Here is a 115,343-nt window from a genome sequence, read left to right as displayed (position 1 = left end):
TGGGGGAAAATGAAAGAAGCCGCGGCAGTTTCGGCACTATTTATTTGGGTAAATTCCGCAGCTGGATTAGTCGGACAAGTTAGTAGCGGTGTAACTATTGAAAAAGAATCATTCCTTTTAGTCTTTATTGCACTAATTGGTGGCGTTTTAGGTGGTTATTATGGCAGCAAAAGAATAAACAATCAACGCTTACGGTATATTTTAGCCTTTGTATTAATCATAGCCTGTACTAAATTATTTTTTACATGATGGTAGAAAAGAAAGACATAACAGGCATCATTTTAGCTGGAGGAAAAAGCTCGCGCATGGGAACTGATAAAGGTTTTATGATTTTTAACGAAAAACCTTTTATTCAATACAGCATTGATGCATTAAAACCTCTAGTTTCAGACATTATGATTGTTTCGGATAATTCCAATTATGATGTTTTTGGACATAAACGTGTCCATGATATTATAAAAGGTGCTGGTCCTGTCTCTGGAATATATTCGGGTTTATCAGCTTCAAAAACAGATTACAACCTTGTTCTGAGCTGCGATATTCCGTTGATTAAGACGGGTATTTTAGAAAAGTTGATAGAGAATATTGACAATGACTCTGAAATCATTCAAATTGAAAGTAATGATAAAACCATGCCTTTAATTGCGCTTTATAATAAGAAATGTGCCAAAGTGTTTTTTGATGCATTACAAAATGATGAACGACGCTTAAGAAGGGTTATAAGTTCTTTGAAAACGAAAAATGTAGTATTGAATGTTGATAATCAAAAAACGACAATGAATATAAACACGCAAGAAGAACTAAAAACTATTGGAGATGTACATAACGGTTAAATATTTTGGACAAATAGCTGAAGTCACTAATAAAGATGAAGAAACTATAAAAGTACCTGGAGAACAAGTTTCAGATTTGTTGGAAGTTCTCAACAATAAATATGACCAATTAAAAAACAAAGATTTTCAAATAGCACAAAATCAAGAATTGGTTGCACTAGAAACAGAATTAACAGGTTTAGAAATAGCATTATTACCACCTTTTGCCGGTGGATAAATTATTAAATGAGTAGATACAACAGACATATCATTTTATCTGAAATTGGTTCTGAAGGTCAAAACAAACTTTCAAAAGCCAAGGTATTGGTTATTGGCGCTGGTGGTTTAGGTTGTCCGGTGTTGCAATACCTTGCTGCTGCAGGAGTTGGCACTTTGGGGGTTATTGATTTCGACAAAGTAGAACTTTCAAATCTACAACGCCAGGTGCTATTTGGCACATCTTCATTAGGAAAAAATAAAGCACTTGCTGCAAAAGAACGATTGGCAGATTTAAATAATGACATCAAAATAAATGCTTACCCTGAAGCGCTCACTTATCATAATGCCCTTGAATTATTTGAACAATATGATATTATTGTAGACGGTTCTGATAATTTTGAGACACGATACTTAGTTAATGATGCTTGTATCATTAAGAATAAACCATTGGTTTTTGGAGCTATTTATAAATTTGAAGGGCAAATATCTGTATTCAATTATCAAAACGGACCAAGTTATCGCTGTCTCTTCCCTAACCCACCAAAAAAAGATGCCGTTCCTAATTGCTCAGAAATAGGGGTTTTAGGAGTGCTTTCAGGAATTATTGGCAGTATGCAGGCTAATGAAACTCTCAAAATCATATTAGGCATTGGCAATGTTTTATCAGGTAAATTACTTTGCTATAACGCCTTATCAAACAAAACGTCTACATTAAAAATCAATAGAAATGACACCGTTATTAATGGCGTTTTAAATGGTCAATCTACATTTAAAGAAAGAGCTTTAAATATTAATTGTGCAACTGAAGAACTTATTTCCATTTACCAAGTAATCAACAAAGAGAATATTCAATTTATTGATGTAAGAGAAACTCATGAGCAGCCTAAAGTTGATGAATTGCCTGTTCAATCTATGCCACTCAGTTCTTTGCAAAACAATTTAGGACAATTAAAAAACAAGACGGTGAAGTACTTTTTCTGTCAGTCTGGTATAAGAAGTAGAAAAGCTGTCAACTTTTTAAAAGAGCAACAAATCATAAACTGTTATAGTATTCAGGAAGGTGCTTTAGAAATAAAAAACTATTTAATAGAACAACATAAAGAAAAGACAAATGTCAAATAAAAAACCAAAAAACGTATTTAAGGAAGGTGCAATTTCTTCGGAATTCATTGGAAGTTCCATTTATAAGCATCAAACTAAGACAAGTATTGGTGCCCATAATATTTTCCTTGGACAAGTAAGAGCTGATGCCATTGATGGGAAAACAGTTTCAGCCATTGAGTATACAGCTTATGAAGATATGGCTAATCAAAAGTTTCATGAGATTAGAGAAAGAGCTTTTGAAAAATTTGAACTAACATGCATGCATATTTATCACAGTTTAGGCACTGTTAAAGCTGGTGAAATTTGTTTGTTCGTTTTTGTGTCCTCATCAAGAAGAAAGGTAGTTTTTGAAGCTTTAGAATATATTGTTGAAGCTATAAAAGCTGATGTTCCCGTATTTGGAAAAGAAATTCTTGAAGACGAATCTCATCAATGGAAGGTAAATAGTTAAGTTATGGTTGATATCACACATAAAAGTATAACATTACGAACTGCAGTCGCTCAAGCCATTGTAAAAGTTAGCAAACCAGAAACGATTCAAGCAATTGAAAACGACACCGTACCAAAAGGCAATGTGTTTGCTATGAGTAAAGCAGCAGGATTGTTAGGTGTAAAACGTACCCCAGATATTTTGCCAGATTGCCACCCTTTACCAATTGAATTTACAGGTGTTGAATATAAGGTTGATGGGTTAGAAATTAGGGTTCTTTTTACCGTAAAAACCATTTACAAAACTGGCGTAGAAGTTGAAGCAATGCATGGCGCTAGCGTTGTAGCTCTAAACATGTATGACATGTTGAAGCCTATCGATAAAGGCATTGAAATACATGCTATAAAATTACTCGACAAAAAAGGAGGAAAATCAGATTTTAGAGATACATTTAGAAAAGATTTAAGAGCAGCTGTTGTTGTTTGCTCTGATACGATTTCTGCAGGGCATAAAGAAGATAAGGCTGGTAAAGCTATTATTAGTAAGCTTGAAAGTTGTAATGTTAAAATATCTGAATATGTAATCATTCCAGATGAAGTTAAAGATATTCAGCAAAAAGCAAAATCATATCAAGAACAAGGCATCGATATGGTAATTTATACAGGAGGAACAGGTCTCTCAGGAAGAGATGTTACTCCAGAAGCTCTACTTCCCTTATTAGACAGAAGAATTCCAGGGATTGAGGAAACTATTAGGAGTTATGGTCAAGAACGTATGCCATTTGCTATGTTATCGAGAAGTATCGCTGGCACTATAGGAGACACTTTGATTTTAGCTCTCCCTGGTTCAACAAATGGAGCAAAAGAATCTATGGAAGCTATTTTTCCAGCCATATTACACAGTTTTAGAATTTTAAAAGGCGCCAGACATAATTAATGGAAACCAATAAAAACATATTACAAGATTCACATGGTAGAGATCATACATACCTTCGTATTTCATTAATTGAGCGATGTAATTTACGTTGTACGTATTGTATGCCAGAAGAAGGGGTTCAATTATCTCCTAAAAGTCATTTAATGACTTATGAAGAAATTTATGAGATAGCAAAAATCTTTGTAGATAATGGGGTTACTAAAATTCGATTAACTGGAGGCGAACCTTTAATTAGAAAGGATATTCCTGTAATTTTAGGAAAACTTGCTAAGCTTCCGGTTGAATTATCAATTACTTCCAATGCAGTAATTATTGATAAATTTATTGATGTTCTAAAAGCGAATGGTGTTAATAAAATTAATGTGAGTTTAGACTCTTTAGATGCAGTTAAATTTAAGCACATTACCAGAAGAAATGACTTTAAAAAAGTCTATAATAATATTTTATTATTAGTAAAAGAAGGTTTTACTGTGAAAGTAAATGCTGTGTTGATGAAAGGTTTTAACGATAATGAAATTATCGATTTTATCAATTTCACTAAAGACTTACCAGTATCAGTTCGTTTTATAGAATTTATGCCTTTTGATGGCAATAAATGGAACATTAGTAAAATGGTTTCTTATGCCGAAGTGATGACTTATGTAAATGATACTTTTCCAAAAGATAAAATTGAACGTTTACGAGATGCACCAAATGACACTTCTAAAAACTATAAAATAAAAGGTTATAAAGGGTCTTTTGCTATTATTAGCTCGGTTACTAATCCGTTTTGTGATTCTTGCAACAGACTCCGTTTAACTGCTAACGGACAATTAAAAAACTGTTTATTTTCCTCTGGAGAATCAGATTTACTAACAACCTTAAGAGCTGGAAATTCTATTGAACCAGTTATTCAGAAAGCAGTAAAGGCAAAGTTTAAAGTTCGTGGTGGCATGGATACTTTAAAGAAACTACAAGAACCAAAACTGCACAATAAAAACAGAAGTATGATTACTATTGGTGGATAAAGTTTTCTATTAAGTACATCCAAAGCAAGCCTAGAAAATAACTAATATGTTTACACTTATTTTAAGCACCAACTAAAAGTCTAAAACACTACTCTTTTAAAAAACTTAGTTTTGAATATCTTTTACGTTACGATAACCAGGATTATCCTTATACCAATCCTTATATCCAGAGCCTCCCGATTCAGCCCAAGTGATAAAAAAATTATAAGCTTTTGCTATGTCAACTTTTTCTTTTGGAACCTTAAAATCATGGATTATACTTATTGCCCAAGGATATCCACTATCTGAAATATAGTTACCATCCTGATCACTGTTTACAGCATTTTCTTGTGGATTATATACTCCTAAAGTTGTTGTGCTTTTATATGGCAAATGTACTTCTTTTTCTCTATTAGCATCCACTATTATAAATGGATTGAAAGGAGCTGAGCCTAAATCATCAGTACTTATCGGTTCCGTAAAATTAATAGCTATGGTAGTTTCACTTAACAAGGAATCTGCATCATCAGATAAAATAATTACGGCCTTATCTTGATTCGCTTCTGTTCCATTAGCATTTAAGTTTATATAGTTATTTACTAATACTGTTCCAGTTACACTTTCTATTTGCGATGGTACTAAACCTTCTATCTCAAATCCAATGCCATTTGTATAACTTGCCCCATTGTTCTTAACAAAGCAATTAAAATCAATTTTAACTGCTAAATTTTGAGCATTTAAGTAAACAATAGCTTGATAACTTAAAGCCAAATCATTAAAATCATAATCCCCTTTATAAGGCCATAAATCTTCAAAAGCAACAGTCCCTTTTCCATACTTACTAGGTGTAAAATATTCAAAAGCAATATCCGGGTTATCTGGTGATGCATCATTAATATCTAAAATACCGTCACCATCTGTATCTATTTCATTATCATTTATAGAAAATATTCTAAATGTTGTTAAATCATTAATTGTCCTTCCTAAATCGCTATTATTATTAGCGCTTACTCCATAATTATACTTCCAACCACCAGTTTGAGTGTCCATAATAATTAAATCAGAACTACTCGCATTATTTGCAAGCCATAATTCCTGATTAGAATCGAAAGTCATTGATGTTGGCTGAAATGGGAGATTATCTGAACTTATTCGAAAACTTTGATATTCATTATTTGCATCTAGTTCCAGTCTATACAGACCTGAAAAAGTACATAAAAACAGTGTACCGTCTTCTGCAAAGGCCAAATCACCTCCACTTGTACTATGCAATCCATTAATAATCCAAGTATTTAAATTAACTCCGTTTGTTGGATCGTAAGTATATAACTTATTTCCTGTGGAAAAATAAAGCAATCCATCTCTATAATTATAGTCTAATCTTGGACCGCCTCTTCCAATGTTAGCAACAATTTCCCATGTTTCATTTTCTATAGAATATTTCATTAAGGGATATGGGCTACTTTTACCTATAGAATACAAGGTTTTATTCTCCTGATCTATTGCACAAGTCCAGCTTCCCATGGGCATATCTGACAAATCAGTTAGGCCACCAGATAGAGGATCTACTTGAAATAATTCTCCCGAACCATTTACACAATACAAATAATCATTGACTAAATCTCCAGAAATTGATTTTCCACTTGCACTTTTACTTGTAGAAGTATGATTATAATTAACTTGTTGATTCAAAATATTTTCAATCGATGAGGTGAATTTAAGATTATCATTCCTTCGGATATACACTTTATCATAAAATGTTGGTATACTAATAGTTTGATTCAATATACCATTAAATGGTACTCCAGAGAAAATCAATTTATTCATTACATCCGACTTATAAACATCTTCCGTTACTACCTTGCCTTCTTGGTTTTCAAAAGTTTCTGTTCCTGCAAAGTATTTTTCATCAGAATAAGCATAAACATCATACAGAACATTACTTTCATTATCATTTATAGTAATCTGAACTTGGTTGTGTGTACTAAAGTCAAAACCATTAGGAATTGAAATAACATTACTTGACTCATCATTACTCCCCTCTAATTCTACTTCGGTAGATTCGTTAGTTTCTATATTTGGAATCACATCACAACTAGAAATGAAAAATAATGCTGACGTAATAATAAAATTAAATACAAGTTTTTTCATAATGCTTTTTGCTTAAAATGATCTAGGGTTAATTTAATTTTAAGTAAAACTATTTATATATAAGAAACTCTTTCTAAATAATCTTTAATTAACATTTTCATATAGATAACATGCCATTTTATGTAGACGAGTTGTTTTGTCATAATTACCTATAATATTAATTAAATATTATTTAACTATATTTATTCTAATTACTATTCAACATATGTTAATCCATCAGGAACCTTTCCTGTTCCTATAGTGCTAACCAAGTTAAACGTTTTCATATCTATAACTTCAATTTTATTAGCATTTGAATTAGCCACAAAAGCATATAACCCATTTGGATGCATCAAAATCCCAACTGGACGCGGCGTATGATAAAGTGCTCTTTCTACAAGATTTTTTTTACCTGGAATACTTATGGTTTTAATTTGTTTTTTTGAATATGTATCGTATACTGAAATAGTCCCATCACTTGAATTAGGAACCATACAATACTTCCCATCGATAGAGAATTTAAGTCTTAAAGGTTCTTTCCCAGTAGCTAAAGTATCGGTAATTTGGTATGTCTTAGTATTAATAACAGAGATGGATTCTTCTTTATTATTAGTTACCCAAATTTCACCTCCATCAGGCGTAATATCAATACCTTCAGTGCCTTTTCCACAAGGAATAATTTTAATTACTTTATTTTGCTCAAGATTGATAACGCTTACCGAACCAGAATTAATATTTGTAACATAAGCAATTGGTTTATTTGGATGAAGAACCAGTAAATGACTTACTACTTGTTTCGTCAGTATCTTTTTTTCAACTCTACCAGTTTCTACATTAACCACTACCAAATCATTACCTCCATCTGTTACCACTCCAACATTATTGGAATTTGGAAAAGCAACAATTCCATGCGGTCTTATACTTTCATCTAGGTCAATAGTTTTTTCTATTTTATTGGTTTTTGTATTGATTACGGTTATGCTATTTCCAACAACATTTAGGCTTCCATAGTTAGTAATGACAACCCTATCCTGGTTATCTAATGTTGTTACCTCATGCGGTAGCACATCAATTGGGAATTTTGTGACTTCTTTGCCTTTGAACAAATCAAAAACAGTGATACTGCTACTAAGCTTATTTACAACGTATAATTTTCCAGTCGTTTGAATTGTATAAGAAGGTCTTCTTATGACAAAAACCGATATCATCAATATGACTAACAAAATTATACCAATGAATACTAACTGTTTTATTCTCTTCATAATTAATTTGAAAAATATTGTTTTAAAGCGAACTGACATGCTCTTACAGTTAATGCCATATAAGTTAATGATGGATTTTGACTTCCTGAAGAAGTCATACAACTCCCGTCAGTTATAAATACATTTTCAACATCATGCATTTGATTATGTTTATTTAAAACGGATGTTTTTGCATCTTTACCCATTCTTGCAGTACCCATTTCATGAACTGCAGATCCTGGAGCGGGACTTGTTCTATAACTCCCAATATTCTTAAACCCTGCTTTAATCAACATATCTTCACTAGATTTAGTCATATGTTCCATCATTGCTAATTCATTAGGGCCATATTCAAAGTCAACCTTAATTAATGGCAATCCCCATTTATCAATGTTTTGATAGTCTAATGAAATCTTGTTTTCGTAATTTGGAAGTGTTTCACCTCGACCTCCTAGAGAAATTTTCCACTCCCCGGGAGTTGCCAATTGTTCTTTTAAAGACACTCCTATTCCTTTGGTTGCTTTTGACTGCCAATTCTCTCTTTCTCCTTTACCTTGAATACCATATCCTCTTACAAAATTATTGTTGTTAGTTTGACTATTTAAATTCTGGAATCTTGGAATATAAATTGTACCTGGAGATTTACCTGTGTAATATTTATCCTTAAATCCCTCATAAGTACCATAAGTCCCTTCATTTACAACATGATCCATTAAATTATGCCCTAATTGACCGCTTGAATTCCCTAATCCATTTGGAAAAGTTGGTGAGGTAGAGTTCAATAAAATAGCTGTTGTAGCAATTGTTGAGGCATTTAGGAAAATTACTTTTGCATAGTAACTAATCTCCTCTTTAGTAATAGCATCAATTATTACAACGCCTATTGCTTTTTTTTGTAAATCATCATAAATAACTTCTTTTACCACAGAATTTGCCCTCAAAGTTAAATTACCTGTTTCATGAGCGTCTAGTAATGTTGATGAATTACTACTAAAGTAACCTGAAAAGGGGCAGCCTCTGCTACAAAGATTACGATATTGGCAAGGGCCTCTCCCTTTTTTAGTTGCTGTTAAATTAGCAACCCTACCATTAATTATTACGCGATCTGAATACACCCTACTTACCATTTCTTTTAAATGTAGTTCAATGGCATTCATAGGTATTGGAGGTAAAAAAATACCATCAGGTAACTGTGGTAAGGATTCAGAACTTCCACTAATTCCGACATAATCTTCAACGTAATCATACCATTTAGCCAAATCATCATATCTAATCGGCCAATCAACACCATGCCCATCGTTTTTATTTGCTTCAAAATCCATTTGAGAAAAACGATAGCTTTGACGGCCCCAAGTTAATGACCGACCTCCAACCTGATAGCCTCTTATCCATTTAAAAGGTTTAACTTGAACATAAGGATGTTCACTATCCTTAACAAAAAAATGTTTGTTCCCAGCATCGCAATGACTACTTTGTATTGGTCTTTCCTCTAATTCCTGATTGGTTAAATGGGCTCTATATTTAAAATCCCATGGATTTTTAAAAGCTGTTGTATAATCTTTAAAATGCTCAACATCGCGTCCCCTTTCCAATACTAGAGTTTTTAATCCTCCTTCCGTGAGTTCTTTAGCAGCCCATCCTCCACTTATTCCTGATCCTACTACTATAGCATCAAAAGTATTATATTGTGTACTATTTTTCATAGTCTAAATTATTTGGTTGCCCATGCCTTTTGATTAACTTTTAATTTCGTAACGGCATCATATCTTCCAGGAACTGGCATATATGCTAGATGTAGAGTTGCTCCATTATAAGACGTACAATAACCCTCAATAGTCAATGTTTTTAGTATATTAAAAAAAGAGCGCCCTCTTAGTTTGTTGTTTATTTTTAATAGTATTCCTGAATAAGACGTACTCTCCTCTAAATTCTCTAATAATTGTTTTTTTTGAGTTTCTGAACATTCCTCAAAAATGCTATTAAAACTATTAAAACTAGTTTTTTGTAGATCATTTAGACCGTTTATAAAATTATTATATTCTTTTCTAGAGGCGCAGTCTTCCACATAGCTGATTATATATTCATGTACTAAGCTCTCCTTTGCTCCTGGAGATGTTGCAGTAGGTATAATCACTTCTACTAATTCAGCTAATAAATCCTTGTGAACTTTAAGACTTCCTTTTTTTTTAGAATTTCCAATAAAATATTTTGCCCCATAAACAGAAACAAAACCAATTCCTGTCAAACCTAAAATTCCTCCTATTGCCTTTCTTCTATTCATTTTATTTTAGCTAATATGATTAAGTTTACTATAATCATTTAGGTCAATTTTCGCTAAATAATCCATAACGGGAAATAAGCTTTGAAACATAGTTAGTTTTATAGCTTTATTATTTATAATCTTCTGGTTATAATTTAAAATATAAATTTGATTATCTAGAATAGCTTTAACTAAATGACTTAAGTCTTGATACTTCCTTATCATGTTTGTATTAACAAATCCTAAATATTTTAAATTAAATTGGCTGGACATAAATCTGGCTCCTGCTTTTACAGCTGAATTATCTGATTTAAATTTTTTTATGTCGACGATAGATATATGACCACAATTCTCTTTTATTTCCTTCAAAACATTATAGGTATTGTCTTTACTGTTATTATTAACCAAACAAATCTCTATATCTTCTATTTTATTTAAGTATTTCACACAATGGTCTATATCAATATCATTTTCATTGTTGTGACATATGATTATGATTCCTGTTTTCATTTTTTTAATTTTTTTGGTGTGAGTTTTTCTTTATTGATGGATTAAAACCACTAACTAGCTCTTTTAGCGCGTTCCCAATTTACAGATTGTGACTTTTTCATATATCTAAAAAACCCCAGTACTACAGAAAGATTCATAATAAAAAAATAATATGGCACAAAAAGCGCTTTTACTCGTGTTAATCTATTTTCTAAGAACCAGCCGAATAAGGCTGCGCAATAAAACATAGCCTGTAGCCTAAATAAAATTGAATACAATCCAAAATCAAACATTCCCTCATTGTAAGCTAGAACAAATGAAACTGGAATTAACAGTAATAGGCAAAGTGGTGTTAATGTCCAACGCAAAACTCTGTGCGAGATGTATTGAAACGAAAGTGTTCCATATTTAAAAACATTTAGTAAAGACTTTAATCTTACTACTGATTGAATACCTCCTGCTGAAATTCTAATTTTACGTTTCAACTCTTCTTTTACATTGGCAGATGCCGTTTCGATGGCGTAGGCTTCAGGATCATACTGTATGGTATATCCATCTTGGGCAACACGTAATGAAATAATAAAATCATCAAGTAAAGTATCTTTTTCTACATGTCGGTACAATTCAGTTCTAATAGCAAACAATTCACCTGCAGCACCAACAACAGAGTATAATTCTGCATCCCATTTTTTTAAGGTTGATTCGTATTTCCAATATAAGCCTTCTCCTGCGCCAGATGCCACATCACTTTCTTTATCTACAATGCGTTTTTCTCCAGACACGCATCCTACCGTATCGTTACTAAATAGGTTAACAATACGTCTTACAGATTCCTTTCCTAGATTTGTATTAGCATCACTAAAAATTACAATCGGTGTTTTTACAAACTCCATCCCGCGATTCATTGCTCCAATTTTTCCATTTCTGGCGTCCAAGTGATGTACTACCGCATTAGAATATCCTTTTAATAATTCAGGAGTACCATCATCTGAACCATCTGTAACCCAAACAATATTTAATTTATCTTTAGGATAGTCTAACTCTAATGAGTTTTTCATTTTTGCTTCCACATAATCCTTTTCATTATAAGCCGCAATAAATAAGGTGACTTCTGGTTCGTAGTTAGGGTCAATTTCTAATTTTTTTCCAATTTTAAAAATTCTTCTAATTTTAACAATTAGATATAGTAAGATCCCATAGCCAACATATGTGTAAACTATTATAAATAAAAAGAACCAAAAAATTATTTTTAATACTTCCATAATGTTTTTATACTTTTTCCCAAATCTTAGTTTCAGGGTTATATTTCTTTAATACTCTCGCAGGATTACCTACAGCAACTGAATAAGGCGGAATATCTTTTGTTACAATACTGCCAGCTGCCACAATAGAATGCTTTCCAATAGTCACCCCAGCCACTACCACTACATTTGCTCCAATCCATGTTTCGTCCTCAATGATAATTGGAGCGGTTGAAACTCCCTGAACATGAATAGGCATACTAACATCTTCATAATTATGATTTAAACCTGAAAGCGTTATATTTTGAGCTAGTCTTATATCGTTACCAATAGTGACAGGGCCAATAATTGTGTTGCTTAATCCTATCTTAGTCCGATCTCCAATAATTACCGGACCAACACCATTATTAATCGCTGAGAAATCTTCAATTGTAGAATCTTCACCCAATTCAAATTTATTCCATGGCACTACATCCATTCTTGTTCTAGGTCTTACAATAGCGCCTTTTCCTTTTTTATGATAAAATGGATTCACAAACCATTTAATCCATAATCTGGGTCTTGTCTGTTTTGGAATAAGAATTGACCAATGAACAATTTTTTTTAACCCTTCATTCGATTTTATTTTTTCTTTTAGGTCCATTTTATTCTTTATTTGGTAGCTTTAATAATTGAATTGTAGATCGCCTTTACATTATTAGTCCAAGTATGACTTTTTGCATATTCTATTCTATTCTTAATAAGATCGCTCGTATTTTCTGCAATGGCTTTATCTATTAAAGTCACATAACCTTCTTTAGTATCCGCCAAGTAAACGTGTTCTTTAAACATTTCCATAGCTTTTGTATTTGTAGCCACAATTGGTTTGCCCATAGCCAGATACTCATCTATTTTTCGAGGATAATTACCTATGGTCAAATTATTTTTTAATTGCGGATTTGTAGTCACATCAAAACCCTTGACATAATTAGGAAGTTCTGAAGCATCCTTTCTTCCAAGAAAAAATACATTAGACATATTATGTAAATTAGAATTTTTAAAATCTTCATCTTCTGGTCCTACTAGAACAATACTCCAATCTTTCTTTTGTTCTGCAACAAACTCCAATAATTCAATATCTAATCTTAACGTAGTTAAGGAGCCTACATAACCAAAAACAGGTGATGGAATATCTTTAAACTCATCAGGGATTTTAATAGTATCATCTTCATCATTAAAAAGAGACACATCACAACCTTGCCCAACCATGTAGCTATTAACGTTGTATTGTCTACAAAAATCCTCAAAAAACTCAGAGTTAGTTAAAACCACATCTGCTTTTTTAACAACTTGAGGCTCTATGCGCTCACCATGCTTTTGCCAATAAGGCACTTTTACCAAATAATCGCGCATGTAATAGACGTAGGTTTCTGGCTGTAAAAGCGCTTTTAAATGAAGTCCTAAAAACATAGAACTATCGTTAAAAAGAATGACATTTTTAAAATCTAATCTAGAGACTGCAGATTTAATATCGTTTGCATAACCAATCGCATTTTTTTTATTTAAAATTTTAAATATTGCATGTATTGGAATAGAGTTAATAGATTCTGTTAAGGTTTTTGGATATAAGTTCCATAAGTTTAGACCTATTTCAACTAAACCATCTTCTTGTCCATTTTTTATTCGGATTCGTTTTTGAATAGTCTCTCTATCTCTTTGACTTCGCATAACAGCTCTTGTCATTGGTGGATTTACGTATAAAACACGGTTGTTTTTAGAAAACTCTAAAGCGATGTTTTTACAGTTACTTCCTATTTCTATATCCCATGCTTGAATACCAACAACTATTATATCTTTACCTTTTATCATGATATATTCTTTTTTGAATGTTCTGAATGGATTAATTCATAGAGGCTCAGATAATGTTTAGCCATATTTTTCCAAGAGAATTGTTTACTTCGTTCTAAACCATTATCACAAAGTAATTTTCTATACGCTTCGTTATTTAAGATTTCTATGAGTCCTTGCGTAATTTCTGCTGAATTAAACGGATTTATAATGTGTGCTGCCCCACCAGAAACTTCAGGCATTGATGATGTGTTTGATGTAATAACAGGGACATTACAAGCCATAGCTTCTAACATTGGAATACCAAAACTTTCCCTAAGTGATGGATACAAAAAGACATCGCATTGCGAATAGATAGATGGTAAATCTGTATTTATGACGTAACCTGTTAAAACTATATTGTTGATAAGGCTTGAGTCATTTATTTCGACTAAAAGCTTATTTAGCTCCGTTTTATCATAATCAAGCATAACGAGTTTGTGGTTAGATCCTGTTTGCTTTAAAAAATCTGAAAAAGCTTTTAAAGTTCCTTTTGTGTTTTTCTTAGGATCGGTATTTCCTAAGAAAAAGAAATAGTTGTCTGGCAAATTATATTTGTCTTTTACCCTTTGAAGTTCTTCTTTATTTGTAACAGGTTTAAAATGTTCACTTACGCCATTATAAATAGCATCAAGTTTATTATCTCCTTTAATACCAAAGAATTCTCCAATTCTATTTTTTTCAAAATGAGACACTGTAATTACTTTTTTACTCTTTTTTACAACACGCGGTACTACAAGCTTTCGGTATAGGTTTCCAAATTTTTGATAGGTACTCGCACTGCTTTTAAGTATTTTTAAATAACTACTTTCCATATAAATAATATCATGTAGTATTGTAATTAATGGAATATTATTACAGAAAGGTGCAGTATTACTTGTACAATGTAAAATATCGCAACCGTATTTTTTTACAGCTTTTGGTAATGCCATTTGCTCCCAAGTTGGATAAGGCCCTCCACCTAACTCAATGATTTTAAAGTTTGATGTTTCACTAAGTACTTTATTATCTTCATCTGGCTTTACAAAAATGAAATACTCGTTTTCTTTATCAATGATTTGAAGGTTTCTTATAAGCTCAAGAGCAACCATATCCATACCATGTTTCTTTTTACGAAAAAGCCTTTGACCTTCTATTCCAATTTTCATACTATATCTTTATTTTAATTAACTTCATGTTTTTTCAAATTGAAACTTTCGTTATTATGTGCTTTTTGTACTTGAAGTATGTTGCGTGTGAATAAATGTTTTATTTGCACCCTTAGTTTTTAACAGAGACAATAACATCATAAACATACCCTTTGGCAGATTAGATAGTGCCCTTAGAGTTACTATATTATAGAATGATCTTGGAACAGAAAAAATGAATGCTAGAATACATGAAACACTCAATAGAATCCAATATACAGTATAGTTGAATTTATTTTCTAAAAAATAATTTGTTAGAATAAAACTAATACTAAATAGTGTTACAGCTCCTAGTAATAGTATTCTTGGTGGTTGTACAAATTGAATAGCTTTATCAAAATAATCAATATTACCTTTAAAAATAAGATGCTTTAATGCCATTAAAATGTCTTTTCTAAAATAGTGTATTTGAGCAGACAACCATCGGCGTCTTTGATTTTCAAAAACTTCAGGCTTCTGAACTTTTTCATCATAAACCAAAGCGTCATCTAAATAAACGATCTTATGACCTTCTTTAAGCATTTTTAACTCTATCTCTTTATCGAAACCACCAACAGCAGTTACAGTAGACATCAGTGATTTAAAATAATTATATCTGAAAGCCATTCCCGATCCAATAATCGCAGATGAAAGCCCAAGAACTCGGTGGCCTTTTCTGAAAATATTATTATTAATCTCTTCACTTATAGCATCAAGAATAGCCCACGAATTATTTATATTCTTGGCAGTTCTATGGCCTTGAACCGCAATAAAATCATTTTCAAAAACAGCGTTTATTTTCCCTAAAAAGTCAGTTGCCATAATATTATCGGCATCTAAAACAACTGCGATATCATAATCATGTTGTAGTTCTGCCATTGCTTTATTTAATGCTTTTGATTTGGTGCTCTTTTCAAAGCTAACCTCTATTAGCTCTATTGGCAGTGCTTTTAATTCTTTAAGTGTTTCATTTTGGAATGAGTCTGCAATTATTACGACATCATAAAGGTGTGATGGGTAGTCTTGTTTCAAAGCTAATTTAGCTACTTCAATTATTACTGCATCTTCCATATAGCCTGGAATTAAAACCGTTATTCTTTTTAAATTTCCGTTATCTGAATATGCTTTTTGTTTATAAAAAACACTTGCAATTGAAAATATTAAAATGTAAAGTGTTGCCAACCCCAAAAGAATTAGAATAATTATTTGTATTGCATTAAATATTTCCATTTTAGATATATTGAACTTTGATATTGAGTTTCTACTAACTGATTAATTTAATTGTCTTAACTTATCTCTAACTTTCAAAGCATATTTTCGTAAAAACGGCAAGTGTTTTCCACTTTTAAGATTGTACATAAGAGATTCTGATTCAAATATCATTTCAAAATTTGCTGTACATAAAACTGGTTTTTTAGATATTCTATTTATTTCAACAGATTGGGCGTATTCACTTTCTATAAATAAAACGTAGGGTTTAGACATATAAGCTTTGGCTTTATGTCCACCGTGATTGTTAGCTTTCTGTCTCGCTGCCATATCAGGCAAATCCAACATAACAAGATCATTGTATTTAATATTATTAGCTTCCAACCATATTTCAGTTTCTTTCCTATATTTTTCTAATCGAGAGGTAACAATAGTGCCTATTTTACTTCCAGGAATAAATAAAGGTGGTGCATTGAGGATGAAATCTATATATTTTTCTCCATCATCATTTTGTTCTGGGGTTGGATCTGGACATAATACACCATCAATATCGAAACAAGCTTTTTCTAAGCTTGTATGGTTAAGAATATTCCATTGAAAATATCTTGGCAACGGTACAGTCTCGAAAAAATAATCTACCATTTTTTCTTTCCCAGGAATGACATAGATTGCGCAATATTTTATATCGAACTTATCTTCAAGATGTTTTAAAGTTTCTTTACATTCTGCCATAGCCGAACCGGAAGCTATACTATCGTCTACGACTAATACCTTTTTATGTTCTCCAGAATCAAAAAACTGACTTCTCGCACCAGCTTTATAAATATGACCGTTTAAGAACGAATCAATATCAGTATAAGGTCTGTTAAGGTACAGTGACAATAAATTTGCAGGGAGCATTCCACTTCTTGGAACGCCAATAATCAAATCAAAATCACGAGGTATAATACTCAATCTTTGAAGCATGGTATTATTCAAGTCTTTTATATTGCGATAATTCATTGTTTTAAATTTTTCTTAGACAAACTTACGTTTACAAATCACCGTCTTACGGGATATTTCGATGGATAGAACTTTAGTGTAGTTGAATGGAAGTTTTTTGTTTTTAATTAATCATATTGAAGCTAGAAGAATATGAGCATCACTATTATGCATAAACATGCTGACTGGTTTACCTATATGTAACATTTAGATATTGGACTCAAGAAGCTCCTATGGTAGGTATCAAAATAAAATAAATGTCTCTTAATATTCCGAATAACAAATCTATTTCTGCTACTCCTTGATTCAGTTATGCATGTACAAAAGAATTTATTGAAGCTCTTTTAACTTCCCTATAAGGGGAAACAAAAAAACCAAATTAGTCATTTATAAAATTCTATAAAGCAACTAATTCGGTTTCTTTCTCTTTAAAGGGCCCTTCAAAAATTTCTGGATTTGACATTATTGCCATAGAAGCATACATTAATAAAGAGGTTGGCATTCCTCCAAAAATAGCATTTCCATAAGAAGCGAGCATAACTCCTGCCATGCCTGATATAAGCGCACTGATTTTCAATTTTGTTATTGGATCTCGAATTCTAAACATCACTTTATAAGATGCTTTTCCTATAACATAAAATAGAATAATTAAATGAAGAGTTAAACCAACAACACCTAATTCTGCCCATATTAAAACATACCAACTATCTGTAGCGACATTAGAAAGAAATGCGGTTGGCAAAAAACGCTTTGCCTTATCTCCTGCATGACCAATACCGCCTCCAAATGGTCTCGAAGCAAGATATCCTTTAAGGATTTCTTGATTATCAATTCTTACTTGCAATGATTTATTATTAGGGTCAAATGCCCCTCTCATTCTTCTTATTTGATCATTACCGTTAGCGATGGTCGTAAACTTAAAAAACACAAAAATGAGTGCAATAAATAATACGCCCATGCCAAGTACTTTTATGTTTTTTCTTAAAACAAAAAATGTCATAAAACCAGCTAAAGGCACCGCAATGGATCCTCGAGTACCAGATATCATCATACCGTATAGACCCAATATTCCAACTGTAATAAAGAAAATCTTAGGAAGTCCCTTTTTAGTCATTGAATAAATCATAAAGACTACACCTGCCAAACCTTGATTTCCACCAAATTGTCCCGCATCACTGAAAAATGAAAAAATTCTTAATTTGCCAAATAGCAGATGGGTTTCAGCACCTCCATTATTTAACCAAGCTTGTTCTGCATAATCAACCCCAAAAAATAACTGTCCGATTCCTTTTAATGTTGCAATTATGGAAAACACTCCCCAAACATATAGAAATGTATCTAATTTTTTATTTGTGTTTATAAGCATAAACGTCAAAACAACAAAGAAAAAGAAATAAAATCCTAAACCTCTACCAGCAATCCATGGTTCTATCATTCTAGCCTCAGGATTTACAAGTTGCAATATGCAATATAACAACCAAATACCCGCCAAAACTGTAATACCTCTATTAGCAGGAGACCAATTAACCCGTTCATTAAATCTAGAAAATATTATGGCTAAAAAGGTTAAAACCATAATTCCATCTATTCCAAAACCAAGAGGTAAACCTTGTATATATCTTCCTAAACCAAGTAAAATAAAATTAAGGCCAATTGCTGTAAAAAATCCAATAATTGGATTTTTAAATAAAAGATATAAATAGATAGATCCAAACATAATAGCAAATAAGACACCCACTCCTATTAATTCTAATTTAGCAAGCACTAATGCAATTATAGCCACTAATGCAAATAATAATAATACACCCTTTACACTGCCTAGACTAGCAGAGCCTGATATTTTATCAAAAGGGTTTATATTATTACTATTTGTAATCATTTATTTATTAAACTCATAAGATTCCTCAAAACGATTACACGTTACTTTATTAAAAAGGGTTTTGTAAAAATTAATTCCGTGAGAAAAAATTTCTTTATAAGACAAAGTCAATTCTTTATTTAAAAAATACATGCCCATCAAAATACCAATTAAAGTGAATATTATAGATGCAACGGCGACAAGAATTAAAGATTTAAAAACAAAAATAGCTATAAAATCTCCTATGATATTCGCCGCTACCATAACAAATACTTTTATGGCATTTATATTAGGTTTGTTTATACTATCAAGTCCAATGCCTGTCATTCTATCAATTGGCAATAAAAGTCCATAAATAGAAAATACACGCACAATATCGACAACGTCAAACCCTGTAATTGGATCAACTTTTAAATATTGCTCTCCTGAAAGGATTAAAACTAAAAAATCAGCAAAGACAAATGTAAACAAACTCATTATAACGAATAAGTACGTCAATGCTCCTGAATAAGTGTAAAATAAATCTTTCACCTCTTTAACTTTACCATGAACACTAGCTTTAGACATTTTAGGAAAAGCCGTCGCAACAAAACTGCGCAGAGGAATCTGTTGTAATTCAGTCAATTTTAAAGGTATACTATAAAGTGCCACAGCAGTATTTCCCAAAGGGCTTAAACTAATAATTAAGATATCTGCGCTTCTTAATAAATTAGTACCTATGAGTGTAAACGTCGTATATTTTCCAAAATCTAATAATATTCTATTGGTTCTTGCGCTCGCCTTTCCAATCAATTTTGTGCCATCCCATCCCAAGACTATAGTTATTAAAGATGTAAAAGCATTTACTATAATTAAAGCGATAACTAATTCATTTAATTTCATTTCGATGAAAAAGAAATTAGCTAAAATCACTAAAAAAAATAGCCCGCTATTTATTGATTTTACGATTAAAATTTTATCATATTTCCTGTCTGCCTGTAAAACGACAAGGGCATTATTCCAAGGCAAATTAACAAGGGCTAATAATGGATACCATTTAAAAAATAGATTATAACCAGAATTAATAATTGCATCATTAAATACAGTATAGCAAAACACTAAAATAATTGCAATAAGAACAGTTGCCCCTAAACCAATTAAAGCATTTGATCCTATTAGTTTAGTTCTAGAATCGCCATCTGCTCCAGATAAAAAGCGTATTAAACCAGTATTAGTAATACCAAACCTAAACATTTCTACAAAAGAACCTCCTGTTACAAATAGCACCCATTCACCAAAAACATCTAAAGATAAAGTTCGAGCTAGTAAAGCAAACCCGCTAATTCCCAAGGCAGCTATAACAAGGTTTCCTGTTAATGACAAGAAATTATCTTCGCGTGCTATTTTTTTGAGCATTTTCATCAGTCCTTTTTTTTAAATTTGATTTTTTGAGAAAAATTGGAACTTGAATATTGATTTTATTTTTTTTCTAAAATTGGTACGCTTTTTTGGTAAATCTCCCAATACGGATTCAATTTCATTAAGATTTACACCATTTACTATCATTTTAAGTTTTGATGCACAAGCCTCTCTTAAATTACTAATTGCAGATTCATCAGCATCCGACCAAGTTCTATTCGAACGACACACAAGAATATCTAAATCAGCATCTGTAATTAATTCTACCGGATAATTAGAATAGATTAATGCAGGTATTTCTATGATGACAAACTCTGGTTTATAATCAAGTACAATATTATTTGAATCTAAAATATCCGTGTAACTTTTAGCGCTATAAAACTTGTTATCCATATTATAAAAATGATGTTCTGAAAAATCAAGGTAACTTGACAGATCTGCTAAGAATGGGTTGTCTATATCTATACGAGAATCTGGATAACCTAAAACTTTATTTAGAATAGAAGATTTTCGTCTTTGTTTAATAGACATTTGTTTTTTATCATAATTGAGAAGTAAAACTTTTTTACCCTCTTGTTTTAATGACTTTGCAATATTACCAGCTATTACCGTTTTACCTTCTAATTTTTGATTACTAAATACGATTATGGTTTTTGTATTTTGTTTTGAATTGTGTGCGCCAAAATATTGTAATATATTTTGTGTAATAATTTCAATTAATCTTTTTTGAACAAAAGGTAAATTAATTCCTCCCGCATCTAATATGAATTTAGGCATCATTCCTAATGATACAATTCCTGTTTTTTTACTTGCTCGGATATAATTTTTAAGGGTATCATCAAAATACTCCATAGCAAAAATAATCCCTAGTGTTAAAAGGCCTCCTAAAAATGCAGCCGCAATAATTAACACTGCTCTTTTTGTTGGATTTGGAGATAAGGGATAATATGGGGTATCAATAGTTTTTAAACTAGAAGAAAGTTCACTGTCCTGTAACTTTAGCTTAGCTAAGTTTAATCCATGAAGAATTTCGAGGTAACCCTGTTCTGAAACAGAAATCTCACGTTCCAACCTTTTCATGTTTGCTCCTGCAGGGGCATAGTTTGCGTATTTTTTTTGAAAGGCATTATTTTGTCCTCCTAATACATTAATTTTAGCTTTAAGTTCTTCGGTTTCAACTACATTATTCATCCAATCTGGGAGTACTTTATTAATTGGCAGACCGTCAATTGAATTTTGATATGAATATAATTCATCAACATTCTTTTTTATATCGCTAATTAATGTTTCTGCCTGAGTTTTTAAGCTCGTTATTTTTATTAAATCTGTCTCCTTGTTACTAGACTCAAGTTCGGCTTGTGTTAAAGCAATTTTAAAATTTAAATTTCCTAGTTCTTTCTTTTTATCAAGAATGCTATTACTCTTTGTCTGAATAACTTCTTGCATTTGTAATTTTTCTTCTAATTTTATAGTCCCTGCTTGAAGTCCTGCCAATTCTGCCATATTCTTCTTAAATTCAACCTCCATGTCTTCTTTTACTACCGCAACAGCTTTACTCTGCTCGTAATAGTTTATAATATTAGAACTTTTACTAAACTGAAGAAGTTCGTTTTCTGCGTCTTTTAAGTTATCTCTAGCCTTATCTAGTTCATTTTCAAAATATTTAACTACAGCATCTGACCTATTTTCCTTTATATCTTTATAATTTATTATACAAACTCGACTATAAATAGCAAGAGTTTGCTGACAAATACCAGGATCATTTACAGTGTAGCTTAATTTAATCAAGTCACTACTGTTTATCCTCTCAGCTTTTATCTGAGAAATAGCTTTTAGCGAATAATGATCATCTTCGTCATAATTAAGTAACTCATAAACAAAGTTATCACTCCCGCTTTTCATTAAGTCAGTTAAATTTTCTACCGTCTTCTCATAATTTTTTCGATCTATTTCCTCTGGAAATAACTCTTTGTTATAATCTCCTAGTTCTATTTCATTATTGTCAATGTTATTCCCTGTCTCCACATACTGATATAAATTTTTTGGAATTTTTTTTTGAAATTGATCAAATAGTGTTTTAGATATATATTTAGGATTTGAGTCAGGAAGCATTAAGTGGAGTGCTAATAACCTAATAGCAACCTCTTCCTGAGTTTCTCTTGATTTTATAATATTAATTAAATTATCAAATGCAGTATTTGTAGCTTGGTAATTAAACTTCTTATCCATTTCAATTGACGACCCAGTAGCAAGACCTGTATATAAAATAGTTTGTGAAGAATATTCATGCGAAGGATTCATAGTAAGTAAAATAACCATAGAGGCAAGAAGCAAAGGAACTATAAGCAAAAGTATCAAGTGCTTTAAAATTAATCTTACAAATTCAATAATATTCATCTCCTTAATTTAATTGTGTTAAACCAAGTTCAAACCCAGCCATATCTTCTAGCATAAGTTTGGAAGTAATAAATTCTGACATCGCTTTTGTGTAATCTGCTTCCAAATTTTCCGTCATACTAACTATTCTTACATATTCTGATATTGGTACTACACCATTTCTAAATTCTTTTTCAACCATTTGCAAATTCACTCTACCATCACCTAAAGACCTCGATCTAATCTGCAGTAATTTTTGTTTTAATAATAAATCTTGATACATTCGTATCACAGTTTGCCTTATTTCTTCTTTTTGAAATTCAGCCATACTCTTCGCCTCATCAACTTCTAACTTTGCTAATTTGATTTGACTTTTTCTATTAAGAAAATCAAAAATTGGAATCTTTAAATAGAACCCAACGCTATAGTTAAATTGTTTGGCAGTTGTTAAGGCTGCTGTATTAGATATACCATCTTCACTAGTCGCAAAATTGCTTAAATTACCATATCTGGTATCTGCTTGAATACCTAAATTTCTGGACCAATATATACGCTCAGATGCTAAAGTTGATTCTTTAACTCCTATGTGTTGATTTCGGAATTTTACCATTGCACTTCGTTTCAATACAGAATCGATCACAACTTTAAGTGTAGGAAATTTAAACTCATTACCGCTTATTGAACTATTACCTAATTCAAGTGTTTGTGCTTGGGTATTGTTAAATGAAACAAGCATTAAACTCAAAATTGATATTATTTGAAAAAGTTTATTCATTGTCTAGACATTTTATATGAATGCTTATTTCAGAAAAATAAGTCTTAGATGGTATCCCAAAGTATCTGACTCTCATAATTGTACTTTTCATTATAAATAAATTTTATTATGCAAACTTACGTTGACAAAATACCATCTTACCAGATATTTCGATGGATAGAAGTTAAGTGTAGTCGAATGGAATCAATTTGATGTTTATGACTATGGAGTGCTATTTCGATAAAAATAGATTATTAAGTAACTGTTAGTTATTACCATAAATTACTTTACTCCCCCTATTATATAATCTAAATTGTTTTATTTTTAATATCAAATATAAAATCCAAAAGACTAGACTAAATTACTTGAAGATTGATTAAATTTTTTTTATGAATCTCAAAAAAAAAATTAAATGTTATGCGAAAAATAAAAAAACAGAAAAGGCAAAGATTTCTCCTTCACTTCAACCTAGTTATTAAACATTTTATTTAGGTACTAAGTTTTAGTTTTATACTGTATCTGACTGAAGTAATGCTGGTATAGTTCTTAAGATGAGTTTAATATCATACCACAAGGAATAATTATCCCCTTTAAATTGATCGGCATATTCAATGTCAAGACGCATTCTTTCTTCTTCAGACATTATTCCCCCTTTTCCTCTAAGTTCTACTTGCCATAAGCCTGTAATTCCAGGAGGTGCTAAAAATCGTTTTGATAAATCATCTCCGGTCAATAATTCTGCCTCATAAACTGGTAAAGGTCTGTTACCCACAATAGACATATCACCTATCAATACATTAATCAGTTGTGGCAGTTCATCTATACTCGTGTTTCTTATAAATTTTCCAACTTTTGTAATTCTTGGGTCATCAAGAATTTTTACAAAAGTAGATTTGTTTTTGGCTGCTTCTTGTTTTTTAACATTATGCCAGTAATCACATATTTTGTCCATTCCTTCATGAAGTACTTGTGAGCAAAATTCTGCTTCAGGCAAACTGCTGCATCTTGGACAGTCATTTGTCTCAGTGTCTGGTATTACGGTTTTTTCTAAGTTGTATTGGTTTTTTTCCTTTGCCAACTTAGCCAACAACTTATCCGAACCTATTCTCATAGAGCGTAACTTATAAAAATCGAATGTTTTTCTACCCACACGCTTAGCGATATAATATACTTTTCCCTTGGATTCTAGACGTATTGCGAGCATTATTATTAATAGCAACGGTAACAACATTAATAAGGCTAATGAAGCAAAAACTATATCGAAAATCCTCTTTGATAATGGAATTCTAGAACTGTATTTATGTTTGACAACCTCATTTATTTCTGCATTATTTAATTTTTGACGGTGTAATGATTTTGATCTTTTTATAATTTGTTCTGCCTGAGTTGAAGTGGAAACGAAGTAATCATTAATGCCTTTGTTAAAAGCATCTTTATAAGTCTGGCTGTTAAATTCTTCAGATACCAAAATAAAAGGTATGTTAACTAAATTTGGATCTTGTTTTATTTGGTCATATAAAAAAATCCCATTATTACCAGGTAAATTATAAGTACTTACAATTACTTTTATGTCTTTGTTGCTATTGAGGATATTTAAGGCTTCCAGTCCGTTCACTACTGAAATTATGATCACATTATTTTCTTTTGCGCACTGCATATAAATTTCGGCAGAACTTCCAACATATAGTATCGTCATAATAAAATGGTTGTATGGATTAAATTGTTTTTTAATCGTAAATATTTAATTGATTACCAGTTACTTGCATAATGAATTGGAAAGAGGTTTTTCTTAACTAATTCTTCAAGTTCTTCTGGATTAAAAGGTTTTGTTAAGTAATCTTGTGCTCCAAGTTTATAGCATTTTATTCTTTCTTTACTTTCAATCTGTCCTGAAAGCATTATAATAGGTGTGTGTTTCGTATATCCTTTTAACCTTATTTCTTGCAATAACTCAAAACCGTCCATGTTAGACATTTGAATATCACTTAGTATTAAGTCTGGTAAGTTGGTTTCTAACCATTTTAATGCCTCAATTCCTGAGTTTGTTGTAGCAACCTCATATTGCGATGACAAAAAATGTTCTAATAACACACAGGTTGTTAACTCATCATCTACAACTAATATTTTTTTCTTCATGATTTTATTTAATTATTTCTACTTTTTACTTTAAATAATAGTTTTGAAGAACTCGATTGTTTTTACCAATCCTTCATCAAGCCTTATATTAGGTTCCCAGTCTAGTTCTTTTTTTGCAACTGTAATATCCGGTTTTCTCATCATTGGATCGTCAGATGGCAACGGCCGATAAATAATTTTTGATTTCGATTCTGTAAGTTTTATGACTTTTTCTGCAAGTTCAAGAATTGTAAATTCGTGTGGGTTTCCAATGTTAACTGGCCCGATAAAGCTTTCAGGTGACCCCATCATTCTAATCATACCTTCAACTAAATCGTCTACATATTGAAAACTGCGTGTCTGATTACCTTCTCCATATACCGTAATATTTTGGTTTTTTAATGCCTGCACTATAAAATTTGAAACAACTCTTCCATCATTAGGATGCATTTTAGGGCCATAAGTGTTAAAAATTCTTACAATTTTAATTCTAACATTATTCTGTTTATGATAATCACTAAATAAGGTTTCTGCAGCACGTTTGCCTTCATCATAGCAGGACCGCTCGCCAATAGGGTTTACATTTCCCCAATATGATTCTGGTTGAGGGTGTACCAATGGGTTTCCGTATACCTCACTTGTAGAAGCCTGTAATATTTTAGCATTTACTCTTTTAGCCAACCCTAGCATATTAATGGCGCCCATGACAGAAGTTTTTATCGTTTTAATGGGATTATATTGGTAATGAACTGGTGAAGCTGGACATGCCAAATTATAAATTTCATCCACTTCAATAAGATATGAATTTATCACATCATGACGTATCAACTCAAAGTATGGGTTATTAAGCATATGCACAATATTTTGTTTCTGTCCTGTAAAGAAATTATCTAAACAGTAAACTTCATTTCCTTCATTTAATAATCGTTCACAAAGATGTGAACCTACAAAACCAGCGCCACCAGTTACAAGAATTTTTTTTCGTATCATAATGCTTAATTAATAAATTTTAATATGACAAACTTAGTTCTGGTTTTAAAACATCTTTAGTGGTGTTAATACCAATACAGAAATAATCAAAACCATTTTTCTTCACTTCTGTCTTGTCATAAATATTTCTACCATCAAAAATGGCATTAGTATTTAACAATTTTTCAATAATATTAAAATTAGGTATTTTAAATTCTGGCCATTCTGTTAGTACAGCTAAGCAATCAGCTTCTATCAGCGCTTCATATTGATCATTATAATATGATATAGTATTGCCAAAATGATGCTTGGCTTCATTTATAGCAACAGGGTCATAGGCTTTTACATTGGCGCCAGCTTGTAGAAGTTTTTTAACAATCTCTAATGATGGTGCTTCGCGCATGTCATCCGTTTGAGGTTTAAATGATAGTCCCCAAATCGCTATCGTTTTACCCTTTAAATCTCCATTAAAATAATTGGAGATTTTATTATATAAAACTGACTTTTGTTTATTATTTACAGCTTCTACAGCTTTTAAAACCTGTAAATCATAATTGTTTTCTTTTGCCGTTCTTATTAAGGCCTGTACGTCTTTAGGAAAACATGATCCACCATATCCAATACCTGGATAAATAAATTTGCTCCCTATTCGAGCATCAGAACCAATTCCTTTTCTTACGTTATTAATATCTGCTCCTACTATTTCACATAAATTTGCAATATCATTTATAAAGCTAATTTTTGTAGCTAACATGGAGTTGGCTGCATATTTTGTCATTTCTGCCGACACTATATCCATGAATATTATGGGATGACCATTGAGAGTAAAAGGTTTATATAAGTTACTTAATAGTTCTTGGGCTCGCGAACTTTCTATTCCCACAACAATCCTGTCTGGCTTTAAAAAATCATCAATAGCAGCCCCTTCTTTAAGGAATTCAGGATTTGATGCAACATCAAATTGAACCATTACATCCCTTTTATCTAATTCTTCCTGAATAGCATTTTTAACTTTTAAAGAAGTGCCAACCGGAACAGTACTTTTAGTAACTACCAGCGTGTAGTCATTCATATATTTACCGCAATCACGGGCTACTTGAACAACATATTTTAAATCAGCACTGCCATCTTCATCTGGCGGTGTACCTACAGATATAAAGATGACATCAGATCCTTTAATAGCCTCCGATATTCTTGTTGTAAATTGTAATCGCCCTTTATCCATGTTCCTGCTAATCATTCTTTCTAAGCCAGGCTCATAAATTGGTATAATTCCTTTATTTAAGTTGTCAATTTTATTTTGATCTACATCGACACATCTAACGTCAATACCCACTTCTGAAAAGCATGCTCCAGTTACAAGACCGACATAACCACTTCCAATAATTGTTATTTTCATAATATTAAATTTTTATGAGACAAACTTACTTTGATTAAAAGCCTTGCGTCGTTATATTTCGATGAAGAGAAGTTTGATGTAGATGAGTGAATTGTTTTAACTGTTAAATCTTAAAAGAATATAAAGATTAAACACATGTAATAAAGCATTATATAATCTATGAAACTAAGGTTATAAATTATTGATTCTATTTTTTTATGTAAATAACAAGGAATTATAATATTAGTTATATGCACAAATAGCCCTATTGAATAATAAGTTAGACAAAGAAGATTTTATTAATTAAAAAAATAACGGCAACCTTATTAAATAAGACTGCCGCTGCTATTAAAATTCAATATAGAAAGAATTAATTATTAATAAATTACATTATAGGTATTTATTTTAATAAACTCACTGATAAAATCTAGCGCTCTGATAAATCGCCAATCATGAAATCTTGATAAATTTCCTTACATCCGTTTCCAGTAATCCAAAAGTTTTGGTTTCTTCTTAAAGTGCTTTTATATAAATTCCTCAATGTTAACATGCCAAAGGCATCAATTTCGTTCACAAAATCTATATTTATAGTTATACCGTGTCCAAGCTCTTTTAATAAGTCAATATGCTTTAGAAGAAAATTACTTGTAAGGGCATTAAGATTTCCCCTTAAAAAGTAAACACCATTATTCTCTGTAATCCTTAGTGACATCTTTATCTATTATAAGTATTTATATAAACAAAGATGTTATTTATCCAACCCGATTATTATTATTTTCGATAAATAAACAAAATGTGTAGATGGATGACACCGGATCACAGATAATTAGTTAAATGCTTATAGAAGATTAAGACGTTTCATTAATTCAGGACGATTTGAACGACTTACCGGAATGACATCTTTCTTAATTAAAACACTATTGTCTTCGATATCAATTATTTTTTTAACGTTAATTATAAAAGAACGGTGTACCTTTAAAAATAAATCTATGGGTAATTTATCTTCTATTTTTTTTAATGTAGAATGAACAGTATAGTTTTTATCTTCTGTCTTTATTTGAATATAATCACCTTTAGCTTCAACCAAATAAATACTGGGTATATCAATTTTAATTAAACGTCTATCAATATTTACATACAAGTCATTACCCGATGTAGTCTCTATATTTTCAGCACTAGAATTTGCATCCTCTAAACTAGGTTTTGACACTGCATTTTTAGCCTTCTGAATTGCCCTTGTAAAACGTTCAGAGGAAATTGGCTTTACTAAATAATCTACAATACAATCATACTCAAAAGCCTGTATGGCAAAATTTGCATCAGATGTTGTAAGCACTATTTTTGGCGGGTTCTTCAAGGTTTGAATAAAATCAATTCCATTAAAGTCAGGCATGTGAATATCTAGAAAAATTAAATCAATTTCATTTTGATTTAAAAACTTTATTGCTTGAATTGCATTAGGAAACTCCTCTATAACGCTTATGTTGTTAAAACTTGAACAAAAATGGCTAATAATAGCTCGAGAAGCAGCCTCATCGTCAATAATTATACAATTCATATATACTAATTATAACTTTTTTAAATAATTAGTTATGTTTATTAAAATAGATTCGAATTCTTGACTAAGGTTGGTATTGCCTTTTAATAAATTATTCTCGAATGCTACAGCAATCTCATAACTTTTTTCAAGGCCTAAAATACTAATTTTATGTTTAAGTTTATGTACGTTTCCTGCTGCTAACTTAAAATTATTGGATTTATAATTGTGGTAATAATCCTTCTTCTCAATTGGAAACTCATCTTTAATAATCATTATAAGTTTTTCTTCAAAACGTTCATCCCCTCCAGACATACTATTAATATATGATAAATTAGGTTGCTCCATACTTATTTTTTTAAAGTAAAATAAAAGGTGGTTCCTTCATTTACTACTGACTTTAGCCAAACTTCACCACCATGAAGGCTCACTATCTTTTTAACTATAGATAAACCAATGCCTGAAGAGTCTTTACTTTTATTTAGATAGTTAAATATTTTAAATATTTTCTCATGATGTTTTTTTTCAATCCCAATTCCATTATCCTTAACCGAAAATTCAAAATGATCATCAAACTCTTGGCAATTAATTTCTATAAACCCTTCTTCTTTATCACAATACTTAATCGCATTACCGATTAAATTTTGAAACAGTTGTTCCAATTTGATTTTATCACCAGTTATAACTGGTAATTTGGAGTTAACATTTAAGGAAATATGCTCTGGAAAATAAATAGTTCGTTTAACTTCTAATAAAACATCATTCAAATCAACAAGTCCTTTTGAATATGTTTGTTCACTAAGGCTTGAATAAGTTAGAATGTTGGATATAAGCTGTTCCATTTTTTCTAAAGTAGATTCAATGAGTCCAAAGTTTTCTATACTTGTTGCGTCCAACTTTTCAATATTATCTTCCTTCAACCAACTTACCAAAGCATTTATACTACGCAACGGTGATTTTAAATCATGGGAGACTACATGTGCATACTCATGTAACCCGTCATTACTTTTTTCAAGATCATTTAGTAATTTTTCCTTTTGTTCTTGCAATTTTTTAAAAGCGGTAATATCCAAATGAATACCTATTGAACCTATAACTTGCCCCTCTAGATCGTAATTTGGCGCCCCACTAACCAACCAATATCTTATTTTACCATGTTTGCTTTTAACTTTTAACTCGTAAGAATTCGAATGACCCTTTTGCCTTTTTAAATTTTCTTCTTTAATAATTTGAGCAACCTCACTATCTAGAAATATGTCACTAGCTCTCTTACCAATAAGTTCCTTTTGTGCATAACCAGACATCTCACAAAAACTTAAATTGCACAATAAAATTTCGTCATTATTATTTACCTCCAGTAAACCTAAGTTCATGTTTGCTGTAATAGCGCGATACTTCTCTCTTTCAGCCTCTAAACTTTTTTGATACTTATTTTCTTGAGTAATATCTCTCAATATACCTTGAGCTGCAACAGCTATTCCTTTATCATAAATAATGCTAGCATTTACATGAACATGTTTTACGTAATTTCTATTTGTTTTTATGTTAATTTTAAAGTCCTTAATAGAACCTTCTTTCTGGAGCTTTTTAAACGATTGAGAAACATAATCAATATCTTCTGGAAGCACCATACTCATTAGGTTTTCTTCCGCCTTAACAGATTTAAAATCAAATAAGTCAGCTGCAGTAACATTCATTTTTAAAACATTTCCTGCCATATCTATAATAACATAGGCATCAACAATATTTTCAAAAACGCCTTGAAGTTGAGAGTCTGTTCTTGTTAATTCAGATTCCACTTCTCTATACAATTCTTCTATTTTCTTCTTGGAATAGTAGAGTTCTGTAGATTTTTGTTCTAAAATTTTTTCAGCAGATTTTCTTGCCTCTTTTTCTCGTTTAAGGGCTCGTTTTAATATGTCAATATTATCTTGACTCATTAATTTTTATTAATAATAAACTTAACCTCAGTACCATCTTCCTTTATTTTTTCCAATATTATAGAAGCGGTGGTATTAAAGTGTTCAAAGGTTTTATTCATTAATCCTAAACCAAAATGATGCATTGCTCGACTAGATTTGTAAATCATTATTAAGGAATTATCCGTTCTTTCCACAAGCTGAAACGTAGGCAACTCAGCATCTGGATAAATTTTAATTACCTCGACGTGGATATGATTTTCAATAGAAGCTAACATTTCAATAGGATCTGAATACATTTTAAGAAAAGATGGATAATTTTCCTCTAAAACTGAAAAAAAATGCTCTCCATATACTAAGAGCAAATCATCAATTGAAATACCAGTATATGAACTTAAATTTTTCAATAATTGAAGCATTTCAGAAAAGTCATATGTCCCCACTGAAGTATAGGCCCCACCAGACTCCAATTCCGATTGTTCAATGATTTTATCAACCATTTCTAAACCAAATTTATCTTCAACTAAATCTAAGAATTCTGTGAATACAATACCTTTCATTTAAGTTTTTATTAATTCGTTAATACTCCAATAGGACAAAATATTTTTGATTTTAAATACATAATCCTCATATTTTAAAGGTTTCAAAACATAACCAGAAATTCCAATTTTAAAGCATTCTAATAAATCTCTTTTATTATTTGATGTTGTTAAAATAATAGTAGGCAAATATTTTATATTCTTATCTTCTTTTAAGATTTTTAAAAACTCAATGCCATTAATTTTTGGCATATTTAAATCTAGTAAAATTATATCTGGTAAAGCTTCTTTATTCTTTAAAATTTCTAAGGCCTCCTCACCGTTATTTGCTTCCACAATTTTATGATTGAGTTGAAGCGAAGATATAGCCCTATTCAACTTCATAACTTCTATCATATCATCTTCAATAAGCAAGATTGTTAAACAATTATTCATTAAACGATTTTAACTGTGAAAATAGAACAAATCTATGCGTTGCATAATAAGCATTCGATTAATTGAATTTAAGTATAGTTGAGATGCAATTAAGTGTCGATGAATGGTTATGCCCAAATTAACTAAATTTGCTATAATGATAGTCGATATTCATAAATATTTTCTTAAACACCCAAAGTTCAACAAACTTGTTGGTGATGATTATTTATTTGTAGAATACAAATGTCCATTAGAAGTTGAAAACTTTAAACTATGGACCGACACACCAATTATTAATTATGTGATTAGTTGGAAAAAAGACTGGACAGCTTTAGAAAAGAAACACACCGTTATTGAGGGCGAAGCACTTTTTATAAAACAAGGCGTGTACAACACGAAGCAGTATTTCGAAAATGAATATTGTGTCATGCTATTTTTTATTTCTGAAGATTTTATTAGACGATTTGTAAAAACGCACGGACAAATTACTAATTCGTATCATAAAAAAGCGGTATCAAAGAATCAAATTTTTCCTATTGACGTAAACGATTCATTGAATGCATTATTTATTTCCGTTTTTAACTATATGAATCAGGGTAACAATATCCCTAAGGATTTAGTAGAAATGAAATTTAATGAGCTTCTCTACAATATTGCGTTAAATCCTCTCAATAGAGATCTTATCAGCTACTTTTCTTCACTGCAACAAATTGAAAAATCTAATCTTGATACTATTATGATGAAGAATTTTCATTGCGACTTAAACCTTGAGGAGTTTGCACGTTTAACTGGGCGAAGTCTATCTACATTTAAAAGAGACTTTAAAGAATACTATAATGAAACCCCAGGTAAGTGGATTAATAACAAACGTATAGAATATGCAAAAACCTTGTTAGAAAATCCTGAATTGAACATCAACGATATTTGTTTTGAAAGTGGTTTTAAAAACGCTTCGCACTTTAATAGTAGCTTCAAGGAAAAGTATGAGTTACCACCAAATCAGTATAGAAAACAGGTTTTAAACCCGTAATATTCTCTTTTTTACATGCTTGAACTTTTAAGAAAACTTTTTGAACTTTTAAGAAAATATTGAGCCCCTATTCTAATATATTTTTGGCATATAATTTTAAACTAATATGTCATGAAAACTTTATTATTAACAATCGCAAGTGTAATTGCTATAAACACTTTAAACGCACAGCAAACAAATATTGCTTTTTTAAACTCAGATGAAATTGATACTCATTTATTATCTGAACACAAATATGTTAGGGAATCAAATTCAGGTGATAGCGAAACTATAAGTGGTACTCTTGAATCAAATTTTGTTAAGGAAATTGAATCTGAAGCATTCTTATACAACATTAAAAACAACAATGTTTATGATAATTCTGAAGAAGCAACCTATCGCGTAATTTTTAAAAGAAAACATGGAGAAATAATCGCTATTTATAATAATAGTGGTGATATTTTGTCAAAAAAAGGTGTCTTTAAAAATATTAGACTCCCAATAGATTTGAGAATTAAAGTTAGTAAGACTTATCCTGGTTGGTCATTCAAAAGCAACACTTATTATACTCATTATATAAGGAACCAAGAACTACAAGAAGCGTACAAAATAAAAATTACCAAAAAAAACAGAAGTAAAGTATTGAAAATTGCTTACTAATTATTCCATAAGCTAACGAAATGTCATTAATCTGGTTTTGATATTTCGTTAGTTAACGATATTTCGTAACACAAATTTTAACCATAAACACTATTAATTAATTGTTTATCAGTGTCTTAAAATGTTTGGCATACCTAATGCATCATTAATATCAAACAAACTAATTCAAATATTATGGAACAAGTAGAACCAAATTGGTCTAAAGAAGAATTAAAAGCACATTTAGTACTTTATTGTATCAATACAGACTTTTCAATAACAAATCGAAACCTTGATGCAAATATTTTCAATATTTCAAAAAATAGATCCAATGATTTGCAAAAAGAGTTCCATAAAGATAATGACTACAAAAGTATTCAAAAAATATGCACTGCTATTGAAAAGAATAATTATTCGTCAGATCTTTTGAATTCACTATTTCTAGAAATAAAAGAACTAATTATTCAATCAGGCAGAAAGTATAATTATCTAATGAAAAGTATTTTTATAGGATTAGAGCGAAATATCCTTATCGCAGCTTAATAAACTTTAAATCACAACACCAATGAATCAACAAATTAAAATAAAAGAAAAATTTGAAAGGAACGAAAAAGCACTTTCATTAAAACCTTCAATAGGCTTAGGAAAAGGAATCTCAACAATTCGAATTACCGATGGGCTTCAGTGTCAAATTAACGAGGGTAATTGGGAACTAAAAACAGATATGCCAGAACAAATCGGAGGGACGGGTAATGCTCCTAGTCCAGGTATATTGGGTAGAGCTGCATTTGGTAGTTGTTTAGCAACTGGCTATATGTTATGGGCTTCTAAACTTGATATATCTATAAATGAATTAGAAATTATAGTAGAAGCAGATTATGATGATGGTGCTCTATTTGGTACATCTATTAATCCAGCGGGATATAAAGAAGTACACTATTCAGTTAAAATATCAAGCCCAAATTCTCACGAAGAAATTGAAGATTTCTTAAATATAGCCGATCGGCACAGTCCCTATTTAGATGTTTTCACGAGAGAACAAACCTGTATACGTAAACTAGAAATTATCAACAATTAAAAACACCCAACTATGAAACCTGAATTACAAAAAAGAGTGCAAAGATACGGATGGGATAAAGCCGCAAAATATTATGAGAAATGTTGGCAAGAACAATTATTACCAGCGCATGACAAACTTTTAGAAGAAGCAAACCCACAAATAGAGGATTCAATTTTAGATATAGCAGCTGGCACTGGTTTAGTTTCATTTCGATTGGCAAATAGTGTTGGTAAAAATGGTAGTATTATAGCAACTGATATTTCTGATGAAATGGTAAACATGGGAAATGATCTTGTTAATTCATCTAAAACTAAAAATATAACATTTAAAAGAATGGATGCTGAAAACATCGATTCAAAAGATAATGCCTTCGATAAATCAACTTGTGCCTTAGGACTTATGTATTTTCCAGACCCAGATAAAGCTTTATCAGAAATCCATAGAACTTTAAAGCCAGGTGGTAAAGCGACAGTAGCTGTCTGGGGATCTAGAAAACAATGTGGATGGTCTGAAATATTTCCTATAGTAGACAAACGTGTTAATACAGATGTCTGTCCTATGTTTTTTAATCTTGGCGAAAATGAAACTCTTAAATATCCATTTGTAAATGCTGGATTTAAAAACATCTCTTTATCAAGAATAAAAACCACTTTATTTTATTCAACTGAAAAAGAAGCTTGCGATGCTTCTTTTTTAGGCGGTCCAGTAGCTATGGCTTATGCAAGGTTTGATGAAAAAACCAAACAAGAAGCTCGCGTTGAATATGCAAAATCAATAGAAATATATAAGACCGTAAAGGGGTATGAAATCCCTGGTGAATTCGTGATTGGTAGTGGCACTAAAGAATAAAAAAATAGAATTATTTTCAATAGCACTTTTTATTAAACACCTATAGAAGTGCTTGCTTTAACAATGCATTTGCTTTTTTTGAAAAATTAATTTTCAACGCGACCTGTTGACCCTCATCAGACATTTTAACCCAGGTTTTTTTTAGAATATCAATAACCTTTTCATCAGCATACTTTTCAGCAAACTCTTCGAAATAATAATCTAAAAACACCAGACACACAGTATCTTCAAGAGCTTGAGATTCCTCATTTTTCTTAATAAGCTTTTTAAGAATAAGCAATCTAATCCTATCTATAAACTGTTCATTATAAACAACTTGTCGCAAAATATCGGCAGTTAAGTCTGCATGCATTTTTTTTAATGCTTCGCGCCATTTTAAATAGCCTACCCTATTCATTGGGTATTTGTCTCTAGAAATTTTCCAACGACAAATGTGCTGTGCTCTCGCAGCAATTTGAAGTGCCTTTGAAGCATTTGGCTTAAACTGCAAAAGCTTCCTTGACATGCGTTGCGAATACAATAGCTCCTTGGGGTATTCAATATCTCCAACTTGATAAGAATTAACATCTTCAGAATTTGCTTTATCAATTAAAGCTATAGCTGTTTCAAATCGAGTTGGCTTCATATTTTATTAAATTGCAAAATTAAAAATTTACTAAGCTTTTTTAACCGTTATCTTTACGCTCTTTGATGCAGGCGTTTTAGCTGTATGTGCAAAACTATCTAATGGGACTAGTATATTAGTTTCGGGGAAATAAGTAGCACAACAATTTTTTGGAATATCGTATCCTATTACCTTGAAATTATTAGCTTCACGAATAACACCATTGTATTCAGATTTAAGGTTCACCACCTCATGTTCTCCTAAACTACGAAGTTTCATATCCTCGCGATTCATGAAAATAATACGTCGTTCATTAAACACGCCGCGATATCTGTCATTTAACCCATAAATAGTGGTATTGAATTGATCATGACTACGAATGGTCATCATCATTAATTCGTTTTCTTTTAATTTCCATTCTGGAAGTTTATTTTTAGTAAAATTTGCTTTTCCTGTTTTAGTTTTAAATTGTCGAACCCTAGCTCCATTGGGAAGATAAAAACCTGCTGGCTGTTTTAGTTTTTTATTATAATCTGTAAATCCATCAACAACTTCAGCAATATCATCTCTTACTAAATTATAATCATCTTTATACTGTAAATAGTTGACTTTAGATTTTTCATTTAAAGTAGCATTTGCAATACCACAGACCACAGCAACTTCACTTAGCAAATTCTCAGAACATGGTTCTAAAACCCCTTTTGTAGCATGCACCACACCCATAGAGTTCTCAACACTTTGCAATTGAACTCCAGACTTTTGATAATCTTTTTCAGTACGTCCTAAACATGGTAAAATCAGCGCTTCTTTACCTGTAACTAGATGCGACCTATTTAGCTTTGTGCTAACTTGAACCGTCAAATCACAATTCGACATAGCTTGAGCAGAATACAATGTATCTGGAACTGCCGAAATGAAATTGCCACCCATACCAATAAACACTTTGGCTTTCTTCTCAAACATGGCTTTAATAGCATCAATAACTGAAAAACCGTGCTTATTTGTTGGTTTAAAACTGTATTTAGCTTCTATTCTATCTAGAAAAGCTTGTGGTGCAGATTCCCAAATGCCAACCGTCCTATCGCCTTGCACATTAGAATGCCCCCGAACAGGGCACGTGCCTGCACCTTCTTTCCCTATACTACCTTTAAGCAGCAGTAAGTTCACTAATTCACGGATATTATCCACTGCATTTTCATGCTGCGTTAAACCCATTGCCCAACAAATAATGATTTTATTATTACTTAAAATTAATTCAAAAACATCATTAAAAATAACTTCTGAAACACCGGAAGCTTCAAGGCATTCTTTAAAATTATACGTTTTTAAATCTGAAATAAAAACATCATATCCATGAGTAAATTCATTTATAAATGCTTTATCAAATATATTTCCTTTAGCTTCTTCTTCCTCAAGTAACTTTAAAAGTATTGCTTTAAAAAATGCCACATCGCCATTAATTGCAATCGGTACGAAAACATCGGCTATCTGCGTTCCTCCTGTTAAAACTTTTAATGGGTTTTGCGGATTAGTAAACTTTATTAATCCTGCTTCAGGCAATGGGTTTACAGCAATTATTTTACCACCATTCCTTTTAGTTTTCTCTAAAGCTGATAACATTCTTGGATGATTTGTTCCAGGGTTTTGTCCAACAACCAAAACCAATTCAGCCCTATATAAATCGTCTAAAGTTACGGAACCCTTTCCTATACCTAAAGTTTCAGATAATGCACTCCCGCTCGCTTCATGACACATATTTGAGCAATCAGGTAAATTAGAAGTTCCAAATTCACGAACAAATAACTGATATAAAAAAGCCGCTTCATTAGTTGTTCTGCCTGATGTATAAAAAACCGCTTCATCAGGATGATTTAGAGCATTCAAGTGCTGACCTACTTTTTCAAAAGCATCTACCCAAGAAATAGGTTGATAATGCGTTGCTCCTTTTGGTAAAAACACTGGTTCTGCTAATCGACCAGATTTTCCAATTTCAAAATCAGACCAACTTGCCAATTCATCAACTGAATGTTTCGCAAAAAAATCCTTACCAATAGTATTATTTTGAGCTTCTTCTGCAATGGCTTTAATGCCATTTTCACAAAATTCGCCTAAAGAAGAGCGCTCATCATCTGGATCTGGCCATGCACAACCCGGACAATCAAAACCACCTTTCTGATTCATTTTTGTTGCCAACTTAAGCGCATCAACAGTATTCATATACTTTGACACCTGACCTATAGCAGCAGCAATACTTTTAAATCCGACACTATTTACTTCAGGTTTAGTACTTTTTAGGTTTTCAAAAGTTTCTGGTGTTAATGCTTTATCTTGTGCTGACGTACTCATTTAGTTTTAAAATTCGATCTATGAAGCATTTTATAATCTTCTTTCGAATCTAAATCTACATTTTTTACTGGAGGTTTTAAAGTTTTTACAAAAGATTCATGAACTTTAAGAACTACTTTTGCTCCATTATCATCACTTAGCTTAGTCAACTCCTTAAAGTATAAATTATCAAAAAGTACAGGAACGCCCATTTTTTCTTCGCCATATGCCGTTGCAATAATTTGCCTTTTACCTGGAGTAAAGACTTGAATCATCTTTTTCAAATAGTCCGAATTAATTAATGGTTGATCTGCCAGTGTAATAAGTATTCCTTGGGTTTTTGAATTTGACTTTAAAACATGTTCAGTAGAACAAGCAATGGATTTACCTAAACCTAACTTCCAGTCTTCATTCTTTAAAATGGTAATTGGATAATGTTGAATTTCTTTTGTAATCAATTCATAATTAGCACCTAAGACTACAATTACTTCTGATGTGCCAACTTCTAAAACTGTTTTTACGGCATGATTTAATAAGCTGCCATTACCCCATTTAAGCAATTGCTTAGGACTTCCCATTCTACTAGAAGCACCTGCAGCTAGAATAACAATGGAAATATTCGGTTTATTTTGACTCACTATCTGTGGAATGAATTCTACCTACTTTTTCATTAAGTGACATTGGTTGCTGTTTACGGGTAAAGGCCAATATTTCTGAAACAATTGAAATAGCTATTTCCTGAGGCGTTTCAGAACCTATATTCAAACCTGCTGGTCCATGCACAGATTCTAAATATTCATCTGATATTTCTGGGCAGTATTCTATTAATTGAGATAATAAATCATCGCGCCTTTTACTTGGACCTAATAAACCTATGTAATTGGGTGTTGTTTCACTTAGAGCAACTAAATAACGTAAATCATAAGCAAAATTATGAGTCATCAATACTATGGCTGTTTGAGTATCTATATTTGAAACATCCAAAGTTTCCGGTGTTGTTGCTCGAAATTCATGAGCTCCAGGAAATTCTTTAATAGATTTGTGTTCTTTAACACCTGCCACAATAGTTACCTCCCAACCCGTAATTGATGCGTATTGACATAGTTGAACGGCGTCGTGTTCGGCTCCAACTATTACTAACTTAAAGCAAGGAGGCATGGTTTGTTGAAAAACTGAAAGTGACCTTTCACTTGTCTTATTGTAAAATTTATTTAGAGGAAAAATTTCGTTTTGTATTTTTACAAAAGAACCATATTCAGAATTAACACTTTCTTTCTTTTTGTAATAAGATAATAACTCAAATGATTGACGCTTTTTTAAGCATTCAGAAAAAGTATTTATAAAATTTTTACTCGGATTAAAAGGTTCAATCAAAATATATAACACACCTTCACAGCCCAATCGATATCTACCATCATAGGTCATTATTTTAGCTTCTCCAGTTTTAAAAACAGATTGTGACTGAAATAGAATTTCTTTCTCAACACACCCACCACTAACAGCACCAATCATGATTTGGTTCTCTAAAATAAGCATCCTTACTCCAGGTCTACGATACGATGAACCATCCAAAGCAACGACGGAAGCCAAAACGGATTTCACTCCATTTTCTTTCGCTTTAATTCCTTCTGATACAATATTTTTAAACTCGTGTGTCATACAATAAAACTAGAAAAAAACCTTTTAATAAAAACGCCTTATTTAGCTTAAACATAATTTAATTTATCCCAAAACTGATTTTTCAATATTCAAATTACTCATGTAAGGTTGTTTTGTTAAACGCTTACCTGTAGCTTTATAAATAGCATTGGCCACTGCCGCTCCAACTGGTGGTAAGGTTGGTTCTCCAAGCCCTGTTGGATCTATATCACTTTCTACAAAATGTATATCTACTTTTGGAGTTTGTCCCATTCTAATCAACTGATAAGAATTGAAATTATTCGACTGGGGAATACCATCGTTAAAACCAAAATCTGAATACATCGCATGGCCAATTCCATCGAGAACACCTCCTTTAGCTTGATTCATAGCGCCTAAGGGATTAACCACAATACCACAATCTATAGCACAAGTAACTCTTTTTACATTAGGAATACCATTTTCCATTGTAATATCTGCAACCTCAGCAACATGCGTGTTATGACAATAATAAACAGATAAACCTTGATAAACTCCATCTCCTGTTTTTCCCCAATTAGATTTTTCAACAGCTAGTTTTAAAACGCCTTGCAAACGTTCTGGATCATAATCAATCTTGGGCTCTGGATTGTTTTTTACGTTGTCCAATAAATCCATATGAAGCTGAACACGATCCACACCTAATTCTTCAGCAATTTCGTCAAAGAAACTTTGTTCAGCACTTGCTAAAAAATTCGTATAAGGCGCTCTCCATGCACCAGTGGTAATATTACTTTGGTAATTAGCCGTATCAACTTGATAATTTTCAACCGCTCCAGCTGGAAAGAAATTAGGAATTAAACCATACATATTTGAATTTACGGCAGCTTCCTTCAAATGATAACCCGTTAACTTACCATCCTTTAAAGATGCGGCTATTTTATACTTAATTGCTGGTCTGTATACACCTGTAGTCATATCATCTTCTCTTGAAGAGACCATTTGAACTGGTTTTCTAATAGCATCTGAAATTTCAGCCGCTTCATAAACAAAATCTCCATAAAGTCGTCTTCCAAAACCACCTCCCATTCTTGTCATATCTACATGAACATTTTCAATATCACGTCCTAATAAATCAGCAACTACTGTTTGGGCTGCTTGAGGCGTTTGAACAGGACCGACCAATTCTACTTTTTCTTCAGTAACATTTGCGAAAAAATTCATAGGTTCTAACGTGTTATGAGGTAAAAAAGGAGATTCATAAATACGCTCAATAACCTTATCTGCATCGGCAAAAGCCTTTATAACATCACCATCTTTTCGTCGAGTATCAAACTTGTCTCCGTTTAATAATCCATTTAAAATTTCATCGTGCTTCTCTGTACTTTCAAGTGGTGTATCTGTTTTCCATGTTGCCTTTAGAGCATTTTTACCTTTGAATGCATCCCAAGTCGTCTTTGCAATTACCACGACTTTATCAGAACTACTCATTTGCATTGACCAATTCTTTTTTCCAGCTTCTTGAAATTCTCGAACTTTTTTTCCAATCGTAATAACATCTACAACTCCTGGTAAAGATTTAGCTGCAGCAGCATCATACGAATCTAAAATTTTCCCAAATGCTGGAGGTCTTAAAACAGAAGCATACAACATACCTTCTACTTTATAATCTAAACCAAATAAAGGTTTTCCAGTGATTATTTTATCAATATCTACATTACCCTTACCCTGACCAATAATTGTGAAATCTTTGGGTTCTTTTAAAATAACTTCTTCAGGTACTTCAAGAGCAGCAGCTTCAGTAACCACATCTCCATACCCAAAAGTTTCACCTTTAGCATTTGTAATAATCCCTTCTTTAACTGTACATTCTGAAGCATCAACGCCCCATTTGGCAGCAGCAGCATTTACCAACATTTGTTTTGCTGTGGCTCCTGTTTGTCGTAATGCAGTCCAACCAAATCGAATAGACTGACTTCCGCCAGCAACCTGCCGAGTATAGTTTACAGTATCTAAAGGTGCTTGAACCACATAAACATCGTCCCATGCTACTTCTAATTCCTCAGCAATAATCATAGGCATTGATGTTTTTACACCTTGACCAATTTCAGGATTAGGTGAAAAGATAGTGACTTTCCCTTCTGGAGAAATTTTTATAAAGGCATTAAAATCATTGTAATTTAACTGACTTAAATCTATTGAAGGCGCCACATCTGATTTACAAGCATTGAATAAGTTAAAACCTATTATCATACCACCACTTGCCAAAGCTGATGATTTTAAGAACGATCTTCTACTGAATGTCATTTTATTTGAAGGTGTCATTGTTTTATATTTAGGTTGGTTAACTTAATTTTTTGGATGCTACTTTTACAGCTTCTTCAATACTATTATATGCCGCACATCTGCAAATATTTCCATGCATTGCATTTCTAATTTCAGATTCTGAAGGACTCGGGTTGTTCTTCAAAAATGCTGAAGCCGTCATAATTTGTCCAGCTTGACAATATCCACATTGTGGCACATCAACTTCTTTCCAAGCTTCTTGAACTGGATGATCTCCATTTTCTGAAAGTCCTTCAATGGTTGTAATATTCATTCCTTCGGCTTGAGACACTTGCAATAAACAACTTCTCATAGCATTGCCATCTACGTGCACTGTACAAGCGCCGCATTGCCCAATACCGCAACCAAATTTGGTGCCTACTAGGTTAATTTTATCTCTAAGCACCCATAACAAAGGTGTGTCCATATCTGCCTCGACAGTATGTGTTTCGTTATTAATTTTTAAGTTGAATGTTGGCATGTTATCTATTTTGTTATTAAATTATAAAAAATGTAATTAATAAAGTGCTGAAACTAAAATTTTAACAAGGGCTTAACTAAGTCCATATTAACCCTTAATTATAAATTTTTAACACAAAAAAAGCCATGTTATATATAACATGGCTTTACTAATAAGAATAATAATTTTTTTATACGCTATATTACTTTAAGCTCTTTACCAACCTTCATAAATGCCGCAATCGCTTTGTCTAAATGATCTTTTTCATGAGCTGCAGATAATTGCACTCTTATTCTAGCCTTTCCTTTAGGTACTACAGGATAGAAAAAACCAATAACATAAATATCCTCTTCCAATAGTTTTGAGGCGAATTCTTGCGCTAAAGTTGCTTCATAAAGCATAACTGGAACTATTGGATGATCTCCATGAACAATATCGAAACCAGCGTTAGTCATTTCTTCTCTGAAATATTTCGTATTCTCTTTTAACTTATCACAAAGATGTGTTGAATTACTTATTAAATCCAAAACTTTAATAGAAGCACCAACTATTGAAGGTGCTACTGTGTTGGAAAACAAATACGGTCTTGAACGCTGTCGTAAAAGTTCCACAATTTCTTTTCGAGCTGCCGTAAACCCTCCAGAAGCACCGCCCAAGGCTTTTCCATAAGTACCTGTAATAATATCTATTCTACCCATAACATTTCTGTATTCATGTGTTCCTCTACCCGTAGCCCCTATAAAACCGGTAGAGTGACATTCATCTACCATTACCATAGCATGGTATTTCTCTGCCAAATCACAAATTTTATCGAGCTGTGCAATGGTGCCATCCATAGAGAAAGAGCCATCAGTAACAATTAATTTACGTCGACTATCATTAGCCAATTTTAACTGTGATTCTAAAGCTTCCATATTGTTATGGTCATATCTAAATCGTTTCGCTTTACAAAGTCGAATCCCATCAATAATTGATGCGTGATTTAATGCATCTGAAATAATAGCATCTTCAGGACCTAAAAGTGGTTCGAAAAGCCCTCCATTGGCATCAAATGCTGCAGCATATAAGATACAATCTTCCATTCCTAAAAACAATGCTGTCTTCTTTTCTAATTCTTTGTGAATGTCTTGCGTACCACAAATAAAACGTACTGAAGATAATCCATAGCCATGTGAGTCAATAGCATTTTTTCCTGCCTCAATTACATCTGGGTTTGATGATAATCCTAAATAATTATTAGCACAAAAATTCAATACTTCTGTTGAAGTAGTTGTGCTAATTTTAGATCCTTGAGGTGTTGTTATAACGCGTTCCGTTTTAAACAAACCTGCTTTTTTAATTTCGTCTATTTCTTTCTGGAAATCTTCTTTTATGCTTGAATACATTGCTTCTAATATTTTATATTGCTACGTGATATTGTTCTTTTAACTTCTGAATCATAATTTCTGTTATGATGCTTATGTTGAAACTTGGTTTCCAATACCAGTCATTTTGTGCTTCAAAATCATCTATGGTTTTAGGCCAGCTTTCAGCAATTTTTTGTCTAAAATCTGGTATATAATTAACTTTAAACTCTGGATAAAATTTCTGAATTTCTAATTCAATTTCCAAAGGTGAAAAACTTACCCCAGAAATATTATACGATGTTCGTGTTTTAATTGCTTTTTTAGGAGCTTCCATTAACTTTAGAGTAGCTTCAATAGCATCGTCCATATAAATCATGGGAAGTACAGTGTCTTCATTTAAAAAACAATCAAACTTTTCACCTAATACTGCTTTATGGTAAATATCAACGGCATAATCAGTAGTGCCGCCACCTGGTAAAGATTGGTAACCAATTACACCTGGAAATCTCAAAGACCTTACATCTAAATCATATTTATCAAAATAATACTTTGCCCAGTTTTCCCCATCTACTTTGCTTATTCCATAAACAGTTTCTGGATTTAATGAGGTGTTATTAGGCGTTTTTAATTTCGGTGCATTATTTCCAAAAACTGCTATAGAACTTGGATAAAATACTTTTTTAACACTTTCCGTTCTCGATACTTCCAAAACGTTTAAAAAGGTTTTTGTATTAATATCCCAACTTAGCAACGGATTTGCTTCACCTTTAGCAGATAATATTGCAGCCAAATGATAAACCTGTGTTACATTGTATTTCTTTACGACTTCTCTAATTCTTTCCTGATCGGTGGCATTTATAATTTCAAACAAGCCATTAAAACCTTTTTTTCTTATAACATCTGAAGCCAATACACTTTCTAATCCATATTTTTCTTGAAGCGCTTTAGTAAGCACTGTTCCTAATTGCCCATTTGCACCAATTACCAAAATCATAATTAAAAATTAAAGCATTAATTACTATCAAAATTAAATATTATAACACTAATATTTAGCATGTTATAAAAATTAAGTAATTATTACTACAATAAACATAAATATAGGTTATTTTTACTTTAATGATTGACAATAAATAATAACAACAATAATTTTTACTTAAAAGATAATGGAGAAATTAGACGACACCGATATCACTATTCTGAGAAATCTACAGAATGATTCTAAAAAAACAGCAAAAGAAATTGCCACAATTTTAAATTTAACGGCCTCTCCTATTTATGAGAGAATTCGTAGACTAGAAAGCCAAGGTTTCATAAAAAAGTATGTAGCCATTTTAGATAAAAATTTATTAGAGCGCTCTGTGACCACATTTTGTCAAGTATCTATGCGTTATCATAGCGAAGCATTTATTGAGAAATTTGAGGAACAAATCCAAAATTTAGATGAAGTTCAAGAATGCTACCATATGGCAGGGCAGGTAGATTTTATTTTAAAAATAAATACTAAAGGCCTTGAAGATTATCACAATTTTGTAAAATACAAACTCTCAAAAATTGAAAATATTGGTGTACTAAATAGCACATTTGTTTTAAAGGATATAAAGCATTCTTCGGAATTCAATATTTAGATTATCTAGTAATAAACTCTAAAGCGCGCCTTTCATTATAATAGACATTTTTTTTATCTATAAATCCTGCATGCCCACCATATTTTGGCATTTCCAAATAAAGATTTAAATTCTTTTTAGCTTCCTTAACTGGAAAACATTCTGGAGACAAAAATGAATCGTTTAAAGCATTAATAACTAAAGCTGGGACTTTTATGTTTGGTAAAAATTGCAAGCTACTAGACCTTTCATAATAGTCCATTGCATCTTTAAACCCGTGTGCTTTTGATGTGTACAAATTATCTAAATCAATAAGTTTTCTAACCCCTTTTACTTCTTCAATTGACAATTTATCTGGAAACTTTTGCTGTTTAATCTTCAACCTTTGAACCAAATCATTCAAGAATCTATCGTGATATAATTTATTCTTAAGCAAATGTAATTCTTCTGATGAACCTTTTAAGTAACAGGGCGCCGACACTGCAATAGCAGCTTTAACCTGTTTTGGGACCTTATCACGCTCGCCTAAATACTTTAATATAACATTAGCTCCTAAACTTATACCTTTTAAATAAATCTCTGAATAGTTCTTCTTATAAATAGCATGCTGAATAACTTCAATTAAATCTCCCGTAGCTCCGGAATGATAACTATAATATTTCAGGTTCTCTTCACCACTGCAGCCTCTAAAATTGACACAAACAGCATCAATACCATTTTTATTAAACAATTTAGCCCCACCGGTTATATAGGGTCGCTGGCCATTACCTTCTAAACCGTGTAATAAAATAATAAGTTTATTTGATTTTCCATTAGTAAAACTCCAATCTAAATCTAAAAAGTCACCATCTTTTAGTGTAATACGTTCTCTTGTTTGTTCTAAAGAAACGCGACGCACCAATCCAGAATAAACCGTTGAGATAAATCCGTTTTTGAAGTAAAAAGGTGGCCTGTAGGCTGATTCTATAATGGGCATTTATTTAATTTATTGTTTTAGTTAATAATTAATTTTATTAAAATTCTAATGAAGTAAATTTAAATTTAGAGCCATCAAACAACCCTTTATCACTTAATTTTAATGAAGGGATAACCAATAGTGCCATAAAAGATAAGGTCATATAAGGCGCATTTAAACGACTTCCCATTTGCTTCGCCATTTTATCCAATTGAGCGTATTTATTTCCTATAGTTTCTCCATCTTTATCGCTCATAATCCCAGCAACAGGAAGTGGCACTATTTTTTCTTCAGAGTTAGAAATAGCGCAAATACCTCCTTTGTTTTCAATAATTAAATTAACAGCTTTACAAATCGCGGCATCCGATACTCCAACCGCAATAATATTATGAGAATCGTGACCTACCGATGAGGCAATAGCACCTTCTTTAAAGCCAAAATTCTTAATAAACGCTATTGCTGGGCCTTGATCTTGATAACGATTTACAACCGTCATTTTCAATATATCCGCATCTATGTTTGAAACCAAATTACCGTCTTCTATAAGAGAATTCGCAATAATTTCATTTGTTACTAACTGTCCTTCTAAAGCTTCAATTACTCGGATTTTCTTTGCGGTAGATTCAAATCTAAAATCAGAAATGTCCTTAAGTTTAGTTTTGAAATTATTTAGGTTTTTAAAAGCTACTGTTCTAATAAGAGATCTGCCGTTATCAAAAACTAATTTACCATCAATATATGTTTGCAACGTTTTAAATAAATTTAAATCTTTAACAATTATAAAATCGGCTTTATCTCCAATTTTTAAAGAACCAACATCCAAATTATAGTGTTTTATCGGATTAATACATGCAACTTGCAACACTTTAAACACATCGATCCCTTTTGCAATTGCTCTTGCGCAAAGTTCATTAATATGACCAACCATTAAATCGTCTGGATGCTTATCGTCACTGCAAAACATCATATTTTCAAAATATTCCGGTAATAAATTAAATAATGCCTCAAAGTTTTTAGCTGCACTACCCTCTCGGATTAAAATTTTCATACCTTTTTGAAGCTTCTCTAGAGCTTCTTCATATGTAAAACATTCATGGTCTGTGGATATGCCAGCATTAATGTATTTAGAAACGTCATCTCCACGTAAACCAGGTGCATGACCATCAATTGGTTTGTTATAACGTTTTGCCCACGCTATCTTTTTTAGAACTTCATCGTCATCAAAAAGCACGCCTGGGTAATTCATCATTTCAGCTAAATACTTAATCTCAGGGTTTTTTAGCAATTTTCTAATTCCATCTGAATCTATGACTGCCCCTGCTGATTCAAAATTTGTAGCAGGTACACAGGACGGTGCTCCAAAATTAAACTTAAATGGTACTTTGTTTCCATTTTCAATCATAAACTCAACACCTTCAACACCTAGAACATTGGCAATTTCATGAGGATCTGAAATGGTTGCTACGGTACCATGTGCCACAGCTATTCTTGCAAACTCTGAAGGTACTAACATAGAACTTTCAATATGAATATGTGCGTCTATAAACCCTGGCAATATGTAGTTTTCAACATTATGAGCCTTCTCTACAATAGACTTTATTTTACCATCGTCAATGGTTAGCTCACCTTTGAAAATGCGATTATTTTGAATATCGACTATTTGGCCTTGTAATTTCAATTTAATATTTGTTCTTATAAGTGGATTTCTTCCCGATAGCTATCGGGATTCGCAGTAATGACAAAATTATTTACTTTAAATCACAAACTTCGACTGCGCTCAGTTTGGCATTAGTTATTCAATGTAATTTTTAAAATTTGTATTGTGCTTTCAGTAACTTTAAACCTATTATCTGCTCTTTCGTTTATCACCCAGACAATAGCTTCTCCTGAACACAATAACCAAGATTGTTCTTTATCTAAAAGCGAATATTTTTCGTCTTTAAAGTACTTACTTAATTTCTTTTTTCCTGCCATCCCAAATGGATAAAAGATGTCTCCTTCTCTTTTTTTTCTGAGTTTTAAAGGGAATTGTAATTTGTCTTTATCAACATAAATTATGTTAGCTTCATTGTCTGAAATGGTTTCAACTTCTTCAAAATATAAAACACCAAATGGTGTTTCCTTTTTATTATCATCTTTAGAAATTACTATTTCCCCATAATCGACTGGTTCAATTGGGCTTAACAACAAATAATCACGATTTTTTATCAAACGATGCGTACCAGAAAAGACTTGCTTACCTGTTTCGGCATCTAATAAATCTACAACATCATTCCATGCAGTAAATCCGAATTCTTTTAATGATTCGAATAAATAAGGCTTTGGATTCTCTAACTTTTTAAATTCAGAAATTTTAAATCGTACTTCCGTTTCACTTATGCTTTCAATAGTATTGTTTAAAAAAGAATCAACACTCTCTTTTACTATTGCAGAAGCACCTTTTAAGTTTTCCAAAGTCGATTGAAAACTCTGTAATAAGCTAGGATTAATTTCTTTTAAAATTGGCGCAACTTCATGCCTTAATTTGTTTCGTAAATACTTGACCGATTTATTGCTACTATCATCGCGCCATTTTATGTCATTTTCTTTTGCATAAGCCTTAATCTCATCATTAGAAAACAACAGTAATGGACGAACAAACTTCCCATTAATCTCTGGGATTCCCGTTAAACCCTCTAGCCCAGTTCCTCTCGTGAAATTAATAAGAAAGGTTTCCAAATTATCATCGGCATGATGAGCGGTTAATATATAATCGAAATTTAATTGTTCAGATAATTCTGTAAACCAACTGTAACGTAATTCTCTAGCAGCCATTTGTATGGAGCGTTTATTATCTAAAGCATATTTTTCTGTATCAAATCGTTGTGCAAAAACTTCTAAATTTAAATCTTCAGATAAATCAATAACAAAATTTTCATCGGCATCGCTTTCGTCTCCTCTTAAATTAAAATTACAATGTGCTAAAGAAATATTTAATTCTAATTGATTACATAAATGCGTTAACACCACACTATCTATACCTCCAGAAATTGCAATAAGAATTTTGCTTTCCTTTAGAAAAGATAATTTTGAATTTATATGGTCTTGAAAGCGATTAAACATGGTACAAATTTAAAGCTTGTTAAGCCAATTTAAGACAGATTCAATAAATTCCTTTTTACAAAGGTCATGATGCAATTCATGAAAACCATTTTCAAACAATTGCAATTTGGTGTTTTTTGTGTTTTCACAAAATGCCACACTGCCATTATGGTCTATGAGTTTATCTCCTGTACCATGTAAAACCAAAGTGTTTATATTGAGTTTATGAGCATTATTAATAGCCCACTTACCTGCTTCAATTACAGGAAACACATAAATAGGACTAATTTTATTATGAATTAAAGGGTCTATTTTATAGCGCTCAACTTCATATGGATCTCTGGAAATCGTTTTCGCATCAACTTCACTTAGTAATGTTATTGAAGGTAATAACTTAAGTAATATTTTTCCCATTAACACTTTCCATTTTGGTGGTTGAAAAGCCAATCTTAAAAACGGGCTCGATAATATAACGCCTTTTAAATTAGGTGATCGCCTTAAAACATAGTTTACAACAATATTTCCGCCTAGGCTATGGCCATATAGAATGATGTTTTTGTTAGGAAATAAGACGCCCGTTTTTTCTAAAAGACCTTGTACAGCATCAAGTAATGCTTTATAACTTGGCGCATGTCCACGCTTTCCATCACTATTACCATGCCCGTATAAATCGAATGCTACAACTGCGTAACCTTCATTTACTAAATGGGTAATTACAGATTTTTCATAACGTAATTTATGCTCTCCCATACCATGAACCAAAACAACAACATCTTTCACTATTTCTCCATGCCAATATTGACCATGTAAATTGGTGTTATGTATTTCTAAAATGAATGTTTTCTCCATGATTAACTTTCTAAAACGGTGCGCATTGCCTTAGCCTTAACTAAGCACTCTTCATATTCTTTGAGTGGATTACTTTTAGCCGTAATTGCGCCACCAACAGAATAAGACACATATTGTCTTGTTGCGTTATACAAAATACTGCGAATGACCACATTAAAATCAAAATTATTGTCTGGAGTAAAATATCCAATAGCACCAGAATAAACGCCGCGTTTCGTTTTCTCTAAAGCTTCAATAATTTTCATTGCCGAAATTTTAGGAGCCCCCGTCATACTGCCCATTGGAAATGTACTTTTTATAATATCTATGGGGTTTGTGGTTTCTTCAACTTTCGAAGTGACCGTCGAAATCATTTGATGTACTTGATCGAACGAATATATTTTGCACAACTCTTCAACCCTAACAGTACCTTTAATAGCCGTTTTAGATAAATCGTTTCGCACCAAATCAACAATCATAATGTTCTCGCTACGCTCCTTTTCATCTTTCAATAAATCTTCCTTTAGCTTGTCATCTTCTTTTGGATTATCCGATCGCTTTGCCGTCCCTTTTATTGGTTGAGAAATTATAGTTTCATTTTCTTTTTTCAAATAACGCTCTGGTGACGCACTCATTATATATTTGTCAAACATTTTTATGTATGACGCAAACGGTGGTTTAGAAATACTATTCAATTTCAAATAGGTGTCCAATGGGTTTATCTGGGTGTCTTCAGCATAAAACTCCTGACAAAAGTTAGCCTCATAAATATCTCCTCGATGTATATGCCCCAACATGTTATTTACTTTTTCAAAGTATTCATCCTTATGGATTCGAAGCTTTATTTTAATATCATTACAACCACTAAAGCAAGGTTCGTAGTGCCCCTTTTTAATTGAAATTAAATCATCTTCAAATTCATCGTTAACACAATTCAAATATAGAATTTCAACACTGCTACCCTTAATTAAAAATAGTTTTTTAGGTTGGAAGAAGTATAGATCTGGAAACTCCAATTCATCATAATTATTAGAGTTTAAATCTTCAACATCATTCTTTAAATCATAGGTTAAATATCCAAAAACCCAATCGTTAACGCTAATTTGATATTCTTTTAAATCAGCAAAAGCTTGATTATAATCGGTTTGAATACTAGTAAACGCATCCACAGCTAAAATAGCATCAAAACCTGAATGGTTCTGTTTATAATTGTTAGAATCTAACCATACAACATCATCGAATTGCTGTGCCCAAATCAGTAATTGATTTTTAAAGGATTCTACATCCTTTATGTTATGAATTTGTTTCGTTCTCAATAATCAAAATTAGTTTGTAAAGTTAATTAGAATACTTAAAAAAATTAGAGTTTTGTATATTACTTTATATTTGACATACCATGCACATAATAAAAAACAACAAATTAAAGATTGCAATTAAAAATACTGGTGCAGAACTTTGTGAAATCTCTTCAGTTAAAAACAAAACGCATTTTTTGTGGGGCGCCAATCCTGCTGTTTGGGGAAGTTATGCACCCAACCTATTCCCCATTATTGGAGCATTAAAAGAGAATACTTATATTTTCAAGGACGAAGAATATAAACTTCCAAAACATGGTTTTGTTCGACATAATGAAGATATAGTATTGCATCAACAAACCGAGAATAGTCTTACTTTTAAGCTAACATATAATGAACAATTATTAAAAATATATCCTTTTAAGTTTGAATTCTTTCTAACCTTTACTCTGTTGGAAAACACCATTATAGTTAGCCATACAATAAATAACATTGATAATAAAACTATGTATTTCTCTGTTGGCGGACATCCAGCTTTTAAATGCCCTATTTATGAAAATGAAGAATATACCGATTATACTTTAGAATTTGAGCAATTGGAAACTGCTAAAAAGCATTTGATAAATATGGGAAATGGGCTTATTTCATCAAAAACAGAAAAAGTTTTTTTAAATTCTAATAAAATTCAATTAACCCATGATTTATTCAATGAAGATGCTCTTGTTTTTAAAGATTTAAAATCCAGAAAGGTCACCTTAAAAAGTAAAACACATGGAAACATTCTTACGGTTATATTTAAAGAATTTCCATATCTTGGTATTTGGGCAAAACCACAAGGTGATTTTGTTTGTATTGAGCCTTGGCTAGGTATTGCAGATAGCGAAACTTCTAATCAAAAAATTGAAGATAAGGAAGGAATCATATCCCTATTGTCTGGTAATATTTATAAAGCCTCGTACAAAATAGAAATACATAACAGTCACTTAGTCTAAACAGAATAATAGCTTTAACTTTGCTCGATAAATTAAAGACAGTGACCTTTCAAGATTTAAATATAAACACGCCGTTACATAATGCCTTAGACGACTTAGGATTCGATACGCCTACACCTATTCAAGAGCAAGCTTTTAATGTGGTAGCTTCTGGAAAAGATGTTGTTGGAATTGCACAAACAGGAACTGGCAAGACCTTTGCTTATATGTTGCCTATTTTAAAAAACTTGCCTTTTTCTGAACAAGAAAACCCTCGGGTTTTAGTTTTAGTACCAACACGCGAATTAGTAGTTCAGGTAGTTGATGAAATTGAAAAGGTATCAAAATATATTAATAACCGAATTTTAGGGGTTTATGGTGGCACTAACATTAATACTCAAAAGCAAGCTATTGCACAGGGAATAGATATATTAGTAGCTACTCCCGGACGTTTATATGATTTAGCCTTAACACGTGTTTTACAACTTAAATCCATACAAAAATTAGTGATTGACGAAGTAGATGTTATGCTCGATTTAGGGTTTAGACATCAGCTAATTAATATTTTTGATATTTTACCGGAACGTCGGCAAAACATCATGTTTTCGGCAACTATGACGGAAGATGTTGATTTGTTAATTAATGATTTCTTTAAGAGCCCAGAGCGTGTTTCCATAGCTGTTTCTGGTACACCACTTAATAATATATCGCAACACCGTTATAATATCCCTAATTTTTACACGAAAGTGAATTTATTAGTTCATTTATTACAAGACCACGAGCACTACAATAAGGTATTGATTTTTGTAGCATTTAAACGAATGGCGGACCGACTGTTTGATAAGTTAGACGAATTCTTTAAAGAAGAACTTTGCGTGATTCACTCTAATAAAACACAGAATTACAGATTACGAAGTATTGAGCAATTTAGAGAAGGTCAAAACCGTATATTAATTGCTACCGATGTCATGGCACGTGGTTTGGATATTGATAATGTAAGCCATGTAATTAATTTTGATACGCCTCTATACCCTGAAAACTACATGCATCGTATTGGTAGAACAGGTCGTGCAGAACGCGAAGGTGAAGCTTTAGTTTTTTCTACAGAAAAAGAACACGAAGCTGTTGAAAATATTGAGTTATTAATGAAAATGACAATTCCTGTACTTGAAATCCCTAATGCCGTTGAAATTTCTACAGATCTTATTGAAGAAGAGCGTCCACAAATAAAAGAGCGTAATAACCCTATTAAACGTCGTGATGAAGATGCTCCTGGACCAGCTTTCCATGAGAAATCTGAAAAAAATTCTAAAGAAAATTTAGGAGGCTCTTATAAATTTAAAATTGCTGCTAAGTATAAAAAACCAAAAACTAAAGGCGATAAGAATTATAATAGACGTAATAAGAGGAAGTAGTTTCATAGTCGCAGTCACTGTAACAGTTTTTAATTAAAAATTGTTTTGTTCTTATTTGCCAAAGCCTATTACTTTTTTGTCATTCTTGCGCATCCCGATAGCTATCGGGAAGGAAAGCATCAAGAGCGTCCATAAACAAAAAAGAACCTCAAATTGAGGTTCTTTTTTGCTTAATCTTGTATATATAAAAAAATGCTTTAATAATAAATCAATCAAAAATTAGTTCTTGCATTAGTTAAATCTGCACTAATAAACTTAATAATCTCTAATATTTTACTAATGATACGCTGCATTATGTGCTAAGGCATTTCCACAAGTGCTGCAACTGCCAGCAGCTCCAGCGCCTCCAGCGCATCCGTTTCCACAAGTATAATGCCATACTCCAGCTGCATTTTGACCCGTTTGAGCGGCTGGTGGCGTAGCAAAAGGGGAAGTAACTGGTGTATTATTTGTATTTGAATGATACGCCGAATTATGTGCTAAAAGCGTTCCACAATTAGCACAGTTAACAGCCGATCCTGCTCCTCCGGCACAACCTTTACTACAGGTATAATGCCAAACGCCGCTCGTGTTTTGAGATGGCTCAAGAGTTGCGGGGTTTGGAGTTACAGCATTTGGTGAAACGGGTGTATTTGGAACTTCAATTGAATTTGTAGTTTCTTGCTTTGAGGTCTTTTTACTATCGTTACAAGCATAAAAAGAAATGACTGAAATCAATAATAGAAAGGCAAGAGTCTTTGAATATTTCATAAAAATGTTTTTTAATTTGTAATTTATAAAGCAATTGTGAATTCGATTTCACACATTATATATTTAGAGCCTATCGAAAAATTACTTTATAATGTAAACTTACATTATTTTTTTAACGTAAGCTTTATATCAATATCATCTAAACAAAAATTACAAAAAAAGCTCCTTTTCTTGATTGATGAAAGAAAAGAGGCTTTAAACTTCTAAACAAATTATTTTATGGTTTTTGTAAACTCTTCAAAATTATAATACCAATTCTGGGAAGTATAAAAGTAATTGCTCCAAAAACAGTAGTTAAAAAGGATACTTTTAGTCCCGCTGCCAACATTCCTACGCTAATATCTCCCATAGATTCAATAGCATCAAACGCAGTAATCATACCGATTATTGAGCCCAAAAACCCAAAAACCAGCCCTAAAATACTTATGTCTGAAGCCAAACTTGTCATTTTCGTAGATTTCATTAAATCCTTTTTAAGATTAACAAAGCCCATAACAACAAAAGCTAATGCTAGTAAAAGACAAATTAAGATTAAAGACATGAAAAGAGGGCCACCTTCAATAAATCTATCGACAAACGGATTCAACACTATAACTGATAAAAAATTCATAATTAATGGTTTTTAATTAAACTTGTCACAAACATATTGCCTTTAAGTTTTATAAAAATTAAAATGCGACGGATGACTAATTTAGCAATAAAAACGACGTGATGTTAAAACGGTTACTAAATTGGTTATTCGTCTATAAAACGGGAAATCGCAGCAAATTTGTACTATTATTGTAATTATGTTCACTAAACATGCCATACTAAAAAAGATAGGGCAAATTTTATTACACGTTGTTTTCTGGTGCGGGGTACTTTTATTTTACACGCATTTTTTTGGGGTAGATAGTAGTAATATTGCGTATGTTAGAGACTTTTCGATGTTTTTAATGCCCATAACTATTACTATAACTTATGTGTTTATTTATAAAATTATCCCAGAATATTTAATACTTAAACGTTATGCTTTATTTGTATTATACAGTATTTATGCTTTTATAATTTCGGCATACCTTATTGTTATTTCTGTGTTCTTCGGATTAGTTTATTTATCAAATTTTGAATACTCCAATATGGCTCCTATTAGCAAAAGTTTTCTTTTTGTAGCTACAGCAGTTTATTTAGTTGTTATAATTGTTAGTGCTTTTAAAATTTTAAAATTAAACCTAAAACACACTGAAAAAACTAAAAAACTAGAAACTAAAATTCTAAAAACACAATTAAAATTAAAAGAACAGGAGTTAAATTATCTAAAAATGCAGATTCATCCGCATTTTCTGTTTAATACGTTAAACACCATGTATGGCTTTGCATTGAGGAAAGCAGATGAAACACCTGAAATGATTTTAAAGCTTTCAAATTTGCTAGATTACTTGTTATATCAAGTCGATAAACCTTTCGTGGATTTACAGGATGAAATCAATCATATTAATGACTACATTGAATTAGAAAAAATGCGTTTTAATGATACACTTCAAATAGATTTTAAAACCGAAACCATTTTAGAGGACATAAAAATTGCCCCTATGCTCCTACTTCCTTTTGTTGAAAATAGTTTTAAGCATGGGAGTTTGAAACAAGGTGTTTTAAAGGTTACCCTTCAATTGTCCTGCAATAAAAACAATATTGATTTCAAAATAGAAAACACAAATAATAACAGCGAAACTTCTAAAAAAGGCATCGGTTTAGAGAACATAAAAAAACGCTTAGATTTACTATATAAAGATTCATACAGCCTTAATATTGATAATAGAACTGATTTTTTTAAAGTACATTTAGAGCTAGATACTACTATTTAATGCAGAACAATAAAACCATATCATGCCTTATTGTTGATGATGAAGCTATAGCTAGAGAGATTATAGCGACGCATCTGTCTAAAATACCAAATATTAATGTTATAGCGAGTTGTAGTAATGCTATTGAAGCTTTTAATAAGTTAAGAACTCATCAAGTTGATTTAATTTTTCTGGATATTAATATGCCCGAAGTTTCTGGGATATCATTTGCGAAATCGATAAACAAAGATGTTAAAATAATTTTTACCACAGCTTATCGCGATTTTGCTGTTGAAGGGTTTGAATTGCAGGCCGTTGATTATTTAATGAAACCTATTTCTTTTGATAGGTTGCTAAAAGCTGTAAATACGTATTTTGAAATTCATGCAGATACAAACGATACTAAAAACCAAGAGGTTGAAAGTAGTTCTTTTATGTTCGTTCGCGCAGATAGGCGCATGATTAAAGTTGATTTTGAATCTATAATTTATATTGAAAGTTATAGCGATTATATTAAAATTCACTTAGCTAACGAAACTATTGTTACCAGAGAAACTATAAGCGCCATTGAAGCTAAACTACCAGGCAAACGCTTTTTGAGAATACATCGCTCTTACATTATCTCACTTAAATATATTGAATCTTTTACAAACGAAGAAATAGTCATTAACAATACAGCGCTAACTATTAGCCGAAGCTATAAAAAGGATGTGCTTCAAATTTTAGAAAAATTCTAAAAAAAATCCCTTTCCAAATTAATGAAAAGGGATATGTAGAGAGTTTTTAGATTTCAGGATTAGTAACCAACCAAATTTTAACCCTAACTTAAAATTACTCCTGTATCCGTATTTGACTCTCCACAATGTCTTTAACTGGCACTACTAATTTTCCTTTTGCTGTTTTTAAGGTTACCGAAATACTATTAATAGATTCTACTTCACCTTTAATATCATTAAATTCTATTACTTGTCCAACTTCATATGTTTTTCTAGCATAGAATGTTTTTAATAAATCGCCAACAACTCTTTGAGCTCCAAAACCAATTGCTAAAGCAAAAGCTAATAGAAAAGCAGCAAGTATCATGGTTATGTTACTTGTTATAATCTCCGTATCTACACCCGCTTGGTTAAGTGCTGTGATAGAAACAAACGTTAATATGATAAAAAATACTACTTGACTTATAAGTTTTGCACCTGATAAGTCCATAGACTCAAAAAACGAGCGAATACCCTTTTTAATAAGATTTGCCAAAATAAGACCTACTGTGAATATAATCAGTGCCGTAAATAATTGTGGTAAATAGCTTAATAAATCACTTATCTTTTCAGATATCATGGTTAGATTCATAATATCTAGTGCCATGATAATTAGCATAATATACATGACCCACTTTACGAAACTTGAAACAATCTTAATGGTATCAAAATTTAATTTCTTTCCTTCTACAATTTCTATTTCATTTAAAGTGTCATCAAGCTTATTTGCATGTACTAGTTTTAAGCCTTTCTTTACAACTTTGACTATTATCTTGGTTAATAACCATCCGAAAATTAATATTAGAATGGTGCCAATTATATTTGGAAATATTTCTGCTATTTCTTTCCAAATAGCGGTTAAAGACTCCATGGCCATATCTTTCCATTTTGATGCTTTTTCCATGTTTATACTTTTTTAGTTAGGGTTATTAGTATTAATTATTTTTTCTATTATTTACAACTGCTTCAATAATATCACCGATATTATAAGAAAACAATGCCGCCAACTCCATGATAAGTTTAGCCATAGCAATGTCGTTCATTACCTTAGACTTAAGTTCTTCTGGAACTTCTTTAAGTGGCCTATCTATTTGGTTAAACGGATTTTCCATCATTATTGGTTATCAGCATATACAGCTGTTAGTTTATCTTTGGCTCTTTTAATACACATTTTTACTGCGCTCTCTCCTATCCCTAATACCGACTCAATTTCTTTTATGGTTAAATAGTCTTGGTATTTCAATAGCAATATCATTTTCTCATCTGGTGAAATTAGTTCCATAGCTTGTTTTAGCTTATCTACTTTCATTTTAAGAAAACTCTTGTCTTCAATTTCGTCTTCCGATATATTTTCTATATCCTTATAATCAACCGACTGCTTTTCAATTTTCTTTGCCGTATTTCGTGTCACATAATTTACACAATGGTTATAGGTAAAAGCATATAGCCATGTTGAAAATTTTGACTTCCCTTTAAAACTCGCCAACTTTATGAAGAGTTTTAAAAATACGTCTTGTGTTAAGTCTTTTGCTTCATCTTCATCTCTTGCAAAACCATAGCATTTATTATAAACAACACTAGCATACCTGTCGTACAGGATTTCGAAAAGCAACGTATCATTATCTTTTACGATTGCTTCTATCAGATATTCATCTGTTTGGCTATTAATATTGTCTAGGGTATTCAATTGTAGCTCTCGCTAATTTAGTTGATGATACTATATAAGACACAGGTCTTTTTATAAAGTCACATATTATCTTTAAAGGTTGACGAATTTAGTAAAGATTTTCTGGTTTATTAAAAATGAGTTAAATTTATAGTCAACAAATAACTACAAACCAAATACTTACGAAATGAAAAATATTATTTATACACTATTAATAGTTTTGATTTTTTTTTCGTGTAAAAAAACAAAAAAGGCTCCAGTTGAGCCTATTGTAACTACTAAAATTTCTTCAAAATATGCTTGTGTCCCTCAGGTTACTGATATGGCATGGTATGAAGGTAATAATATTGCACCTCTTTTTGAAGGGTATGATGTAATAAATTACCCTATAACAACCAAAGATACTTTAGTACAACGCTATTTTAATCAAGGAATGGCCTTAGCATATGCCTTTAATCATGCTGAAGCAGCAAGATCATTCTATTATGCAACCAAATTAGACCCTAAATGTGCTATGGCATATTTTGGATATGCCTACGTTCTAGGTCCAAACTATAATGCAGGTATGGAAGCTGATAATTATGAACGAGCTTATGAAGCTATTCAAAAGGCAAAAAAACTTTCTAGTAACGCATCAAAAAAAGAGCAAGAATTTATAAATGCCATGTCTCTACGGTATGCTATTGAACCTCCAGAAGATAGATTAGAACTAGACACTAAATACTCAGAAGCACTGAAAATTTTATATGATAAGTACCCTAAAGACACTGAGATTAGTGCTTTGTATGCAGAATCTCTAATGAATTTACATCCTTGGGATTTAAATGAAAAAGATGGAGCAGAAAAACCATGGACCATAGAAATTGTAACTCTTCTAGAAAAACTTATAGAACAAAACCCTAACCATCCAGGAGCGCATCATTTTTATATTCATGCCGTTGAGGCCTCCAGTACACCAGAGCGTTCTAATATTTCGGCAAAAGCTTTTGATGATGGTTTGGTTTCTGGTTCTGGACATTTATTACATATGCCATCTCATATATACATTAGAACAGGAGAGTACCACAAAGGTACTTTATCTAATATCGCGGCAGTTAAGGCAGATAGCACTTATGTCACTGCTTGTCACGCACAAGGAGCGTATCCCTTGGCATACTATCCACATAATTATCATTTTATGGCAGCAACAGCTACCTTAGAAGGTAATAGCTATTGGGCAATGATAGGTGCTAAAAAAGTATCTGAGCATGTTCATCCAGAAATTATGAAAGAACCTGGTTGGGGAACCTTACAACATTATTATACCATTCCATACTATGTTGCTGTAAAATTTAAAAAATGGGATGAGATATTGGATATGAAACTAGAAACCTACGATTTAAAATATCCTAAAGCCATTCGACATTATTCAGAAGGAATGGCATACCTAGGAAAGCGTGATTTGAATAAAGCTAAAATTGAATTAGCCGCTTTAAATGAGTTATCCAAAGATGAAAGTTTAAAAGACGTTACAGTTTGGGATATTAATTCGGTTTACAACTTAGTTCAAATAGCTAAAAATGTCTTAAAGGCTGGAATTTTAGCATATAATGGGGATTATAAAGCCAGTATTGTGTTACTTAAAGAAGCCGTTACAATGGAAGATGCCTTAAATTACAACGAACCACCCGATTGGTTTTTCTCCATCAGACATCATTTAGGACAAGTATTAATCCTTAATAACCAAAAAAGATTAGCCATTGAAACCTATTTGGAAGATTTAGAGCGATTGCCTAAAAATGGTTGGGCATATCATGGTATTAAAACAGGATATGAAGCTTTAAATGATTATGATAATGCAATAAAATATGACGCACTTTTCAAAGAAAGCTGGCAACATGCAGATTTTGAGTTATAAAAAAAGCGAACCTTTCGGTTCGCTTCCCCAAATATAACCAAACATCATTTTTTCAATACTTTTCTAGTTAAATCACCCAAAATAGACTTAACCTTTAAAAAGTATATACCATTGGTTAAATTAGTTACGTTTATTTGGTTTTCACCTGCAATTAAATGACCACTACTAATTACTTTCCCTAAAGGGTCTATTATACTGTAATTAGCATCAAAATCTAATTTTAGATGCATGATGTTCTTTGTTGGATTGGGGCAAGCTTAAATTCATTTTTATCTAAAACTATTCATTAACAGCACAAAAACCGTAATAAGATTCCTAGTATTTCATAAAAAAATACTAGGAATCTTACCACTAAATAAAATAGATATAAATAAATGTGTTTCCATAAATGTTAATGTTTAAAAACATAACATATATAGCTAATAGCATCGCAGTTGAAATTGTATAAAACAATTCAATTAAGGGGATTTTGCTATTAAAAAATAAAAAGGGAGCTCTAATTTAATAAAAATAAGCGTGTTAAACAACAATGCAACGTTAAAACTTAATAATCGAACCAGTTTTGGTTATTAACACTATAGCGTCGATGATCAGAATTATTTACATCTGAATACAAAGTGTTTAAAGCAATATTTTTACTCAAGTCTATATTGGATAAATAGTTATTTCTACAATCCAGATATGTTAGTGAAACAAAAGCTTCAATTCCTTCAAGATTCTTGATTTTCTTGTTATATAAATCTAGAAATGACACCGACTGAACATCACTTCTCAATACTTGTCCATTTACTTTTTTATCGGAATCAATACCGAGTTCTACTAGAATTTTTTCAAAATTTTCATCTGGGATATCAACTGTTTGACTATAGCAAATGGCACAAAGCATCATGCTTGCTATAAATAATAGAGATTTCATAAGGGTTGGTTATTAGTTAGCCTCTAGCAATTTACAAAATTTTATTAACAAAACCTTAACAACTATGAATTTATGCTGTTCAAAATAGATGGTAAAGAATGATTGTTCAATTACAATCATTCTTCTTTCTAAGTTTTTCGAAATAAGATAAACCTTAGATGACTAAATTTTTCTTAGCGACGTTTTTTCTATATTTACTAAATGACATTACATTCAAAATATAAACGGCAAATAAGACAAATTTTAGTGTTTGGTATCATTTGGCTCATATTTGGATTCATCTATATTTTATTAGAGTTCGGGCTTCTAGGAAGACTAGATAAATATCCCACAACTGGAAATTTATACAGTTTTAAAGAATCTTTTCTTATTGTAAGCATTGGAAGTTTATGCATGGGGTTGTTTCAAGGATTTATAGAAGTATTATGGATGCGAGCTTACTTTAGGAAAATAGAGTTATGGAAAAAATTTGTTTATAAAAGTGTTTTTTACCTTTTGTTAATCATTCTATTCCTATCCATTATAACTTTAATAAGTAATGCTATACTCTTAGATAGCAATATATTTAGTCAGAAAGTATTTGATAGATTAATCAATTTTATGTCTCAATTTTCATTTTGGACTATAGTTATATATACCGGTATTATCCTAGATTTAGCTCTGTTTTACTCAGAAATTGAAGCTTACTTAGGTAGCAATGTTTTGATGAATTATCTTGGAAAATATCATACACCAAATCAAGAAAAACGAATTTTCATGTTTTTAGACATGAAATCATCAACTAGCATTGCTGAAAAAATTGGTCATGAAAACTATTTTGCACTATTAAAAACATATTATGCCGATATGACCAATGCCATATTAGAAACCTCTGGTGAGGTTTACCAATATGTTGGAGATGAAATTGTAGTAAGCTGGAATGAAAAAAAAGGTATCAATAAAAATAATTGTATTAATTGCTTTATTAAGATTTCAAACGCGATTACAAAAAATAAAGACTATTACTTAAAGGAATTTGGTTTGGTACCAGAATTTAAAGCGGGTTTTCATATCGGAGAGGTTACTGCTGGTGAAATAGGTATCATTAAAAAAGATATTATTTATACTGGAGATATTTTAAATACAACAGCTCGCATTCAATCTGAGTGTAATACCTATAATTCGAAAACACTTATTTCTGAAACTTTGTATAAACTATTAACAGAAGAACAAGACTACACTTTTAAGAAGATTGACAAATTACTACTTGAAGGAAAAAAGGAACACATCCAATTGTATGATGTGGTTTATAATGAAGCTGATTAAACTAAATCAAATTATGATGTAAATCATTAATAGCTTCAATAATAGTTTTTCCGTAGCCCTTAATAATTATATAGCCATTTGTGTCATTTAGAGATGCCTCGTAATTATCATTAACCACCTCAAATTTTAAGTATTTAAGGTGATTTAATTTTTCAACAATTTCTTGTTCTATGTTATTTTGCATATTCATTCGTTATGAATATTTAACCACTAATTATCATTTTTAATATATTGACTTCTTACAGGCTCTCCCCTTTCAATTAAAGCTCCATTGGCATAGTAATTTAAGAATTGAGCAGGTAAACCCTCTCCTTCAAATTGATCTCCACTGGTTTGCAAGTGATAGTGCAAATGTGGCTCGCTTGAGTTACCACTATTACCTGCTTTTCCTAGTTCTTCCCCTTTTTCAACTATATCTCCAACTGATACAATTATTGACTCTTTTTTAAAATGTGCCAAGATTGAGAATTCGCCATTTTCATGGTCAATTACAATGTGGTTTCCTGCCGGAAAATCTCTGTTAAATTGACCAGGAACATTATCTTCTAAATTATTAACAACATTAACAACCTTTCCGCTTCCTGGAGCATTCAAACGTTTTCCAAAGCAATAATAATCTTCATTTTGAGATCCGTTTCCTGAATGTGTACTACCATTAGTCCGTTGAACAATATCTAAAGCAAACCTTTGGTTTTTATGTGCTGCATGATAATTTTCGCTTACCGTACGGCCACCCCAAAACACCCACCATTCTTCATTAAACGGAAGTTCTAATTCTGTTTTTGTTTCGTAATTTAAATAATTGCTTTCTGCTGCATCAGGAAGGTCTTCACTTGAACAGCTAAACAGTGTAAATAGAATAACTCCAATAATTGTACTACTAACTAAATTTTTCATTTTTACTTTGTTTATTTCTTATTATATTTTTATAATTAATTTAATAGCGATTCTATAGCTTCAAAGACTAATTGTGGCTCTTCAATTTGAATATAATGTCCACTATTTTCAGTAATAACGTGTGTAAAATCAGAAACACCTTCACCAAACGTGGCATGCACATCTACCCATCGTTGCGCATTTTCCGGAACCTCTAGACGATCTCTAGTACTTGTAAGGACTATAGTTGGTACATCTGGCAAAGTTGCTAGGTTTCCTAAAATTTCAAAATTTTCTATTATTTGAGCATATTCGTTTGCAGTCTCTGGACTACCATTTTCCATAAAAAATGCAACCCCTGCATCTTCAGCCACTTGAGTCACTACTTCAAAATCCTCATGACTTGGGTCAATAAATAATAACCCTTCTATCATTTCTGGATGTTGTACTGCATAATATCGAATGACTGCTCCTCCTAAAGAATGCCCAACTAGAATTACCTTATCATTTATTGATTTACTCAATATAACCTGATGAAGATCTTCTGCTAACTGAATAATATTTCTATCATTATTAGCAACCTCAGAAGGTTCATACCCTGCTCTATTATAAGCGATGACTTGATTCGTTTCAGAAAGACTTAAAAGCTTATACCAAGATTCGTAATTATCGCCAAGACCAGATTCGAAAACTAAGGTATGGTTTCCTTCACCTAGACTTTCGGTATATAAGTTGTAGTTACCAACATCAACCATGTTTTCTGGTAATTCTGCTTGTGGTGGGGTATTGTCATCATCATTACTACATGATGCCATTAGCAATAGAGATACCATTACTAACATTAATGTGTTCATTTTACTTTTAATTGTGTTCATTTTAATTGATTTTAATTGATAAATTATTTTAATTCTTCGACAAAGATGCCGTGTATTTAATGTGTTAAGGGTTTAGCCTTCAAGGACAAGAAAATAACAGGTTCGCGCTTACAAGGAAAGACCAAAAAACCCTATAAGCATTATTGTTTAAAGCCATTTATTTATTAAAATAGAGTGTGAGTTTACAAGCAAATGCTATAAATGCTGATATTTTCTTTTAAGTATTGAAAAATTCTGTAGGAATCTTGACTGCTTGTCATTTAAAATTATGCACCGTATAATTCTTTGTCAATTAATTTGAGATTACGTTCAATTTCACCTAAAGTTCTCAAATAAGTACTTTCCTTTTCCTCCATTACTTGGATAAGCATTATTACAAGATTTTGAAATTCATAGTTAAAAACAGCATCAGGCTTTTTGATTTCTTTTGTAGCAAATTTTAAAATAGGATTAATTGCTTTTATTACATGACTCATCATAGCATCATAATGAATACTTTCCATTCTATTCACATAATGATATAATTCTTCCAATTCTCTTATACCGTTAACAATTTCATGATTGTGTAGCAATTTAATGTCGCCACTATTTACCATCGTTTCGTATATATTACCCTCCTTATCAAAATCTGAATATTGTGTAAAATTATAAAGTATACTACCTAGGGTGTCTAATTTACTTCGATTATTGGAATCAATAATTTCATTGGCATACTTAAATTGAGCCATATAATGATTGTTATATCCCCTTTGGCCTTCAAGTAATTCCTTATCATCTATTATTTGCTCTTTAATATTTTCATAAAACCTTATTTCTGCATTTTTTTTAATTCTATTATCATCCCAATTACTCACTTGAAATGCTAAACTTATACCAATCATTACTAAAAGAATTTCGCCAACGGCATACGTTAAATACCGCTTTACTTTTCCTTCTTTAACTAGGTTTTGTCTTAAACTACTAAATAGTTTCATTTTTATTTGGTTTAGTCTTATCAGTACATTTCAAAACAATTGGTTGCAGTTGTATCTTTTCTAAAATTACTGAGGTACTTTGAAGTACCAAAACTTTTTTAGACTCTTTCTTTTTCATACCGAAAACAATTCGTAAGATGTTAAACTTACTAATTAGCCAATACAGTGCAACAGTAAACAAAAGGGATATTAGTGTAATTAATATGGCTTTTACAGCTACTGGTAGTTGCCATTGTAAAATTACATACCCAACAACAATAATTATAGGTTGATGCAATAAGTAAAATGGATAAATAGCTGTATTTAGAATTTTTCTAAACTTATGCTCTTTATTAAAATATACTTTACAGTAACCTATTACTGCTAATCCACAAGAAAGCGCGATAACCATTTCCGTAATAGGGTAGATATAACTTCTTCCAATTATGTTAATTTTAAAAACCCAAAACGCAAACATGAGAACAGTGAAAACAAATGTCTGTAATACATATAGACGTCTTTGATTGGCCACTGCTTGTATTACTTTATCACTCGTAAACAAAACAAAACCTATAAGAAAGAATAACAAGTAAAAGGTCATATACGCCCAATCATTATATAAAGCATGTGTGCTATCTGGAAAATATTGTCTTAAAATTAGTTGGGAGCCAATAATAATTAGTAATATCCAGTTTAACCCCATTTTTTTTGAAGCTATTGCAATTAATTTTCCTCTTAGCATATTAAAATGTCCGCTTCTGCTATATCTTATAAATGGCGATATTATTAATGAAACAACAAACAAGTACAAAATAAACCATAGGTGATGCCAAGAGAAATTTCCTGCTGGATAAATACCATCAAACATATGTGTGTAATAATTCCCTAGAGAACTATACTGGTCTATTTTTTCAATATAAACTTGAATTGGAACTAGAGTAAATACTCCAGCTATAAAAGGTAATAAAAGCCTTTTAACACGCTCTTTTAAGTATTGCTTTGTTGTGCGAAATCCAAGTGCATAAAATGTTCCAACTCCTGAAACTAAAAACAACAATGGCATTCTCCATAAATGTAACCAATGCATAATTGGTTCTAAAAAGTAAAAGGTCTCGTCACTTTTTACATGCCATCCCCATGGATTAAAAATCATTCCTACGTGGAAAAAGAATACACTTATAATAAGGGCTATTCTTAACCAATCTATAAAATACTTACGTTCGTTTTTTGTAGTTCCTTGCTTGTTCATCACTGTTCGTTTTTTGATTTGATTCAAAAGTAGAGACAGTGTGAAGGTTTTAACGAATTAGCCTATAAGTAAGGTGTTCGAGTTTATAAGGAAGCACTAAAAACAACTGATTATCAAACGATTACGAATCCCTGTAAGTAGAAGGTGTTTGCGAAGTAAATTTCTTAAAAGCCGTGTTAAAGGCAGATTTTGAGTTATAACCAACACGTTCAGCCACCTCTTCAATGGTTAGTTTTTTGCCTAAATCGGTTTTTAAAATATCTTTAGCTTCTTCTACTCTATATCCAGCCAACATCTCAAAAAATGACTGATTGAGCTTTTCGTTTATAACTTGTGAAACATGATGCGAGCTTTCTTTAATCTCTTTAGATAATCCAGATAATGATGCTGTACTACTTAAAAAATATTTTTCATCCCGCATTTGCATATTAATTGCATTCAAAATTATTTCTTTATCTTCTTTTACAAGGGATGACTTTTTATACTTTAAAACTGGGCCTTCTAAAAAATTAGAAACATCATTAAAATAATTGGAACTATTCATGATTTGTACAATTGTCATAAATAACATGAACGTTAAATATAAATATAAGAAATAATCGCCAGCATCGCTATTTCCAAAAAATAACTTCACCGCAACAAAAATGGCAATCAATATTAAAAAATGATATTGAGCATTGCGAATTGCTATTAATGTTTTATTAGTGGTATTCCATAATGTTTGCCCTAAAGAACGCACTTTACTAATAAGAATTTTTAAAGTTAGGGCAATATAAATAATAAATGATAAACCAGTAAGAAGATTTACATAGGTTCTAATTCCTAAAGGATCGTGCGAAATAAAATAATCTACCCTTATATATGGAATATCCAACTGCATCACACCTATGTTTGAATTATACTTAACCTCATCAGGCTGCATAAAATAGAAAACACAATATCCTAACCAAAAAATGAAAGGCAGAAAATGCAACCATTGTTTATCTTTTTTAAAACTTTTAAATTGAGAAATAACAAATAAATAAATCAACGGCGCTATTACAAAATTTAGAGGTTCTGCAAAATTGGTTGCCCATAATATTTGAAATATAAGGTTAGTATAATTCAACCAGCCCTCTAGCATTGTTATAGTCAAACTTAAAATAAGTAAACCCATAAAAAGGTTTGGCAAATTAGATTTCAAAGATTTTTTAATCAGGAAGTAGGAAATAAAAAAGCCTAAAAATAAACCTAAAGACATTATTAGGGCAACAAAATCTAGATGTAATGGTATTTCTTGCATATTTCAAAAATAAGAATAAAAAAAGCAACCTTAAAAAGGTTGCTTTCTCAATATTATAATTTCCAATTTATATTAAACATGCAAATGTCTATCCTGAATACTAGCTAAAGCCGCTTCTTTAATAGTATCTAATACTTAATGATTTTTTTAGATATACTTCCTGAATCAGATTTTATATTTAGCACATATAATCCACTTGAAAGAGACCTAGCATTTAAATTATTTAATCCTTGAATAAAAGAGCCTCTTAAAACTTCTTGACCTTGAATATTAAATAATTGGTAATTGGCACTTATATTCAAATCTATTTCAAAAACATTTTTTGTTGGATTTGGATATATTGAAATACTGGCTAAATCAAAATCTTCTGTTCCTAAAGCGCAAAATAAACTAAAATTCGCACCAATATCGCGCTGCCAATTGGGAGACGATTTTGCTGCCGCTTCAGCCAAATCATCTACTTGAATACAAGTAAGTAGATTATCATGTGCCCACATCCAATCTAATGTATCGTTACTGCCATTAGCAATATTTAAATAAGTTAACATATTCTCATTGCAATAAAACTCTAATAGATTAGGCAATAAACTTATATCTGCACTTGTAAAACTATTAATGCCTATATCTAAATATTGCAATTGTGTGTATTCTGCATAGTTTAAGGAAGATAAATTCATATCATAAGCCCATAACTGTGTTAACGTGGTCTTATTATCAGGTAAAGTTAAATTGGAAAGGTTTGTATTGCTACCCGGTTCAACATATTCTAAATTCGCATTATTGGATAAATCCAAACTTGAGAGGTTATTACTCCAAAGGCCAAAATCAACTAAACTTGTTAAACCAGAAACAACTATAGTATTCAAATTATTATTTGCACAATATAATGTTTCTAAATTAGGAAACACAGAAACATCCAATGAGCCAATTGGATTATCGCTGCAATCGAGATAAATCATATTATTATAAGGACTATTAGAAATTGTAAATGTATTAATTCCACTGCTAAAACATCTTACTTCAGATAAAGCGAGATTTGACGATATGTTCAATGTAGATAGAGAATTACTATTTGGAGGAGTACCCGAACTGGTAAAACACCATAATGTATCAAGATTACTACAAGTAGAAATATCTATAGAAGTTATTCCTGCATTGTGACATATTAAATCAATTAATTTAGTATTAGCATTTAGATTTAAAGTCCCTATATCTGAAGGTCCATTATTATAACATTGCAACACTTCCAAATCTGGGTAAGCACTCACATTTAAGCTACTTAAATTATTACCTCGGCATATTAGAGATGTTAATATATTATTGTTTGGAAGAATTAATTGATTTCCTCCATTACCTATATTATTTTCACCACAATCAATTTCTAACAGAGCTGTATTATTAAACTAGTCTAAAGCTATAAGTTGATTAAAACTACAATCTAATGTCTGCAAAGAAGAAAAAGCCTCAATGCCAGTCATATCTGAAATAAAATTTGAACTTACATCTAAATCAATAATCCCAGAAATATCTATAGTTAAAACTCTTCCATCGACTGTATTGTTTTCAGAATCAATTCCTTGATCTATTAATGCTTGTTCAAAATTACTGTCTGGTATACAAGTATAACCAGCGGCTGGGCATTGACCAAATGCTAATCCTTGAAATGAAAAATAAAGGGCTGCTAAAAGTAATTTTGTTTTCATAATATGTTATTTTAAATAACATAACATGAATAGTTAAGATACTAACATATTTATTGAAAGAAATCAAAATAGACTTGACGCGGGTAGCTAATTATAATAAGGGGAATACCATTATTCGATAATTCCCACACAAGATAATAAAAGTTTGATGAATTAACAATTTTTAATACTGGTCTTCAGTCAATTAGATATCTAATAAGACCTATATTAATTTATTCTTTAACTGAAAATTATTCTTTAATAATTTTTTTAGTTGCACTACCGCTACTTGTTTTAATATTTAAAAAATATACCCCATTAGGTAAGGACGAAATATTTAATTCATTATTTCCTTTTACTAAATCTCCCTTTTGCATTTCCTGACCAAGCACGCTTCCTAAACTGTAAGTTCCTTCTAAATCTAATTTAATATTAATTCTATCTTGTGTTGGATTAGGAAATAATCTCATATTTGATATATTAAAATCTTCTATGCCTAACGAACAATCAACACTATAACTGGTTCCTGGGTTTTTAAATGTCCAATTGGCATCACTCCATGCAACATTGTCTACGTCTACACACGTTAAATCTGGATTAGATTGGATATTAAAATCAGAATTGGCAACATTCGTGTTATTTCCATTTTTAACATTCAAAGTTTCTAATTTATTTACATTACATAATAGTTTAGTTAAACCTGTCATAAGATGCAAATCTAAATCTACTATATCATTACCCTGACATTGTATTGATTGTAATGCACTATTTAAAGATAGATCGAGAACAGTCAAACCATTTTGACTACAATCTAAATCTAGCAAAGCAGCATTAGTCGTTAATATAAGATCTGAAAGATTATTTTGTTTACAGTTTAATACTTCTAAATCCATGTTCAAGGAAACATTTAAATCGTTTAAATCATTATTATTACATGATAAGTTTTGTAATAAAATATTAGCATCTACATTTAATGTTCCTAACGGATTGTCACCACAAAACAAACTAGTTAATACAGTATTTTTACTCACATCTAGACTTTGAATATCATTGCTAAAAACAGATAATGACTCCAAGGCTATATTCTTGGTTACATCAATTGACTGTATTGGAGTATAAGACATATTAAGTTGTCTTAGTGCAACATTTTGAGTAATATTTAAACTTGTTAGGTTCGGGGAACTAACAAACAATAATTCCAATGCTATATTTTGAGAAAAATCTGCACTTATATACAAATTACTAGACACATATAATGTCTCTACAGCAGTAAATGCTTCAATTCCAGTTAAATCTGCTATATTTTTACTCGCTATATTTAAAAATGTAACAGCTTGTGCCTCTGTATTTAATATTTGATTGTCTGGCGTCATATTACTATCAATTCCAGCATCAATTAATGCCTGTTCAAAATTAGCATCTGGAATACAAGTATATCCTGCAGGTGGTGTACCACCAGGACATTGGGCAAAAATATAGACTTGAGAATAAAAAAATAGAACTGCTAAAAGTAATTTTGTTTTCATAATATGCTATTTTAAATAACATAACATGAATAGTTAAGGTACTAACTAATTTATTGAAAGCAACCAAATAGACTTAACAGGGCAGCTAATTATAATAGGGAGAATATCATAATTTGATAATTCTTACACAAGGTAGGAAAACTAATTAAAAAATACAATTAATACCTTGATATTTAAGAAGATAAAGTAAGCTATATATGTAATGGCCTGTTCTCTGTAGCAGCTAACGCCGCTTCTTTTATAGCTTCTGTAAATGTTGGATGTGCATGTGACATTCTAGATATATCTTCTGCAGAAGCCCTGTATTCCATCGCCACAACTGCTTCAGCAATCATATCTGCAGCACGAGCACCAATCATATGTACGCCTAAAATTTCATCTGTTTTTTTATCAGCCAGTATTTTTACAAATCCGTCTAAATCCATGCTTGCTCTACTTCTACCTAAAGCACGCATTGGGAATTGTCCAGTTTTATAGTCAACTCCAGCTTCTTTAAGTTGCTCTTCAGTTTTTCCTACTGCAGCTACTTCTGGCCATGTATAAACGACTCCAGGTATTAAATTGTAATCTATATGAGGCTTTTGTCCTGCTAACGTTTCTGCTACAAAAACGCCTTCTTCTTCAGCTTTATGTGCCAACATAGCTCCTTTAACAACATCTCCAATGGCATAAATATTTGATGCCGATGTTTGTAAATGATCATTAACTTCTACTCTACCTCTATCATCTAATTTCACACCAGCAGCTTCTGCATTTAAACCATCTGTATATGGACGTCGACCAACAGAAACTAAACAGTAATCACCTTTAAACTCAACTTCTTCTCCTTTTTTATTATCTGCTTTAACAATAACCTCATCACCAACACGCTCAACAGATTTCACCTTGTGAGATACTTGCATCTTAAACTTAGCTTTCTTGAAAACTTTATTTAATTCTTTAGATAAACCAGCATCCATAGTTGGGACAATTCTATCCATATATTCAACAACGGTTACTTCTGCTCCTAAACGTCTGTAAACTTGTCCTAATTCCAATCCAATAACACCACCTCCAATCACAATCATGTGCTTTGGAATTTCTTTCAATTTTAAAGCTTCAGTGGAGGTTATAATACGTTCTTTATCAACATTTATAAAAGGCAGATTTGATGGTTTACTACCCGTTGCAATAATGATGTTTTTCACTTCAATCTCTGTAGTTTCTTCTCCATTAACAACAATATGCGTTGCATCTTTAAAACTTCCTAAGCCTTGATAAACATCAATGTTGTTTTTCTTCATTAAAAAATCAATTCCGCCCGTAGTTTGATCCACAACCGCTTGTTTACGCGCAATCATTTTTTCTAAATTCACTTTAACATCACCAGGAATTTCTATCCCATGCTCTTCGAAATGTTTTACTGCATCTTCATAATGATGAGATGAATCTAGAAGTGCTTTACTCGGAATACATCCAACATTTAAACAAGTACCTCCAAGAGTTGCGTATTTTTCTATAATAGCAGTTTTCATGCCTAATTGTGCGCAACGAATAGCTGCAACATAACCTCCAGGTCCAGAGCCAATAACGGCTACATCATATGAATTCATATCTTAAAATTGAAATTTTTAAATAAAAAATATGCTTCAACCTAATCAATATGACATAGCAAAAGCGATAACAAAAATACAAATGTTTTGTGGGAACACAATGGAAATTATTAGCTTAATATAGTGGAATTCTAGTCTCCTTTAAACCCAAAGAAATTAAATACTCTTTTACTTCTAACGCGGCATCTCCTCCTTTTTCAGCATGGTGTAAAAGTGTAAATCCGTGAGGGCCTTTTGCATGAATTAGTTTTGGTGAAAATGCAATCATTGGTTTAATTATATCTATTTTACCAAATAAAGCTGCAGTAAATATATTTGCCTGTGCTCCTTTTTCTAATAGGTACATAGCTATTTCTTTATTTCCGACGTGGCTGGCTGCTCCTAGGCCTGTTTCGAAATCACCTCGTCTCCAATCATGAGCGGCATTTAATAACGTCGGGGTTTCTTCAAGTAACTCTTTTACTATATCAAATTTTCCATGAGATACTTGAACAAATTTTTCGACCAAAGCTTTATCTAATTGGGGTTCTTCCTGAGGTTTTGAAAAAGAAAATAAAGGCATCACAGGAATAATTAAAGATGATACTCCTACCGATTTAATAAACTGAGAACGATTCATATCTTTTAAGTTTTACTAAAACTAAAAAGAATTATCTAAGCGCCTCTATCTTTTAACATTGCATTATGTTAAAATAAATATTCTTGATTAAGTATTAAATTTATGTAGTTTTGTGCTCCATGCAAAAAAAGATTAACATACTAAACAAAAAGGCTCGCTTTCAATATGACATATTAGATAAGTATACTGCTGGTATTGTATTGACTGGAACTGAGATTAAATCCATAAGAAACAGCAAAGCTTCTATTGCCGAAAGCTTCTGTGAATTCAACGACAATGGAGAACTTTTTGTTATAAATATGACGATTGAAGAATATGCTTTTGGTAATTACTACAATCATAGACCAAAAGCAGAACGTAAGCTTCTTTTAAATAAAAAAGAATTAAAAAAATTACTTAAGGAAGTTCAAAACACAGGGCTTACTATTATTCCATTACGCTTGTTTATTAACGAAAAAGGTTTTGCTAAATTAGATATAGCCTTAGCGAAAGGTAAAAAACTTTTCGACAAACGTGAAACCATAAAAGACAGAGATAATAAGCGTGACCTTGATAGAATCAAGAAAAATTTCAAATAAATTAAGAGTCTCTTAACGCTTATAATCTGTTTTAATTTCTATTTTTCAATTTTAAAATTAGAAGATGAAAAAACTATCAACACTTTTATTTGTATGCATCCTTGCTACAAATTTAAATGGACAAAATAATACTGATGAGGAAGTTTTAGAATTTACTATAGATTCTTCAGCAGTACTCACTTTAGATAATACATTAAAGAGTTTATATGGGGTTATTTCTGGTGAGAAAGATGAGAAAAGAAATTGGAAGCAATTTAAATACCTCTTTAAACCTGACGCTAAATTAATTCCTTCTGGGAAAAATAATGCTGGTATTTATCAAGTGCGTTACATGTCTCCAGATGATTATATTAAAAGCTCAGGGAAATGGTTAGTCGAAAATGGTTTTTTTGAAAAAGAAATTAGCAGACGAGTAAACACCTTCGGTGGTATTGCACAAGTATTTAGCACCTATGAATCTTTTTATAGCGAAAAAGATACCGAACCATTTATGCGAGGTATCAATAGTATTCAACTGTTAAATGATGGAGAACGCTGGTGGGTTATTAACATCTACTGGACTCAAGAAACTGATGAAAACCCAATTCCTAAAGCGTATTTACCAGACTAAAATTAAAATAAAATTACTTTTTAAGATGAACAAAAAACATTCATTACTATCTGTCTTCATGTTGCTGATAGCATTTTATAGCTACTCACAAACAAAAGATAAACCCATTTTCAAGGATGGAGAAGCCCAAATAGTAGAAGCCTTTAATACTCCAGATAAGTGGATTAGACATGATTTATTTGTTGAAACAACTTTTGATACCGATGGTGATGGAATGCTAGATCGCATGCATGTATCAGTAACAAGGCCTTATCAAACAGATACCGAAGGTTTAAAACTTCCTGTTATTTATGTTTCAAGTCCATATTTCGCGGGTGTTGCTCCAGACGTAGAAGGTTTGTTTTGGGATGTAAAGCATGAACTTGGTGAAGAAGCAAAAGAACGTGTCCACCCCGAAGTAAAACGTTTGGGCAAACGTCCAATAATATCAAATTCTCACATAAAAAAATGGATTCCTAGAGGCTACATTGTTGTACATTCGTCTTCACCAGGAACAGGTTTATCTCAAGGATCTCCTACTGTAGGTGGCGATAATGAATCTTTTGCTCCTAGAGCTGTTATAGATTGGTTGTGCGGAAGAGTTAAAGGTTATACAGAGCCTTATGGAAATAAAATTGTAGACGCATTTTGGAGTACAGGAAAAGTTGGAATGACTGGCACATCTTATAACGGCACTATTCCGCTTGCAGCTGCAACTACGGGAGTTGACGGACTAGAAGTTATCATCCCAATTGCACCAAACACTTCTTATTATCACTACTACCGATCTAATGGTTTAGTCCGTTCGCCTGGTGGATATTTAGGAGAAGATATCGATGTTTTATATGATTTTATTCATAGTGGCGGCGAAGAGCCCATTATTCCTAGCGACTCAAAAACAGTGAATGATTCAAATATCCCTAAAACTTTTAATTCCAAAAGAGATTATAGTAATGCTTTAGTCCGTGATACCGAAATGATAAATGGTATGGATAGAATTACTGGAGACTATAATGACTTTTGGGCTGGAAGAGATTATCTAAATGACATGGAGCCAATGAAGGCCGCCTTACTAATGTCTCATGGTTTTAATGACTGGAACGTAATGCCAGAGCATAGCTACCGTATTTACAAGAAGGCAAAAGAAATGGGTCTTCCTGCACAAATATACTATCATCAATTTGGACATGGAGGTCCACCACCAGTTAGCATGATGAATAAATGGTTTACAAGATATTTACATGGTGTCGAGAATGGTTTAGAAAACGAACCAAATAAAGCTTGGATTGTTCGTGAGGATGATAAAATGGATGCTCCAACACCTTATAAAGATTATCCAAACCCTGAAGCAGAAAATGTTACACTTTATTTAGGCTCGGGGGCTCCCGCTAAAGGAGGTTTATTTGCCGAAAAAGAACAAACCCAAAATAAAGAAAAAATTATTGATAATTATTCATTTACGGGAGAAGCATTAGCAAAAGCAGAAATAACAGAACATCGTTTATTATTTGTTACTCCAAAATTGAAAAAGGGTCTCCACATATCAGGAATACCTAAAATTACAGTTAAATTAGCAAGTAATAAACCAGCAGCTAATTTATCGGTTTGGTTAGTATCACTTCCATGGAATGATAGTAGAAAAGCAAAAACAACAGATAATATTATAACACGTGGGTGGGCAGACCCACAAAATTATAAATCACTTACCAAAAGTGAACCTTTAGAACCAGGTAGGTTTTATGAGGTTACGTTTGACTTACAGCCAGATGATCAAATTATTAAAGTTGGACAACAAATAGGTTTAATGATTTTTTCCAGTGATAAAGAATATACTTTGCATCCAGAACCAGGAACTGAATTAACCATAGATTTAGAAGGCACTAGTTTGACTTTGCCTGTAGTTGGTGGGATTGAGAGTTTTAGTGAAGCTACCAATTAATCTTTCTTGTTTCTTAAATAATTAAACCCTTTATTAAATTTAATGAAGGGTTTAATTATTTAATTTTTATCTTCCAACAAAGGCACAAATCGAAATTCACCAAATTCCTCCTGCTCAAATTCTTTTTGACCTTTTCTAGTAAACATGGTCATAACTTGTACATCATCACCCACTGGAATTACTAACTTACCGCCTATTTTTAATTGACTCAACAATGGCTTTGGCACAAAAGGCGCTCCAGCCGTAACGAGAATACCATCAAAAGGGGCCTCTTCTTTAAGACCATTATAACCATCGCCGAAAATAAGTTTCTTTGCCCGATAACCAAGTTTAGGCAAAAATTTACTCGTTCTTTTAAACAATTCATTCTGACGCTCAATACTATAAACTTTAGCTCCTAATTCACACAAAACAGCTGTTTGGTATCCGCTACCTGTACCGATTTCAAGAATTTTATCACCAGTTTTTACCTGAAGTAATTCTGTTTGAAAAGCCACCGTATAAGGCTGTGAAATGGTCTGGTCTGCAGCAATAGGAAACGCTTTATCCTGATAAGCATGATCTAAAAAACCAGAGTCCATAAACAAGTGACGAGGAATTCTGCCAATAGCATTTAATACAGCTTCATCTTTTATCCCTTTGTCTATTAAAACTTTAACTAGTTTTTGCCTTAATCCTTTATGTTTAAATGTATCGTTCAATTCTTATTCGTGTTTAGCTGGTTAAAATTAGGGAAACATTTTAAGTATGAAACCAATTAATTGAAATTTATTTTTCCACAATTAAACCACAAAAAATTAACCTGAAATAAATAAAATCGTCCTTTAAATATGTTATTTTTGTTGAAAACGTAATATTATGCTAAAAGCTGGTGTACTTGGTGCTGGCCACCTGGGAAAAATTCATTTAAGACTACTTAATCAATCTAAAAAATATGAACTAGTAGGTTTTTATGATGCCGATAAAACAAATGGCAAAAATGTTGAAGCTGAGTTTGGGTATAAATTTTTCAATTCCATAGAGTCTTTAATAGATGCCGTGGATGTGGTCGATATTGTTACACCTACACTCTCCCATTACGACTGTGCAAAAGAAGCCATAGCTAAAGGTAAGCATATCTTTATTGAAAAACCCATTACAAATACCGTTGAAGAAGCAGAACATATACGAGAACTATTAGCTGAACATAACTTGCGTGGTCAAGTAGGCCATGTTGAACGTTTTAATCCAGCGTTTATTGCAGTAAAAGATGATATTAAATCACCAATGTTTATTGAGACACATCGTTTGGCAGAGTTTAATCCGCGCGGTACAGATGTTCCAGTAGTATTAGATTTAATGATTCATGATATAGATATTATACTTAGTATTGTAAAATCTAAGGTAAAACATGTTTCAGCAAGTGGTGTTGCAGTTATTAGTGATACACCAGATATTGCAAATGCTCGTTTAGAATTTGAAAATGGATGTGTAGCAAACTTAACAGCGAGTAGAATTTCTCTAAAGAAAATGAGGAAAGCGCGTTTCTTTCAAAAGGACGCCTATATTTCAGTTGACTTTCTTACCAAAAAATGTGAGGTTGTTAAAATGAAGGATGCCCCAGAAAACCCTGGTGATTTCGATATGATTTTACAAAACGCAGAAGGTATCAAAAAGCAAATATATTTTGATAACCCACCAATTCCTGATAATAATTCAATTTTAGACGAATTAGAAACCTTCGCAGATGCTATAAATAATAATTCGACACCTATTGTCACTTTACATGATGGTACAGAAGCTCTTCGTGTGGCAACTCAAATAATAAATAGTTTTTAAATGAAGAATGTTGCTGTTATTGGTGCAGGTACTATGGGTAATGGTATAGCACATACATTTGCTCAAAGTGGTTTTAAAGTTCAGTTAATTGATGTTAATAAGGAAAACTTAAAAAAAGGTATTCAAACTATTGCTGCTAATTTAGATAGAATGGTGGCAAAAGAAAGAATTACTGAAACACAAAAAATAGCTACTTTAAATAATATTACGCCTTTTACTAATATTAAAGAAGGAGTTGACTATGCTGCTTTAGTGGTTGAAGCGGCTACCGAGAATCTAGAATTAAAACTTAAAATTTATAAAGAACTTGACGAAGCGTGCTCAGAATCAGCGATTTTAGCAACAAACACTTCCTCCATTTCTATTACTCAAATTGCTGCGGTAACTTCTAACCCAGAACGCGTTATTGGGATGCATTTTATGAACCCTGTTCCTATCATGAAATTGGTTGAGATTATTCGTGGTTATAATACCAGTGATGAAGTGACAAAAACTATTATGGATCTTTCTAAAACTTTAGGAAAAGTACCTGTAGAAGTTAATGACTATCCTGGCTTTGTAGCAAATCGCATTTTAATGCCCATGCTAAATGAATCTATTGAAACATTATACAATGGCGTGGCAGGTGTTGAGGAGATAGATACTGTTATGAAATTGGGTATGGCTCATCCTATGGGACCCCTTCAACTTGCAGATTTTATTGGTCTGGATGTTTGTTTGTCTATTTTAAATGTAATGTATGACGGTTTCAAAAACCCAAAATATGCACCCTGCCCTTTATTAGTCAATATGGTTAGAGCAGGTAAACTTGGTGTTAAATCTGGTGAAGGGTTTTACGATTATTTTGAAAGCAGAAAAGCCGAAAAAGTATCCCAGCAATTTCAAAAATAATTCATCCTAATTAACGTTTTAGCTTCTTCCCTTATAATGTCGATAAAAGAAAATCTTTTAAACATAAAATCTAAATTACCCAAGAATATCACTCTAGTAGCTGTTTCTAAAACAAAACCTGTTAGTGATTTAATGGAAGCATACAATGCTGGGCAGCGTGTTTTTGGAGAGAATAAAATTCAAGAAATGGTTGACAAATATGAAATCATGCCTAAAGATATTGAATGGCATATGATAGGTCATGTACAGCGGAATAAAGTAAAATATATGGCTTCTTTTGTTAGTTTAATTCATGGTGTAGATAATTTAAAACTATTAAAAGAAATTGATAAGCAAGCTAAAAAGCATGATAGAATTATTGATTGCTTGCTTCAAATAAAAATAGCTTCAGAAGATTCAAAATTCGGCATGTCTTCAAGTGATGCATTAGAAATTATTCATTCTGAAAGTTTTTCAGAATTAAAAAACATTAAAGTAACTGGTGTTATGGGAATGGCAACCTTTACTAATAATGAATCACAAATAGAAAGAGAATTTAAGTTTTTAAGACACACGTTCGATGATTTAAAAGTTACTCAATCCAAAAACTGTAAATTAGAGATTATTTCAATGGGTATGAGTAGCGATTATTTGCTGGCTATAGATTGTGGCAGTAATATGGTCCGCGTTGGAAGTAGTATCTTCGGTAACAGAAATTATGATTAGAAAACTAAAGATACTTCTCTTAAAAACTCCTCAATGAGAATAGAACTTAACAAAACCAAATAAAAGCATAAACACTTTTTGTACGCAATATTAGACATAGAAACCACCGGAGGAAAGTATAATGAAGAAGGCATTACTGAAATAGCAATATATAAGTATGATGGCCATGAAGTAGTAGATCAATTTATTAGCTTAATTAACCCAGAGCGTGAGATTCAGCCATTCGTAGTTAACCTAACAGGCATAAACAGCAACATGTTGCGCAATGCTCCTAAATTTTACGAAGTAGCAAAACGCATAGTTGAAATTACAACTGATTGTATTCTAGTGGCACATAACGCCCAGTTTGATTATAGAATTTTGAGTACTGAATTTCGTCGCTTGGGCTTCGAATACGAGCGAAAATCCCTTTGTACAGTCGAATTGGCTAAAGATTTAATTCCAGAGCAGCCATCTTATAGCTTGGGTAAATTGGTGCGTTCTCTAGGAATTCCTTTAACAGATAGACATAGAGCTTCAGGAGATGCTTTAGCTACTATTAAGTTGTTTAAAATGTTAATTGACAAGGATACCTCAAAGAGTATTATTCAGCAATCTGTAAGATTAAATCCAAAGCACCAGCTAGAACCGCGTCACATTGATATCATTGCAGAACTACCAGCTATAACTGGGGTTTATTATATACACAAATTGGATGGCGAAATAATTTATATTGGTAAAAGCAAAAACATAAAGAAGCGCATTAATCAGCACTTTACTGGTACAAATCCGAAATCAAAAAAAATACAAGCATTAGTTACTACAGTAACTTATGAAGCTACAGGAAGCGAGCTTGTTGCACTTTTAAAAGAAAGTGAAGAAATAAAAAGAAACAAACCTATATTCAATCGTGCATTAAGACGTACTACTTTTACACACGCTTTATATAGTTTTACAGATGAAAATAATTACATCAATCTAAAAATTGATGTAGCTGATTATAGAAAAAAACCGATTACCACCTTTAGCAACCGACAAAGCGGTAAGAGTTTTATTGAAAAATCAATTGATGATTTTAAACTTTGCCAAAAATTAACGGGTGTTTACAAAACCAAAACAAGTTGTTTTAATTATGATATTAAAACTTGTGAAGGCGCCTGTATTCAAGAAGAGTTACCAAAAAATTATAATAAGCGCGTCTCCGCCCTCATAGAGAAAAACAGCTATAAGAATAAAAACATGGTTATTATTGATAAAGGTCGCGAAGTAGATGAAAAAAGTGCCATCTTAATTGAAAACGGTCTTTTTAAAGGCTTAGGGTTTTTCAACTTAAATTATCAAATAAATAATATAGAAGTTTTAGAATCTATTATAACACCAATGGATAACAATCGAGATACACAACATATTATTCAAAGTTACTTAAGACGAAAAAAAGGGTTTAAAATAGTTGAATTAAATACCAATTCAACAAATACCTAATCTTTTATTACATTTGATAACATGGATAAACCAAAAAAACATAGTTGGAGATTTAGACTTCATGAAATTATCTACGAAGCTGATACAACAGCAGGTAAGGTTTTTGACATCATACTTTTTATTGCCATTATAGTTAGTATTATTTTTGTAATGCTTGAGAGTATTGATGAAATTGATAAAAAACATCACGCTCTTTTGAATACTGCAGAATGGGTAATAACAATCTTATTTTCAATAGAATATATTGCTAGAATTATAGCAGTCAAGAAGCCTACTAAATATATTTTTAGCTTTTATGGTATTATTGATTTACTTTCTACTATTCCAAAGTATTTGTCGTTCTTTTTAGTAGGATCGCATTCTTTGGTTGCGTTGAGAGCTTTAAGACTTCTTCGTATATTTAGAATCCTCAAGCTTACAAGATATATTGGCGAGTCTACTAACCTAATTAGAGCCTTAAAAGTAAGTAGAGCAAAAATCATCTTGTTTATGATGTTTGTCTTTATTCTTTGTGTGATTTTAGGAACCATCATGTATTTGGTTGAAAGCGGTCAGGATAGTGGTTTTACGAGTATTCCTAGAAGTGTTTATTGGGCTATTGTAACACTAACTACAGTAGGCTACGGAGACATTGCTCCAGCTACGGCATTAGGGCAATTAATAGCGTCTGTTATCATGTTAATGGGTTATGCCATAATTGCGGTACCTACAGGTATTGTTTCTGCGGAAATGGTAAAAACCAATAAACGTTCCATTCAAACCAATACACAAACTTGCCAATATTGCATGGCTAGAAAGCATCGCGATAATGCTGAGTATTGTTATAATTGTGGTGAATTATTAAATGAAGACTAAATACCTTATTTCCATTGTTGGTCCAACTGCAATTGGAAAAACAGCACTTAGCATTAAGTTAGCACAACATTTTAATACTGAAATAATTTCGGCAGATTCTAGACAATTTTTCAAGGAAATGCAGATAGGAACCGCAGCTCCATCAAAGGAAGAGTTAGCTGATGCAAAGCATCATTTTATTCATCATAAATCTATTCATGACACATATAATGTAGGTGCTTTCGAAAAAGATGCTTTACATAAACTAAATTCTTTATTTGAATTACATAATGTGGTGGTTCTGGTTGGTGGTTCTGGGCTCTATGTGGACGCAGTTACTCTTGGGCTAGATGATTTCCCAGAAGTTGATAGTAATATTAGAGAGGCATTAAATAATGATTTAAAAACGAAAGGGCTGGAATATCTCCAGAATCAATTACAATCTCTAGATCAAGAATCTTTTAAAACTATTGCTATAGAAAACCCCCACCGTATTATTAGAGCATTAGAAATTTCAATGGGTACTGGCAAGCCTTATTCTTCTTTTTTAAATCAAGGAAAAGCGAAGCGTAACTTTAAAACAGTAACTATTGGTTTAACAGCGGAAAGAGAAACGATTTATAATCGCATCAATGAACGCGTCGATATAATGATATATGACGGTCTAATAGATGAAGTAAAGAGTCTGTTGGAATATAAAAACTTGAACGCCTTGAAAACAGTTGGTTACAAAGAAATATTTAATTATTTTGATGGCTTGTGGGAACTAGATTTTGCTATTTCAGAAATCAAAAAAAATACCCGGCGTTTTGCCAAACGACAGCTCACATGGTTCAAAAAAAATAACAGCACTTTTTGGTTTGATTATAAGACTCCTTTAACTGAAATTATAAAAAACATCGAAGATGGTATACGATGAAACACCACTAGATAACCCTGTTTGGTATGCATTAACTGAACATCAGAATAATGAAGCCATTGATTATGGAAATGTGAAGTTTTATCATCCAGACTATGCACCATTTGGAGCCTTTATAAATAATGAAGATACAAGTGATGCTATTGATGCCCACTCTAAATTAATTAAAGATTTTTTTATCGTAGGCGATAAACCAAAATTACCTTCACACATTAGATCAATAAAAGAATATATTGGGTTGCAAATGATTCTGTATAATGAAACAGACTATGCAATTACAGAAAACATCATCGAACTAACTGATGAACATTATGATGATTTAATGGTTTTAATAAAATTAGTTTATCCAGAGTTTTTTAAAAAGAAGACACAAAAATTAGGACAATATTTTGGTATTTATAAAGAAGAAAAACTTGTAGCAGCCATAGGAGAGCGCATGCAAACCAAAAATTTTATTGAGATAAGTGCCGTTATCACCCATCCTTACCATACAGGGAATGGTTATGCGAAACAGCTCATAACATATACTGCAAATGGTATTTTCAAAAAGAACAAAGTAGCATTTCTACATGTTGACCAAACCAACATTGGCCCAATTAAACTTTATGAAAAACTTGGGTTTGAACTAAGAAGAACTTTTAGTTTTTGGAGAATTCAAGTTTAAAACAATGTAATCTGCCCCTCTTCATCAATTTCAAAATTATCACTAGACCCATTTTCTGAAGCCGGTAGTTGTCCATCAATTTTCTTTATTTTCTCAGGGCTTTCTGGAGTAACCTCTGTTTCATCAATTACTTCTAATTCATCTGCATGAACTTCTTCTGGTGCTTCATAAGGCAAAGGATCTAGTAAATTTACTTGATTCACTTTATCCTTAGTTAATTGATTTCCTAAAGCAGTAATACCCTTAACCGAAATAAATTCTTCTAGATTTATTTCTAGGTTATCCTTTCTCTCTTTACCACGCTCTTTAGCAAAAACTACTTCTGCCATAGGTTTCCAATCGGTTGAAACAATTTCTAACTGCGAATTAGGATGTTCGGGAATAAAAATTTCTTCTCGCCCTTCATTCTCAATTAAAAAACGCTTAACATAATACAGCTCCTTTTCTCCATTAAAGTATACAGCAGATATTGGTTTTTTTGGAATCCATTTTTCCAGAACAATCATATCATTATCAAAATGCATGGTAACTTCTGGAGTCACTGTTTTAATTACCCCAGATTGTGTTATAATTAGTAATTTGTCTTCACCTCGAAACTCACCAACGAGTTCTCCTCTCCCATCAACATTAAGTCTTTGCACATTATCATCAAACCAGATTTTACGAGGTTTTAAAGTAGAAACACCCTTCTCTTTTAATTCTACACGTTTAATAGAGTATTTTGTGACCAAATTTCCCTTGGACACACGACCTTTAATAATAATATCGGCAAAATCAATATCCCATTTTAATTTTTTAATACTTCCTGCTTGTCGTAAATTAATAGTGACGACTTCTGCTTCCCCATTAGGGTTTGCTGAAAAATATAAAACCACGGAGCCTTTGTTTCCATTAGTTAGATCGTATTCTCTATCTCTTGTAATGGAGGTAACTGCAAACCTCTTAATATATGAAGGACCTCCTTTACCGTCACGATAAATCATATTATATATGGTACGCTTATCCTTCTTTTTAAAGACAGCTACATGGATAATATCCTTACCAATAAAAGTTTTGGAGTCTACTTTTGTAACCATCATTTTACCTTCTTTGGTAAAAACAATAATATCATCAATATCACTACAATCACCAACGTATTCATCTCTCCTCAGTGACGTACCAACAAATCCTTCTGCTCTATTTACATAAAGCTTCGTGTTTCTAATAACCACTTTAGTTGCATCTACATCATCAAAGGTTCTTATTTCTGTTTTGCGTTCTCGCCCTTCTCCATATTCTTTTTTAAGCCTTGTGAAATAAGCAATTGCATAATCAATTAGATTAGCCAAATGATGTTTTATCTCTGCTATTTGATCTTCTAAAGCATCAATTTTTTGCTGTGCTTTATCAATATCAAACTTCGAAATACGTTTAATTCTAATGTCAGTTAAACGAACAATATCATCTTCAGTTACGCTACGTTTTAAATGCTTTATGTGAGGTTTTAGACCTTTGTCTATAGCACTAATTACACCTTCCCAAGTTTCTTCTTCCTCAATATCTCGATAAATTCTGTTTTCAATGAAGATACGCTCCAACGAAGCAAAATGCCATTGTTCTTCAAGCTCACTAAGCTTAATTTCTAATTCTTGCTTTAACAATTGAACTGTGTTATCTGTACTTCTGCGTAACATTTCAGTAACACCAACAAATAACGGTTTATTGTCCTCAATAACACAACCCAAAGGTGAGATAGACGATTCACAACTAGTAAAAGCGTATAGGGCATCAATTGTTTTATCGGGAGACAACCCGGAAGGTAAATGCACTAAAATTTCAACTTCTGCGGCCGTATTATCTTCAATTTTTTTAACCTTTATTTTTCCTTTGTCGTTTGCCTTTAAGATGGAATCTATTAAAGAAGATGTTGTTGTTCCAAAAGGCAATTCAGTAATAACTAATGTGTTTTTATCTAACTGTGCTATTTTTGATCGAACCCGAACTTTACCTCCGCGAAGTCCATCATTATAATTAGAAAAATCGGCAATTCCTGCTGTTGGGAAATCTGGAAGAATAGTAAAACGCTTCCCTTGTAAGTGTTTTATTGAAGCATCAATAAGTTCTATGAAATTATGAGGCAATATTTTTGTTGACAAACCAACGGCTATCCCCTCGCCTCCTTGAGCCAATAAAAGCGGAAACATGACTGGCAAGTTAACAGGTTCTTTACGACGACCATCGTAACTTGCTTGCCACTCAGTAATTTTAGGGTTGAAAACAACGTCTAATCCAAACTTAGAAATGCGCGCCTCAATATAACGAGATGCTGCTGCTCTATCTCCTGTTAAAATGTTTCCCCAGTTTCCTTGTGTATCAATTAGCAAATCTTTCTGTCCTATTTGGACCATTGCATCCGCTATACTCGCATCACCATGCGGATGGTATTGCATTGTATGCCCAACAATATTGGCAACCTTATTGTAGCGCCCATCATCTAAGTCCTTCATGGAATGCATGATACGGCGCTGTACTGGTTTAAATCCATCTTCAATTGCGGGTACAGCACGCTCCAAAATAACATAAGACGCATAATCTAAAAACCAATCTTTATACATTCCCGTTACACGGGTAATGGTTTCTTGGGGTTCGTCTTGATGATTTATTAAATTGTCACTTTCTTCTGCCATTAAATAGTTTCTTTATTTCTATTAGCTTTTACCATTTTTCGTAAAGACTGTCTTATATATTTTCTTTTTTTTCTATTAACTAGTGTCACATTAAAATTTGCCCGTTTTGTGTTTCCAGAAGGTTTTCTAATATATAAAGTCAAACTTTTGTATACCAAATAATTGCTAAACTTATAGGAAATTAAATCTGCTTTTTCAAATTCTACTTGGTATTCTCTATAATTTACATAATCAGTTAAAAGCAGCCCACGATTTATCAATACCACTTTCATTCCATCGCTATCGTACTCGAAATATTTTGCAATCCAATGTACCAAAAACAGCAGACCAACAAACCCAAGTAAAAACATTAAAAAAGTATAGGTAGCGCTTCCTGTTAAATCTTTGAAAGCACTAAAAACAGTCGCCATAATAATAGCCATAACAATAAGAATAAAATATACAGAAATAATTACATTTCGAATTTTACCATTATTAGTTCTCATAAATTATCTAGTTGTTAACTCTCAGCTTTGTAGTCTCAGAATTTATTTTAAATAAACTCTTAATTTTTTGGTTTACCGTTAAGCATTACTCTTCCCTTTTTACGACGTCTCTTTGCATTGTCAGTCACATCGTGTGCATGTAAATAATCATAAGATCTTTTCTTTGCTGTTTTTTTATCTTTAATATACAACATATCTAATTTAATTTTATTTTTCTTCTATTAAGTCTAATTCCACTTTTAGGTTATTAATTATAAATTCTTGACGTAGCGGTGTGTTTTTTCCCATATAGAATGCTAATAATTCTTCAATTGACATATTATCATCCAGCATAATGGGATCTAAACGAATATCGTCTCCTATAAAATGTTTGAATTCATCTGGCGAAATTTCACCAAGTCCTTTAAATCGGGTTATTTCTGGTTTAGGTTTTAACTTTTCTATGGCATTACGCCTTTCTTCGTCAGAATAGCAATAAATAGTTTCCTTCTTATTTCTAACTCTAAATAATGGTGTTTGGAGTATGTACAAATGCCCTTCTTTAATGACTTCAGGAAAAAATTGAAGAAAAAATGTAATGAGTAGCAAACGAATGTGCATTCCATCAACATCTGCATCGGTAGCAATTACAACATTGTTGTAACGCAAATGTTCTAATGTTTCTTCAATATTTAATGCCGCTTGTAAAAGATTAAACTCTTCGTTTTCATAAACAATCTTTTTGCTTAATCCGTAACAATTTAAAGGCTTTCCTTTTAAACTAAAAACAGCTTGGGTATTAACATCGCGAGATTTAGTTATGCTTCCAGATGCTGAATCTCCCTCAGTAATAAATAAGGTGGTTTCTAGATTACGCTCATTTTTAGTATCTCCAAAATGAACACGACAATCGCGTAATTTTTTATTATGTAAACTCGCTTTTTTAGCACGGTCTTTTGCTAGCTTTCTTATTCCTGATAATTCTTTACGTTCACGTTCAGCTTGTAATATTTTACGTTGAATTTTCTCTGCCGAATCAGGATTCTTATGTAAAAAATTATCAAGATTTCTTTTTATAAAATCATTAATATAGGTTCTCACCGTTGGCAAATCACCACCCATGTCTGTTGAACCTAGTTTAGTTTTTGTTTGACTTTCAAAAACAGGTTCCATAACTTTAATAGCTATGGCACTTACAACAGATTTTCTAATATCTGATGCATCATAATTCTTCCCGTAAAACTCACGAATGGTTCTAACTAAAGATTCCCTAAAGGCATTTAAATGCGTTCCACCTTGCGTTGTATTTTGTCCATTAACAAACGAATGGTACTCTTCGCTATACTGTGTTTTACTGTGTGTTAACGCTATTTCTATATCGTCACCTCGAAGATGAATTATAGGATATAACCGGTCTGATTCATTAATATTTTCACTTAACAAATCTTTTAGTCCATTTTCGCTAAAATATTTTTCTCCATTAAAAACTATGGTTAAACCTGGGTTTAAATACACATAATTTTTAAGCATCTTAACAATGTACTCACTTCTATATTTATACTTTTTAAAAATGGCATCATCTGGAACAAACGATACTTTGGTTCCTTTACGTCGAGAAGTATCATCAAGCAAATCTTGATTCATTAAATTACCTTGCTCAAATTCCGCGGAAGCGCTCTTACTATCACGAGTTGATTCCACTCTAAAATAAGATGATAAAGCATTAACCGCTTTCGTACCAACTCCATTTAATCCAACCGATTTTTTAAATGCTTTAGAATCGTACTTCCCACCAGTATTCATTTTAGAAACGACATCTACCACTTTACCTAATGGAATACCCCGACCATAATCGCGAACAGTAACTTTCGTGCCTTGAATAGAAATTTCAATGGTTTTACCGGCACCCATAACATACTCGTCAATCGAGTTATCAAGTACTTCTTTTAGAAGAATATAGATACCATCATCTGGTGACGATCCATCACCGAGTTTTCCAATATACATGCCTGGTCGCATGCGGATATGTTCTTTCCAGTCGAGTGAGCGTATATTATCTTCGGTATAATTAGATTGTACAGCCATTAAAAAGTGAGAAATTAAATGATAGAAGGCTAATATAGTATTTCAATACAAAAAATGAAATAGTGCCTAAACAAAGTAATTAACAATAAAAATACAACATTGTTGAGAACATTTATGCACTCTGTTTACTTTTTTTTAAGGATCGCTAAATAATAACAATTATTACTTTTAAAGCACGGGAGATTTATAAATAAATTAAAATTTCTTTTGGAGAAATTGCTATAATAATAATGAGCTGAATGGCTTCAATATAGTCCTATTTATCAGTTACTATTTTTAAAATTTCTTTCTTTGAAGCATAATAATGTTTGTATTATATATAAAGAAAAAAATGTGCGAGAGCAAAATACTCAAGATATCTATGTAATACTTACAAGTGCGTATTGCATTTCTGGATATTAAAAACGAACTTCGCTTATAGACTGATATTAACCGCTGTTGTTGTACCGATATTTGTAGTGATTGTTTCAGTAGTAAAAGGTTTTCTGTAATTAAAGTTGCCTAGTGTTATGAAACAAAACCTATTATATACTTTTATATATTCTATTTTACTGATTTCTTGTAAAGCATCAGAAAAGGGAGTAGATGAAAAATGTCCACATTATATTTCAAAGAGTATTAAAAATACAAAAATTGATCAATTCAAATATATTGTAAATGAAGACACTCTCACTTATAATGAAGTCAAATTTTATTGTGTTTACAATACTTCTTGTTATACAAAAAAAATAATGTTTGACAATTTTGGAAAATGGAATAGAGAAATTCACTCAAATGGCGAAAAGCATCCTATCCTTTTGTGGGAAGATATAAAATTGTTCGAAAAAGATTCTACTCTTTTTACAATTGCAACATTAGGTGATGAAAACATAAAAACAATATATGCTTCATTTATGGCATTTGATAATGAGGGAAATGACTTATTGAAGAATAATATTTATAAAGAAAAATTAATTAATTATTTCAAAAATTTAATTGATAATAGTAATCCTGATAAAGGAGCTTTTTACGAAACATATTGGAAATCAGTTAATAGTCACTCAATGAAAAAATAAGTAAATCTCTACTTCATATATTTTCCCTTCTTACTCCCCTCATACATCACATATTTAACTAAGCGCGCTTCCAACTTCGCATTAAATAATTGTATTTTTCTTGAAGGTCTTAACCCAACATGTTTTAATGCATCTAAATTAGAGGTAATAAACCAAGCATCGGTACTTGGATAACTTTGCTTAAGGGTATCTCCAATTTGGCTATAAAATTCTTGCATATCTATATTTAAACGCTCGCCATATGGCGGATTGAACACCATATGTAGTTTATCTTCTCCACCTTTTTGGGTTTTAAAGAAATCTTCGTGTTGCACATGTATAAAATCATCTAACTGTGCATGCTTTATATTTTCTTTGGCTTTGTTTACAGCACTTGGTGCTTTATCGTAGCCTGTAATTTTATGATGAAAATCTCGTGTTTTTTTAAGTAGTGATTCTTCAATTTTTTCAAATAACTCCACATCCCAATCATGCCAACGCTCGAAGGCAAATTCTTTACGCATCAAATTTGGTGGAATATTGCAAGCTATCATCGCCGCTTCAATAAGCATGGTGCCAGAACCACACATAGGATCCATAAAATCGCTTTGACCATCCCAACCAGATAACATCACTAATCCTGCTGCCAATACTTCATTTATAGGCGCAATATTTGTGGCTGTTTTATAACCACGTTTATGTAATGAATCTCCCGAAGAATCTAAAGATATAGTACACTGCCGTCTATCGATATGAACATTTATTTTTAAATCTGGAAATTTTAAATCTACGTTGGGGCGCTGTCCATCGGTCTCTCTAAACTTATCGACAATCGCATCTTTTGTCTTTTGAGCTATGTATAAGGAATGTGAAAACAAATCGGAATGAATAGTGGCATCTATTGCCAAACTACCTGTTGGTTTTAAATAAGCACTCCAATCCATGTCATAGATTTTATCGTACAAATCTTTTTCACTATTAACCCTAAAAGAATGTATGGGTTTTAATATTTTAATAGCAGTACGCAAACCCAAATTGGCCTTATACATAAAACCTTTATCCCCGGTAAAAGATACGTTACGCACACCTTTCTTGATATCTCGAGCACCCAACTGTAATAGTTCGTTTTCTAATAAGTCTTCAAAGCCAAATAATGTTTTGGCTACCATCTTGAAATTTTCTTCCATTTTTTTCGTCTGATACATTGCAAAAATAACGTAATTTTGCGGCAAACGTTAAAGTTTATTGACAATTAGGTTAGGGATTGTAGCGGCATCCTTTTTAAAATACTGAATCGTCATTGCGAGGCACGCTTTTTTGCGTGACGTGGCAATCTTATAATCGATAAAAAGATTATCACGTCGTTTCACTCCTCGTAATGACAACACAAACTTTTAAAAAGATATAGCGAAAAGCCCGACCACGCCAAAGCGTGGGAACCACCAAAAAAATATATGAGTACAGACACCACAAAATGGTTTACCTCTTGGTTTGATACACCATTTTATCATATTTTATATAAGAATAGGAACGATTCTGAAGCGCATGCATTTATGGATACGCTTACAACATACTTAAATATTCCTGAGGCTGGTACTATTTTAGATTTGGCTTGTGGGAAAGGAAGGCATGCACGATATTTAAACAAAATTGGTTATGATGTCACTGGTGTAGATTTGAGTGAAAACAGTATTAAATTTGCTAAGCAATTTGAAAATCATAGACTACATTTTGATGTTCATAATATGTGTAAACCTTACAATAAGGAGTTTGATGCCGTGTTTAATTTGTTTACCAGTTTTGGATATTTTGATAATGATGAAGACAACTTAAATACAATTAAAGCGATTAATGCTAATTTGAATGAATTTGGGTTTGGAGTTATCGATTTTATGAATAGTGAATTTATAATTGATAATTTAGTTTCCGAAGAAGTAAAAACCGTAGACGGTATTGATTTTAATCTAAAACGTTATGTTGAAGATGGTTTTATTATTAAGGATATAAAATTTAAGGCGCTTGGTGAGGATTTTGCTTTTATGGAGCGTGTTAGAGCTTTTACTTTAAAAGATTTTGAAGTGCTTTTTGAAAAAGCCGATGTGCATTTACTGGATGTTTTTGGTGATTATAAATTACGTAAGTTTGATGCCAAAACATCAGAACGATTAGTAATGATTTTTAAGTAGGTTGATAATTCAACGAGTAATTATTTACTGTGTTTGACAATTATTTTTTTAAATGAATAAATATCTTTTTCCTTTATACGCTGTAATTTTAGGTATTATAATTGCAAAATTATCTAAAAACAAAAAAAGTTGGAATACGAAGCTCTTACTATCTTTTAGTGGTGCTTTTTTATTGGCGTTAACCCTTTTCGAGTTATTACCAGAAGTATACAATCATTTAGACACGAAATTAACTGGACTGTTTATTATGTGTGGCATTTTGCTTCAAATTATTTTGGAGTTATTTTCTAAAGGTGCAGAACACGGACATGTGCACATACATAAAAATGAAACAACGTTTCCTTGGTTATTATTTATTAGCTTATGTATTCATAGTTTTTTAGAAGGTTTCCCAATTCATGAGCATAACGATATGGTTTATGGTGTCTTAGTACATAAAATACCTATTGCAACCATTGTGAGCTTGTTTTTGTTTCAGTCTGAATTTAGTGTCACAAAAATTATTGGGTTTTTAGTTGTCTTTGCTGCAATGACACCTTTGGGAACTTATATTTCGAATACTGTTGACTTAAGTATCCTATTAGCTCATAGCATTAATGCGGTTGTTATTGGTATCTTTTTCCATATTTCTACAACTATTTTGTTTGAGAGTGGCGAAGGTCATAAATTCAATCTGTCAAAGTTTATTTCTATTATTTTAGGAGTTGGAATTGCTTACTTCATATAATGTTTAGTAAAGAGGAATCGCGTTTATTACGACAAGAGTTTTGGATCAGTTTTGGGAAGTCATTTCCTAGAAAATGGATTCTATACAATACAAAACTTAAAGGGTTTAATTTTAAATTTCATTTTGACAATAAAAACGCATTGGTTGCTTTAGATCTTGAGGGCAGCCTCGAACATCGTATTAAACATTGGGAAAAGCTCCTAGCCTTAAAATCTATTCTTTTAGAAGATTATCTTTCTGAAGCTGTTTTTGAAGAAACCTATATTCTAGAAAATAGTAAAGAAATATCGAGAATTTTTGTCCCTCTAACACTAAAAGTTTCTGTCCATAATAAAAACACATGGCGTGATGTTATGGTATTCTTCAATGAAAAAATGACTTTATTTGAAGCCTTTTTTGAAGAATACAAAGATGTTATAGACAGTTGATTAATTTTGAATTTGTTTTCAAATGAAACATGAAATGACTAGATTTACTTGCAAAACCACAGCATTTGAATTCTAACACTATATCTAATGGTATTTTAAGAGCAGTCGCCATTATTTTAGGTATTGCTCTAGTTTTATATTTTCTATATCAAATACAATCTGTTATAGGTTATGTTGCTATAGCTGCTGTTATATCTTTAATTGGTAGGCCTATCGTACTTTTTTTAGAACGCCGTTTAAAGTTTAAAAACACCATTGCGGTTATTGTCACTATGGTTTTATTGTTAGGGGTTTTTATTGGTTTGGTAGGCTTATTTATTCCTCTAATTATTAAGCAAGGGCATAACCTTTCTCTGCTTAATATTGATGAATTACAGCGTAATATAGAGAATTTATATAGTGAAATTATCACCTATTTCGATTTGCATCAAATTGATGTGGAGCAATCTTTAAAAGAATCTAATTTACTGTCTAAAATTGATTTCGGTTTGATTCCTAACTTTTTAAACTCTGTAGTTAGTGGTTTAGGTAGCTTTAGTATTGGTTTGTTTTCGGTGTTATTTATTTCCTTTTTCTTTTTAAAAGACAGTAAATTATTTGAAAATGGTTTACTCACTTTTATTCCAGATAATAAAGAATCGCATTGGAAAAACTCTACAACAAAAATAAAAGATTTACTGTCAAGATATTTTGTTGGGTTAATTTTTCAAATTTTCATTCTGTTTATTATTTATACCATTGGACTTTTAATTATTGGTGTTGAAAATGCTATTGTCATTGCTTTTTTGTGCGCACTTCTGAATTTAATACCATATGTAGGCCCCTTAATAGGTGCTTTTTTAATGTTAACTCTTACTATGACAAGTAACCTTGGAGAAAGTTTTAGCCTTGTTATTTTACCAAAAACATTTTGGGTTTTTATTGTTTTTATAATTGGCCAATTAGTCGATAATTTTGGTAGCCAACCCATTATATTTTCTAAAAGTGTCAAGTCTCACCCGCTTGAAATATTTTTAGTAATTTTAATTACTGGCATTCTATTTGGTGTTATTGGATTAATAATTGCCGTACCTGCTTATACTGCAATAAAGGTGATTTTAAAGGAATTCTTATCTGAAAATAAGATTGTAAAAAAACTTACTAAAGGCCTATAATCTTAATTTTGAATAAAAATATTTTAAATATTGACATTCAAGAATTTATAAATGCCAATTTAAATTCTAATATAAACACTTTGCTTCTAAAAGGAAGTACATTTCCTGATACTGATATTAAAGAAATTGTTGAACAAATTGAAGCAAAAAAACGCTGTCAAAAAAAGCTACCTACTTGGTCTAGTAGTGAAAATATTTATTACCCATACAAATTAAGCATAGAACAAACTTCCTCTGAAATTACTGCAAAATACAAGTCAACCTTAATAAGTGGTAATTCTATAATTGACTTAACTGGAGGGTTTGGGGTAGATTGTTTTTATTTTTCTAAAGTATTTAAAAATGTTAAGCATTGTGAGATAAATGAGCACCTTTCTAAAATTGTATCGCACAATTGCCAAATAATGAATGTTCAAAATATTCAATCAATTTCTGTTGATGGGATTGAGCATATTAAAGCGAACAAAATTCATTATGACTGGATTTATATAGATCCATCACGCAGGCATGAAGCCAAAGGAAAAGTTTTCTTTTTAAAGGACTGCTTACCTAATGTTCCTGTGCATTTGAATATACTTTTTAAATATTCAACAAACATACTCATCAAGACCTCTCCGCTATTAGATTTATCGATTGGTATTAATGAATTAAAACATGTTAAAACCATTCACGTTGTTGCTGTTAATAACGAGGTAAAAGAATTACTTTGGGTTCTTGAAAAAAGTTTTAATGGAAACATTACTATTAAAACTGCTAATTTAAAAAATCAAGACTGCGAGTATTTTGATTTATACATTAATGAAGAAAAACCAGCTAGTGCATCTTTTTCTGAACCACTCACCTATTTATACGAACCAAATTCTTCAATATTAAAAGCGGGTGCATTTAATACAGTTTCTAATAAATTAAAAGTTTTCAAACTACATAAACATTCACATTTATATACAAGTGATAACCTTGTCGATTTTCCTGGAAGGGTTTTTAAAATTGAAAAAATCATTCCGTACAATAAAAAAGAATTTAAGAAACTTAGAATTACTCAAGCAAACATAACTACACGAAATTTTACTGAGTCTGTAAAAAGCATTAGAAAGAAATTTAATATTAAGGATGGTGGAGACACTTATTTGTTTTTTACCACCGATATTAAGAATAATAAAATTATAATTATTTGTACTAAGTAGCGCAAACAAAAAAGCCTCACTATTTCTAGTGAAGCTTTAAGTGAGCCCGATAGGATTCGAACCTATGACCGCCTCCTTAGAAGGGAGGTGCTCTATCCAGCTGAGCTACGAGCCCGTAGTTTTTATGTTTCTACGAAAACAGTGTCGGGGTGGCAGGATTCGAACCTGCGACCTCCGCGTCCCAAACGCGGCGCGATAACCGGGCTACGCTACACCCCGAGAGTTATCTTTTTATATTGCGGAGAGACGGGGATTCGAACCCCGGGTACCCTTTTGGGGTACGACGATTTAGCAAACCGTTCCTTTCGGCCACTCAGGCACCTCTCCTTTAATTTTGTATGAACTTGCACTTAAATTTAAATGCGGATGCAAATGTAGCTTTTCATCTTAAAGAACACAAGCATTTTTTTTTATTTTTTCTATTTTATTCTGGATATTCTATTCGCAAATGGTAAATATTTGCAAGCTTGTGTTTTAATATCTTTTTAATGGATTCAATCTCTTTGAATGTAATATTTGCATTTAGAAATTGCTCCTCTTCAATTTGTTTATTTATTATATTTTCAACAAAGGCATCAATCTTAGTAGAAGTAGGTTCTTTTAAACTTTTGGATGCCGCTTCGACACTATCGCACATCATTAAAATAGCTGTTTCTTTGCTAAATGGCTTAGGGCCTGGATAGCTATAATCAGCTTTATTTACCTCCTTATCTAAAAGCTTCATTTCTTTCATATAAAAGTAATAAACCGTACTTGTTCCATGGTGTGTCCTTATAAAATCAATAACCCTATCCGGAAGATTGCTTTTTCTTGCAATTTCAATACCATTTATAACATGGTCCGTAATAATTCTTGCACTCTCTTTAGACGATAACTCATCATGCGGGTTAATGCCTGTGGATTGATTTTCTGTAAAATATGCCGGGTTTTTCATCTTTCCAATATCATGATATAATGCTCCCACTCTTATAAGCATCGAATTAGCACCAATTTCATTTGCGCAAGCTTCAGCCAAATTAGCCACGTTTAAGGAATGATGAAAGGTTCCTGGTGCTTTATTTGACAGCTCTTTAAGCAATTTTGTATTCGTATCAGACAATTCCAAAAGTGACACATCTGATACTAATCCAAAAATTTTCTCATAAGCATAAATTAGTGGTTGCACAAATAAAGTAGCAAGACCACATAGCACAAACCACATAAATGTTTGCCACTCAATAGTTTCTATACTTCCTTCGTGTATAACAAAAAAAGCAAAATAAGCAACAATATAAATCAGTGTTATTTGACCTACTGAAATAAAAAGATTCGCTCTTTTATAAAGTTCTGAAACAGTTAAAATAGTAACAATACCTGCTATTATTTGAAGAAACATATACTCATAACTATTAGGCACAATAAATCCTAACAGTAATACCGTAATTACATGTGCAAATAGACCCAGTCTCGCATCAAAAAATGCCTTAAAAACCAATGGTAAAATACAAATAGGAACTACATAAATGTACTTAGAATTATAGTTTACAACTAAAGTTGTAAGTAATATGATTAAAAATATATTAAAGAAGATAAATGTAACTTTAGTATTGTTTTCAAAAACATCAATCCTATACTTTCTTAAAAAAAGAAACAGCATTAGTAATGCTAAGGAAACTAACAAGGTATAGGCAAATAAAATCCAATTATAATTAGCTTCACTCCAAACTTGCGATTCGTATTCAGATTTTAGAGACTCTAAAATTTGAAATTTATCGCCTTCAACTATTTCTCCTTTAGAAATAATTAAAGTTTCCTTTTTAATACTTCCACGAGAATACGAAATACTACTCAATTCATTTAGCAGCGCCTTGTCCGTAAAGGATTTGTTAAAAACCAGGTTAGGCTCTATTAAATCGAAAAATAGTGAGATATAATTTGTTTTGTATTTACCAAGTCCCCTACTTTCTATAGAATTCCCAATTGTTGTAGATACCTCATCTAATCCTATTAAACTTGAAAAAACCGTTTTATTAATTGTTTTTCTATCATTCAAAATGACAACGGATTTGTCATCTGGAAAACTGTAATCTTCCTCTAAAACACCATATTGATAAATCTCATTAATAGTTTGTATTCCTAATACATAAAGTGCTTCAAAATCCTTTTTGGGAATAGTGTCTTTAAAAACCTTATGAAACTGCACATCATAAAGATTATCTATTTGATTATGAATAACACTATCTATACTAAAATAAACTAAAGCATTTTCTGAAATTGTTTTTTTTTCCTTCGTTATTTCAGCATCAGATTTTTTTATTGCAAAATCGAACGGTGCATATAAGTTTTCTGACTGCCAAGGTTTTCCTTTTTCAAAATTGTACTTAAACTTGCCACTCTTTGGAAATAAATACACAATTAGAAAAGTAGTACATACTAGCAGCAAGCCTTTATAAATTAAGGAGTGATTTCTGTAAAATTTATTTATAAAGTCTTTCATTAAAGAATTTCAGGTTTTTCAAATGTAGTAAAATTATAAATTTCAGGACGTTTTTATATTGAATGAATCATTGAATTTTCTACTAAAAATTGATTATTTTCGCAAGAACTAAACTTAAGAAAAAATAATGAACAAAGACGTAGTTATTGTTTCGGCCGTAAGAACACCAATTGGTAGTTTTTTAGGTGCTTTATCGACCATTTCTGCTCCGAAATTAGGTGCTATTGCCATAAAAGGGGCACTTAGCAGAATTAACCTTAAACCAGAATTGGTTGATGAGGTTTTAATGGGGAATGTTGTTCAAGCTGGGACAGGGCAAGCTCCCGCTAGACAAGCAGCTATTCTTGCTGGTATTCCAAATACGGTGCCTTGCACAACAATAAACAAGGTATGTGCTTCAGGAATGAAATCTGTTATGCAAGCTGCACAAGCTATTGCTAATGGAGACGCAAATATTATTGTAGCTGGTGGCATGGAGAATATGAGTTTAATACCACACTATTTATATACGCGCACTGCGAACAAATTTGGACCTACCACTTTGATTGATGGTATGCAAAAAGATGGATTAGTAGATGCATACGATCAAAATGCTATGGGTGTTTGTGCAGATGCATGTGCGAACGAATATAAATTCTCCAGAGAAGATCAAGATGCTTACGCTATCCAGTCTTATTCTCGTTCTGCAACTGCTTGGAATGCGGGTAAATTTGATAATGAAGTCGTAACTGTTGAGGTACCTCAACGTCGAGGAGAACCAATAATTGTTTCCAAAGATGAAGAGTATACCAACGTTAAAATAGAAAAAATCCCCACTCTTAGACCTGCCTTTAGCAAGGAAGGTACCGTGACGGCTGCTAATGCATCGACTATAAATGATGGTGCTGGTGCCATGATTTTAATGAGTAGAGACAAAGCAGAGAAATTAAATTTGAAAATATTAGCTACAATAAAAAGTTATGCAGATGCTGCACATGAACCTGAATGGTTTACTACTGCTCCAGCTAAAGCACTGCCAAAGGCTTTAAATAAAGCTGGTATCAAAATTGAAGATGTGGACTTCTTTGAATTTAACGAAGCCTTTTCGGTGGTAGGTTTAGCTAATATGAAAATTCTTGGACTTAACGATAGTAATGTTAACGTTAATGGTGGCGCAGTATCTCTTGGCCATCCGTTGGGTTGCTCTGGTGTTAGAATTCTTATTACTTTACTCAATGTACTTGAACAAAACAACGCTAAAATTGGAGCTGCAGCTATTTGCAATGGTGGTGGTGGTGCTTCGGCAGTGATAATTGAACGTAATTAGTTTTTTTAATGCAATACGGAATTTGTAACTTAAGTATTGTTCCTTTAAGGTTAGAACCTTCTGATAAAAGTGAATTGGTTTCTCAATTGCTTTATGGGGATTTCTTTAAAGTCCTAGAATGTCGTAAATCTTGGAGTAAAATTCGTCTTGCCTATGACAAATACGAAGGGTGGATTGATAATAAGCAATACATTGAAATTTCTGAAGACAATTACAATAGTCTTGATAAATCACCTCAAAAACTTTCATTAGATTTAGTTGAATTTATTCTAGATAGTGACCAGCAATTGCATTCCATATTACTAGGTTCTTGCCTGCAGGGCTTGTCTCTATTAAAGCATTCCTTCGACGGCAATATTTTTGAAGGAGAATCCAATAAAAGTAACCTTGTTAAAACTGCCTTTTTGTATTTAAACACACCTTACCTTTGGGGAGGTAAAACACCTTTTGGTATTGATTGCTCTGGGTTTACACAAATGGTATATAAACTTAATGGCTACAAACTTTTAAGAAATGCTTCTCAACAAGCAACCCAAGGAGAAGCACTAAGTTTTATAGAAGAAAGTGCTCCTGGAGATTTAGCTTTTTTCGATAATAATGAAGGACAAATTATTCATGTTGGAATTATTATGAAGGATAATTATATTATTCATGCGCACGGAAAAGTTAGGGTTGATAGACTTGATCATTCGGGGATATATAACGCGGAGAAAAGAATACATACCCACAATCTTCGTGTCATTAAAAAAATTGTATAAAAAAAAGCCACTATAAAGTGGCTTAATTTTTTATTATAGTAACCTTTTTAATTACTTAACTCGTCTACTTTCGCTTTCATCTCTTTATATTTCTCAGTCTCGCCAAGAACACTATAAATATTCATTAAAGTAGTAGCAGCACTAACATTTTTAGAATCAATCTCTAAAGCTTTTGATAAAAACGGAATAGCATCTCTATACAGTTGTTGACGTTGCTCTTTTAATTCATCATATCTCTTATCATCTGCAGCAGAACTTCCTAAGCCATTCATTTCTTCAATTAGCACCTGTTCTTCTCCTAGAATTAAAGCCGCCATATTAATATAAGCATTGATAAAATTTGGATCCAATTCTACTGCCTTTTTATAATAACTTTTTGCTCCTTCAATATCCTTAGATTCAGCAGCAATAACTCCTAAATTATACTGTAATTCGGCATTATCAGGATCCATTTTTGTTGCCTGCTCTAACAAGCTTTTGAACTTCTCTTTGTTCCCCATTTTAAAATGCACATTAGCTTCAGTAAGAATTAAATTCACATCATCAGGGCTTTCTGCTCTAGCATCTTTCATAGCTTCAATAGCCTTTTCATTATCACCATTTGAAACATAAATAAGTGCCACATTTTTAACTATTTCAGCTTTTTTTGATTCTGACTTTTTATCAGTCGGCTTAAGATGAGTTCCAGTTTTAACTGCAACATCACGCAAGTTTTTATTAGGGAAAGCTTGTTCTTTTCCACTTTCCTTATCAACAGCGAAGTATTGCTGTTCGATTCCTGTATATCCCAGTTTTTTCAGTTTATCATAAAGCACTAATGCACGATCATAATCAGGTACACTTACCGCTGTAGCTGCGGCGTAATAAAGGTATACGGTATCCTTTTCATTCATGTTATAAACACGCTCAAAATTAGATGAAGCCATGTTATAATTTTTACTTTCGTATGCTTTATTTCCCTTAGTTAGTAGACTATTAACCATTTCTTGCTTAATAGAAGCTATTTCAGTTTTATAAGCGCCATTAACTTTCTCAAAACTCTGAATTGCAGTATCAATATCCTCTGCACTGCCTTTACCTGAGGCATATAATGCTTGGCCTTTTAAATAATAAAATTTAGATTTTGTTTTATCATCCATAGCTGACATTAAAGTCTCTGCTTGATTCAAAGCAGCCATAGCTTCAGCATAGTTGTTGTTTTTAATCGCTTTCTCAGCAGATTTCAATTCCTTTTTTTGAGCAAAAGAAAATGCACTTATTGAAAAAGCCAATGCTATAATAATTTGTTTTTTCATTTTAAATAATATTAAGTTTAATTTAAGTGTTATTATCGTCTGTATTATTATCAAGGGTTGTGCCATCTTTTGAAATATCAGTGTTTTCAACACCTTCTATACCTTCAACATCATCTACTTCATCTTCATCATGCATTACTTTTGCAACCGCCGCAATAGAATCGTTTCCTTTTAGATTAATTAATTTTACACCTTGTGTGGCTCTCCCCATTACTCTCAAATCTTGAACTGCCATTCTAATAGCTATTCCAGATTTATTAATAATCATTAAATCATCATCATCTGTTACATTTTTAATAGATACTAAGTTACCTGTTTTTTCTGTAATAGAAATAGTTTTTACGCCTTTTCCTCCCCGATTAGTTATACGGTAGTCTTCTAAGCTTGAACGCTTACCATAACCGTTTTCTGATACAACAAGCACATTGCTTTCCATATCATCAACAGCAATCATACCAATTACTTCATCAGTTTTTTCATCTTGCAAGCGAATACCTCTAACTCCGGAAGCCCCACGTCCCATAGGTCGTGTTTTGGCTTCTTCAAAGCGAATGGCCTTACCCGATTTTAACGCTAACATAACTTGACTTTCTCCAGTGGTTAATTTAGCTTCTAGTAAAACATCATCATCCTTAATTGTTATGGCATTAATTCCATTTGTTCTTGGACGTGAATACTGTTCGAGAGAAGTCTTCTTAACCTGTCCTTTCTTAGTAGCCATAATAACATAATGACTATTAATATATTCTTCATCTTTCAAATCTTGAGTACAAATAAACGCCATGACTTTATCGTCTTGCTCAATATTTATTAGATTTTGAATTGCTCTACCCTTCGATGTTTTACTACCTTCTGGAATTTCGTAAACACGCATCCAAAAACATTTTCCTTTTTGAGTGAAGAATAACATATATTGATGGTTAGTACCAACAAATAGATTTTCTAAGAAATCTTCGTTACGTGTTGTTGATGCTTTTTGACCTACTCCACCTCTATTTTGAGTTTTATACTCAGTCAATGATGTACGTTTAATATAACCCGCATGTGAAATAGTAATCACCACTTTTTCATTAGGAATCATATCTTCAATACTTAAATCACCTCCAGCGTATTCAATAACAGAACGACGCTCATCACCATATTTGTCTTTTACAACAAGAAGTTCGTCTTTAATTATAGTCATACGGCGTTCTTTCTTATCTAAAATATCTTTTAAATCTTCTACAGTAACCATTAAATCATCATACTCTGTACGCAATTTATCTTGCTCTAGCCCAGTTAATTGGCGTAAACGCATTTCAACTATGGCTTTTGCTTGTATTTCAGATAGTTTAAAACGTTCAATTAAATTATTTCTAGCTTCATCTGCATTAGACGATGCTCTAATAATTTTTATAACTTCATCTATATTATCCGAAGCAATAATTAATCCTTCTAAAATATGTGCGCGTTCTTCTGCTTTTCGTAATTCATAAGTAGTTCGTCTTACTACAACTTCATGTCTGTGTTCAACGAAATAATGAATTAATTCTTTTAAGTTTAGCATCTGTGGACGACCATTCACTAATGCAATGTTATTCACGCTAAATGATGACTGTAATGCTGTATATTTATATAGTTTATTTAGTACAATATTTGGGATTGCATCACGCTTTAAAACGTATACAATACGCATTCCATTTCTATCAGATTCATCGCGAATAAGTGAAATGCCTTCTAATTTTTTATCGTTTACCAAATCAGCAGTTTTCTTAATCATATCTGCCTTATTAACTTGATATGGTATCTCTGTAACAATTACACATTCACGTCCAGCAACTTCTTCAATAATCGCTTTTCCACGCATTACTATGCGTCCGCGACCAGTATGAAAAGCTTCCTTTACACCATCGTAACCATAAATAGTTCCACCTGTTGGAAAATCTGGTGCTTTAACATGAGTAATTAACTCATCAATTTCTATATCATTATTTTCAATGTAAGCTATGGTTCCATTTACAACTTCAGTTAAATTATGAGGTGGCATATTTGTTGCCATACCAACTGCAATACCAGAAGCACCATTCACCAATAAACCAGGAATACGAGTTGGCAAAACTGTTGGCTCTTGCAAAGTATCATCAAAGTTTAATTTGTGATCTACAGTTTCTTTATCAATATCTGCCAACATATCTTCGGATATCTTGCGCATTCTTGCTTCTGTATAACGCATCGCAGCAGGACTGTCTCCATCTATAGACCCAAAATTCCCTTGTCCATCTACCAACATATAACGTAAACTCCATTCTTGAGCCATACGCACCATAGCGTCATAAACAGATGTATCACCATGCGGGTGATATTTACCTAAAACTTCTCCAACTATTCTTGCCGATTTTTTATGCGCTGAATTTGCCCGAACACCTAATTCATGCATACCATAAAGCACGCGTCTGTGAACTGGTTTTAAGCCATCTCTTACATCTGGTAAGGCACGTGACACAATGACCGACATTGAATAATCAATGTATGCCGATTTCATCTCATCCTCAATATTAATAGGGATCAATTTTTCTCCTTCTGCCATAAATAATTTAATTAAGTTTTATGTGATTTTCAAAACATGCTAATATAAGTATTTCAGCAGTCATAGTAAGACTATCAGCTATACTTTTTCGTGTTTTTTATTAACAATTTAAGGGTTGTTTTTAGTTAATAAGTAAGCACTGAAAAGTTTTGATTTTATAAAGATTTTTTCGTCAATTAGCAATTTAAGGTATAGTTTTTGACTTTAGTAAAATGTTTTAGTATTTTTAATGCAGAAAGGAAAGTATTATGGATGATAATTTTTCACCTAGAGTAAAAGATGTAATCGCTTTTAGTAAAGAAGAAGCTTTGCGTCTTGGTCATGATTTTATTGGTACCGAACATTTAATGTTGGGGCTTCTAAGAGACGGTAATGGCAAAGCTATAAATATACTTAATGCCTTAGAGATTGATTTAAATCATTTAAGACGTAAAGTCGAAATATTAAGCCCAGCAAACCCCGATATTGCCGTGGCTTCAAATCAAAAGAAAAACTTGCACCTTACTAGGCAAGCTGAACGAGCCCTTAAGACGACTTTTTTAGAAGCAAAACTATTTCAAAGCACGTCCATAAATACGGCACATTTACTGCTTTGTATTTTAAGAAATGAAAACGACCCAACTACCAAACTTTTAAATAAATTAAAAGTTGACTACGACAATGTAAAAGAACAATTCAAACTTATGATTACTAACGACAACGATTATATTGAACCTAAAGCTGAATCTTTCCAAGATGACGATAGCAATTCTGATGATGATACATCAAAGGATAATATTTTTAATGCTCCTACTGGAAAAGCTAATAAGAAGTCTAAAACCCCTGTTTTAGATAATTTTGGACGTGATTTAACCGTGCTTGCCGATGAAGGTAAGTTAGACCCAGTTGTTGGTAGAGAAAAGGAAATACAGCGCGTGTCTCAGATTTTAAGTAGGCGAAAAAAGAATAACCCTCTTTTAATTGGAGAACCAGGTGTTGGTAAATCTGCCATAGCGGAAGGGTTGGCTCTTAGAATTACTAAACGAAAAGTATCTAGAATTCTTTTTAATAAGCGAGTAGTGACTTTAGATTTAGCGAGTTTAGTTGCTGGCACAAAATACAGAGGGCAATTTGAAGAACGAATGAAAGCCGTGATGAATGAACTTGAGAAGAATGATGATGTCATCTTATTCATTGATGAAATTCATACTATTGTTGGTGCTGGTGGGGCTACTGGAAGTTTGGATGCTTCAAATATGTTTAAGCCTGCTCTAGCACGGGGGGAAATTCAATGCATTGGGGCAACAACTTTGGATGAATATAGACAATACATTGAAAAAGATGGTGCGTTAGAGCGTCGTTTTCAAAAAGTTATTGTTGAGCCCACAACCGTTGAAGAAACCATTGAGATTCTAAATAATATAAAAGGAAAATACGAAGAGCATCATAATGTTGATTATACACCTGAAGCTATTGAAGCCTGTGTGAAATTAACAAATAGATACATGACGGAACGCTTTTTACCTGACAAGGCTATTGATGCTTTAGATGAAGCAGGTTCACGGGTTCACATAACTAATATTGATGTTCCGAAACAGATTCTAGAACTTGAGAAAAAACTTGAAGATGTTAAAGAAACTAAGAATTCGGTTGTTAGAAAGCAGAAATATGAAGAAGCAGCAAAACTTAGAGATGACGAAAAACGTCTTGAAAAAGAATTAGCAGTTGCACAAGAAAAATGGGAAGAGGATACAAAACAACATCGAGAAATTGTAACAGAAGATAATGTTGCGGATGTGGTGTCTATGATGACAGGTATTCCAGTAAATAGAATTGCACAAACCGAAATAAATAAACTTTCTGAACTTCCTAATTTAATTAAGGGTAAAGTTATCGGTCAAGACCAAGCTGTTGCAAAGGTAGTTAAGGCTATTCAGCGTAATCGTGCAGGACTAAAAGATCCTAATAAGCCTATTGGTTCATTCATATTTTTGGGACAGACAGGTGTCGGCAAAACACAATTAGCAAAAGTACTGTCTAGAGAATTATTTGATAGTGAAGATTCGCTTGTTAGAATAGACATGAGTGAATACATGGAGAAGTTTGCGATTTCAAGATTGGTTGGAGCACCTCCAGGATATGTAGGCTATGAAGAAGGTGGACAACTTACAGAAAAAGTAAGACGCAAGCCTTATGCGGTTATTCTTCTTGATGAAATTGAAAAAGCACATCCAGATGTTTTTAATATGCTGCTTCAAGTTCTTGACGATGGATATTTAACAGATAGCCTTGGAAGAAAAATTGATTTTAGAAATACAATTATTATAATGACGTCTAATATCGGTGCTCGAAAGTTGAAAGATTTCGGAGCTGGAATTGGCTTTGGAACGGCGTCGCAAAAAGCACAAGAAGACGCGAATGCCATTAAAGTAATTGAAAATGCACTTAAAAAATCGTTTGCTCCAGAGTTCTTAAATCGAATCGATGATGTTGTAGTATTTAACCCTCTCGAGAAAGAAGATATTGATAAGATTATTGATATAGAATTAGATAAGCTTCTTAATAGAATAAAAGGATTGGGGTATACTCTAAAGCTCAGTAAGAATGCCAAAGATTATATTGCCGAGAAAGGCTTCGATAAACAATATGGAGCTAGACCATTAAATAGAGCTATTCAAAAATATGTAGAAGATGCTTTAGCTGAAGAGATAATTAGCTCTCAATTACAAGAAGGTGACAAAATTCTTATTGATTTAGATAAAAAATCTGATGAACTAAAAATTAAGATTGAAAAAGCAGAAAAGCCTGCTGAGTCATAGTTTTCATGAGTCTTAACGAATATTAAACCTACATTCTAAAAAAGATTGTAGGTTTTTTTTGTTCTAAACTGTAACAAAATAAAATGTTTCTAATCTTTAATAATAACAATTTGATTTTTTGACGTCAAACCAACTAAATACTGAGCAACTAATTGGACTTTGTGTGTCTGGGAACCAATCTGCACAATTGGAAATTTACAACAGATATTATAAAGCCATGTATAATGTTTCTATTAGAATTGTAAAAGATTCTTATGAAGCCGAAGACATAATGCAAGACTCTTTCTTATTGGCATTTACAAAATTAAAAGAGCTTAAAGATGCAAGAATATTTGGTTCATGGTTAAAGCGAATTGTCATTAATAATAGCATATGTCACTATAAGAAAAGTAGAAAAATTCAGAAAGTTTCAATGGATGATGTTTTATACAAAATAGAAGACCACAGTAGTGATTTTAATTCAGATCAAGAACTAATAAATTTAAAAGCTAGACAAATTTTAAATACGTTAAATACATTAAAAGATAATTATAGAATAGCGCTAACTCTAAACCTAATAGAAGGTTATGACTACAATGAGATAAGTGACATAATGAATATAACAAATGCTAATTGTAGAACAACCATCTCTAGAGCCAAGGAGAAATTAAGACAAAACTTGCAACCAGTAATCGATTTAAAACAATGAATGATGAATAATGGAAATAGGTTTGATTTAGAAAACCCAAATCTTGGTCATGAGCAGCGATTTTTAGAAAAATTAAAAGAGCAGAACAAACAAGTGTCCAATAATGCTAGTAAGCTAAAACGTAACTTATGGAATCCCTTAATAGGAATAGCTGCATCTATTGCTTTATTAATATCATTATTCATTTTTAACAGAACAAATGATTCTGAAAAAAATCTAGCAGATATACCGCCCGAGATAGCCAAAACAGAAAGTCTTTTCGCTTCTGCTTTTGCAAATGAAATAAGTAAACTTAATAGTGAAGAAATGCCAGAATATCAAGATTTAATTGTTGAGGCAATGTTTAAAATTAAAGTCGCTGAAGAAGATTATAATCAATTAGTTATTGGTCTTAAAGAAAACCCGAAAGATCAACTCATAATTTCTGCTATGATGTTAAATTTTCAAGATAGAATTGATGTTTTGCAAGATGTGATGGAAGAAATAAAAGATAAAGAAACAGCAATTAAGCAATCAAAAAAGGAAGTAAATACTATTTAAATCAACTTTTCCCATAGAGGAAAAATTAAAACTAAAAACAATGAAAAAAACAATTACATTATCAATTATTGCATTACTTTTTATTGGACTAACCAATGCACAAAACTGGGGGAAGAAAAAAATAAAAGGCAATGGAAATGTCACAACAGAAACTAGAGATACTGGTAACTATGATGGTATTAAGTGTGCAGGATCTATGGGTTTTATATTAGTAGCAGGAAAAGAAGGAAAAATCACTTTGGAAGGAGAATCGAATTTACTTGAATTTATATCAACAGAAGTAAAAGATGACAACTTAATAATTAAAGTAAAAAAAGGTAAAAACATTAGCCCAAGTAAAGGCAAATCAATTAAAATCACAATTCCTTTCGAAAAAGTAAGCTCTGTCTCATTAGCTGGATCTGGCGATTTAACAAACGAAAACACAATAGATACTGATAAATTAAGTGTTTCTCTAGCTGGTTCTGGTGATATAGATCTTGATATTAAAACTACCTCAATAAAAGGTGCTATCGCTGGATCTGGCGATTTAACACTAAGCGGAAGTACAAATAATTTGGAAGCCAAGGTAGCAGGTTCTGGGGATTTTCATGGTTTTGATTTGCAATCTGAAAACACAGAAGTAGCAGTTGCTGGTTCAGGAAATGCAGAGATCCATAGTAACAAAAAACTAAAAGCTAGAGTTGCGGGTACTGGAGATATTGTATATAAAGGGAATGCAGAAGTAGATAAAAAAGTAGCTGGTTCTGGTTCTATTTCAGCTAAATAATATTGTGAAAAAAGTTCTGCTAATAAAAAAGCATTCTGAAATCAGAATGCTTTTTTATTATATATAGCATTGAGTTGCTAATTAATACCATTACTTTAATTTCACAAGTCGTGCTTATCTTCTTTAGGTACTCTATACAATAAAACTATCCCCAACAAAAAGAATATAAATAAAAATAATATCGCGTTTCGCATGGTACCTGTTACCTGATCTATAGTAGCAAAAATAACCATACCTATAACAATCCCAATTTTCTCTGCTACATCGTAAAAGCTAAAATAAGATGTGGTATCATCAGTTTCAGGTAAAAATTTAGAATATGTAGATCGTGCTAAAGCTTGAATGCCTCCCATAACAAATCCCACTATACTAGCTGCTATATAAAATTGCAATGGTGTTTCCATAAAATATGCATAAAAGCACAATGCCATCCATATAAAGTTAATTACTATTAGAGTATTAATATTCCCAAATTTAGCAGAAGCCTTTGATGTTAAAAAAGCACCTACAACAGCCACAATTTGAATAACCAAAATACTAACAATCAATCCCATAGTTTTTGCTGAGTCGTCTCCCCAAGAAATTTCTTCTTCGCCAAAATAAACAGCAACTAACATGATAGTTTGAACCGCCATACTAAATACGAAGAAAGCATACAGATAACGTTTCAACCTTAAATTCAGCTTTAATTGTTTCCACACCAGTCTTAACTCTTTAAGACCGTTAAAAACAACAGCTTTTGTTACTTTATGCCCAGTAGAAGCTCCTTTTGGCAACCAATAAAAGGAATATTGACTAAATATAGCCCACCATAAGCCTACTGTTATAAACGATATTTTCATAGCTTCAAAAGAGGCTGCGTCTCTAGCTGCTTCTGTTGCTAAAAGAATTTCAGTTTCGTTTGCAGCTTCAATTATAGATTGAGATATACTAATGTTGAAACCAAACCATTCTGGCTTCATTACCATCGTTAAATTTAGTAGTAACAAGATAACACTACCTATATACCCCATAGCAAATCCTTTTGCACTTATACTATCTTGTTGTTCAGGAAATGCAATATCTGGTAAATACGAATTATAAAAAACTAAACTTCCCCAATATCCTATGAGTCCCATAAAGTAAAAAAGCAAACTTAAATGAATCTTTTCAGGGCTAATATCAAACCAATATAATCCAATGCAGCCAGCACTTCCAACATAGCAAAAAAACTTTAAAAAATTTTTCTTATTACCCACATAATCTGCAATTCCAGACAAAATAGGCGACGTAAAGGCTACCACTAAAAACGTAAAAGCTGTAACAAATGTAATAAGCGCAGTACTTTTAAACTCAAAACCAAAAGCAACTACTGTTTTTATTTCAGAAATAAATAGGGCAGAATAAAATATTGGAAATATAGATGAGGCAATTGTTAATGTATAAACAGAATTTGCCCAATCATAAAATGCCCAAGCATTTAGTAATTTTTTTTCTCCTTTTTCTAATACTGCCATAATAAAAAAGCCGCTTATTTATAAGCAGCTTCTAATGTAATCAAATATTTTGTTCTATACTTAAGTTATTTTCTAAATGAAGTAACTCCAAACTTAGCAGCTTCTTCCTTCGCTTTTGGCGCTAAAGCTTTTAGATTCGCAATTCGGGAGTCATTAGACGGATGCGTACTTAAAATTTCTGGTGGTTCTTGACCTCCACTATTAGCTTTCATACGCTTCCATAATTCAGCTCCTTCATCCGGATTATATCCAGCAATAGCCATTAAATACAGGCCTATTTTATCTGCCTCAGTTTCATGATTTCTACTAAAAGGCAACATAAGCCCAACTTGGGTTCCTACGCCATAATATTGATTAAAGGCATTTCTAGATTTTTCATCTTTAATTGCAACATTTCCAGCGACCGCTAACCCTTGTTGTAACAAACCTGCACTCATACGTTGCTGTCCGTGATTAGCCAAAGCATGAGCAACCTCATGTCCCATGATGGCTGCAACTCCTGTTTCTCCATTAGCAATAGGCAAAATTCCTGTATAAAAAACTATTTTACCTCCAGGCATGCACCAAGCATTAACCGTTTTATCATTCACTAAGTTATACTCCCATTTATAGTCTTTCAAATACCCTTCATGCCCATTAGCGTTTAACCACCTCTCAGCAGCAACAGCAATGCGCTGACCAACTCTTGTTATCATAGCAGCATCACTAGTTCCTTTAACTACTTTGTTTTCTGTTAAGAACTGATCATATTGAGCAAAAGCAGTTGGAAACAACTGAGAATTTGGAACCAAGGCCATTGTTTTCTTTCCTGTAAAAGGATTTTCTGCACAAGAAAAAACTATTGCAACAAATCCAAATGCCAAAAATATATTCTTTACTTTCATTTTTTATCGGGCTTAATTTAATAATCACTAAAAATACAAAAATTGTACCTTTATCTTAATTAGACACAACTATATTTTAGCAGTCACATGATTATATGAATTCTATTTCACATAAATTGTTATATTTCACTACTATTCGCGACTCATTGAGTAAATTATAAACTTGTAAAAATGAAAAATTTATTAATCTTCTCACTATTGATTTTCTTGTTTTCATGCAATGGTTCAGCTCAAAAAGAAGCAAAAAGTGAATACAAAGTTTCAAAAACAGAAGCGGAATGGAAATTACAACTTACTGAAAAAGAATTTTATGTATTAAGACAGGCTGGAACGGAACGCCCTAATTCAAGCGCTTTGAACAAAAACTATGATTCTGGCATTTATGTGTGTAAAGCATGTGAAACGCCACTATTTAAAAGTGAACATAAATTTGACTCAGGTACTGGTTGGCCGAGTTTTGATCGAGAAATTAAAGGCAATGTTGCATTTTCAACAGATCATAATTTAGGTTACTCACGTATTGAAGAACATTGTGCCAAATGCGGTGGTCACTTAGGACATGTGTTTAATGATGGTCCAAGAAAAACAACAGGCAAACGTCATTGCATAAATGGGGTTGCTTTAAAATTTATACCAAAAGACTAGAACAAATAATGGAAGGTTATCTGGAGAGTATTGTTAAACAGTTCCATTATTACAAAAGTTTAGGAGATAAAACTTTTGAGCAATTGTCTTTTGATGAAATGCAAAACGAAATTGACGAAAATTCGAATTCTATTTCCATAATTGCCAAGCATCTTTCTGGTAATATGCTTAGTAGGTGGACTAATTTTCTAACTGAAGATGGTGAGAAAACATGGAGGCATCGTGATTTGGAATTTCATAATACTTTTGAAAATAAAGAGGATATCATTTCTTACTGGAATAAAGGATGGCAATGTCTATTTGAAGCCATTGAGCCACTAGAAAACAAAGATTTAGAACAAATTATTTACATAAGAAATCAAGGGCATACGGTTACTGAGGCCTTAAATAGACAACTCGCACACTATGCATACCATGTTGGACAAATAGTCTTTTTGGGCAAACTTTTAAAAGGAAATGATTGGATTTCGCTTTCTATTTCTAAAGGTGATTCTTCAAAATATAACGAAGATAAATTTAGTAAAGAGAAAGCTCGACGACATTTCACAGATGATTTATAAAATCATGTATTTAATTTTTTCTTAAAAGGCCTGATAATCAATCGTGCTTCTCGATCGAAACGTATATAATTATAAACCCAATTAACAAATACTACCATTCTATTCCTAAATCCTATTAAGAAAAAAAGGTGCACAAACATCCAAACATACCATGCAAAAACGCCTTGGAATTTGAAATTTTTTAAATCCACAACAGCTTTGTTTCTTCCAATGGTTGCCATAGAACCCTTGTCTTTATAACTAAAAGGTTTCATAGGTTTTTCTTCTATCAACTTTAAGATATTATCACCTAATTGCTGTCCTTGCTGAATAGCAGGTTGTGCCATCATTGGCAAACCATAAGGGAATTCTTCATTTACCATACATGCAATATCTCCAATAGCAAATATATTTCTAAACCCTTTAACTTGATTAAATTCATTCACCAAAAGCCTATTTCCGCGTGTTATAAATTCTTCAGCATTTAATCCTTTAATGGTTGCCCCTTTAACACCCGCTGCCCAAACTACGGTAGCTGTTTCAAAAGTTAAATCTGTATTAGTAGTTACAATTTTTCCATCGTAGTTAGTAACTCGAACGTTTTTCCAAATATTAACACCCAGTGTTTCTAAGAAGTCCTCCGCTTTTTGTGATGCCTTTTCACTCATGCCTTTTAAAATACAATCGCTTGATTGAATAATATTAATTTGAGCTAATCGCGTATCTAAATCTGGATAATCTTTCGGTAAAATTCCTTTTTTAATTTCAGCCAAGGCACCAGCAAGTTCTACTCCTGTTGGGCCACCTCCTACTATGACAAAATTCATAAGAGCATTGCGCTCGTTTAAATCTGAAGTCAATAATGCTTCTTCAAAATTTTCAAGTATTAAGCTTCTTAAGTTTAAAGATTGCGGTATGGTTTTCATAGCCATACTATACTTTTCAATATCAGAATTCCCAAAAAAGTTAGTTTTAGAACCTGATGCAACCACCAAATAGTCAAATTTTAAATTGCCAATATTGGTTCGAACTTTGTTCTTTTCAACATCAATTTCAATAACATTAGCTAGTCTAAAATAGAAATTAGGAAAATCTTTCAATATTTTTCTAATAGGATAGGCTATCGAGTCTGGTTCTAAACCACCTGTCGAAACTTGATATAATAATGGTTGAAACGTATGATAATTATTTTTATCTAAAAGCACCACTTGCACTTCTTGTTTCGATAATTTTTTTGCTAAAGCCACTCCAGCAAAACCACCACCAATAATAACAATTCGGGGATAACTCGTTCTAGGTATATTCATACAATAATTCTTGCTGAACAAAGGTAGTAAAACAACTAGAGATTGCTTTCTACAAGCCAATAACAAATTCAATAAAAACAATGTTATAATGCCTCTAGAATTTTTTTTCGATTTAAAGGTTTCTTAATTTATTATTCAAAATCGATTTCGTAAATTCGTAGCCTAAAATTTAACACATGAGTAAATACGATATTATAGTTCTTGGAAGTGGTCCTGGTGGTTATGTTACAGCTATTAGAGCATCACAATTGGGTTTTAAAACTGCTATTGTTGAAAAGGAAAATTTGGGTGGCGTCTGTTTAAATTGGGGTTGTATTCCAACAAAAGCCTTATTGAAATCTGCTCAAGTATTCGAATATTTAAAACATGCTGAAGATTATGGCCTAAAAGTAAAAGATGCAGAACATGATTTTGATGCTGTGGTAAAACGTAGTCGTGGTGTTGCAGACGGTATGAGCAAAGGTGTTCAGTTTT

The 115,343-nt window shown here is 32.0% G+C and carries 110 protein-coding genes, 3 tRNA genes and 1 pseudogene (2 of these 114 only partly in view); 44 read left to right on the top strand and 70 right to left on the bottom strand.

Annotated elements, in window-relative coordinates; all coding sequences use genetic code 11:
• The 7 genes in view from AC2D6V_RS09645 to moaA are tightly spaced (at most 8 nt apart) and all read left to right on the top strand, a layout consistent with a single transcriptional unit that may run on beyond the window.
• Positions 1–249, top strand: the 3' portion of a protein-coding gene (locus AC2D6V_RS09645) for a sulfite exporter TauE/SafE family protein (RefSeq protein ID WP_484647929.1). It extends 492 nt beyond the left edge of the window; only the last 249 of its 741 coding nucleotides appear in the window; its start codon lies off the left edge, out of view; its stop codon occupies positions 247–249.
• Positions 246–833 (top strand): molybdenum cofactor guanylyltransferase, encoded by a 588-nt coding sequence (mobA, locus tag AC2D6V_RS09640; protein ID WP_484647928.1) that lies wholly within the window; start codon positions 246–248, stop codon positions 831–833. Before AC2D6V_RS09645 ends, mobA begins: the two co-directional genes overlap by 4 nt.
• Entirely contained in the window at positions 817–1,050 is a 234-nt protein-coding gene (locus tag AC2D6V_RS09635; RefSeq protein ID WP_484647927.1) for a MoaD/ThiS family protein, read from the top strand. Before mobA ends, AC2D6V_RS09635 begins: the two co-directional genes overlap by 17 nt.
• Positions 1,051–1,058: 8 nt before the next feature.
• On the top strand, positions 1,059–2,153 hold the full coding sequence (gene moeB, locus AC2D6V_RS09630) for a molybdopterin-synthase adenylyltransferase MoeB (RefSeq protein WP_484647926.1): 1,095 nt from the start codon (positions 1,059–1,061) through the stop codon (positions 2,151–2,153).
• Positions 2,143–2,586, top strand: a complete 444-nt coding sequence (locus tag AC2D6V_RS09625; protein WP_484647925.1) for a molybdenum cofactor biosynthesis protein MoaE — start codon at positions 2,143–2,145, stop codon at positions 2,584–2,586. The genes moeB and AC2D6V_RS09625 overlap by 11 nt, the downstream gene beginning before the upstream one ends.
• 3 nt (positions 2,587–2,589) lie before the next feature.
• Entirely contained in the window at positions 2,590–3,501 is a 912-nt protein-coding gene (gene moaCB, locus AC2D6V_RS09620; RefSeq protein ID WP_484647924.1) for a bifunctional molybdenum cofactor biosynthesis protein MoaC/MoaB, read from the top strand.
• Positions 3,501–4,508 carry a GTP 3',8-cyclase MoaA gene (gene moaA, locus AC2D6V_RS09615; RefSeq protein WP_484647923.1) on the top strand — a complete coding sequence of 336 codons (1,008 nt, stop codon included), beginning with the start codon at positions 3,501–3,503 and terminating at the stop codon, positions 4,506–4,508. The genes moaCB and moaA overlap by 1 nt, the downstream gene beginning before the upstream one ends.
• Positions 4,509–4,613: 105 nt before the next feature.
• Here moaA and AC2D6V_RS09610 read toward each other — a convergent pair whose 3' ends face one another.
• From AC2D6V_RS09610 to AC2D6V_RS09490, 25 genes are all read right to left on the bottom strand, one after another.
• Positions 4,614–6,638: an LruC domain-containing protein gene (locus AC2D6V_RS09610; protein ID WP_484647922.1), complete on the bottom strand. Its 2,025-nt coding sequence runs from the start codon at positions 6,636–6,638 to the stop codon at positions 4,614–4,616.
• A gap of 194 nt (positions 6,639–6,832) precedes the next feature.
• The gene (locus tag AC2D6V_RS09605; RefSeq protein ID WP_484647921.1) at positions 6,833–7,879 is read right to left on the bottom strand and encodes a cytochrome D1 domain-containing protein; all 1,047 of its coding nucleotides are present in this window, start codon (positions 7,877–7,879) and stop codon (positions 6,833–6,835) included.
• Positions 7,880–7,881: 2 nt separating this feature from the next.
• The gene (locus AC2D6V_RS09600; RefSeq protein WP_484647920.1) at positions 7,882–9,561 is read right to left on the bottom strand and encodes a GMC oxidoreductase; all 1,680 of its coding nucleotides are present in this window, start codon (positions 9,559–9,561) and stop codon (positions 7,882–7,884) included.
• Positions 9,562–9,569: 8 nt separating this feature from the next.
• On the bottom strand, positions 9,570–10,139 hold the full coding sequence (locus tag AC2D6V_RS09595) for a gluconate 2-dehydrogenase subunit 3 family protein (protein ID WP_484647918.1): 570 nt from the start codon (positions 10,137–10,139) through the stop codon (positions 9,570–9,572).
• A gap of 6 nt (positions 10,140–10,145) precedes the next feature.
• Positions 10,146–10,628 carry a glycosyltransferase gene (locus AC2D6V_RS09590; RefSeq protein ID WP_484647917.1) on the bottom strand — a complete coding sequence of 161 codons (483 nt, stop codon included), beginning with the start codon at positions 10,626–10,628 and terminating at the stop codon, positions 10,146–10,148.
• A gap of 50 nt (positions 10,629–10,678) precedes the next feature.
• The gene (locus AC2D6V_RS09585; RefSeq protein WP_484647916.1) at positions 10,679–11,869 is read right to left on the bottom strand and encodes a glycosyltransferase family 2 protein; all 1,191 of its coding nucleotides are present in this window, start codon (positions 11,867–11,869) and stop codon (positions 10,679–10,681) included.
• A 7-nt stretch (positions 11,870–11,876) separates the two neighbouring features.
• Positions 11,877–12,491 (bottom strand): acyltransferase, encoded by a 615-nt coding sequence (locus tag AC2D6V_RS09580; protein ID WP_484647915.1) that lies wholly within the window; start codon positions 12,489–12,491, stop codon positions 11,877–11,879.
• An 8-nt stretch (positions 12,492–12,499) separates the two neighbouring features.
• Positions 12,500–13,696, bottom strand: a complete 1,197-nt coding sequence (locus AC2D6V_RS09575; RefSeq protein WP_484647914.1) for a glycosyltransferase — start codon at positions 13,694–13,696, stop codon at positions 12,500–12,502.
• Positions 13,693–14,862 carry a glycosyltransferase family 4 protein gene (locus AC2D6V_RS09570; protein ID WP_484647913.1) on the bottom strand — a complete coding sequence of 390 codons (1,170 nt, stop codon included), beginning with the start codon at positions 14,860–14,862 and terminating at the stop codon, positions 13,693–13,695. The genes AC2D6V_RS09575 and AC2D6V_RS09570 overlap by 4 nt, the downstream gene beginning before the upstream one ends.
• 54 nt (positions 14,863–14,916) lie before the next feature.
• A complete protein-coding gene (locus AC2D6V_RS09565) occupies positions 14,917–16,110 on the bottom strand; it encodes a glycosyltransferase family 2 protein (RefSeq protein ID WP_484647912.1) in 1,194 nt (397 codons plus the stop codon).
• A gap of 42 nt (positions 16,111–16,152) precedes the next feature.
• Positions 16,153–17,091 (bottom strand): phosphoribosyltransferase, encoded by a 939-nt coding sequence (locus AC2D6V_RS09560; RefSeq protein ID WP_484647911.1) that lies wholly within the window; start codon positions 17,089–17,091, stop codon positions 16,153–16,155.
• A 376-nt stretch (positions 17,092–17,467) separates the two neighbouring features.
• Positions 17,468–18,949 carry an O-antigen ligase family protein gene (locus AC2D6V_RS09555; RefSeq protein ID WP_484647910.1) on the bottom strand — a complete coding sequence of 494 codons (1,482 nt, stop codon included), beginning with the start codon at positions 18,947–18,949 and terminating at the stop codon, positions 17,468–17,470.
• Positions 18,950–20,329, bottom strand: coding sequence for a lipopolysaccharide biosynthesis protein (locus AC2D6V_RS09550; RefSeq protein ID WP_484647909.1), 1,380 nt, complete (start codon positions 20,327–20,329; stop codon positions 18,950–18,952).
• Between the two features lie 12 nt (positions 20,330–20,341).
• Entirely contained in the window at positions 20,342–22,723 is a 2,382-nt protein-coding gene (locus tag AC2D6V_RS09545; RefSeq protein WP_484647908.1) for an exopolysaccharide transport family protein, read from the bottom strand.
• 4 nt (positions 22,724–22,727) lie between these two features.
• Positions 22,728–23,477 (bottom strand): TolC family protein, encoded by a 750-nt coding sequence (locus tag AC2D6V_RS09540; protein WP_484647907.1) that lies wholly within the window; start codon positions 23,475–23,477, stop codon positions 22,728–22,730.
• 487 nt (positions 23,478–23,964) lie between these two features.
• Positions 23,965–25,152 (bottom strand): sugar transferase, encoded by a 1,188-nt coding sequence (locus tag AC2D6V_RS09535; protein WP_484647905.1) that lies wholly within the window; start codon positions 25,150–25,152, stop codon positions 23,965–23,967.
• A gap of 53 nt (positions 25,153–25,205) precedes the next feature.
• Positions 25,206–25,592: a response regulator gene (locus tag AC2D6V_RS09530; protein ID WP_484647903.1), complete on the bottom strand. Its 387-nt coding sequence runs from the start codon at positions 25,590–25,592 to the stop codon at positions 25,206–25,208.
• A gap of 30 nt (positions 25,593–25,622) precedes the next feature.
• The gene (locus tag AC2D6V_RS09525; protein WP_484647902.1) at positions 25,623–26,561 is read right to left on the bottom strand and encodes a UDP-glucuronic acid decarboxylase family protein; all 939 of its coding nucleotides are present in this window, start codon (positions 26,559–26,561) and stop codon (positions 25,623–25,625) included.
• 19 nt (positions 26,562–26,580) lie between these two features.
• Positions 26,581–27,939, bottom strand: coding sequence for a UDP-glucose dehydrogenase family protein (locus AC2D6V_RS09520; RefSeq protein WP_484647900.1), 1,359 nt, complete (start codon positions 27,937–27,939; stop codon positions 26,581–26,583).
• A 406-nt stretch (positions 27,940–28,345) separates the two neighbouring features.
• Positions 28,346–28,630 (bottom strand): STAS domain-containing protein, encoded by a 285-nt coding sequence (locus tag AC2D6V_RS09515; RefSeq protein WP_484647899.1) that lies wholly within the window; start codon positions 28,628–28,630, stop codon positions 28,346–28,348.
• 126 nt (positions 28,631–28,756) lie between these two features.
• Positions 28,757–29,476 carry a LytR/AlgR family response regulator transcription factor gene (locus AC2D6V_RS09510; protein ID WP_484647898.1) on the bottom strand — a complete coding sequence of 240 codons (720 nt, stop codon included), beginning with the start codon at positions 29,474–29,476 and terminating at the stop codon, positions 28,757–28,759.
• A gap of 9 nt (positions 29,477–29,485) precedes the next feature.
• Positions 29,486–29,803, bottom strand: coding sequence for an Hpt domain-containing protein (locus tag AC2D6V_RS09505; protein WP_139002462.1), 318 nt, complete (start codon positions 29,801–29,803; stop codon positions 29,486–29,488).
• A gap of 2 nt (positions 29,804–29,805) precedes the next feature.
• On the bottom strand, positions 29,806–31,395 hold the full coding sequence (locus tag AC2D6V_RS09500; RefSeq protein WP_484647897.1) for a PAS domain-containing sensor histidine kinase: 1,590 nt from the start codon (positions 31,393–31,395) through the stop codon (positions 29,806–29,808).
• A complete protein-coding gene (locus AC2D6V_RS09495; RefSeq protein ID WP_484647896.1) occupies positions 31,395–31,934 on the bottom strand; it encodes a heme NO-binding domain-containing protein in 540 nt (179 codons plus the stop codon). Before AC2D6V_RS09495 ends, AC2D6V_RS09500 begins: the two co-directional genes overlap by 1 nt.
• Positions 31,935–32,348, bottom strand: a complete 414-nt coding sequence (locus tag AC2D6V_RS09490) for a response regulator (protein ID WP_484647895.1) — start codon at positions 32,346–32,348, stop codon at positions 31,935–31,937. It lies immediately after the preceding gene.
• Between the two features lie 136 nt (positions 32,349–32,484).
• Here AC2D6V_RS09490 and AC2D6V_RS09485 point away from each other — a divergent pair, with 136 nt between their 5' ends.
• The 5 genes from AC2D6V_RS09485 to AC2D6V_RS09465 all read left to right on the top strand — a co-directional run bounded on the left by AC2D6V_RS09485 (position 32,485) and on the right by AC2D6V_RS09465 (position 35,884).
• The gene (locus tag AC2D6V_RS09485; RefSeq protein WP_484647894.1) at positions 32,485–33,357 is read left to right on the top strand and encodes a helix-turn-helix domain-containing protein; all 873 of its coding nucleotides are present in this window, start codon (positions 32,485–32,487) and stop codon (positions 33,355–33,357) included.
• 111 nt (positions 33,358–33,468) lie between these two features.
• Positions 33,469–33,996 carry a hypothetical protein gene (locus AC2D6V_RS09480; protein ID WP_484647893.1) on the top strand — a complete coding sequence of 176 codons (528 nt, stop codon included), beginning with the start codon at positions 33,469–33,471 and terminating at the stop codon, positions 33,994–33,996.
• A gap of 174 nt (positions 33,997–34,170) precedes the next feature.
• Positions 34,171–34,518 carry a hypothetical protein gene (locus tag AC2D6V_RS09475; protein ID WP_484647892.1) on the top strand — a complete coding sequence of 116 codons (348 nt, stop codon included), beginning with the start codon at positions 34,171–34,173 and terminating at the stop codon, positions 34,516–34,518.
• Positions 34,519–34,540: 22 nt separating this feature from the next.
• Entirely contained in the window at positions 34,541–35,053 is a 513-nt protein-coding gene (locus AC2D6V_RS09470; RefSeq protein WP_484647891.1) for an OsmC family protein, read from the top strand.
• A gap of 12 nt (positions 35,054–35,065) precedes the next feature.
• Positions 35,066–35,884 (top strand): class I SAM-dependent methyltransferase, encoded by an 819-nt coding sequence (locus tag AC2D6V_RS09465; RefSeq protein WP_484647890.1) that lies wholly within the window; start codon positions 35,066–35,068, stop codon positions 35,882–35,884.
• A gap of 40 nt (positions 35,885–35,924) precedes the next feature.
• Here AC2D6V_RS09465 and AC2D6V_RS09460 read toward each other — a convergent pair whose 3' ends face one another.
• The 8 genes from AC2D6V_RS09460 to AC2D6V_RS09425 form a co-directional block, all read right to left on the bottom strand.
• Positions 35,925–36,509 (bottom strand): DUF4202 domain-containing protein, encoded by a 585-nt coding sequence (locus AC2D6V_RS09460; protein WP_484647889.1) that lies wholly within the window; start codon positions 36,507–36,509, stop codon positions 35,925–35,927.
• A 30-nt stretch (positions 36,510–36,539) separates the two neighbouring features.
• On the bottom strand, positions 36,540–38,834 hold the full coding sequence (locus tag AC2D6V_RS09455) for an FdhF/YdeP family oxidoreductase (protein WP_484647888.1): 2,295 nt from the start codon (positions 38,832–38,834) through the stop codon (positions 36,540–36,542).
• Positions 38,831–39,451 (bottom strand): nucleotidyltransferase family protein, encoded by a 621-nt coding sequence (locus AC2D6V_RS09450; RefSeq protein WP_484647887.1) that lies wholly within the window; start codon positions 39,449–39,451, stop codon positions 38,831–38,833. Before AC2D6V_RS09450 ends, AC2D6V_RS09455 begins: the two co-directional genes overlap by 4 nt.
• The gene (locus AC2D6V_RS09445; RefSeq protein ID WP_484647886.1) at positions 39,438–40,472 is read right to left on the bottom strand and encodes an XdhC family protein; all 1,035 of its coding nucleotides are present in this window, start codon (positions 40,470–40,472) and stop codon (positions 39,438–39,440) included. Before AC2D6V_RS09445 ends, AC2D6V_RS09450 begins: the two co-directional genes overlap by 14 nt.
• Before the next feature lie 63 nt (positions 40,473–40,535).
• Entirely contained in the window at positions 40,536–42,755 is a 2,220-nt protein-coding gene (locus tag AC2D6V_RS09440) for a xanthine dehydrogenase family protein molybdopterin-binding subunit (protein ID WP_484647885.1), read from the bottom strand.
• A gap of 19 nt (positions 42,756–42,774) precedes the next feature.
• On the bottom strand, positions 42,775–43,236 hold the full coding sequence (locus AC2D6V_RS09435) for a (2Fe-2S)-binding protein (RefSeq protein WP_484647884.1): 462 nt from the start codon (positions 43,234–43,236) through the stop codon (positions 42,775–42,777).
• 176 nt (positions 43,237–43,412) lie between these two features.
• Positions 43,413–44,600, bottom strand: coding sequence for a glycine C-acetyltransferase (gene kbl, locus AC2D6V_RS09430; protein ID WP_484647883.1), 1,188 nt, complete (start codon positions 44,598–44,600; stop codon positions 43,413–43,415).
• 13 nt (positions 44,601–44,613) lie between these two features.
• Positions 44,614–45,555, bottom strand: coding sequence for an NAD-dependent epimerase/dehydratase family protein (locus AC2D6V_RS09425; RefSeq protein WP_484647882.1), 942 nt, complete (start codon positions 45,553–45,555; stop codon positions 44,614–44,616).
• Between the two features lie 169 nt (positions 45,556–45,724).
• Between AC2D6V_RS09425 and AC2D6V_RS09420 the strand changes: the two genes are divergently transcribed.
• Positions 45,725–46,186 (top strand): Lrp/AsnC family transcriptional regulator, encoded by a 462-nt coding sequence (locus AC2D6V_RS09420; RefSeq protein WP_484647880.1) that lies wholly within the window; start codon positions 45,725–45,727, stop codon positions 46,184–46,186.
• A gap of 1 nt (position 46,187) precedes the next feature.
• Here the strand turns inward: AC2D6V_RS09420 and AC2D6V_RS09415 are convergent, their stop codons facing one another.
• The 5 genes from AC2D6V_RS09415 to AC2D6V_RS09395 form a co-directional block, all read right to left on the bottom strand.
• Positions 46,188–47,141 carry a YheT family hydrolase gene (locus AC2D6V_RS09415; protein WP_484647879.1) on the bottom strand — a complete coding sequence of 318 codons (954 nt, stop codon included), beginning with the start codon at positions 47,139–47,141 and terminating at the stop codon, positions 46,188–46,190.
• Between the two features lie 37 nt (positions 47,142–47,178).
• Positions 47,179–48,798, bottom strand: coding sequence for an adenine deaminase (gene ade / locus AC2D6V_RS09410; RefSeq protein WP_484647878.1), 1,620 nt, complete (start codon positions 48,796–48,798; stop codon positions 47,179–47,181).
• A 110-nt stretch (positions 48,799–48,908) separates the two neighbouring features.
• Complete coding sequence (gene tilS / locus AC2D6V_RS09405) at positions 48,909–50,222, bottom strand: tRNA lysidine(34) synthetase TilS (RefSeq protein WP_484647877.1); 1,314 nt, start codon at positions 50,220–50,222, stop codon at positions 48,909–48,911.
• Between the two features lie 9 nt (positions 50,223–50,231).
• Complete coding sequence (locus AC2D6V_RS09400) at positions 50,232–51,050, bottom strand: lysophospholipase (RefSeq protein ID WP_484647876.1); 819 nt, start codon at positions 51,048–51,050, stop codon at positions 50,232–50,234.
• A 2-nt stretch (positions 51,051–51,052) separates the two neighbouring features.
• On the bottom strand, positions 51,053–52,345 hold the full coding sequence (locus tag AC2D6V_RS09395) for an anthranilate synthase component I family protein (RefSeq protein WP_484647875.1): 1,293 nt from the start codon (positions 52,343–52,345) through the stop codon (positions 51,053–51,055).
• Between the two features lie 80 nt (positions 52,346–52,425).
• Between AC2D6V_RS09395 and AC2D6V_RS09390 the strand changes: the two genes are divergently transcribed.
• On the top strand, positions 52,426–53,316 hold the full coding sequence (locus AC2D6V_RS09390) for an aldose 1-epimerase family protein (protein ID WP_484647873.1): 891 nt from the start codon (positions 52,426–52,428) through the stop codon (positions 53,314–53,316).
• Positions 53,317–53,357: 41 nt separating this feature from the next.
• Complete coding sequence (locus AC2D6V_RS09385) at positions 53,358–54,710, top strand: DEAD/DEAH box helicase (protein WP_484647872.1); 1,353 nt, start codon at positions 53,358–53,360, stop codon at positions 54,708–54,710.
• Positions 54,711–54,986: 276 nt separating this feature from the next.
• Here AC2D6V_RS09385 and AC2D6V_RS09380 read toward each other — a convergent pair whose 3' ends face one another.
• Positions 54,987–55,460, bottom strand: a complete 474-nt coding sequence (locus tag AC2D6V_RS09380) for a hypothetical protein (RefSeq protein ID WP_484647871.1) — start codon at positions 55,458–55,460, stop codon at positions 54,987–54,989.
• 217 nt (positions 55,461–55,677) lie between these two features.
• On the bottom strand, positions 55,678–56,070 hold the full coding sequence (locus tag AC2D6V_RS09375) for a MotA/TolQ/ExbB proton channel family protein (protein ID WP_484647870.1): 393 nt from the start codon (positions 56,068–56,070) through the stop codon (positions 55,678–55,680).
• Positions 56,071–56,248: 178 nt separating this feature from the next.
• Here AC2D6V_RS09375 and AC2D6V_RS09370 point away from each other — a divergent pair, with 178 nt between their 5' ends.
• Entirely contained in the window at positions 56,249–57,304 is a 1,056-nt protein-coding gene (locus AC2D6V_RS09370; protein WP_484647869.1) for a sensor histidine kinase, read from the top strand.
• The gene (locus tag AC2D6V_RS09365) at positions 57,304–58,020 is read left to right on the top strand and encodes a LytR/AlgR family response regulator transcription factor (RefSeq protein WP_484647868.1); all 717 of its coding nucleotides are present in this window, start codon (positions 57,304–57,306) and stop codon (positions 58,018–58,020) included. The genes AC2D6V_RS09370 and AC2D6V_RS09365 overlap by 1 nt, the downstream gene beginning before the upstream one ends.
• A gap of 94 nt (positions 58,021–58,114) precedes the next feature.
• Here AC2D6V_RS09365 and AC2D6V_RS09360 read toward each other — a convergent pair whose 3' ends face one another.
• Genes AC2D6V_RS09360 through AC2D6V_RS09350 form a run of 3 tightly spaced genes read right to left on the bottom strand, consistent with a single transcriptional unit; the run spans position 58,115 to position 59,725 of the window.
• Positions 58,115–58,942: a mechanosensitive ion channel family protein gene (locus AC2D6V_RS09360; RefSeq protein ID WP_484647867.1), complete on the bottom strand. Its 828-nt coding sequence runs from the start codon at positions 58,940–58,942 to the stop codon at positions 58,115–58,117.
• Between the two features lie 31 nt (positions 58,943–58,973).
• Positions 58,974–59,150 (bottom strand): hypothetical protein, encoded by a 177-nt coding sequence (locus AC2D6V_RS09355; protein WP_484647866.1) that lies wholly within the window; start codon positions 59,148–59,150, stop codon positions 58,974–58,976.
• 2 nt (positions 59,151–59,152) lie between these two features.
• Positions 59,153–59,725 carry an RNA polymerase sigma factor gene (locus tag AC2D6V_RS09350; protein ID WP_484647865.1) on the bottom strand — a complete coding sequence of 191 codons (573 nt, stop codon included), beginning with the start codon at positions 59,723–59,725 and terminating at the stop codon, positions 59,153–59,155.
• Between the two features lie 166 nt (positions 59,726–59,891).
• Here AC2D6V_RS09350 and AC2D6V_RS09345 point away from each other — a divergent pair, with 166 nt between their 5' ends.
• Positions 59,892–61,601 (top strand): hypothetical protein, encoded by a 1,710-nt coding sequence (locus AC2D6V_RS09345; protein ID WP_484647864.1) that lies wholly within the window; start codon positions 59,892–59,894, stop codon positions 61,599–61,601.
• A 44-nt stretch (positions 61,602–61,645) separates the two neighbouring features.
• On the opposite strand, the pseudogene AC2D6V_RS09340 reads toward AC2D6V_RS09345, so the two are convergent.
• A pseudogene (locus tag AC2D6V_RS09340) lies at positions 61,646–61,840 on the bottom strand (T9SS type A sorting domain-containing protein); the annotation flags it as partial.
• A gap of 305 nt (positions 61,841–62,145) precedes the next feature.
• Positions 62,146–62,517: a hypothetical protein gene (locus AC2D6V_RS09335; protein WP_484647863.1), complete on the bottom strand. Its 372-nt coding sequence runs from the start codon at positions 62,515–62,517 to the stop codon at positions 62,146–62,148.
• A 201-nt stretch (positions 62,518–62,718) separates the two neighbouring features.
• Here AC2D6V_RS09335 and AC2D6V_RS09330 point away from each other — a divergent pair, with 201 nt between their 5' ends.
• A complete protein-coding gene (locus AC2D6V_RS09330; protein ID WP_484647862.1) occupies positions 62,719–63,822 on the top strand; it encodes an adenylate/guanylate cyclase domain-containing protein in 1,104 nt (367 codons plus the stop codon).
• 1 nt (position 63,823) lies between these two features.
• Here AC2D6V_RS09330 and AC2D6V_RS09325 read toward each other — a convergent pair whose 3' ends face one another.
• From AC2D6V_RS09325 to AC2D6V_RS09275, 11 genes are all read right to left on the bottom strand, one after another.
• Positions 63,824–64,006 (bottom strand): hypothetical protein, encoded by a 183-nt coding sequence (locus AC2D6V_RS09325; RefSeq protein WP_484647861.1) that lies wholly within the window; start codon positions 64,004–64,006, stop codon positions 63,824–63,826.
• A gap of 26 nt (positions 64,007–64,032) precedes the next feature.
• Entirely contained in the window at positions 64,033–64,719 is a 687-nt protein-coding gene (locus tag AC2D6V_RS09320; RefSeq protein ID WP_484647860.1) for a M23 family metallopeptidase, read from the bottom strand.
• Between the two features lie 35 nt (positions 64,720–64,754).
• Entirely contained in the window at positions 64,755–65,573 is an 819-nt protein-coding gene (locus tag AC2D6V_RS09315; RefSeq protein ID WP_484647859.1) for an alpha/beta fold hydrolase, read from the bottom strand.
• 266 nt (positions 65,574–65,839) lie between these two features.
• Positions 65,840–66,547: a DUF6090 family protein gene (locus tag AC2D6V_RS09310; RefSeq protein ID WP_484647857.1), complete on the bottom strand. Its 708-nt coding sequence runs from the start codon at positions 66,545–66,547 to the stop codon at positions 65,840–65,842.
• Positions 66,534–67,775, bottom strand: a complete 1,242-nt coding sequence (locus AC2D6V_RS09305; RefSeq protein ID WP_484647856.1) for an acyltransferase family protein — start codon at positions 67,773–67,775, stop codon at positions 66,534–66,536. The genes AC2D6V_RS09310 and AC2D6V_RS09305 overlap by 14 nt, the downstream gene beginning before the upstream one ends.
• A gap of 121 nt (positions 67,776–67,896) precedes the next feature.
• Complete coding sequence (locus tag AC2D6V_RS09300; RefSeq protein ID WP_484647855.1) at positions 67,897–69,057, bottom strand: helix-turn-helix domain-containing protein; 1,161 nt, start codon at positions 69,055–69,057, stop codon at positions 67,897–67,899.
• A gap of 128 nt (positions 69,058–69,185) precedes the next feature.
• A complete protein-coding gene (locus AC2D6V_RS09295; RefSeq protein ID WP_484647854.1) occupies positions 69,186–70,325 on the bottom strand; it encodes a T9SS type A sorting domain-containing protein in 1,140 nt (379 codons plus the stop codon).
• Positions 70,326–70,460: 135 nt separating this feature from the next.
• Positions 70,461–70,760: a hypothetical protein gene (locus AC2D6V_RS09290; protein ID WP_484647853.1), complete on the bottom strand. Its 300-nt coding sequence runs from the start codon at positions 70,758–70,760 to the stop codon at positions 70,461–70,463.
• Positions 70,761–70,990: 230 nt separating this feature from the next.
• Positions 70,991–72,265 (bottom strand): T9SS type A sorting domain-containing protein, encoded by a 1,275-nt coding sequence (locus AC2D6V_RS09285; RefSeq protein WP_484647852.1) that lies wholly within the window; start codon positions 72,263–72,265, stop codon positions 70,991–70,993.
• A 191-nt stretch (positions 72,266–72,456) separates the two neighbouring features.
• Positions 72,457–73,857, bottom strand: coding sequence for a dihydrolipoyl dehydrogenase (gene lpdA / locus AC2D6V_RS09280; RefSeq protein WP_484647851.1), 1,401 nt, complete (start codon positions 73,855–73,857; stop codon positions 72,457–72,459).
• A 115-nt stretch (positions 73,858–73,972) separates the two neighbouring features.
• Positions 73,973–74,476: an ankyrin repeat domain-containing protein gene (locus tag AC2D6V_RS09275; protein WP_484647850.1), complete on the bottom strand. Its 504-nt coding sequence runs from the start codon at positions 74,474–74,476 to the stop codon at positions 73,973–73,975.
• 119 nt (positions 74,477–74,595) lie between these two features.
• Here AC2D6V_RS09275 and smpB point away from each other — a divergent pair, with 119 nt between their 5' ends.
• The 3 genes from smpB to AC2D6V_RS09260 all read left to right on the top strand — a co-directional run bounded on the left by smpB (position 74,596) and on the right by AC2D6V_RS09260 (position 77,582).
• Positions 74,596–75,054, top strand: a complete 459-nt coding sequence (gene smpB, locus AC2D6V_RS09270; protein ID WP_484647849.1) for an SsrA-binding protein SmpB — start codon at positions 74,596–74,598, stop codon at positions 75,052–75,054.
• Positions 75,055–75,118: 64 nt separating this feature from the next.
• Positions 75,119–75,664 (top strand): hypothetical protein, encoded by a 546-nt coding sequence (locus AC2D6V_RS09265; RefSeq protein WP_484647848.1) that lies wholly within the window; start codon positions 75,119–75,121, stop codon positions 75,662–75,664.
• 25 nt (positions 75,665–75,689) lie between these two features.
• Positions 75,690–77,582, top strand: coding sequence for a Xaa-Pro dipeptidyl-peptidase (locus AC2D6V_RS09260; protein WP_484647847.1), 1,893 nt, complete (start codon positions 75,690–75,692; stop codon positions 77,580–77,582).
• 59 nt (positions 77,583–77,641) lie between these two features.
• Here the strand turns inward: AC2D6V_RS09260 and AC2D6V_RS09255 are convergent, their stop codons facing one another.
• On the bottom strand, positions 77,642–78,283 hold the full coding sequence (locus AC2D6V_RS09255; protein WP_484647846.1) for a protein-L-isoaspartate(D-aspartate) O-methyltransferase: 642 nt from the start codon (positions 78,281–78,283) through the stop codon (positions 77,642–77,644).
• Between the two features lie 157 nt (positions 78,284–78,440).
• Here AC2D6V_RS09255 and AC2D6V_RS09250 point away from each other — a divergent pair, with 157 nt between their 5' ends.
• The 7 genes from AC2D6V_RS09250 to AC2D6V_RS09220 all read left to right on the top strand — a co-directional run bounded on the left by AC2D6V_RS09250 (position 78,441) and on the right by AC2D6V_RS09220 (position 84,874).
• Positions 78,441–79,400 carry a Gfo/Idh/MocA family protein gene (locus AC2D6V_RS09250; protein WP_484647845.1) on the top strand — a complete coding sequence of 320 codons (960 nt, stop codon included), beginning with the start codon at positions 78,441–78,443 and terminating at the stop codon, positions 79,398–79,400.
• Positions 79,401–80,291, top strand: coding sequence for a 3-hydroxyacyl-CoA dehydrogenase family protein (locus AC2D6V_RS09245; RefSeq protein ID WP_484647844.1), 891 nt, complete (start codon positions 79,401–79,403; stop codon positions 80,289–80,291).
• Between the two features lie 36 nt (positions 80,292–80,327).
• A complete protein-coding gene (locus AC2D6V_RS09240; RefSeq protein ID WP_484647843.1) occupies positions 80,328–80,996 on the top strand; it encodes a YggS family pyridoxal phosphate-dependent enzyme in 669 nt (222 codons plus the stop codon).
• A gap of 78 nt (positions 80,997–81,074) precedes the next feature.
• Positions 81,075–82,457 carry an exonuclease domain-containing protein gene (locus tag AC2D6V_RS09235; RefSeq protein ID WP_484647842.1) on the top strand — a complete coding sequence of 461 codons (1,383 nt, stop codon included), beginning with the start codon at positions 81,075–81,077 and terminating at the stop codon, positions 82,455–82,457.
• Between the two features lie 21 nt (positions 82,458–82,478).
• Positions 82,479–83,312: an ion transporter gene (locus tag AC2D6V_RS09230; protein ID WP_484647841.1), complete on the top strand. Its 834-nt coding sequence runs from the start codon at positions 82,479–82,481 to the stop codon at positions 83,310–83,312.
• A complete protein-coding gene (miaA, locus tag AC2D6V_RS09225) occupies positions 83,302–84,210 on the top strand; it encodes a tRNA (adenosine(37)-N6)-dimethylallyltransferase MiaA (RefSeq protein WP_484647840.1) in 909 nt (302 codons plus the stop codon). Before AC2D6V_RS09230 ends, miaA begins: the two co-directional genes overlap by 11 nt.
• Entirely contained in the window at positions 84,197–84,874 is a 678-nt protein-coding gene (locus AC2D6V_RS09220) for a GNAT family N-acetyltransferase (protein ID WP_484647839.1), read from the top strand. The genes miaA and AC2D6V_RS09220 overlap by 14 nt, the downstream gene beginning before the upstream one ends.
• On the opposite strand, the gene AC2D6V_RS09215 is transcribed toward AC2D6V_RS09220, so the two are convergent.
• From AC2D6V_RS09215 to AC2D6V_RS09205, 3 genes are all read right to left on the bottom strand, one after another.
• Entirely contained in the window at positions 84,871–87,540 is a 2,670-nt protein-coding gene (locus AC2D6V_RS09215) for a DNA gyrase/topoisomerase IV subunit A (RefSeq protein WP_484647838.1), read from the bottom strand. The two genes, AC2D6V_RS09220 and AC2D6V_RS09215, sit on opposite strands and share 4 nt — an antisense overlap.
• Entirely contained in the window at positions 87,540–88,025 is a 486-nt protein-coding gene (locus AC2D6V_RS09210; protein WP_484647837.1) for a hypothetical protein, read from the bottom strand. The genes AC2D6V_RS09215 and AC2D6V_RS09210 overlap by 1 nt, the downstream gene beginning before the upstream one ends.
• 207 nt (positions 88,026–88,232) lie before the next feature.
• On the bottom strand, positions 88,233–90,089 hold the full coding sequence (locus AC2D6V_RS09205) for a DNA topoisomerase IV subunit B (RefSeq protein ID WP_484647836.1): 1,857 nt from the start codon (positions 90,087–90,089) through the stop codon (positions 88,233–88,235).
• Positions 90,090–90,598: 509 nt separating this feature from the next.
• Between AC2D6V_RS09205 and AC2D6V_RS09200 the strand changes: the two genes are divergently transcribed.
• Positions 90,599–91,144, top strand: a complete 546-nt coding sequence (locus AC2D6V_RS09200) for a hypothetical protein (RefSeq protein ID WP_484647835.1) — start codon at positions 90,599–90,601, stop codon at positions 91,142–91,144.
• Positions 91,145–91,152: 8 nt separating this feature from the next.
• Here the strand turns inward: AC2D6V_RS09200 and AC2D6V_RS09195 are convergent, their stop codons facing one another.
• Positions 91,153–92,310, bottom strand: a complete 1,158-nt coding sequence (locus AC2D6V_RS09195) for a THUMP domain-containing class I SAM-dependent RNA methyltransferase (protein WP_484647834.1) — start codon at positions 92,308–92,310, stop codon at positions 91,153–91,155.
• 267 nt (positions 92,311–92,577) lie between these two features.
• Here AC2D6V_RS09195 and AC2D6V_RS09190 point away from each other — a divergent pair, with 267 nt between their 5' ends.
• The 5 genes from AC2D6V_RS09190 to AC2D6V_RS09170 all read left to right on the top strand — a co-directional run bounded on the left by AC2D6V_RS09190 (position 92,578) and on the right by AC2D6V_RS09170 (position 96,802).
• The gene (locus AC2D6V_RS09190) at positions 92,578–93,309 is read left to right on the top strand and encodes a class I SAM-dependent methyltransferase (RefSeq protein ID WP_484647833.1); all 732 of its coding nucleotides are present in this window, start codon (positions 92,578–92,580) and stop codon (positions 93,307–93,309) included.
• Between the two features lie 52 nt (positions 93,310–93,361).
• On the top strand, positions 93,362–94,036 hold the full coding sequence (locus AC2D6V_RS09185) for a ZIP family metal transporter (protein ID WP_484647832.1): 675 nt from the start codon (positions 93,362–93,364) through the stop codon (positions 94,034–94,036).
• Positions 94,036–94,464, top strand: a complete 429-nt coding sequence (locus tag AC2D6V_RS09180; RefSeq protein WP_484647831.1) for a DUF4268 domain-containing protein — start codon at positions 94,036–94,038, stop codon at positions 94,462–94,464. The genes AC2D6V_RS09185 and AC2D6V_RS09180 overlap by 1 nt, the downstream gene beginning before the upstream one ends.
• A gap of 65 nt (positions 94,465–94,529) precedes the next feature.
• The gene (locus tag AC2D6V_RS09175) at positions 94,530–95,618 is read left to right on the top strand and encodes an AI-2E family transporter (protein ID WP_484647830.1); all 1,089 of its coding nucleotides are present in this window, start codon (positions 94,530–94,532) and stop codon (positions 95,616–95,618) included.
• An 8-nt stretch (positions 95,619–95,626) separates the two neighbouring features.
• Positions 95,627–96,802: a class I SAM-dependent methyltransferase gene (locus AC2D6V_RS09170; RefSeq protein ID WP_484647829.1), complete on the top strand. Its 1,176-nt coding sequence runs from the start codon at positions 95,627–95,629 to the stop codon at positions 96,800–96,802.
• Positions 96,803–96,843: 41 nt separating this feature from the next.
• Here the strand turns inward: AC2D6V_RS09170 and AC2D6V_RS09165 are convergent.
• The 4 genes from AC2D6V_RS09165 to AC2D6V_RS09150 form a co-directional block, all read right to left on the bottom strand.
• Positions 96,844–96,917 (bottom strand) — tRNA-Arg (locus tag AC2D6V_RS09165).
• A gap of 29 nt (positions 96,918–96,946) precedes the next feature.
• Positions 96,947–97,021: transfer RNA gene (locus AC2D6V_RS09160), tRNA-Pro, on the bottom strand.
• A gap of 20 nt (positions 97,022–97,041) precedes the next feature.
• Positions 97,042–97,129 (bottom strand) — tRNA-Ser (locus AC2D6V_RS09155).
• A gap of 97 nt (positions 97,130–97,226) precedes the next feature.
• The gene (locus AC2D6V_RS09150; protein WP_484647828.1) at positions 97,227–99,278 is read right to left on the bottom strand and encodes an HD family phosphohydrolase; all 2,052 of its coding nucleotides are present in this window, start codon (positions 99,276–99,278) and stop codon (positions 97,227–97,229) included.
• A 127-nt stretch (positions 99,279–99,405) separates the two neighbouring features.
• Here AC2D6V_RS09150 and AC2D6V_RS09145 point away from each other — a divergent pair, with 127 nt between their 5' ends.
• Positions 99,406–100,584, top strand: coding sequence for an acetyl-CoA C-acyltransferase (locus tag AC2D6V_RS09145; protein WP_484647827.1), 1,179 nt, complete (start codon positions 99,406–99,408; stop codon positions 100,582–100,584).
• 8 nt (positions 100,585–100,592) lie between these two features.
• The gene (locus AC2D6V_RS09140; protein ID WP_484647826.1) at positions 100,593–101,342 is read left to right on the top strand and encodes a C40 family peptidase; all 750 of its coding nucleotides are present in this window, start codon (positions 100,593–100,595) and stop codon (positions 101,340–101,342) included.
• A gap of 47 nt (positions 101,343–101,389) precedes the next feature.
• Here the strand turns inward: AC2D6V_RS09140 and AC2D6V_RS09135 are convergent, their stop codons facing one another.
• Positions 101,390–102,637 carry a tetratricopeptide repeat protein gene (locus AC2D6V_RS09135; protein ID WP_484647825.1) on the bottom strand — a complete coding sequence of 416 codons (1,248 nt, stop codon included), beginning with the start codon at positions 102,635–102,637 and terminating at the stop codon, positions 101,390–101,392.
• Between the two features lie 22 nt (positions 102,638–102,659).
• Positions 102,660–105,203 carry a DNA gyrase subunit A gene (gyrA, locus tag AC2D6V_RS09130; protein WP_484647824.1) on the bottom strand — a complete coding sequence of 848 codons (2,544 nt, stop codon included), beginning with the start codon at positions 105,201–105,203 and terminating at the stop codon, positions 102,660–102,662.
• Between the two features lie 248 nt (positions 105,204–105,451).
• Here gyrA and AC2D6V_RS09125 point away from each other — a divergent pair, with 248 nt between their 5' ends.
• From AC2D6V_RS09125 to AC2D6V_RS09110, 4 genes are all read left to right on the top strand, one after another.
• A complete protein-coding gene (locus AC2D6V_RS09125; protein WP_484647823.1) occupies positions 105,452–108,001 on the top strand; it encodes an ATP-dependent Clp protease ATP-binding subunit in 2,550 nt (849 codons plus the stop codon).
• 118 nt (positions 108,002–108,119) lie between these two features.
• On the top strand, positions 108,120–108,689 hold the full coding sequence (locus AC2D6V_RS09120; protein WP_484647822.1) for an RNA polymerase sigma factor: 570 nt from the start codon (positions 108,120–108,122) through the stop codon (positions 108,687–108,689).
• A gap of 3 nt (positions 108,690–108,692) precedes the next feature.
• Complete coding sequence (locus AC2D6V_RS09115) at positions 108,693–109,229, top strand: hypothetical protein (RefSeq protein ID WP_484647821.1); 537 nt, start codon at positions 108,693–108,695, stop codon at positions 109,227–109,229.
• Between the two features lie 40 nt (positions 109,230–109,269).
• Entirely contained in the window at positions 109,270–109,998 is a 729-nt protein-coding gene (locus AC2D6V_RS09110) for a head GIN domain-containing protein (protein WP_484647819.1), read from the top strand.
• 101 nt (positions 109,999–110,099) lie between these two features.
• Here AC2D6V_RS09110 and AC2D6V_RS09105 read toward each other — a convergent pair whose 3' ends face one another.
• Together AC2D6V_RS09105 and AC2D6V_RS09100 are read right to left on the bottom strand one after the other, a co-directional pair.
• The gene (locus AC2D6V_RS09105) at positions 110,100–111,494 is read right to left on the bottom strand and encodes an MFS transporter (RefSeq protein WP_484647818.1); all 1,395 of its coding nucleotides are present in this window, start codon (positions 111,492–111,494) and stop codon (positions 110,100–110,102) included.
• 65 nt (positions 111,495–111,559) lie between these two features.
• Positions 111,560–112,378, bottom strand: coding sequence for a M48 family metallopeptidase (locus AC2D6V_RS09100; RefSeq protein ID WP_484647817.1), 819 nt, complete (start codon positions 112,376–112,378; stop codon positions 111,560–111,562).
• A 171-nt stretch (positions 112,379–112,549) separates the two neighbouring features.
• On the opposite strand from AC2D6V_RS09100, the gene msrB reads away from it, so the two are divergent.
• Both msrB and AC2D6V_RS09090 read left to right on the top strand, forming a co-directional pair.
• Positions 112,550–113,023 (top strand): peptide-methionine (R)-S-oxide reductase MsrB, encoded by a 474-nt coding sequence (gene msrB / locus AC2D6V_RS09095; protein WP_484647816.1) that lies wholly within the window; start codon positions 112,550–112,552, stop codon positions 113,021–113,023.
• Between the two features lie 8 nt (positions 113,024–113,031).
• Entirely contained in the window at positions 113,032–113,583 is a 552-nt protein-coding gene (locus tag AC2D6V_RS09090; RefSeq protein ID WP_484647815.1) for a DUF1572 family protein, read from the top strand.
• A 2-nt stretch (positions 113,584–113,585) separates the two neighbouring features.
• Here AC2D6V_RS09090 and AC2D6V_RS09085 read toward each other — a convergent pair whose 3' ends face one another.
• Positions 113,586–114,869, bottom strand: a complete 1,284-nt coding sequence (locus AC2D6V_RS09085; protein WP_484647814.1) for an NAD(P)/FAD-dependent oxidoreductase — start codon at positions 114,867–114,869, stop codon at positions 113,586–113,588.
• 176 nt (positions 114,870–115,045) lie between these two features.
• Here AC2D6V_RS09085 and lpdA (AC2D6V_RS09080) point away from each other — a divergent pair, with 176 nt between their 5' ends.
• Positions 115,046–115,343, top strand: partial view of a dihydrolipoyl dehydrogenase gene (lpdA, locus tag AC2D6V_RS09080; RefSeq protein ID WP_484647813.1) — the beginning only. 1,079 nt of this gene lie beyond the right edge of the window; 298 of the gene's 1,377 nt are visible here — the first part of the coding sequence; it begins with the start codon at positions 115,046–115,048; its stop codon lies beyond the right edge, outside the window.

It is taken from the genome of Algibacter sp. YIN40, from assembly GCF_057219435.1.
This window is presented reverse-complemented; position numbering and strand designations above follow the sequence as displayed.

Bases quoted from the DNA above. Each gene is read 5' to 3' on its own strand.
- mobA (WP_484647928.1), top strand. From the start codon at position 246: ATGATGGTAGAAAAGAAAGACATAACAGGCATCATTTTAGCTGGAGGA.
- AC2D6V_RS09635 (WP_484647927.1), top strand. From the start codon at position 817: ATGTACATAACGGTTAAATATTTTGGACAAATAGCTGAAGTCACTAAT.
- moeB (WP_484647926.1), top strand. From the start codon at position 1,059: ATGAGTAGATACAACAGACATATCATTTTATCTGAAATTGGTTCTGAA.
- AC2D6V_RS09625 (WP_484647925.1), top strand. From the start codon at position 2,143: ATGTCAAATAAAAAACCAAAAAACGTATTTAAGGAAGGTGCAATTTCT.
- moaCB (WP_484647924.1), top strand. From the start codon at position 2,590: ATGGTTGATATCACACATAAAAGTATAACATTACGAACTGCAGTCGCT.
- moaA (WP_484647923.1), top strand. From the start codon at position 3,501: ATGGAAACCAATAAAAACATATTACAAGATTCACATGGTAGAGATCAT.
- AC2D6V_RS09610 (WP_484647922.1), bottom strand. From the start codon at position 6,638: ATGAAAAAACTTGTATTTAATTTTATTATTACGTCAGCATTATTTTTC.
- AC2D6V_RS09605 (WP_484647921.1), bottom strand. From the start codon at position 7,879: ATGAAGAGAATAAAACAGTTAGTATTCATTGGTATAATTTTGTTAGTC.
- AC2D6V_RS09600 (WP_484647920.1), bottom strand. From the start codon at position 9,561: ATGAAAAATAGTACACAATATAATACTTTTGATGCTATAGTAGTAGGA.
- AC2D6V_RS09595 (WP_484647918.1), bottom strand. From the start codon at position 10,139: ATGAATAGAAGAAAGGCAATAGGAGGAATTTTAGGTTTGACAGGAATT.
- AC2D6V_RS09590 (WP_484647917.1), bottom strand. From the start codon at position 10,628: ATGAAAACAGGAATCATAATCATATGTCACAACAATGAAAATGATATT.
- AC2D6V_RS09585 (WP_484647916.1), bottom strand. From the start codon at position 11,869: ATGGAAGTATTAAAAATAATTTTTTGGTTCTTTTTATTTATAATAGTT.
- AC2D6V_RS09580 (WP_484647915.1), bottom strand. From the start codon at position 12,491: ATGGACCTAAAAGAAAAAATAAAATCGAATGAAGGGTTAAAAAAAATT.
- AC2D6V_RS09575 (WP_484647914.1), bottom strand. From the start codon at position 13,696: ATGATAAAAGGTAAAGATATAATAGTTGTTGGTATTCAAGCATGGGAT.
- AC2D6V_RS09570 (WP_484647913.1), bottom strand. From the start codon at position 14,862: ATGAAAATTGGAATAGAAGGTCAAAGGCTTTTTCGTAAAAAGAAACAT.
- AC2D6V_RS09565 (WP_484647912.1), bottom strand. From the start codon at position 16,110: ATGGAAATATTTAATGCAATACAAATAATTATTCTAATTCTTTTGGGG.
- AC2D6V_RS09560 (WP_484647911.1), bottom strand. From the start codon at position 17,091: ATGAATTATCGCAATATAAAAGACTTGAATAATACCATGCTTCAAAGA.
- AC2D6V_RS09555 (WP_484647910.1), bottom strand. From the start codon at position 18,949: ATGATTACAAATAGTAATAATATAAACCCTTTTGATAAAATATCAGGC.
- AC2D6V_RS09550 (WP_484647909.1), bottom strand. From the start codon at position 20,329: ATGAAAATGCTCAAAAAAATAGCACGCGAAGATAATTTCTTGTCATTA.
- AC2D6V_RS09545 (WP_484647908.1), bottom strand. From the start codon at position 22,723: ATGAATATTATTGAATTTGTAAGATTAATTTTAAAGCACTTGATACTT.
- AC2D6V_RS09540 (WP_484647907.1), bottom strand. From the start codon at position 23,477: ATGAATAAACTTTTTCAAATAATATCAATTTTGAGTTTAATGCTTGTT.
- AC2D6V_RS09535 (WP_484647905.1), bottom strand. From the start codon at position 25,152: ATGACGATACTATATGTTGGAAGTTCTGCCGAAATTTATATGCAGTGC.
- AC2D6V_RS09530 (WP_484647903.1), bottom strand. From the start codon at position 25,592: ATGAAGAAAAAAATATTAGTTGTAGATGATGAGTTAACAACCTGTGTG.
- AC2D6V_RS09525 (WP_484647902.1), bottom strand. From the start codon at position 26,561: ATGATACGAAAAAAAATTCTTGTAACTGGTGGCGCTGGTTTTGTAGGT.
- AC2D6V_RS09520 (WP_484647900.1), bottom strand. From the start codon at position 27,939: ATGAAAATAACAATTATTGGAAGTGGTTATGTCGGTCTTGTAACTGGA.
- AC2D6V_RS09515 (WP_484647899.1), bottom strand. From the start codon at position 28,630: ATGTCACTAAGGATTACAGAGAATAATGGTGTTTACTTTTTAAGGGGA.
- AC2D6V_RS09510 (WP_484647898.1), bottom strand. From the start codon at position 29,476: ATGAATTGTATAATTATTGACGATGAGGCTGCTTCTCGAGCTATTATT.
- AC2D6V_RS09505 (WP_139002462.1), bottom strand. From the start codon at position 29,803: ATGGAGCAACCTAATTTATCATATATTAATAGTATGTCTGGAGGGGAT.
- AC2D6V_RS09500 (WP_484647897.1), bottom strand. From the start codon at position 31,395: ATGAGTCAAGATAATATTGACATATTAAAACGAGCCCTTAAACGAGAA.
- AC2D6V_RS09495 (WP_484647896.1), bottom strand. From the start codon at position 31,934: ATGAAAGGTATTGTATTCACAGAATTCTTAGATTTAGTTGAAGATAAA.
- AC2D6V_RS09490 (WP_484647895.1), bottom strand. From the start codon at position 32,348: ATGAATAATTGTTTAACAATCTTGCTTATTGAAGATGATATGATAGAA.
- AC2D6V_RS09485 (WP_484647894.1), top strand. From the start codon at position 32,485: ATGATAGTCGATATTCATAAATATTTTCTTAAACACCCAAAGTTCAAC.
- AC2D6V_RS09480 (WP_484647893.1), top strand. From the start codon at position 33,469: ATGAAAACTTTATTATTAACAATCGCAAGTGTAATTGCTATAAACACT.
- AC2D6V_RS09475 (WP_484647892.1), top strand. From the start codon at position 34,171: ATGGAACAAGTAGAACCAAATTGGTCTAAAGAAGAATTAAAAGCACAT.
- AC2D6V_RS09470 (WP_484647891.1), top strand. From the start codon at position 34,541: ATGAATCAACAAATTAAAATAAAAGAAAAATTTGAAAGGAACGAAAAA.
- AC2D6V_RS09465 (WP_484647890.1), top strand. From the start codon at position 35,066: ATGAAACCTGAATTACAAAAAAGAGTGCAAAGATACGGATGGGATAAA.
- AC2D6V_RS09460 (WP_484647889.1), bottom strand. From the start codon at position 36,509: ATGAAGCCAACTCGATTTGAAACAGCTATAGCTTTAATTGATAAAGCA.
- AC2D6V_RS09455 (WP_484647888.1), bottom strand. From the start codon at position 38,834: ATGAGTACGTCAGCACAAGATAAAGCATTAACACCAGAAACTTTTGAA.
- AC2D6V_RS09445 (WP_484647886.1), bottom strand. From the start codon at position 40,472: ATGACACACGAGTTTAAAAATATTGTATCAGAAGGAATTAAAGCGAAA.
- AC2D6V_RS09440 (WP_484647885.1), bottom strand. From the start codon at position 42,755: ATGACACCTTCAAATAAAATGACATTCAGTAGAAGATCGTTCTTAAAA.
- AC2D6V_RS09435 (WP_484647884.1), bottom strand. From the start codon at position 43,236: ATGCCAACATTCAACTTAAAAATTAATAACGAAACACATACTGTCGAG.
- kbl (WP_484647883.1), bottom strand. From the start codon at position 44,600: ATGTATTCAAGCATAAAAGAAGATTTCCAGAAAGAAATAGACGAAATT.
- AC2D6V_RS09425 (WP_484647882.1), bottom strand. From the start codon at position 45,555: ATGATTTTGGTAATTGGTGCAAATGGGCAATTAGGAACAGTGCTTACT.
- AC2D6V_RS09420 (WP_484647880.1), top strand. From the start codon at position 45,725: ATGGAGAAATTAGACGACACCGATATCACTATTCTGAGAAATCTACAG.
- AC2D6V_RS09415 (WP_484647879.1), bottom strand. From the start codon at position 47,141: ATGCCCATTATAGAATCAGCCTACAGGCCACCTTTTTACTTCAAAAAC.
- tilS (WP_484647877.1), bottom strand. From the start codon at position 50,222: ATGTTTAATCGCTTTCAAGACCATATAAATTCAAAATTATCTTTTCTA.
- AC2D6V_RS09400 (WP_484647876.1), bottom strand. From the start codon at position 51,050: ATGGAGAAAACATTCATTTTAGAAATACATAACACCAATTTACATGGT.
- AC2D6V_RS09390 (WP_484647873.1), top strand. From the start codon at position 52,426: ATGCACATAATAAAAAACAACAAATTAAAGATTGCAATTAAAAATACT.
- AC2D6V_RS09380 (WP_484647871.1), bottom strand. From the start codon at position 55,460: ATGAAATATTCAAAGACTCTTGCCTTTCTATTATTGATTTCAGTCATT.
- AC2D6V_RS09375 (WP_484647870.1), bottom strand. From the start codon at position 56,070: ATGAATTTTTTATCAGTTATAGTGTTGAATCCGTTTGTCGATAGATTT.
- AC2D6V_RS09370 (WP_484647869.1), top strand. From the start codon at position 56,249: ATGTTCACTAAACATGCCATACTAAAAAAGATAGGGCAAATTTTATTA.
- AC2D6V_RS09365 (WP_484647868.1), top strand. From the start codon at position 57,304: ATGCAGAACAATAAAACCATATCATGCCTTATTGTTGATGATGAAGCT.
- AC2D6V_RS09360 (WP_484647867.1), bottom strand. From the start codon at position 58,942: ATGGAAAAAGCATCAAAATGGAAAGATATGGCCATGGAGTCTTTAACC.
- AC2D6V_RS09355 (WP_484647866.1), bottom strand. From the start codon at position 59,150: ATGGAAAATCCGTTTAACCAAATAGATAGGCCACTTAAAGAAGTTCCA.
- AC2D6V_RS09345 (WP_484647864.1), top strand. From the start codon at position 59,892: ATGAAAAATATTATTTATACACTATTAATAGTTTTGATTTTTTTTTCG.
- AC2D6V_RS09335 (WP_484647863.1), bottom strand. From the start codon at position 62,517: ATGAAATCTCTATTATTTATAGCAAGCATGATGCTTTGTGCCATTTGC.
- AC2D6V_RS09330 (WP_484647862.1), top strand. From the start codon at position 62,719: ATGACATTACATTCAAAATATAAACGGCAAATAAGACAAATTTTAGTG.
- AC2D6V_RS09325 (WP_484647861.1), bottom strand. From the start codon at position 64,006: ATGCAAAATAACATAGAACAAGAAATTGTTGAAAAATTAAATCACCTT.
- AC2D6V_RS09320 (WP_484647860.1), bottom strand. From the start codon at position 64,719: ATGAAAAATTTAGTTAGTAGTACAATTATTGGAGTTATTCTATTTACA.
- AC2D6V_RS09315 (WP_484647859.1), bottom strand. From the start codon at position 65,573: ATGAACACAATTAAAAGTAAAATGAACACATTAATGTTAGTAATGGTA.
- AC2D6V_RS09310 (WP_484647857.1), bottom strand. From the start codon at position 66,547: ATGAAACTATTTAGTAGTTTAAGACAAAACCTAGTTAAAGAAGGAAAA.
- AC2D6V_RS09305 (WP_484647856.1), bottom strand. From the start codon at position 67,775: ATGAACAAGCAAGGAACTACAAAAAACGAACGTAAGTATTTTATAGAT.
- AC2D6V_RS09300 (WP_484647855.1), bottom strand. From the start codon at position 69,057: ATGCAAGAAATACCATTACATCTAGATTTTGTTGCCCTAATAATGTCT.
- AC2D6V_RS09290 (WP_484647853.1), bottom strand. From the start codon at position 70,760: ATGAAAACAAAATTACTTTTAGCAGCCCTTTATTTTTCATTTCAAGGA.
- AC2D6V_RS09285 (WP_484647852.1), bottom strand. From the start codon at position 72,265: ATGAAAACAAAATTACTTTTAGCAGTTCTATTTTTTTATTCTCAAGTC.
- lpdA (WP_484647851.1), bottom strand. From the start codon at position 73,857: ATGAATTCATATGATGTAGCCGTTATTGGCTCTGGACCTGGAGGTTAT.
- AC2D6V_RS09275 (WP_484647850.1), bottom strand. From the start codon at position 74,476: ATGAATCGTTCTCAGTTTATTAAATCGGTAGGAGTATCATCTTTAATT.
- smpB (WP_484647849.1), top strand. From the start codon at position 74,596: ATGCAAAAAAAGATTAACATACTAAACAAAAAGGCTCGCTTTCAATAT.
- AC2D6V_RS09265 (WP_484647848.1), top strand. From the start codon at position 75,119: ATGAAAAAACTATCAACACTTTTATTTGTATGCATCCTTGCTACAAAT.
- AC2D6V_RS09260 (WP_484647847.1), top strand. From the start codon at position 75,690: ATGAACAAAAAACATTCATTACTATCTGTCTTCATGTTGCTGATAGCA.
- AC2D6V_RS09250 (WP_484647845.1), top strand. From the start codon at position 78,441: ATGCTAAAAGCTGGTGTACTTGGTGCTGGCCACCTGGGAAAAATTCAT.
- AC2D6V_RS09245 (WP_484647844.1), top strand. From the start codon at position 79,401: ATGAAGAATGTTGCTGTTATTGGTGCAGGTACTATGGGTAATGGTATA.
- AC2D6V_RS09240 (WP_484647843.1), top strand. From the start codon at position 80,328: ATGTCGATAAAAGAAAATCTTTTAAACATAAAATCTAAATTACCCAAG.
- AC2D6V_RS09230 (WP_484647841.1), top strand. From the start codon at position 82,479: ATGGATAAACCAAAAAAACATAGTTGGAGATTTAGACTTCATGAAATT.
- miaA (WP_484647840.1), top strand. From the start codon at position 83,302: ATGAAGACTAAATACCTTATTTCCATTGTTGGTCCAACTGCAATTGGA.
- AC2D6V_RS09220 (WP_484647839.1), top strand. From the start codon at position 84,197: ATGGTATACGATGAAACACCACTAGATAACCCTGTTTGGTATGCATTA.
- AC2D6V_RS09215 (WP_484647838.1), bottom strand. From the start codon at position 87,540: ATGGCAGAAGAAAGTGACAATTTAATAAATCATCAAGACGAACCCCAA.
- AC2D6V_RS09210 (WP_484647837.1), bottom strand. From the start codon at position 88,025: ATGAGAACTAATAATGGTAAAATTCGAAATGTAATTATTTCTGTATAT.
- AC2D6V_RS09205 (WP_484647836.1), bottom strand. From the start codon at position 90,089: ATGGCTGTACAATCTAATTATACCGAAGATAATATACGCTCACTCGAC.
- AC2D6V_RS09200 (WP_484647835.1), top strand. From the start codon at position 90,599: ATGAAACAAAACCTATTATATACTTTTATATATTCTATTTTACTGATT.
- AC2D6V_RS09195 (WP_484647834.1), bottom strand. From the start codon at position 92,310: ATGGAAGAAAATTTCAAGATGGTAGCCAAAACATTATTTGGCTTTGAA.
- AC2D6V_RS09190 (WP_484647833.1), top strand. From the start codon at position 92,578: ATGAGTACAGACACCACAAAATGGTTTACCTCTTGGTTTGATACACCA.
- AC2D6V_RS09185 (WP_484647832.1), top strand. From the start codon at position 93,362: ATGAATAAATATCTTTTTCCTTTATACGCTGTAATTTTAGGTATTATA.
- AC2D6V_RS09180 (WP_484647831.1), top strand. From the start codon at position 94,036: ATGTTTAGTAAAGAGGAATCGCGTTTATTACGACAAGAGTTTTGGATC.
- AC2D6V_RS09150 (WP_484647828.1), bottom strand. From the start codon at position 99,278: ATGAAAGACTTTATAAATAAATTTTACAGAAATCACTCCTTAATTTAT.
- AC2D6V_RS09145 (WP_484647827.1), top strand. From the start codon at position 99,406: ATGAACAAAGACGTAGTTATTGTTTCGGCCGTAAGAACACCAATTGGT.
- AC2D6V_RS09140 (WP_484647826.1), top strand. From the start codon at position 100,593: ATGCAATACGGAATTTGTAACTTAAGTATTGTTCCTTTAAGGTTAGAA.
- AC2D6V_RS09135 (WP_484647825.1), bottom strand. From the start codon at position 102,637: ATGAAAAAACAAATTATTATAGCATTGGCTTTTTCAATAAGTGCATTT.
- gyrA (WP_484647824.1), bottom strand. From the start codon at position 105,203: ATGGCAGAAGGAGAAAAATTGATCCCTATTAATATTGAGGATGAGATG.
- AC2D6V_RS09125 (WP_484647823.1), top strand. From the start codon at position 105,452: ATGGATGATAATTTTTCACCTAGAGTAAAAGATGTAATCGCTTTTAGT.
- AC2D6V_RS09115 (WP_484647821.1), top strand. From the start codon at position 108,693: ATGAATAATGGAAATAGGTTTGATTTAGAAAACCCAAATCTTGGTCAT.
- AC2D6V_RS09110 (WP_484647819.1), top strand. From the start codon at position 109,270: ATGAAAAAAACAATTACATTATCAATTATTGCATTACTTTTTATTGGA.
- AC2D6V_RS09105 (WP_484647818.1), bottom strand. From the start codon at position 111,494: ATGGCAGTATTAGAAAAAGGAGAAAAAAAATTACTAAATGCTTGGGCA.
- AC2D6V_RS09100 (WP_484647817.1), bottom strand. From the start codon at position 112,378: ATGAAAGTAAAGAATATATTTTTGGCATTTGGATTTGTTGCAATAGTT.
- msrB (WP_484647816.1), top strand. From the start codon at position 112,550: ATGAAAAATTTATTAATCTTCTCACTATTGATTTTCTTGTTTTCATGC.
- AC2D6V_RS09090 (WP_484647815.1), top strand. From the start codon at position 113,032: ATGGAAGGTTATCTGGAGAGTATTGTTAAACAGTTCCATTATTACAAA.
- AC2D6V_RS09085 (WP_484647814.1), bottom strand. From the start codon at position 114,869: ATGAATATACCTAGAACGAGTTATCCCCGAATTGTTATTATTGGTGGT.